Here is a 110,908-nt window from a genome sequence, read left to right on the forward strand (position 1 = left end):
ACCCGCGCCGGAAAGGTGGACTGCCTTGATCGGCATCTCGGAGATCGAAATTGCGGCCGAGCGGATCGCCGGACACGTCGTGCGCACCCCGACCGTGCCGAGTCCCGGCCTGTCCGCGCTGTTCGGTGCCCCGGTGACCGCGAAGCTGGAGCTGCTGCAGCGCACGGGCTCCTTCAAGGCGCGCGGCGCGACGGCGCGACTGCTGTCGCTCGACGAGGCGGAGCGGGCCGCGGGCGTGGTCGCGGTCAGCGGCGGCAACCACGGGATCGCGCTCGCGGTGATGGCCGCCGCGCTGCATGTGAAGGCCACCGTCGTCATGCCGCGCTCGGCACCCGCCCGGTCCGTCGCGATCGCGGAGGAGGCCGGGGCGTCGGTGCGGCTGACCGACGGCATGGACGAGGCGTTCGCCACGGCCGCACGGCTGCGGGACGAGGGGCTCACCCTGGTCCATCCCTTCGACGACGAGGTGGTGGTCGCCGGCCAGGGCACCGTCGGCCTGGAGCTGGCCGCGGACGCCGGCGAGCTGACCGACGTGCTCGTCAGCATCGGTGGCGGCGGGCTGATCGCGGGCGTCGCCGCGGCGCTGCACGCACTGCGGCCCGGGGTGCGGATCTGGGGCGTGGAGACCGAGGGCGCCCAGGCCATGTCCGCAGCGCTGGCGTCCGGCGGCCCTGTGCCGGTCGCCCTCTCCTCGATCGTGACGACGCTGAGCGCGCCGACGGTGTCGCAGCTGACGTACGACCATGTCCGCGCCCTCGTCCACGAGGTGCTCGTGGTGCCCGACCGGGAGGCCGTGCGAGGCTGCCTCGACCTCGCCGAGCACGCCAAGGTCTGGGCCGAGCCCGCGGCGGGCTGCCTGCTGCCGGCCGCCCGGCACGTGCGGGAGCGGATGGGCCCGGACGTCCGGCTCGGACTGGTGGTGTGCGGCGGCAACGCGGCGGTCGCCGACGTCATGTCCTGGGCGGACCGGTTCGGACTGCGCTGACACGCGCCCCGCGCGCCCCGGTCCCGCCGCGGCACGGGGAGATCCGGTCGGATGTCCGGGCATCTCGCACGGATCAGGGGTACCAGAGGGTTCTACGTCCCGATGTCGTCCTCGGAGGGCCGAAATCGTGAACGCGTTGGTGCACAAGAGTCTGGTGGTGCAGTTGCAGGCGTACGGCACGGAGCGTTTCCCCGTGCTGGCGCACCTGGGGTACGACGCCGACGACCCGTTCGCCGTCACGGTCGTCTTCGCCCACGACGGGCGGGTGCTGGCCCGGTGGAAGGTGGACCGGGGCATGCTCGGCGAGGGGCTGACGAAGCCGGTCGGCGTCGGCGACGTCCGCTTCCGCCCCGTCGCCGGCGGCGCGTCGGAGGAGCTGTGCATGGAGTTCTACGGCGACGCCCACGCCGACGGGGGACGGCAGCACGCGACGGTGTTCCTGTGGGCGTCCGCCGTCGCGGCCTTCCTGCGGGAGACCCATGCCGTGGTGGCGCCGGGCGAGGAGGAGACCGGTATCGACGACTTCCTCGCGGAGGTGCTCGCGGGGAGCTGAGCGAGGTGCCGCCGCCTCACCGGGTGGTGTGGCGGCGCAGGGTCCACAGGGGCAGCGCGAACCAGCACAGCAGGTACCAGGCCACCACCGCGGCGACCAGCCAGGACACGAACCCCCCGTGCGTCGCCACCCTGAGGATGAGCAGCAAGGAGCAGGTCATGGTGGCGAGCAGCAGGAGGAGACCGACGAAGGTCAGCCGTGAGGCCCAGGCCACGGCCTGGGGCTTGATCCGGCGCCCGGCGACCAGGCGGTGCAGGGACACCGGGCCGGTGAGCGCGCCGGTCGTCGCGGCGCCGAGGACGACGGTGACGACGTAGATCACCTGGTCGATGTGGCTCAGGTGGTCGTACTTCGGCTGGAACACGACGGTGAGCAGGAAGCCGAAGAGGATCTGCACACCCGTCTGGGCCACCCGCACCTCCTGGATCAGCTCCACCCATCTGCGGTCGGCCCGCTCCTCCTCGGTCTCGTGGCGCCCCCGGCGCCCCGCGTCACCGTCTCCCGTCACCGCCATTGCGCCTCCCGGCTCCGGCCCCCGGGGCCGGCCCGCGTCCCGGCCCCTGTGTCGTGCGGGTTCCCCGGCGAGCGGTTCCCGACCCGCTGCTACCAGCGAACCTCCACCTGGTCCTTGATCCTGCGCTCGTAGAGGTCCCGGATCGCCGCGAGGGTCTCCTCGCCCAGCGGGGGCAGCTTCCCGGCGGCGGCGTTCGCGCGTGCCTGCTCCGGTGAGCGGGCGCCCGGGATGACCGTGGTGACGCCGGGCTGCTGGATGATCCAGCGCAGCGCGAGCTGGGCCGGGGTCCAGCCCTCGGGGGCGAGCGCGGCGAACTCGGCCGCGGCCTCCACGCCCGTGGCGAAGTCGACGCCGGAGAAGGTCTCGCCCTGGTCGAAGGCCTCGCCGTGCCGGTTGAAGGTGCGGTGGTCGTCGGCGGCGAAGACGGTGTCCTTGGTGTACTTGCCCGACAGCAGCCCGGAGGCGAGCGGGACCCGGGCGATGATGCCGACGCCCGCCTCCCGCGCCGCGGGCAGCACCTCGCGCAGCGGCTTCATGCGGAACGGGTTGAGGATGATCTGCACGCTGGCCACGTTCGGCCGGGCGATCGCCGTCAGCGCCTCGGCGCAGGTCTCCACGCTGACGCCGTAGGCGGCGATCCGCTCCTCCTCCACCAGGGTGTCCAGCGCGTCGAACACCGCGTCGCTGGAGTACACGGGGGTGGGCGGGCAGTGCAGCTGCACCAGGTCGATGCGGTCGACGCCCAGGTTGCGCCGCGAACGATCGTTCCAGGCGCGGAAGTTGTCCAGGACGTAGTTCTCCGGGATCTGGTCGACGCGCCGGCCCATCTTGGTGGCGACCAGCACGTGGTGGTCCGGCCGGCTGCCGAGGAAGGTGGCGATGACCGACTCGCTGCGCCCGTCGCCGTAGACGTCGGCCGTGTCGAAGAAGGTCACCCCCGACTCGGCGGCCGCCTCCAGGACGGAGAGGGCTTCCTTCTCGTCCACGTCGCCCCAGTCGGCGCCCAGTTGCCAGGTGCCGAGCCCGACGACCGACGTGTGCTGGTGCGACCTGCCGAATTCACGTTCGTCCATGGCGACAGTCTGTCATCAGCGGTCCGCCCGCGCGGGCCGGGCCGCTCCGGGTGCTCACCCGGGCAGGAGCGCCGGCAACGGCCGCGAGGGCGGGCGCCCCGTGCGCGCCGACCGGGGCTATCCGGCGGCCGCCGTGCGGCACTCCGGGTGGCCCCAGCCCTGGTCGTTGCGGGCGATGGACTCACCGGCCGCGTAGGAGCGGCCGCACACGCAGCGGCCGGCGAACTTCGCCTTGATCGTGCGGGACGAGGCGCTGCCGGCGCGCGGCCGTGCCGCCTTGGTCCCGTTCGCGCGGCGACGCGGGGCGGCGGACGCGGGGGCGGCGGGCGGCGGCTCCGGCGAGCCGAGGGCGCTGCCCGCGGACTGCTGCACGCTCGCCGCCTGGCTGGCCGCCCGGTCGGCGAAGTCGTTCAGCGGGTCCCCGTCGACCTGGTGGGCGGGCACGTAGCGGAAGTCGACCGAGCGGCCCTGGAGCAGCTCGTCGATGCGCACGACCAGTTCCTGGTTGGCGACCGGCTTGCCCGAGGCCGTCTTCCAGCCGTTGCGCTTCCAGCCGGGCAGCCAGGTGGTCACGGCCTTCATCGCGTACTGCGAGTCCATCCGCACCTCAAGTGGCACGTCCGCGTCGGTCGCCGTCAACAGCCGCTCCAGCGCGGTGAGTTCGGCGACGTTGTTGGTGGCGGTGCCGAGTGCTCCCGCCTCCCAGCGGACAGGGGTCCCGGCATCGTCCGCAACGACCCACGCCCAGCCCGCCGGACCCGGATTTCCCTTCGACGCCCCGTCGCAGGCGGCCACCACACGTTCACGCATGGGCCCGATCATGCCACGCCGGCCGGACCCTTCGGACCGCCGCCCAGTGCCGTGACGGGAAAGGTTTGCCGGTGAACCTTTCCGGTCGCAGCACTAGGACACCTCCGCCACCTGCGGCTTCTCCCCCTGCGTCGTGGTGATGTCGATCACCGAGAAGTTCGCACCCTGCGGATCGGTGAGCGCCGCGAACCGGCCGAAGGGACTGTCGTGCGGACCGAACCGCAGCACACCGCCCCGGCTGGTCGCGGCGGCGACGGCGTCGTCGCAGTTCGCGACGGTGAAGTAGACGTTGATGTACGACGGCACCTCGGGCGGGAAGTCGTCCGTCATCGTCATCCGGCCGAGGACCGTCTGGCCGCCCACCTCGAACAGGCGGAAGTCGATCGCCTCGTCCTGGAGCTGCTTGGCGGTGTAGCCGAAGACGGCTGAGAGGAAGGTGTCGGCCTTCGCGGGCTCGCGGGTGAAGACCTCCGCCCAGCAGTAGGCGCCGGGCACCGCGGTCGCCTCGAAGCCCTCGTGGGTGCCGCCCTGCCACACGCCGAACACGGCGCCGCTGGGCTCCCGGGCCAGGCACATGGTGCCGAAGTCGCCGACCTGCATGGGCTCCATCAGCACCTCGCCGCCCTTGTCGCGGATCCTGCGGGCGGTGGCGGCGGCGTCCGGCGAGGCGAAGTACAGGCACCACTGCGACTGCCCCTCCGGCCCGGGCATGGGCGGTACGACGGCGGCCACCGCCTTGCCGTCCGCGTAGGCCTGGGTGTAGTTGCCGTACTCCGACGAGGACTCGCCGAAGGTCCAGCCGAGGACGTCGGCGTAGAAGCTCTTGGCCCCCTCGAGGTCGCTGAACATCGCATCGGCCCAGCAGGGGGTTCCCTCGAGTCGTACCGCCATGGCCGCCGCCCTCTCCCGTTCGGTGATGTGTTTCCGCCCTCACGCTAGTGACTGCCGGGTCCGGTCGCGCGCTGAGCGGGCTCGCCTGTTCCACACTGGGACGGACAGGGGTGTACCGGACACGGGTGGACCGGGCGGCCTTAGGCGGACGGGGCGCGAGATGGCGGACGGCGGGATGACGGACGGCACGATGCGTGCGTGGACGGTGACCGGGCCCCGGCCGGTGGAGGAGCGCCCGTTGCGGCTGACGGAGAAGCCGATTCCCGTGCCGGGGGACGACGAGCTGCTGGTGCACGTGCGCGCGTGCGGGGTGTGCCGCACCGATCTGCACGTGACCGAGGGCGATCTGCCGGTGCACAGGCCCGGGGTCACACCCGGCCACGAGGTCGTGGGCGTGGTCGCGGGTCAGGGGCGGGCGGTGAACGGCTTCGCGCCCGGCGGCCGGGTGGGCGTGGCCTGGCTGCGCCGCACCGACGGCACCTGCGCGTACTGTCTGCGCGGCGCGGAGAACCTGTGCCCGGCCTCCCGGTACACCGGCTGGGACGTAGACGGCGGCTACGCCGAGTACACGACCGTCCCGGCCGCCTTCGCCTACCGGCTGCCCGGCGAGGTCGACGACGTCGCGCTCGCGCCGCTGCTGTGCGCGGGCATCATCGGCTACCGGGCGCTGCGCCGGGCCGCGCTGCCGCCCGACGGGCGCCTCGGCCTGTACGGGTTCGGCGGCAGCGCCCACCTGTGCGCGCAGGTGGCACTCGCGGCGGGTGCCAGGGTGCACGTCATGACCCGCGGGGCGGCCGCGCGGCGGCTCGCGCTGGAACTGGGCGCGGCCTCGGCCCAGGACGCGTACGCGGTGCCCCCCGAGCCGCTGGACAGCGCGATCCTGTTCGCCCCCGTGGGCGATCTGGTGCCCGTGGCGCTGCGGGCCCTCGACCGCGGCGGCGTCCTGTCGGTGGCCGGCATCCACCTCAGCGACACACCGCCGCTGCACTACGAGAGCGAGCTCTTCTACGAGAAGGAGTTGCGCAGCGTCACCTCGAACACGCGCGAGGACGGCCGGGACTTCCTCGCCCTGGCCGCCCGGCACGGGGTGCGCGCCACCACGCACACCTATCCGCTCTCCCAGGCCCCGCAGGCGCTGGAGGACCTCAAGGCCGGTCGCTTCGACGGGGCCGCGGTGCTGGTGAACGACCTGTCCTGACCCGGGGCCCGCACCTCGCGCCGGGCCCGTGCACGCAAGGGTGGGGCCGGTCCACTCCCCCGGATGGGTGGACCGGCCCCGCCGCCCGCCGTCACTCGCCCGCGTAGGCCCTTTCCAAGGCGGCGATGTCGAGCTTGCGCATGGCGAGCATCGCCCGCGTGGTGCGGGCCGCCTTTTCGGCGTCGGGGTCGCCGATCATGTCGATGAGCTTGTCCGGGATCACCTGCCAGGAGACGCCGTACTTGTCCTTGAGCCAGCCGCAGGGGCCGGGCTCGCCGCCGTTCTCGGTGAGCTTGGTCCAGTAGTGGTCGATCTCCTCCTGGCTCTCGCAGTAGATCTGGAAGGAGATCGACTCGTTGAACGTGAACTGGGGACCGCCGTTCAGCGCCACGAACTTCTGGCCGTTGGCCACGAAGTCGACCGCGATCACCGATCCGGCCGGGCCGGGCCCGGCCTCCGTGTAGCGGCCGATCCGTCCGATGGCGGAGTTCTTGAAGATCGAGACGTAGTAGTGGGCGGCTTCTTCGGCCTGGCCGTCGAACCAGAGACAGGTGGTGAATCCTTCGGTGGCCACGGGTTCCTCCTGGAGTGTGCGACGCGGTCATGTGTATCGACCGGCCCGCGCTGCGAAACTCATCGGCGGATCCGGAGAAAATCCGCGGGGTGCTTCGGCGGCCCGAACTAGCATCGCGGGCATGACGACGTCACCGACCGCCGACGGCATCCGGCCCTTCCGGCTCAGCGTCCCGCAGAGCGATCTGGACGACCTCCACGACCGCCTCGACCGCACCCGCTGGGCGGACGAGCTTCCGGGCGCGGGCTGGGACTACGGCGTTCCCGTCGGCTACCTGCGCGAGCTCGTACGGTACTGGCGGCACGACTACGACTGGCGGGCGGCCGAGGCGCTGCTGAACCGGTGGGCGCAGTTCACGACCACGATCGACGGGGCGAACGTGCACTTCGCCCACATCCGCTCCCCGGAGCCGGACGCCACCGCGCTGGTCGTCACGCACGGCTGGCCGGGCTCGATCGTCGAGTTCCTCGACATCGTGGGCCCGCTCACCGACCCGGCCGCCCACGGCGGCGACCCGGCCGACGCCTTCCACGTCGTACTGCCGACCATTCCGGGCTTCGGGCTCTCCGGACCCACCACCGAGCGGGGCTGGGAGGCGGGACGGGTCGCCGACGCGTGGGCCGAGCTGATGCGGCGGCTCGGCTACGAGCGGTTCGGCGCGCAGGGCGGCGACTGGGGCGCGGCGGTCTCCCGCGAGCTGGGCCGCGCCCACCCCGGCCGGGTGATCGGCGTCCACCTGAATCTGCTGCCGGGCGCGCAGCAGTCCACCGAGCCGACCGGGGAGGAGCTGGCCGGGCTCGGCTCGGAGGAGCGGGAGCGGACGCTCGCGTCGTGGCGGCGCTGGGACGCCTGGCAGCGGGAGGGCACGGGCTACGCGGTGCTGCAGGCGACGCGCCCGCAGACCCTGGCGTACGCGCTCACCGACTCGCCGGTCGGCCAACTCGCCTGGATCGTCGAGAAGTTCCGCGAGTGGACGGACTCCGAGGAGCTGCCCGAGGAGGCCGTCGACCGGGACCGGCTGCTCACCGACGTGATGCTGTACTGGCTGACCGGGACTGCCGGTTCGTCCGCGCGGATCTACTACGAGCGTGCGCACGCCTCCGGCCGGGCCGCCGCGCCCGCCGAGCCGTCGACCGCGCCGACCGCGGTCGCCGTCTTCCCCGCCGAGTTGCAGGTCCCGCTGCGGCACAGGGCGGAGCGCACCGAGAACATCGTGCGGTGGACGCGATTCGACCGGGGCGGTCACTTCGCGGCGTTGGAGGAGCCGGACCTGCTGGTCACGGATGTGCGGGCGTTCTTCCGGCAGTTGCGCGAGAAGGGCTGACGGGGCCGCTCTGCCGGTGGCGAATCTGCCACCGGCAGAGAAAACGTACGCGGCGGTGGCTCCGGGCCGACAGTGGGGTCGACGGCATCCGTGCCACGACAAGGAGACCCGATGACCCCACCGACCGCACTGCTCTCACCCGGCGCGCTCGCACCGCGCGCCGAGGAGCACGACACCCCGCCCAGCCGGTTCGACGACGACCTCGCGGCCGGGCTGCTCGCCCAGCGGATCGTGTTCCTGGGCACCCAGGTCGACGAGGTGTCGGCCAACCGGGTGTGCGCCCAACTGCTGCTGTTGTCGGCCGAGGACCCGCGCACCGACATCGCCCTGTACATCAACAGCCCCGGCGGATCCGTCACCGCGGGGCTGGCCGTCTACGACACGATGCGGCTCATCCCGAACGACGTGTCGACACTGGCGATGGGATTCGCCGCCAGCATGGGCCAGTTCCTGCTCGCGGTGGGGGCTCGCGGCAAGCGGTTCGCGCTGCCGAACGCGCGGATCATGATGCACCAGCCGTCGGCGGGCATCGGCGGCACCACCGCGGACATCGAGATCCAGGCGGAGAACCTGGAGCACACCAAGCGGACCATCGAGCGGATCACCGCCGAGCACACCGGGCAGAGCGAGGAGACGATCTCGCGGGACGGCGACCGGGACCGCTGGTTCACCGCCGAACAGGCCAGGGAGTACGGGATGGTGGACCGCGTGGTGGAGTCGCTCGCCGACATCCGCCCGGCCCACTCGCGCCGACGGATGGGGTTGTGACATGGGGTCGTACACGGTTCCGTACGTGGTCGAGCGGACCGCGCAGGGTGAGCGGTCCTACGACGTGTTCAGCAGGCTGCTGAACGAACGCATCGTCTTCCTGGGCACCGAGATCGACGACGGCGTCGCGGGCGTGGTCATCGCCCAACTGCTCCACCTGGAGTCGGCGGCTCCGGACCAGGAGATCGCGATCTACCTCAACTCGCCCGGTGGATCGTTCACTTCGCTGATGGCCATCTACGACACGATGACGTTCGTACAGGCGCCGATCTCCACGTTCTGCGTGGGGCAGGCGGCCTCGACGGCGGCGGTGCTGCTGGCGGGCGGCGACCCGGGACGGCGGTTCGTGCTGGAGCACGCCCGGGTGCTGCTGGGGCAGCCGGCCACCGGCGGCCGGCAGGGCACGGTCTCCGATCTGGCGCTCCAGGCCAGGGAGATGAGCCGGATCCGCTCCCAGGTCGAGGAGGTGCTGTCCCGGCACACCGGCCACGACGCCGCGACGCTGCGCGCGGACATGGACCGCGACAAGGTGTTCACCGCCGAGGAGGCGGTGGCGTACGGGCTGGCGGACGAGGTGCTGAGCCGGCGCCTCGCGCGGGTCTGACCCGCGCGGGCCGGCGCCTCCCGCGGGTCCGGCTCGCGGCTCCGAGGCGCCGGCCCGGGTGCGGCCGTCAGGCGGCCAGGCAGAGTCCGTCGTAACGGGGGACGGACGGGCCGCGGCCGCGCACGGCGCCGCTTCGTGCGGTCCGCGCCAGCTCGTCCTGGGCGAGTGAGAGCAGGTCGCCGAGGCCGAAGCCGAGCGCCTGCGCCGCGGCCGCGAGGACCTCCGAGGAGGCCTCCTTGCGGCCGCGCTCGATCTCCGACAGATACGGCATCGAGATCCGCGCCGCGTCCGCGACGTCCTTGAGCGTGCGCTCCTGCGCCCGTCGCTCGCGGCGCAGGACGTCGCCGACGAGATCGCGCCAGAGGGGTTCCCTGGGCGCCGCCGCCGGGGTGCGGCCCTGCGCGGGACGTTCGGGTGCCGGACGGGACGGCCCCGGGCGCGCGGCCGGCGGGCGCAGAGGGATGACGCGGGCTTGGTTCGGCGCTCGTTCGCTCATCCCCTCAGCCTAGGAGTCCCGAACGCGGGCGGAAGGGAGGGCGGTTGCGCCCTGGGTGAATTCGCGGCCGGGCCTCCCTCCTCATCCCCCGTGATCCCCGCCTCGGACCGGCGAATTCGCGCCGCCCGGCACACGAAGGGCATGTGCCGGGTCACTGCGGGTATCCGCAGCTCCAACGGCCCGGCAGGCAGGGAGTGGAGCACGACCCCCCGAGGCCGGGCGGCGCGCATACATTGCGGCGGGCCGGGTACCCGGGGGTCGCGCAACCGCCCGGTGCCGCCGGCGCCGGAAAAGACGTACGCAGGCCGACGAGGCAGAGGGCGAGCCGTGACTTACGTGGGAGAGGCGATGGACACCACCGTGATCCGGTCCGGGGCAGCGGTCGAGGAGACCCGGCAGGCCGTGACGGGTGGCGAGCCGCTGCCGGGGGTGGAGAACCCGCGGTCGGTCGCTCCGCGTGACGCGCGCGAGCTGTCCCGCCACTTCTTCCGGCGCCTGACCGAACTCGACGAGGGCACGCACGAGTACCAGTACGCCCGCAACACGCTCATCGAGATGAACATGTCGCTGGTGCGGTTCGCGGCCGGCCGGTTCCGCAACCGCGGCGACGACATGGAGGACATCGTCCAGACCGGGATGATAGGCCTGATCAAGGCCATCGACCGGTTCGAGCTGTCGCGCGAGGTGGAGTTCACCTCCTTCGCCCTGCCCTACATCGTCGGCGAGATCAAGCGGTTCTTCCGCGACACCACGTGGGCGGTGCACGTGCCGCGGCGGCTTCAGGAGCTGCGGGTGGAACTGGCCCGGGCGCGCGAGGAGCTGTCCAGCCGCCTGGACCGGGACCCGACGGTCGCCGAGCTCGCCACGCTCATGAACATCTCCGAGGACCAGGTCGTCGAGGCCCAGATCGCCTCCAACGGCTACAACTCCGCGTCGCTGGACGCCGCCCTCACCGGTGAAGGACCCGAGGACGGCGAGGCGGTGCTCGCCGACTTCATCGGCGTGGAGGAGGACGGGATCAGGCTGGTCGAGGACTTCCACGCCCTCGCGCCGCTGGTGGCCGGGCTCAGTGAACGCGACCGGGAGATCATCCATTTGCGGTTCGTGGAGGAGGCCACCCAGGCGGAGATCGGCGAACGGCTCGGCTGCTCGCAGATGCACGTCTCCCGGCTGATCAAGCGGATCATCACCCAACTGCGCCAGGGCATGCTCGGCGAACTGGGCTGCGCCTAGGGCCCACCGGCGCGCCCGCGCCGGTCACGCGTCCGTCACTCGCGCCGTCGCGCCGGTCACTCGCCGCCGAGCTCGACCAGCGCGCGGACCCGCTTGCCCACCGGGACGCGTTCCACGGTCACTTCCCGTGCGAGCGCGTGCACGATCTCCAGGCCGTGCCGGCCCACGCGCCGCGGATCCCGGGGAAAGCGCCGGGGCAGTACGGCGCTGCTGTCGTACACGCACACGTTCACCGCGCTGTCCGTACCTTCCAGTTCCAGGATGTACGGCCCGTCGCTGTGCCGGTCGGCGTTGGTGACCAGTTCGCTGACCACCAGCATGAGCGCGTCGCCGCAGCGGCGGCCGATCTCGGCGCACCACTCGGTCCTGAGCTGCTCCAGGAAGTGCGCGGCGAAGGAACGCGCCTCGGCGATGCAACCCGGTTCGCCGGTGTAGTGCGTCGCCCGCCTGAGCGGTTCCACGGGAACGTCGAAGCCAGTCGCTATCACTGCCCCGTCCAGATGGTCGGTCATGCGTGTCTCTCTCGGGAAGCCGGCCAGGCCGGACACTGCTGCACCTGTGCTGTTACCCCGAGCCGCGCCCGGCAGTCCCCGCCCGCCGGCGGACGCGGACGGACCTTCCGGCAGGCGCGGCGCCGGGGTCCTGCATAGCGTTGCGGTGTGAGCCCCGTGAGTCCCCCGGTCCCGTCGGCGGCCCGCCACGGCTGGGCACAGGCCCTGGCCACGGTACTGGCCGCGGTGGTGGCCATGGGTGCGGTCGCCGCGCTCGGGCTGTGGGCGGCCGGTGCGGCGGGCCTCCCCGACAACGCCTTCCCCCGGGTGGTCGCCGCGACCCTGGTGACGGCGGTCGGCGGCAGCGTGGAGCTGTCGGGCGACGCGGGCGATCTCGCCCGGACCCACGCGGGCATCACGGTGATGCCGCTGTCGGTCACGCTGGCCGGCGCGCTCGTCGTCGCCGCGGCCTTTCTGCGGCCGCTGCGGCACCGTGCGGTGGCCGGGGCGCGGGAACTGGCCGGGTGGGCCGCCCGGATCGCCGTCCTGTGGCTGCTCGCGCTGATCGGTCTGGCGCTGGGTGCCCGGCAGACCTTCGCCATCGACCTGGGCAACGGGGTGCTCGGCGCCATCGGCGGCCTGTTCGGCGCCGCGCCGGAGGTCGGCTTCGCCGCGCAGGTGCCGCTGACCGTGCTCTTCGGGCTGCTGTGGCTGGCGGGCGTGCTGGTACTGGCCCTGCTGGTGGCACCCGGGGCGCCGTTGCCGACGCGGCTGCTGCGATGGCGGGAGTCGGTGCGTCCGGCGGCGTACGCCATGGTGGCCCTGCTGCTCGCGTGCGTGGCCGTGGGACTGGTCGTCGCGCTGGTGACGGCGGCCACCCGCGGGCGCCCGGCGGAGCACTTCGCCGTGATCCTGCTCGGGCTGCCGAACGTCGTCTGGCCGGTGTTCACCATCGGCCTGGGAGCCACCTGGGACGGCCGGGTGGACGGCCCGTTCGGGCTGCCGATGCCGCGGCTGCTCGATCAGGTGCTGCGCACGCCGGACGTCTCCACGCTCAACCTGCGCACGCTCGCCGAGCACGACGGGCGGGTGTGGTGGCTGGTGGTCGTGGACGCGGTGCTGCTGCTGGGTGCCGCGTTCCTGATGGCGGCGCGTTCCCCGGCCGGGACGCCGGCCTGGCGGCACGCCCTGCGCATGGCCGTCGCCCTGGTGCTGACGGTCCTGACGATCTGTGCCGTGGGCCGGATCTCCGCGCACTACGGTCTGTCGCTCCTCGGCATCGGAGACGTGGGCGGCAACCTCTCCGGAGAGCTGCTGCTGCGTCCCCGGTTCTGGGGTGCGCTGGGCCTCGCTGCCCTGTGGGGTCTGGTCACGGGCTTCCTGGGTGCTCTGCCGGCGCACCGGTCACGTCACCGGGCGGTCAGGCCATCGGCATGACGAGCGCGGGCAGGGTCCGGTGCATGCGCAGCGCGTCCACCGACTCGGCGAGCAGCTCGTACTCCGTGGTCTCGTCACTGGCGGCGATCCGCACCAGCCTTCCCTCGGTCAACTCGTCGGCCGCGATCCCCTGTTGAGCAACGTCGGCGCACCAGGCCCGCAGGATGCCGGGGACGTCGGGCACGGACTCCGGCACCGGGACCAGAGCGCCCGGCGGGACATGGGGGGTGTCGGGGCCGGGGTCGAGCCGCTCGGCGATCCAGGAGGCGCGGTCACGCAGCCACCACAGGGCCAGGGCCAGGGTGGGCGCCCGGTAGGTGCCGAGCGGTACGCCGATGCGGCGGCCGTCACACACCCCGTACGCGGTGACATGGCACAGGAATTCGTCGTGCACTGCTCCTCCCCCGTAGCGTCGCCGCCCGGCCGGCCCCGCCTCGCCCTGCGTACGGCTTTTATGCGGTGAAGTGCCCCTGAATTCGAGTATGTTCACTACTGAACCACTGTCACCACGACTTTCCAGCCAGTCTCCTGGCATATTCATCACGCCAGGTGGCCGAAAGCGCCACAGTCCGTGACCGCGCGGGCATGCCCCGCGCGGTGATCGACCCCGGCGACACCCGCGCGGCAGGGTGCTCCCATCGGGTCGCCGATCACCGGGACCCGGGCTCCGACCAGCGTTGACGACCTCGATGGAGGCTGATTCATTCGCCGGGTCCGACGTGGTCACCCTGGACGCCGAGGGCAGGATCCGGACCGTACTCGGCTTCCTCGACCGGGTGCCCGTCGGGGCACGAGGTGACCGGGTGCCCGCCCGGCGACGAGGGCCGGCCCCGGCGGAGTGTCCACCGGGGCCGGTACGAGCGCGCGTCCGGCCCGCGTCGTGGGCCGGAGGCGTCCTACGACGCGACGAGCGCGTCGATGCGGGCCAGCTCCTCCGCGTCGAAGTCCAGGGACCGCGTCGCGGCGACGCTGTCCTCCAGCTGTCGCGGGCTGCTCGCGCCGACCAGGGCCGAGGTGACCCGTCCGCCGCGCAGCACCCAGGCCAGCGCCATCTGCGCCAGGGACTGCCCACGGGACTTGGCGATCTCGTCCAGCGCGCGCAGCTTGCCGACCAGTTCGCCGGTCACCGCGGCGGAGTCGAGGAAGGGGCTGTCGCTCGCCGCCCGGGAGTCCTCGGGGATGCCGTCGAGGTAACGGTCGGTGAGCAGGCCCTGCTCCAGCGGGGAGTAGGCGATGGAGCCGACCTGGAGCTCGTCCAGGGTGTCCAGGAGGCCCTCCTCCTCGGGGCGCCGGTCGAGCATCGAGTAGCGGGGCTGGTGGATCAGCAGGGGGGTGCCCAGTTCGCCCAGGATCCTGGCGGCCTCGCGGGTCTGCTCCGCGGAGTAGTTGGAGACGCCGACGTAGAGCGCCTTGCCCTGCTGGACCGCCGAGTGCAGGGCACCCATGGTCTCCTCCAGCGGGGTGTCCGGGTCGGGGCGGTGCGAGTAGAAAACGTCGACGTATTCCAGGCCCATCCGCTTCAGGCTCTGGTCGAGCGAGGACAGCAGGTACTTGCGGGAGCCCCATTCGCCGTACGGGCCGGGCCACATCAGGTAGCCGGCCTTGGTGGAGATCACCAACTCGTCGCGGTACGGCAGGAGGTCGGCGCGGAGCGCGTCGCCGAGGGCGGACTCGGCGGCGCCGGGCGGCGGGCCGTAGTTGTTGGCCAGGTCGAAGTGGGTGACGCCGAGGTCGAAGGCGCGGCGCAGGATGGCGCGCTGGGTGTCGACCGGGCGGTCCGGGCCGAAGTTGTGCCACAGGCCGAGCGACAGCGCGGGAAGCTTCAGGCCACTGCGTCCGGTGCGCCGGTAGGGCATGTCCGCGTAGCGGTCGGGGTGGGCGGTGAACAACGCGACTCCATCAGGGTTGGCACAGGGGTGAACGGTTCCGGCGGAACCGGTGTCCCCACTCTCGCGTGTCCCGTGGGCAGCGGTCCAACAGGAGAATCCGATGGGATTCAACGGTTACGCTGCTCAATCATGGAACTGCGTCATCTCCAGCACTTCGTCGCGGTCGCCGAGGACCGGCACTTCACCCGGGCGGCGGAGCGCCTGATGGTCTCCCAGTCGGGGCTCTCGGCGTCGATCCGGGCGCTGGAGCGGGAGTTGCAGACCTCCCTGTTCGTGCGCACCACACGCCGGGTCACGCTCACGGAGGCCGGCCGCGCGCTGCTCGGCGAGGCGCAGCGGATCCTGGCGCAGGTGCGGGCGGCGCACGAGGCGGTGGCGGCGGTACAGGGCGTGCTGCGCGGCACTCTCTCGCTGGGCACCGAGCAGTGCATCGCCGGGGTGCACGTGGCCGGGCTGCTCGCCGCGTTCCGGCGACGGCATCCGGATGTGGAGATACGGCTGCGGCAGACGGGTTCGGGGGCGCTGGCGGAGGAGGTCGCGGCCGGCCGGCTCGACCTGGCCTTCGCCTACCGGACCCGCGCGGACACCGACCAGTTGCGCTCGGTGTCCCTGGCCGGCGAGCCGATGACGGTGCTGTGCCACCCGGGGCACCGGCTCGCGTCGGCCGAGGCCGTCCTGACGCCGCGGGACCTGGACGGCGAGGTCTTCGTCGACTTCCACCCGGACTGGGGGCCGCGCCGGACCACGGACGCCGCCTTCGCCGCGGCGGGCGTCCGGCGCACGGTGGCCCTGGAGGTCAACGACGTGCACAGCCTGCTCGACCTGGTCGACGAGAACCTGGGCATCGCCGTCGTCCCCCGCCACTTCCGGCACAAGCGGCCCACGCTCACCGCGCTGCCGCTCAAGGGCGCCGCGGAGACGGAGTACGAGACCGTCGCCCTGCTGCCGTCGGCACAGGCCACCAGTCCGGCGGCCCGCGCCCTGATCACCCTGCTCCGGCCGGAAGAGCCCGGAGCCGTCTGACGGAGTCCGAGTTCCGGACGCGGGACGGGAAGCGATGCGCCAAGGTGGACGTATGCACGCGAAGGACATCCTCATCGAGGGCTACGGCCGCATCCGGGAAGAGGTCCATGCCGTCGTCGACGGCCTGCCGGCCGATTGGCTCAACTCTCGTCCCGCCGCCGACGCCAACTCCGTGGCCTGGCTCGTCTGGCACCTCACGCGCGTACAGGACGACCATGTCGCCGACGCCTTCGGCCTCGACCAGGTGTGGCTGGCGCGGGACTGGCAGAAGCGCTTCGGACTCCCCCTGAACCGCCACGACACCGGCTACGGGCACAGTCCGGCGAAGGTCGCGGAGGTACGGGTCGACTCCGGTGAGCTGCTGACCGGCTACTACGACGCCGTGCACGAGCAGACCCTGACGGCCTTGCGCCAACTGACCGCCAAGGGCCTGGAAAGCGTCGTCGACGAGGGCTGGGACCCCCCGGTCACACTGGGCGTGCGCCTGGTCAGCGTCCTGTCCGACGATCTCCAGCACGCCGGACAGGCCGCCTACGTCAGGGGGCTGCTTCAGAGCGCGGACTCGTAGCCCGGCAGCACCACGTCGCGGATCAGGCTCACGCGCTCGTCGAAGGGGATGAAGGCGCTCTTGACGGCGTTGACGGTGACCGTGCGCAGGTCCTCGACCGTCCAGCCCGCCTGCTCGACCAGGAGGGACATCTCGCGGGTCATCGTGGTGCCGGACACCAGGCGGTTGTCGGTGTTGAGGGTGACCCGGAAGCCGAGGTCCTTCAGCTCGGTGATGGGGTGCTCGGCGATCGAGGTGGCGGCGCCGGTCTGGAGGTTGGAGGTCGGGCACATCTCCAGGGCGATCCGGCGGTCGCGCACCCAGCCGGCCAGCCGGCCCAGCTTGCCGTCGACGATGTCGTCGGTGATGCGCACGCCGTGCCCGATGCGCAGGGCGCCGCACGCCTGGAGGGCCTGGTGGATGCTGGGCAGGCCGTGCGCCTCGCCGGCGTGGATGGTGAACGGCACGCTCTCGCGGCGCAGATGCTCGAACGCGTCCAGGTGGTCGGCGGGTGGGAAGCCGTCCTCGGCGCCGGCGATGTCGAAGCCGACGACACCGGCGTCGCGGTGGGCGACGGCCAGGTCGGCGATCTCGCGGGTGCGGTCGAACATCCGCATGCCGCACAGCAGCGTGCCGACCCGGACGGGCGTGCCCTGGGCCGCCGCCTTGGCCATGCCCGCCGCGAGGCCCTCCTGGACGGTCTCCACGACCTCGGTGAGGGTCAGCCCGCCGTTGACCATCAGTTCGGGGGCGTAGCGGACCTCGCCGTAGACGACGCCGTCCTCGGCCAGGTCCAGGACGTACTCCTCGGCGGTGCGCAGCAGGCCCTCGCGGTTCTGCATCACGGCGAGGGTGTGCTCGAAGGTGGCTATGTAGCGGACCAGGTCGCCGGAGTTGGCCGCGTCGTAGTACCAGGCGGCGAGTTCGGCGGGGTCGGTGGTGGGCAGGGTGTGGCCGACCGCGTCCGCGAGTTCGACGACGGTGGCGGGGCGCAGGCCGCCGTCGAGGTGGTCGTGCAGCACGGCCTTGGGGAGCCGGCGGAGGGTGTCGGTGTCGATGCGGGGCGCGGTCATGGGGCGTTTCCTAGGGCAGTCGAGCGGGGGTGGTGTTCGGCGGTGGTGGCGTTCGGCGGGTCAGCCCGCGCCAGGGGCGGGCTGGAGCAGGTCCCAGCGGTTGCCGTACAGGTCCTCGAAGACGGCGACCGTGCCGTACGGCTCCCGGCGCGGCTCCTCCAGGAAGGTCACGCCCGCCGCCCGCATCCGGGCGTGGTCGCGGGCGAAGTCGTCGGTGTGCAGGAAGAACCCGACGCGTCCGCCGGTCTGGTCGCCCACCCGGGCGCGCTGGGGCGCGGTCCCGGCTCGGGCCAGCAGCAGGGCGGTCCCGGCCCCGTCGCCCGGTTCGACGACGACCCAGCGGGAGCCGTCCGGGCGCGGGGCGTCCTCGGCGAGACGGAAGCCGAGCGCTCCGGTATAGAAGCGGATCGCCTCGTCGTAGTCGTCGACGACGAGGGTGATCAGGGCGATGCGTCTCATCGGGGCCTTTCGGAGCGGGCGATCGTCGGGTGAGGTTATACGTAAAACGTCATGGGCGCCAGTCATCCCGGGCTCCGGTCGGCAGGGGTTCAGCGGGAGGTGTCGCCCTGGGCGACCTCGACCCGGTGATGGAAGTCGATCATGCCGGTCGCCGAGGCGGCGAAGGAGACCGCGGCGCAGGCCATCAGCAGTGCGGCGATCCGGGTCGCGGCGCGGCGCGTGACGTGCGGGGCGGCCAGGAGGGCCTTGACGCGATGCGGGACCGGGCCGGAGGTGGCGGCGGGGGCGAACTCCGGGCGCACGGAGCGGGCCTCCTGGCCGGCCAGGGCGGCGCGCGCGATGGCGCGGGCGGTCAGGCGGCGGTCGCCGACGGCCGCGGCCGCGGCCTCGTCGGCCGCGCGCTCGGCCGCGAGGCGGATCGCTCCGCGGACCCGCCGCAGCGCGGGATGGCAGTGGGCGGCGAGCTCGGCGGCGGCCAGGAAGTAGTGGTGCCCGCCCCGGTTGTGGGCCCGCTCGTGGGCGAACAGCGCCTCGCGCTCGGCCGCGTCGAGGCTGCGGAGCATCGCGGTGGTGACGACGATGCGGTGCGGGCGGCCGGGCAGCGCGTAGGCGTCCGGGTGCGGGGAGTCCACCACGCACAGGTCGCCGGCGGCGGGCCTGCGGCCGGCCTCCGTCTGCGCGCTGCGGAAGGCGCGGAACTCCCTGAGCGCGGCGCGTCCGAGCGTCCACGCGCACACGGCGAGCGCCCCGACGGAGATCGCGGCCGTCGGGACGACCACCAGGTCGGAGGCGGTGGGCAGCGGGTGGACGAGCTCGCCCAGCGCCGCGACGAGGGGCAGCTTGAGCAGGCCGGTGAGGACGAAGGCGCCGAGCGCGGCGAGGGAGCAGCCGGCGAGCACGACCGCGAAGAGGGTGATCATCCACAGCGCGGTGACGGGGGCGAGGCGGTCGAGCGCGCGCCGGGCCAGCGCCGGCGCGGCGAACGGCAGCAGCAGGGGCAGGAGCAGAAGCAGGGATGGGGTCATCGCTCACCTGATTCGAGCAGGTCGCGCAGGACGCGCTCGTCGTCGGGGTTGAGCTGGGCGACGAAGCGGGCGAGGACCGTCTCGCGGTCGGTGTCGCGGTCGAGCTCGGAGTGCATGCGGCGGGCGGTCAGCCCGTGCGCGTCCTGGACGGGGTAGTAGGCGTACCCCCGGCCCTGGCGGCGACGCTCGACCACGCCCTTGTCGTGCAGCCGGGTCAGGATGGTGGTGACCGTGGTGCGGGCCAGCCCGGCGCCGAGGCCCAGCTGGACCTGGCCGGGGGTCCGGGGCGCGCCGGCCGCCCACAGGACGGCCATGACGCTGGCTTCGAGCTCGCCGGCCGGCCTGCGTTCGTCCTTGTCGTCGTCGGTCATGGGTACTTCCTCACCCCGTCGTCGCCCACAGTCGTAGATCGTCTACATGATTGTAGTCAGTCTGGCGCCGTGATCCGCTCGCGGCCTCGCCGCCCGCCCATTATGGAAGGAGCCGCCGGGAATGGCCGCGGGGATGCGCGCACCCGCGCCCCGGTGCGCTCCGGCGGCCCGCCGCGCGACCGGCAGTAGCGTACGAAGGGGCGCGAACCGGACCGTGAACGGCGGGCGGAATCGGCACGGCGAACGCGGTAAGGATCCGTGGAGGCCCTCCGTCACCCCCGGCGGGGCGCCGATCCGCAAGCCGGCAAGGAGTTGAGCGCCATGTCCGAGCGGCCCAGGCCCGCCGAGACGCCCGCCCGGCAGAACGTCACCTTCCCGAGCGCGGGAGCCACCGCGCACGGCTATCTCGCGCTGCCCCCGTCGGGCAGCGGTCCGGGCGTCCTCGTCATCCAGGAGTGGTGGGGCCTGACGGACCACATCGCCGACGTGGCCGACCGGCTCGCCACCGAGGGCTTCGTCGCCCTGGCACCCGACCTGTACGGCGGCAGCGTGGCGCACGACGCCGACGAGGCCCTGCGGATGATGAAGGCCCTGCCCGTCTCCCGCGGTGTCGAACTGCTCTCCGGCGCCGTCGGCCATCTGCTGTCCCTGCCCGAGGTCACCTCCGGCACGGTCGGCGCGGTCGGTTTCTGCATGGGTGGCGGGTTCGTGCTGTACCTCGCGGCGGTCGAGCCGCGGGTGAGCGCGGCCGTGCCGTTCTACGGCGTCGTCCGCGGCGAGCTGCCCGACTTCTCCGGGCTGCGCGCCCAACTCCTCGGCCACTACGGGGAGCAGGACCGGAGCATCTCGCCGGAGCAGGTCGAGGAGCTGGGCGAGACGATCCGGCGGCAGTCGGGCGTCACCGCGGACTTCCGCCTGTACCCGGCCGGCCACGCCTTCTTCAACGACCGCCGCCCCAGCCACGAGCCCGGCTCGGCGGACCGCGCCTGGCAGAGCACCGTGGCGTTCCTGCACCGGCAGCTGGACTGACCGGGACCGGACGTCGCGGCCGGGGCCGGCGGGCCCGGGAGGACGCTCAGTCGGTCCCGGCGTGCAGCGCGTCGAGACGGGCCATCTCCTCGTCGGTGAGGCGCAGGGCGCCCGCGGCCACGTTCTCCGCGAGGTGGTCGGGGTTGCCGGTGCCGGGGATGGCCAGCACGTGCGGGCCCTGCTGGAGGGTCCAGGCGATCCGGACCTGTGCGGGTGTCGCGTCGTGGGCCTTCGCGACGGCCGCGACCTCCTCGTCGTGCGCACCGCCCGCCGCCCCCTGGGAGCCGCCCTCGCCGGCGATGGCGAAGAACGGCACGAAGGCGATGCCCTCCTCGCCGCAGACCCGCAGCAGTTCGTCGGTGCCGGGGTCGTGGAGATCGAGCCCGAAGCGGTTCTGCACGCACACCACCGGCGCGATGGCGCGGGCCTCTTCGAGGTGGCGGGGCTCCACGTCGGAGACGCCGAGGTGGCGGATCAGGCCCTCCTCGCGCAGTTCGGCGAGCGCGCCGAAGTGCTCGGCGATGGAGTCCTGCCCCATCCGGCGCAGGTTCACCACGTCCATTTGGTCGCGGCCGAGCTGACGCAGGTTCTCCTCGACGTGGCCACGCAGGTCGTCGGGGCGCGCGGAGGGGCCCCACTCCCCCGAGCAGTTCCGGAACGGACCGACCTTCGTGACGACGACCAGACCGTCCGGGTACGGCGACAGGGCGCTGTTGATCAGCTCGTTGGCGGAGCGCCGGGCTGAGAAGTAGAAGGCCGCCGTGTCGATGTGGTTCACGCCGAGTTCGACCGCCCGGCGCAGGACGGCGATCGAGCGGTTCCTGTCGCTCGGTGTGCCGAGGTGGAAGGCGGCGCTGCCCGTCAGCCGCATCGCGCCGAGGCCGATGCGGTGGACGGGCAGGCCGCCGAGTTCCCAGGTGCCCGCGGCGTCCGCGGTGATCGTTTCGGAGGTCATCGGCGGAGTCTCGCACACCCGCGTGCCGCGGTCCCGTGCGCCGTACGGGCGGATGTCAGGGATATGTGTGAGTGTTCAGCGCGTCCACGGCGGCCGCGGGGCCGCCCAGGTCGTAGCGGTCCACGGCGAGGAAGTTGGGCTTCTTGCGTGCGGCGGGCTCGCAGAACCGCTGGGCGCGGTCGGCGAGTTTGGTGTTGTCGGTCTGTGCCGTGGCGGCGATCGTGCTGTCGCGGAAGTGGTTCATCACGAACAGCGGCCGGAAGCCCGGTTCGGTGTGCGTCAGCGGGATGTCGAGGTCGGCGCCGTACCAGCGGCTGTGGCAGGACCAATCGGACGCGCCGAGGCCCGGCCCCATCGACCAGTGGTTCTCGACCGTCCACTCGCGCTGGTACATCACGCCGAAGCCGTCCCGGGTCAGGCCGGCGGCCTCGTCGGCGGAGCGGCTGTGGTCGGTGAAGATCAGCAGCCGGTCGTTCGCCGCGATCAGGTCGGCCATCCTGGGCCAGCCGCCGTTGCGCACCCCGCTCCGGTCGGGCCGGTAGAGCACGTCGGACAGGCCGCGGACACGGGCGAGTTCGGCGCGCAGGACGCCCGGATCGACGTAGTCCTCCAGGAACACGGTGACGAACTGGTCGGGGTGCGCCTTCAGGAAGTCCACCATGCGCTGGAGGTCCACCCACAGGGCGACCGGCCTGCTGACCAGCGTGCAGCTGTTGTGGCAGAGGATCGCGCCGTCCGGGGTCTGGTGGATGTCCAGCATGAACCCGCGTACACCGTCGGAGAGTTGCCGGTCGATGCCGCGGCTCTGGTTGGGGAAGAGGCTGACGAACGGCGGGGCGAAGCCGCCGTCGACTCCGTTGGCGTAGGCGTTGTGGGCGGTGAGGAAGGTGACCTGGTCGAGGGTGCGCCGGTCCGCCGGCGGCATGGGCCGGGTGTTCGGCGTCACCGGGGTGAGGTACCAGCGGGCCAGGTCGCCCGTCGACCCGATGGCCAGCGGGGCGGGGTAGTTGGCGCCGGACGGCTTGGCCGCGACCGTCAAGTAGCGGTCAGCTACTGGTGACTTGAGCGTGTACTGGTCGCCTCCGGCCGGTGCGATCTCCCAGGCCGCCTCCGCGCCGGCGCAGGCGACGGTGCGCGCCTGGTCGCCCGAGCGGCCGAGGCAGGTGCCGGTCAGGTCGGCGTTCTCCAGGACGTACGACGGCCCGTTCGCCCTCAGGTTCCACTGCTGGTGGTCCTCGTCGCCCCTGGGGTTGTGCTGTTCCACGACGCCCGCACCGGCGGCCGCCGCGGCCAGACCGGTCGTGACGCTCTGGACGTAGTACGCCCCGGCGGCCGGAGCCTGTGCGGCGGCGCTCGCGGGAGCGGGGGGCGCCACGACGGCGGCGAGCGCCGCGGTCGTGGCGAGCAGCGCGTGGGGGGTGCGCATGGCGGTGTGCCCTTCGTCCGGACGGTGGCCGTGCCCCGGGGGAGCGCCCCGGCGGCCGATGACACCGTCGGCCAAGATGGTCAGGTGCATGACACCACGCACGCCAGCCGGACGTCAGCGGAACAGGGCCGGCGCCCGGGACGACTTCGAGGACCCGTAAGCACGGCCGCACCCCCGCGAGGCCGGACGGAGCCGGTCCTCGCGTGCGTGCGCCGGCGGTACCGGGCACGGTGTGGGGGGCGGCCGCGGTGGGGGGTTGGGGGCACTCAACCGCATTGGCCTGTACCAGTCAAGGGTATAGACCAGTCAAATCCCTTGCTCCGGTGGGCCGGAGACGGCGCGGCCGTACTCGGCGCCGGCCTCGACGGCGGCCGCGCCGGGCGTCAGTCCCCGGCCGGATGCAGGAACGGCCGCACCTCGATGGGGAGGGTGGTGGCCAGGCCGGCCTTCCGGCCCCACTCCAGGGCCGCGTCCAGGTCGGACGCCTTGATGAGGCACAGACCGCCCAGGTACTCGTCGCCCTTGGTGTAAGGGCCTTCGGTGACCCGCACCTCATCGCCTCGGGGACGCAGGACGACGGCGGTCTCCGGGCCGTGCAGCCCGCCGGCGAAGACCCAGGCGCCCGCCTCGCGCAGTTCCTGGTGGAAGCCCTCGACGTCGCGCATGATCCGCGCGAGCGCCTCGGCCGAGGGCGGCTCGCCCTCGGCCGGCTGGATCACGCTGAGCAGGTAGTACTTCATGACGTTCTCCTTGGCGTCGTGCCGTCGTCCCACCTCGTACACGAACGGCGGGCCGCACCGGCACCTCGCCCGACGGCCTCGGCGGAATCCTTTCCCCGGCCGGCGCGCTGCGGCAGCCTCGGCCACGCGATCGGCCCACGGAAAGCGCCGGGCACGCATCCGCGAGGACCGTCCCGGTGGAAGTGATGGGGAAGTGATCCGGACGGTCACAAGGCACCGACACGTGAGGGACCGAGGCCGATGAACGGTGAGGACACGGGCGACGGGCCGCGCTGCCTGGTGACGGGCGCCACGGGCTACATCGGCGGCCGGCTGGTCCCGGAGCTGCTCGACGCCGGCCACCGGGTACGTTGCCTGGCCCGCTCCCCCGGCAAGCTGCGCGACCATCCGTGGGCGGCTCGCACGGAGGTGGTGCGCGGGGACGTCTCCGACCCGGAGTCGGTCGCCGCGGCCCTGCGGGACGTCGACGTCGCCTACTACCTGGTGCACGCCCTCGGCACCGGCAAGGACTTCGAGGAGACCGACCGCCGGGCCGCGCGCGTCTTCGGGGAGCGGGCCCGGGCCGCGGGCGTGCGGCGCGTCGTCTACCTCGGCGGCCTGACCCCCACCGGTGTGCCGCGGCGGGAGCTGTCCCCGCATCTGCGCTCGCGTGCGGAGGTCGGCCGCATCCTGCTGGCCTCGGGTGTGCCGACCACCGTCCTGCGCGCCGCCGTCATCATCGGCTCCGGCTCCGCCTCCTTCGAGATGCTGCGCTACCTCACCGAGCGCCTGCCCGTGATGGTCACCCCCAGCTGGGTGGGCACCCGCATCCAGCCGATCGCCGTGCGCGACGTCCTGCGCGTCCTGGTGGGCAGCGCGCGGATGCCGGCCGATGTGAACCGGGCCTTCGACATCGGCGGGCCGGACGTCCTGACGTACCGGGACATGATGCTGCGGTACGCGGCGGTGGCGGGCCTGCCCCGCCGGGTCATCGTCCCCGTCCCGGTCCTCACCCCCCGTCTGTCCAGTCACTGGATCGGCCTGGTCACCCCCGTACCGGCGGCCATCGCGCGGCCGCTCGCCGAGTCGCTGCGCCACGAGGTGGTCTGCCGCGAGCACGACATCCTGCGGTACGTGCCCGACCCTCCCGGGCATCCGATCGGCTTCGACGAGGCGGTGCGGCTGGCCCTGCGACGGGTCCGCGACGCGCAGGTGACGACCCGCTGGTCGTCCGCGTCGGTGCCCGGCGCGCCCAGCGACCCCCTGCCCACCGATCCCGACTGGGCCGGCGGCAGCCTCTACACGGACCGGCGGGAACGCACCGTGGACGCCCCGCCCGAGGCCCTGTGGCGGGTCGTCGAGGGCATCGGCGGCGACCACGGCTGGTACTCCTTCCCTCTCGCCTGGGCGCTGCGCGGCGGCCTCGACCGGCTGGCGGGCGGGGTCGGGCTGCGCCGGGGCCGCCGTGACGCGCAGCGGCTGCGGGCCGGCGACTCGCTCGACTTCTGGCGCGTGGAGGAGATCGAGCCGGGACGGCTGCTCCGGCTGCGGGCCGAGATGCGGCTGCCGGGTCTGGCCTGGCTGGAGATGCGCGTCGGCACCGACGCCCGGGGCCGCACGCTGTACCGCCAGCGCGCGGTGTTCCATCCGCACGGGCTGCTGGGGCACGCCTACTGGTGGAGTGTCTCGCCCTTCCACGCGCTCGTGTTCGGCGGGATGGCCCGCAACATCGCCGGGGCGGCGGCCGAGCAGGCCCGGCTCACCACGGCGGGGGAACGCACCTCCGTGCGCTGACGCCCGCATCCGCCGGACGCGCCGCGCCCGAAGCGATCCGAGCGCTCCGGAGTGATCCGGAGCGATCCGTCCGGCCTCTCCCGTCCCCTCCACGGAGACCGCACATGAACGTCTCGGTCGTCCTGTTCACCGCCGACCTGCGGGTGCACGACCACCCGCCGCTGCGCGCCGCCCTCGACGGCTCCCGGCACGTCGTCCCGCTGTTCGTCCGCGACCGGGCCGTGGACGGGGCCGGCTTCGCCGCCCCGAACCGGCTGGCGTTCCTCGCCGACTGCCTCCACGGCCTCGACACGGAACTGCGCCGCCGCGGCGGCCGGCTGGTCGTCCGCGGCGGCGGCCTCGTCGACCAGGTGTGCGAGGTGGCCCGCGAGGCCGATGCCGACGAGGTCCACATGGCGGCCGACGTCAGCGGCTTCGCCCACCGCCGCGAGGAACGGCTGCGGCGCGCCCTGGAGGCGGACGGACGCAGGCTGCACGTGCACGACACGGTGACCACGGCCGTCACGCCCGGCGCACTGACACCGTCCTCCTCGGACCACTTCGCCGTCTTCACCCCCTACTTCCGGCAGTGGTCGTGGCAGCGGCTGCGCGCTCCGCTCGGCGCCCCCCGCACCGTCCGCGTGCCGGACGGCGTCGCCTCCGAGGAGCTGCCTTCCCGGCCGGCCGCCGCGGACCTGTCGGCGGGACTGGCGCCGGGCGGCGAGGCGGAGGGCCGCAAGCGGTTGGCGGCCTGGCTGCGCTCCGGCGTCGGCGCCTACGAGGAGCGCCACGACGACCTGGCCGGCGACGCCACGTCCCGGCTCTCCCCCCACCTGCACTTCGGCACCCTCTCCCCGGTCGAGCTCGTGCACCGGGCGCGCGGCGCGGGCGGTCCGGGCGCGGAGGCCTTCGTACGGCAGCTCGCCTGGCGCGACTTCCACCGCCAGGTGCTGGCTGCGCGGCCCGCCGCGGCGAGCGCCGACTACCGCACGAAGCACGATCGGTGGCGGTCCGAGCGATCGGCGCGCGAGGACGTCGAGGCGTGGCGGGAGGGCCGCACCGGCTACCCGATCGTCGACGCGGCCATGCGCCAGCTGCTGCACGAGGGCTGGATGCACAACCGGGGCCGCCTGCTGACCGCGAGCTTCCTCACCAAGACCCTGTACGTCGACTGGCGGGTGGGCGCGCGGCACTTCCTGCGGTACCTGGTCGACGGCGACATCGCCAACAACCAGCTCAACTGGCAGTGGATGGCCGGCACCGGCACGGACACCCGGCCCAACCGGGTGCTCAACCCGGTCACCCAGGCCAAGCGGTACGACCCCGACGGCACGTACGTACGCCGCTGGGTGCCCGAACTCGCCGGGCTGGACGGGCCGGCCGTGCACGAGCCGTGGAAGCTCCAGGGGCCGGCGCGGGCCGCCCTCGACTACCCGGACCCGGTCGTGGAACTGTCCGAGGGACTGGCCCGCTTCAAGCGTGCCCGCGGACGCGAGTGAGGAGCCGCGCCCGCCGGGAAACGACGCAGGATCGATGCAAGTTGAGGAGGACACGCCGGGGCTCACACGATGGCGGCACGGGGGCGAGCCCCGGGAACCGTCACAGGAGCCGTCGTCATGACACCGCATCCGACCTCCGTCCTGACCGACACCGCGCATCCCGCTGCCGCGTCGGCTTCCGCTTGTGATTCCGCGGTGGACCGTCTCGCGGAGGTGCCCGCGCGGGCATCCGACGAGGAGCTCGCGCGCGGCCTGGTGGCGGGCGACGACGCCTGCCTCGCCGCCGCCTACCACCGCTGGTCGGCCCTGGTGCACACGCTGGCCTGGCGGTCCCTGGGAGACCCCAAGGAGGCGGAGGACGTGACCCAGCAGGTCTTCCTCGGTGTCTGGCGGGGCAGGCACGGCTACCGGCCCGAACGCGGCCCGCTCGCCGGGTGGATCGTCGGCATCGCCCGGCGCAAGATCGCCGACGCGCTGTCCGCCCGGACCGGCCGCCGGGTCGGCCCTGGGCACCGCCGATCCGGCCGGCGGCCGGCCGGAGGCCGCCCTGGACCGCGTCCTGGTCCGGTACGAGCTGGACCGGCTCCCGGCCGCCCAGCGGCGTGTGCTGCGTCTGGCCTTCTTCGAGGACCTGACCCAGACCCAGATCGCGGCGCGCACGGGCTGGCCGCTGGGCACCGTCAAGAGCCACGCCCGCCGGGGCCTGCACCAGTTGCGCCGCCGTCTGGAGCCGCAGGCGTGCGGTGAGGACCGGCATGCGATGCACGAACGGTGCGAGAAGTCAGGACCGGCCGGCGGGCGAGCGGACCGGCTCCCCCGGGACCAGCTCCCCCGGGTCAGTGACCGGGCACCAGCCACGGCTCCTGGGGAAGCGGACTGCCCGTCTCCACGAGGGACTTGAGATTGGACAGGACCGCGGGCCAGCCGCCCGAGACGTCGGCGAGTTCGCCCTCGTCGTTGAGGTCCTCGTGGGTGACGGTGAGGCGGACGATGTCCCCGTGCGGCCGGATGTCGAAGGTGACCCGGGAGTGCCTGTCCGGCCGCTCCGCGTCCTCGGGCGCGGCCCAGGTCGTCACCAGACGGGTGGGGCGGTCGGCCTCGACCACGGCGCCGACCACGTCGGCGACGCCCGAACCGTCCGTGCGGACGTGCTCCCAGCGGGAGCCGGGCCGCCAGTCCGAGACATTGCGGTGGCCCCAGTACACGGCGGTCAGGTCGGCGTCCGTGAGGGCGTCCCAGACCGTTTCGGGCGTGCTCTCGATGTAGATGACGTACACATAGCTCGGCGGGTTGGCCATGGTTTCCTCGGCTCGTCGCTTCACGGCGCCCAACGCGCTCAGACGTGGGCGTTCGAACTTGTCGATCCACCGCTCCTGGATCTCGTGGAGCGGGACCGGATTGAGGTAGTGCAGCTTCTCCCGCCCCCGCCGCACCGTGCTGATCAGGTTGGCGGCCTCCAGTACGGCCAGGTGCTGGGTGACCGACTGGCGCGTCATGTCGATGCGCGCGCACAGCTCGCCCAGCGTCAGCCCGTTGTGCTCGTGCAGACGGTCCAGCAGCCGTCTGCGGGTCTCGTCGGCGAGTGCCTTGAAGACCGTGTCCATCCTCGAGTCGCCGCATGATTGCACACTCCAGTTACGCAGGCAGTTGCCTGCATGTCAAGCCGGGGCGGTGGAACCGACCGGTGTGGCTCCGGTCCCAGCGGGCATTCGAAGGGCGCGGGGGTCACGACGCAGAGGGGCGGAAGATGGAGATCACGGGCATCATCAGTGCCATCGTCATCGGCTTGATCATCGGTGTCCTGGGACGGCTCGTCGTTCCCGGCCGCCAGCACATAGGCGTTCTCTGGACGATCCTCATCGGCATCGTGGCCGCCCTGGTCGGTGCGGCGATCGCCTCCGCGCTCGGTGTCGCCGACACCAAGGGGGTCGACTGGATCGAGTGGCTCATCCAGATCGCCCTCGCCGCGGTGGGTGTCACCGCGCTGGACCGGGCGAAGGCGGGTCACCGCTGAGCCGGCGCCCCGGTTCGGTCCGCGAGGCGGCTCACGGCTCGTACACGTACGGCGTCGTGGTGGTCAGCGCGACGAAGCCGAGGCGTTCGAGGATGGGGCGGCTCTGGCTGGAGGCGTCGACCTGGAGATAGCGGTAGCCGCGGTCGGCGGCGGCACGGGCGCGGTGGGCGACGAGGGCACGGTAGATGCCCCGGCCCCGCCAGCCCTCTGCGGTGCCGCCGCCCCACAGGCCCGCGAACGGTGTCCCGGGCACCAGCTCCATACGCGCCGCGCTCACCGGCTGGTCACCGGCGAGGGCGACGACGGCGACGAGCGTGTCCGGCTCGGCGGCGAGCCGGGCGAGGAGGCGGTGGCGCAGCCGGGAGCCGTCCGTCCCGAACGCCTGCTCGTGCACGCACACCAGCAGGTCGACACCCGCCTCGTCGGTGACCGCGCGCAGGTGAACGCCCTCGGGCGGGTCGGCGTCGAGGTGCAGATCGGCGATCTCGCCGACCATCAGCGCCTCCTGCGGCTCGGGGGTGAAGCCGGCGGCCAGCAGGCGCCGCCCGAGGTCCGCGGGGCGGTCGTGCCCGTACACCTTCCACTCGAAGGGGAGGCCGGACTCGCCGTAGCGGGCCGTCTGTTCGGCGATCGCGGCGTCCACGGAGGCCTCGTCCAGGTCCGACCACAGCACGCCGTTCCAGTCCTGCTCCGCGCCGACCTGGCGCACCACCTTCCCGGCGCGCTCCACGCGCAGGCCGGGGCCGTCGGGGCGAGCGCCCTCGCGCAGGTCCCGGTCGTACAGGGCGAGTACCGCGGTGTGATCCATACGCCGACTGGAACAGACCGCGGACGTCCGCGGCAACAGGTTTACGGTGCGGGTCCCTCGGGCGTGGGCCCCACCGGGCGGAGGCCCACCGGCCAGGTCCGTTGGGCCTCCGCCGCGGTCGCGGGCCGCGTCAGCGGTACGCGGCGGGCCGGAAACGCCGGTACAGGACGGCGCCGCCGAGCACCAGGGCCGCCCCCGCGGCCACCACCGGCACGGTCTGCTCCGCGCCGGTGTGGGCGAGCGACACCTGCGTCTGGGGCACGGCCGCGGGCTCGGGATGCGTCACGGGCCTCGGCAGCGGCTGCGGCTCGGACCGCACGGGCGGCACAGGCGTCGGGGCGACGTGGTCGCCCGGGGTGTTCGTGGCCGTGTTGCCGGAGGCCGGGTTGCCGATGCCCCCCACGTTCACACTGTTGCCGGTGACGTTCACCGGAACGTGCACGGGCAACTGGATGGTGCTGCCGGAGACCACACCCGGGGAATCCTGTGAGCCTGCCTGTGCCGCCGCACCGTCGGCTGCCGGCGTCCGCTCCCTCCCGTCGGACGCATTGGCGCACCGGTTGCCCGCCGCGGGGTTGAAAAGCCCCACCACGTCCACGGTGTTCCCGCACACGTTCACCGGAACGTCCACCGGCAGCTGGATGGTGTTGCCGGAGAGCACACCGGGCGAGCCGACCGCGGCACCCTCCGCCGCGGCGCCGCCGTCCGCCGCGAAGGCGGACACCGGCATGGCCATCGCCATCGCGCCGGAGGCGGCGGCCACGGCGATCACACTGTTCCGGGTGACCCGTTTCATAGGTTCCCTGCCTTCCAGACATGGTCGCGGGCGCTCACCCGCACCCCGTAAAACGCTGGTGAAGGATTTGGGGTTATGGCCTGTCGTTCTTTCACTCCATCGGGGGGCCTGTTATCGAACGTGCGCGAAGCCGCCGATGCCGGGCGGTGGGTCCCGGTGCGGCGACCGTGCGGCCGGCCGCCGGCAGGCGGCGTCCAAAGGGGCCGCCTAAGGTGGGCGAAGGCCTGTTCCCGGTCCGCGGCGGAGCGTTGCTGGAGGCGCCCATGCTGGCCAAGCTGTCGACGCGGCGCGCGGCCCGGCGCGGCGCGTGCCTCGGGGCCGCCACGCTCGTCCTCCTCGGCGCTGGACTGCCCGCGGGGGCCGACGGCGACGCGCCGGACCTGAGCCGGTTCTACCGCCAGAAGGTGGCGTGGTCGGCGTGCGAGGCGGGCGCCCCGAAGGACATGCAGTGCGGCAAGGTCACCGTTCCCCTCGACTACGCGCACCCCGGCGCCGGCACCCTCGACCTCGCCCTGGCCCGCTACCGGGCCACCGGCCCCTCCCGGGGCTCGGTGCTGCTCGACTTCGGCGGCCCTGGAGTCGCGGGCGTGCCCGGACTGACCACCGACGGCAGACGGTTCATGGACCTGACCAACGGCTACGACGTGGTCGCCTTCGACCCGCGGGGCGTCGGCAGGTCCTCTCCGGTCGGCTGCGGCCTGGGCACGGACGACCGGGCCTCGCAGCTGACCAGTGGGAACGGGAACCTCGGCGACCCGAAGGTCGCCCGCGAGAAACTCACGGCCTGGCAGCGGACGGCCGCCGAGTGCGCCCGGCGCTCGGGCCCGGTCCAGGCACACATGGGCACCGTCGACGCGGCCCGGGACCTGGACGTGATCCGTCAGGCGCTCGGCGACGACCGGCTCGACTATCTGGGCTTCTCCTACGGCACCCGGCTCGGCGCGGTGTACGCGGCGCTGTTCCCCGGCAAGGTCGGCAGGATGGCCCTCGACGGGGTCGACACCCTGACCGAGCCGCCGGCGGAGCAGGGGCTGGTCGCCGCCGAGGCGCAGCAGACCGCGCTCGACGACTTCCTCGACTGGTGCGTGCGGGACCTCGCCTGCCCGTTGGGCGACGACCGCCGCGCGGCCGGCGACCAGATGGTCCGGCTCGTCCGCTCGCTCGACGCGAACCCGGTGCCGAACGGCTTCGGCGGCAGGCTGTCGGGCCAGGACCTCGCCCGGGCCGTCGGGCAGGCGCTCTACAGCAGGCGGTTGTGGCCCACCCTGGAACGCGCGATGGCCTCCCTGGTGGAGGACGGCGACACGCACGGCATCGAGGCCTTCACCGCCGGGGGCGGCGCCCTGCCGGGACGGAGCAGCGCGCCGCGTCCGGCGGACGGCGGACTGGTCGGCTCCGCCGAGATACCGTCCGACAACCAGCCCGCCGCGACCATGGCGGTCAACTGCGCCGACGACCCCGACCGGCCCGGCGCCGCGCAGCTCACCAGGGACCTCGGCCGGCTGAGTACCGAGTACGAGCACGCCTCGCCGGTCTTCGGCCGCGCCCGGCTGAACGAGCTGCTGATGTGCTACGGCCGCCCCAAGGGCACCGACTTCATCCGCGAGAAGGTGAAGAACGTCGACACGGCGAGGATGCTGCTGGTCGGCACCCGCGGCGACCCGGCGACCCCGTACCGCTGGGCGCTGGAGACGGCGCGGCGGCTCGGCCCGTCCGCCGTGGTGCTCGACAACCGGGCCGACGGGCACACCGGGTACCTGTCCTCCCGGTGCGTGCACAAGAAGGTGAACGACTTCCTGCTGTACGGCTCCCTGCCGGCCGACGGCAGCTCGTGCGGCGCGGACCGGGAGCCGGACGCGAGCGGCTGACCGGGCTCAGCCGGTGACGGTCCGGGGCTGGTACAGGTCCAGCCAGACGGCCAGGTCGAGGGTCCGCTCCAGGCCGCGTCGCGCCGCCTGGTTGCCGCCGAGGGAGGTGTCGCTGTGCGCGAGGCGGCGCAGCCGTTCCTGGTCCACGAGGTCGAAGACCGGGTGCCCCGGCCGGCCGAGCAGGTCCTTGGCGTGGTCCTGGAGGGCGAGGGCGTACTTGGGGTCCTGGGTGGACGAGTAGGGGCTCTTGACCCTGTCGTAGACGGACGTGGGCAGCAGGTCCGCGGTCGACTCCCGCAGCAGGGTCTTCTCCCGGCCGTCGAAGGACTTCAGGGCCCAGGGCGCGTTGTAGACGTACTCGACCAGGCGGTGGTCGCAGTAGGGGACGCGGACCTCCAGGCCGACCCCCATGCTCATCCGGTCCTTGCGGTCGAGGAGGGCCCGGACGAAGCGGGTCAGGTGGAGGTGGCAGATCTGCCGCATCCGGAACTCGAAGTCGCTCTCGCCGTCGAGGCGGCTGACGGCGCCGATGGCGGTGCGGTAGCCGTCGGCGACGTAGGCGCGCAGGTCGAGGGCCCGGGCGAGGTCGGGGTGCAGGACACCGGCGTGGTCGCCGAAGTCGCGCTGGAAGCGCACCAGCCAGGGGTAGGTGTCGGCGCGGCGCGCCTCCTCGTCGAAGAACTGCTGGTAGCCGCCGAAGTGCCGCGGTCGTCGGGGCCGCGGCAGGCCATCGTCTCGGTCATGGCACTCAGGGTCGCGGCCTCGGCGCGCAGATCGCGGTCGTAGGAGACCCAGCCGGTGATGCCGCACATCCGCTACCTCCTGCCTTCCGGCCGGCCGGAAGGGATCGCTCACCCGCACGGAGCCGGGTGAGCGCCCGACACCCAGGCGAAACCAGTTGCATCGAGCATCTGTATGACGAGCGTGTGCCACCGGGGCGGTGGCGGTCAACGCGGACGTCACCCGGTTGCTACCGTGACCCGCTCGTTCCGGCCGCACTTTGCTCCCGGAACATTGCGGAAAGGGCCTCGCACCAGGGGCGGAGCGCCGGGAACCGGACAACGGCGAAGACTTCTCCAATGTCCGCGAACGGGGCCGCGCCGACCCGTGCGACCCGGCTCGCGGGCGGTCCCGGACGGGGCACGCCGCAGGGCCCGCGGCACCTCCGGCGCCGTACCAGCGAAAGGCCCCACGCGCCAGTCGAGTTGCCCCGAATGCCTGAAGTGCGAATCGGACCTATCGTGCTGTCATGGAGCACGAGCTGAGTCCCTCGATCCTCACCGAGCTGCGGCGTCCGCGCCCCTACCCGGCGGTGTCGGTGCTGACGCCGACACACCGCCGCGAGCCCGACAACGCACAGGATCCGGTCCGGCTGCGCAACGTCGTGGCCGAGGCCAAGCGGCAGCTGGAGACCAACCCCCAGGTCACCCGGGAGCAACGCAACGACGTCGTCCGGCAGCTCGACCAGGCCCTCGCCGAGGTGGACCTGACGTACGCCGAGGACGGACTGGCGATCTTCGCCGCCCCGGGCGAGCACCAGGTGTGGTCGCTGACCCGTACCGTTCCGGAGCGCGTGGTCCTCTCGGACACCTTCCTGACCCGCAACCTGGTCTCCGCGCGGACCGCCGAGCGCCCGTTCTGGATACTGTCCGTCTCCGCGGACCGCGTGACGCTGTGGAGCGGCGGCGTCGACCGCGTCACGGAGGACCACACCGGCGGCTTCCCGCTGACCAGGAAACTCGTCGAGAACTTCGACGCCGAGCGCCGGATGCAGATCGGCGACGCGCCGAGCACGTTCCGGGACCAGAGCACCCGCCAGTTCCTGCGGGAGGCGGACGGCGCGATGAGCGCGGTCCTGCGCGAGCATCCGCGCCGGCTGTACATCACCGGCGAGCCGGCCGCGCTGTCCGCCCTGGAGGAGGTCGGCAGCGTCGCCAAGTGCGCGGTGCCCGTCCAGCACGGCGGTCTGGCGCACGCCACCCCCGAGGCCGTCTGGCGGGCGATCGGGCCCGTGCACGGCGAGGAGACGCGGGGCGACACCGAGGCGGTGGCCCGGGAACTGGAGGGGGCCCGCGGACGCAAGGAGTACGCGGCCGGTGTCGACGAGGTCTGGCAGACCGCGCGGGAGGGCCGGATCCGGCTGCTGGCCGTCGAGGAGAACTACCGCGTGACGGTGCGCGACTCCGCCGGCGGCCATCTGGTTCCGGCGGAGAGCGAGGAGCCGGGCGCCCGCGAGGACATCGTGGACGAGATCGTCGAGCAGTGCCTGGAGACGGGCGCCGACGTGCGCTTCGTCCCCGACGGCACCCTGGGCGACGCGCAGGGGATCGCCGGGGTGCTGCGCTACTGACGCCGGCGCGGGCACGGCCGCGCCGGGCACCGGGGCCCCTCCGGGGAGGCCCGGCGGCGCCCGGCGCGGCGGGCCGCCGGGTCAGACCGTGCCGAAGAGGGCGCTCAGACCGCGGTCGACGGCAGTGGCGAGGTCCTCCTGGCCGGACGGGACCACCGCGTAGCTGCGCAGCAGGAAGCGGCGCAACGCCGGTGTGTCGAACTGGAGCAGGGCCAGGCCGGCGGGCGAGTGCAGCTCCAGCACGGTACGGGACCCTCCGCACGGCCACAGGTGCACGTCCCCGGCCCCGGCCTGCCCTTCGAGCCCTTCCTCCAGCAGGGCGCGGGCGAAGGTCCACGAGACCGCCTCGCCGTCGAGGGAGGCCTCGGGCGGGAAGTCGACGTGCACGGCCAGCGGGTCGGTGGAGGCGTAGCGCAGGGTGGCGGGCACGGGGAGTTCCCGCCCGTCCGCGGTGATCAGGCGGGCGCGGGCGGACTGCTCGAGAGTGGTGTCCATGGTCGGTCTCCCCTGCGGATCGTCAGCTCGGCCGGTTGTGCCGTTGTCCTTAGGAGCCCGAAGGGGCCGTTCGCATTACGCATGAGCCCCCACCAATCCATGTGACCTGCGTCACTTCTTCGGTGATCGGCGGCAGGCAGCCCGCCGGGAGGGAACACACGACCGTAGAACACACGCTTGAATCACGCTTGAATATCCGGGCGCCGCCTCCGAACGACCGCCAAATCGCGTACGTCGCCTACGCCTTGGCCACCGGGACGGCTACACCAAAAGTGCCGGTCAGCCGCCCGGGGAAGACTGTGACATATGCCGGATGCACCCTCGCATCGCGTCTTGCCAAATCCCTTACGGGGCGCCGCCGGCTGTGCAACAGTCGTAGCGGTCCCTCCCGCCGCCTCGGCCCTACCGTCCCCGCATCGGAGTGCGCCATGCCGCCCCACGTGTCCGCGGACCGCTCCCCCGCCCAGCCACCAGGGTGCGGACCGGTCGACGCGCTGATATCGCAGGCGCGCCGGCTCAGGGGCGAGGTGGACGCCGTACGGCGGGACGCACAGGGCGACGCCTCGGATCCGCGGGGCCGGTGGGAGCGTGCGCTGTGCGACCTGGCGCTGCGTCAACTCAGCGATTTGGATGAGCACTTGGCGCAGTTACGGGACGGCCCGGAACCGGTGCACACGGCACCGGCGGCCGAGGTCGGCACACCGGCCGCCCCACCGCGCGGTCCGCTGCTCAGCCGGGTCGGCAGCGCCGAGTGGAACCTGCTGACGGACGAGGCCGCCTGGTCGGGCGAGTTGTACCTGATCCTCGGCCGCGACCCCGCCGTTCCCCCGCTCACCCTCGACGAACTGCCCTCCGTGGTGCTGGACGAGGACCGGCCCCGGCTGACCGCCATGGTCACCGACTGCCTGGTCGACGCCAAGCCGATCGACGGGGAGTTCCGCATCGTGCGGCCCGACGGAGCCGTCCGCGCGGTGCACATGATGGGCGAGCCCGTGCTCGACGCAGACGGCGGCACCGCCTCGATGTGGGCGGTGCTGCGGGACGTCAGCGAACTGCGGCTCAGTCAGTCGGCGGTGCGCGAGACCCGTGACTCGCTGCACCGCCACCGGCGTCGCACGCAGACCGAGCACCGGCTCGCGGTCGAGCCGCAGGGAGCCGCGCTCCCCCCGTGGCGCGGCTCCCTGCGGCTCCCGCCCCGGGGCCGCCCGAAGCTCGACCTGGCCGCCCACCACCTGCCGTCCTCCACCGGCACGCCGATCGGGGCCGACTGGTACGACGCGCTGGAACTGGCCGACGGCGACACCCTGCTCAGCGTCGGCGGACTCACCGGCCGCGGGCCGGGCCTGACCTCGGGCACGGCGATGCTGCTGGGTTCCCTGCGCGGCATGGCGATGGCGGGGGCCCGGCCGGGACAGCTGATGACCTGGCTCGACCAACTGCTGGACGCCACCGTGCAGCCGGCCCTGGGCAGCGCCGTCTGCTGCCGCTACCGGCCCGCCACCCGCACCCTGACCTGGGCGCGGGCAGGACACCCCGCCCCGCTGCTGTTCCGCGGCGGGACGGGGCGGATCCTGGACGCCCCGGACGGCGTCCTGCTCGGCGCCGCCTCGGGAACCTCCTACGGGCAGGCCGAGGAGACCCTGGAGACGGGCGACCTGCTCCTGCTGCACACCGACGGACTGGTGCCGCGACGGGAGTCCGCGCGCTCCGGCGCAGCCGAGCGTGAGGGAAGGACGGCCACCGCACACCGCCTGCTCGACCTGGCCCCGCGGTTCACCGCGGCGCGCCGCGCGCAGGAGTGCGTACGGACGGTCGTGGAGGAGTTCGGCGGAACCGGGCGCGAGGACGACGCCTGCGTACTGGTCGCCCGAGTGACGTCGTAGCCCGCGTACGGAACCGGGACCCTACGCCGGTGCGCTGCCCGTGTTCCTGCCCTTCGGCTTGGGCAGGGCCAGCCGGATCTCCTCCCGCAACTCGCCGACCTTCGGATAGGTGGCGTACTCGGCGGTGAGCCGGTACATCTCGCGCAGCCGGTCCCAGGTGCGGCGAGAGGAGTTCGATCCCATCGCCATCAGGGCCAACCGTGCGTACCGGTCCGCCTGTTCGGGGTCGTTCGCGATGAAGCAGGCGGAGGCCATGGACAGATGGTCGAAGATCTTCGACCGCTCGCGTCCGTCGACCCGCAGGGACAGGGCCTTCTCCGCGTAGTGCTGGGCGTGCGCGGCCGCGTTCGGGTCGTGCTCCGCCAGCGTGCGGTACGCGAGCGCCGTCATCCCGTACAGATCCTCGTCCTTGAAGGTCTGCATCCAGTCGAGCGGCTCCGCGTCGCCGGTTTCGGAGACGAAGAGGTCCTCCGCCTGTCCGAGGGTGCGGCGCATCGCCTGGCCCTTGCCCATTGAGGCCTGGGCCCAGGCCTCGATGGTGTGGAACATCGCCTTGGTGCGCGGCTGGAGGCGGTCACCCGAGCCGGAGTGGGCGAGCTTCATCAGGTCCAGCGCGTCGTCGGGCCGGCCCAGGTGCACCATCTGGCGCGCCGCGCGGGACAGCGCCTCCCCGGCGCGCGGCCGGTCGCCGCCCTCCCTGGCGGCATGGGCGGCGATGACGAAGTACTTCTGGGCGGTGGGTTCCAGGCCGACGTCGTGGGACATCCAGCCGGCGAGGACGGAGAGGTTGGCGGCGACGCCCCACAGACGCCGCTGGAGGTGGGATGGGTGGCGGTAGGCGAGCATGCCGCCCACCTCGTTGAGCTGGCCGACCACCGCCTTGCGTTGCAGCCCGCCGCCACGGGCGGCGTCCCAGGCTCGGAACACCTCCACCGAGCGTTCGAGTTCCTCGATCTCCTGCGACCCGATGGGGGCGGCGTCGTAGCGGTCGAACCCAGCGGGGTCGGCGTGCAGGGGATGGTCGAGGGCGGGAGTGTCTGCCTTGAGTGTCGGATCGGATTGCAGCCAGTCGTGCATGGCGCTGCTGAGTGCGGAGCCCGCGGCGAGCGCGGCGCCCGCGCCCACCAAGCCGCGTCGGTTGAGCATGAGGTCCATTCCCGTGAATTCGGTGAGGACCGCGGCGGTGCGCTCGGGCGCCCACGGCACTCCGTCGGGATGTTCCGCACTCCCGTCGCCCTGCCGTTTCCCTGTACGCCCGTGCCGCACCAGACCGAGGTCCTCGATGGTCACGACACGGCCGAGACGCTCGGTGAACAGGGCTGCCAGCACTCGCGGTACGGGATCGCGCGGGATCTCTCCCATGTCGATCCAGCGCCGCACCCGAGAGGTGTCGGTCGCCAGCTGGGGGTGGCCCATGGCCGCCGCCTGCCGGTTGACCAGCCTCGCGAGTTCCCCTTTGGACCAGCCGGCCAGGCCGAACAGGTCCGCGAGACGGGTGTTGGGTTGTCCTGTCACGTCAAGCCCCCAGGTACTCGGCTGAGTTGACAGTAGACCCGCCGCGACTTGCCGGGCGACTATTCGCCAGGGTTCGCCAGGGTGCGCCACATGGTGTGCCAGTGCGCACCGGGTGTCAGGTAGGAACGCGCCACCCCGACCCGGTCGCCGAGGGACATTCCCCAGGGTGCACCCGGGCGCCCGGGCCGGGAGCGCGCTGAAGCATCAGGCACACGAAGGGATCGGTCCCGCCACATGTATGCAGCATCGTCCTCCGTGTCCGCCCCGCCCCGGTCGCTGCGTGCCCGCCCGGGCACCGGCGGCCCCCACCTCGACCCCCTTCGTCCGGCGGCCCCCGGACTCGGTGCCGGCCGGACGCGGCACGCCGTGGGGCCCGGCACACAACCGTTGAGCGGGAGACTCGACCTGTCCGGCCCGCAGGGCGCGCAACTGCGCACGGCGATCGCCTCGGTGCACCGGATCTGCCCGGAGTTCTCTCCGGTGCAGGTGCTGCGCCGCAGCGGCCGGTCCGTGCTCCTGGTCGGCACCATCGGGCGCAACACGGCTGTCGCCAAGTGCTTACTCGACCACTCCCCGGCGTGGGCGGAGCGCTACCGGCACGAAATAGCCGCATACCGCTCGTTCGTCCGGCATCGGCCCCCGGTCCGGGTGCCCCGGCTGATCGCGGCGGACCCGGACAACTGCACGCTGGTGATCGAACGGACGCCGGGACGGGTGGCCGCTCTGCAACGGCACCCGGCGGAGGCCCCGCCCCGGGCGGACATCGGGGCTGCCCTGGGCGCGATCTGCCGGCTGAACGCCTGGCGGCCGCCGGCGGGCACGTTCGACGCCCCGCTGGACTACGCCGCCCGCATCTCCCGGTACCACGAGCTGGGTCTGCTCACCGACCGGGACCTGGGTGACCTGCAGAAGCTGCTGCACGGCATCGCGCACGCCGCGGGCCGGCAGGGCATGGGCCAGTTCTGCCACGGCGACGCGCTGCTCGCGAACGTCCTGCTCTCCCCGGCCGGTCCCGTGCTGGTGGACTGGGAGCACGCGGGCTGGTACCTGCCGGGCTACGACCTGGCGACGCTGTGGTCGGTGCTCGGGGACGCGCCGCTGGCACGGCGGCAGATCAGCCAGATCGCCCAGTCGGCGGGCCCGGCCACGCGGGACGCGTTCCTGGTGAACCTGATGCTCGTGCTCACCCGGGAGATCCGCACCTACGAGACGGCCGTGCAGCGCTCCATGCACGATACGGCCCCGGCGGCACCGGGCACGGCCCACCCGGGTGCCGCGCCGTCCGGCGAGGAACAGCGGCTGCTGCTGCGGCGGCTCCACGACGACTGCCAACTGGCCCGCCGGGCCGTACGCGCAGCCGTCGGCACTCGCTGACGGGGACAACGGTCCGCGGGCACCCATCGACCCGGTGCCCGCGGTCCTTTGTCATGCCCTGACATCTCCGCGGGCCGCCCCCTTCGCCCCCTCCCATGCCCGGGTCTCGTTCAGCTCTTTCGGAGTAGCGGCCGCAGGGGTCATTGGTGTAAGCCACTGACGCCGCGCAGGCCTTGGGGGCGCCGTGCCGAAACTCGCCGAGATGCCGCTTGACATGGGAAATCGCCTTGCTGTGCGCATGATTGACGGATCGTCGGACAGCCGGTACCACTGATCCACGCCGGCCCCGCACGCCCCGCTACGCCCGAGCGCCCCAGGAGGCTGCATTGCGAGGATCCGCCATCGACCCCCGACCCCTGCCGAGACGCAGAAGCACGCGCAGCGCGGCGGGAGTCGTCGCCTCGGCGGCGCTGCTGCTGCCGCTGCTGGGCGGCACCCCGTCCGCGGGCGCCGCCACGGACGACACCGGCAGGTTGCAGCGGGCGTTCGCATCCGCGTCCGCCGAGTACCACGTACCGCTCAGCGTCCTGCTGGGCGTGTCCTATCTGCAGTCGCGCTGGGACGGGCACGACGGCGCCCCGAGCGTGACCGGCGGCTACGGGCCGATGCACCTGACCGACGCGCGCACCGCGCTCGCCGAGGCCCCGCACCACGGCGAGGGCACGGAGGACGCACGCGGGGACGACGCGCGGGCGGCTCTGCACCCCGAGGCGAAGGTGCCGGCGGACTCGGCCCTGCCCGCCCGGCTGAAGACGCTGCCCGAGGCGGCCGAGCTGACCGGGATCCCCGCCGGGCGGCTGCGTGCGGACGAGTCGGCGAACATCGCGGGCGGCGCGGCCCTGCTGGCGGCCGCCCAGAAGAAGCTCGGCGAGCCGCTGAGCGCGGATCCGGCTGCCTGGTACGGCGCGGTGGCCCGGTTCTCCGGCGCGGACGACAGCGCGACGGCGGCGGCCTACGCCGACGATGTGTACAACGTGATCCGCTCCGGTGAGCGGCGCACCACCGATACGGGCCAGCGGGTCGTCCTGGCCGCGCGGCCCGGCGTTGCCCCCCGCACCGCCCAGCTGGCGCGGACGGCCCTGCCGCACCGCTCAGCGAAGGGTACGGAGTGCCCGGCCTCGGTGTCCTGCGAGTGGATCCCGGCGCCGTACGAGGAGTTCGGCGGTGACGACTACGGCAACCACGACCTGGGCGACCGGCCGAAGGCGCAGTCCATCCGGTACATCGTCATCCACGACACGGAGGGCCGCTGGGACGGCGTCCTCAACCTGATCCAGGACCCCACCTATGTGTCCTGGAACTACACGCTGCGCTCCACCGACGGGCACATCGCCCAGCACGTGAAGGCCAAGGACGTGGCCTGGCACGCGGGCAACTGGTACATCAACGCCAAGTCGATCGGCCTGGAGCACGAAGGTTTCCTCGCCTCGCCGGACGCCTGGTACACGGAGGCGATGTACCGGTCCTCGGCGCGGCTGGTGAAGTACCTCGCGAACAAGTACGGCATCCCGCTGGACCGGCAGCACATCCTCGGCCACGACACCGTACCGGGACCGACCACCTCGAACATCCCGGGCATGCACACCGACCCGGGCCCGTACTGGGACTGGCGGCACTACTTCAAGCTGCTGGGCCGCCCGTTCCACCCGTCCGCGGGCAAGAACGGCGGCCTGGTGACGATCCGCCCCGACTACGCGGCGAACCGGCCCGAGTACACGGGCTGCGTCACCAGCGGCGGGCCGTGCGCGGCGCACGGCTCCAGCGAGGTGCGGCTGTACTCGCAGCCCGCCACCTCCTCGCCGCTGATCAAGGACATCGGCCTCAGGCCGGACGGCAGCCCGTCGACGATCGACGTGAACGACGTGGCCTCGCGGGTGGAGACCGGGCAGCAGTACGCGGTCGCCGACCGGCGGGGCGACTGGACGGCGATCTGGTACCTGGGCCAGAAGGCCTGGTTCCAGAACCCGGCGAAGAAGCCGGCGGCGGTGAACGCGGCCGGCACGGTGGTGACGCCGAAGGCCGGGCTGGACAGCGTGCCGGTGTACGGCAGGGCCTACCCGGAGAAGGGGGCCTATCCGGCGGGCGTGCCCGTCCAGGCGGTGTCGCCGCTGCCGTACAAGCTGCTCGCGGGCCAGAAGTACGTGGTGGGCGACCTGCAGCCGGGTGAGTACTACTACTCGGCCACCTTCACCACGGAGTCGCACCGGGTGGTGGTCGGCAAGGACATGTACTACCAGATCCAGTTCGGCCACCGGGTGGCGTTCGTGCGGGCCGAGGACGTGCGGGTGGAGCCGTCGTCCCGGTAGCGGGCCGAGGTCGTCCGCCGTACGAGAACGTGAGGGGGCCGGTCCCGTGGAGCCGGCCCTTTCGCGTGGCGCCCGGTCAGCCCTGCTGGAACAGCTCGGCGGGCAGCGGCTTGAGCAGGGCGTACAGGTCGTCGGTGATCGGCCGGTCCCAGGCGGCGATGGTGACCAGGACGCCGTCGCTGCGGTCGAACTGCACGCAGGAGATACGGCTCTCGGAGAGCTTGAGCCGGCGCACGATCAGGAGGTTGTCGCCCTGGAGCACGGGCATGTCCTCGCTGCCGACGACGGTGACCTCCTCGTCGTTCTCCAGGGCCAGCAGCAGCTGCGCCACCTCGAAGGGCACCTCGCCCTCGGCGACCTCGCGGGCGACCGAGCCCTCGGGCAGATTGCCGATGATCATCGCGGTGCCGCGGCCGCCGAACAGGTCGTAACGCAGGAACACGCCCTGGCAGGTGCCGTCTGGCGCGGGCAGCAGACCGGCGCCCAGGTTGCCGGGCCAGTCGCCCGGGTCCATGGCCAGGACGTCGAAGTCGGGCCCGGCGGGCGTGGCGTTACGGCGGCGGAGGAACGACATGCCGCCATGGTACGTGCCCCGGCCTGTCACGTGGCGTGAGGGAGGCCACCGACCGGGGGTGGAATCACCCGGTGCCGTGCACGCGGCGGCGCGCGTGGTGGCGGCCCGCCTCCGCCGGCCGTCGGCACTGGTCGGGAAGGCGATCAGCGACACGGGCGGGCCCCACCGCGTGGGCGGTGTGAGCGAGCCCCACCGCGTCCGCGGTGCGGCCCGCCTCCTCGGTCCGGTGCCGTGTGGGCGGGACGTGGGTGCGGGCGGCGGGCGGGTCGGTGCCGGCGCCGCTCGGCGGGCCGGGTCGCACGGAGTGAGCGAGGAAGCCGCGCGGCGGGAGTGAGGAGTGGGGGGTCGGCGGCGCGGGCGGGTGCCTCGGCGCTCGGTTCGGTGCCGGCGGCCGGTCGGCGGGGTGCCACGCCGACCGTCGTGGCGGAGGTGGTCGGGGCGAGGCCCGGAGCGAACCGCCGCGCGTCCCGGCCCGGCGAGTCCGGCCTCGTCCCGACGGCAGGGGAGCCGGTCGCCGTGACCAGGCGGTGTCGCCGTCACCCCGTCCCGCGGCGACGGCGACGGCGACATCGCCCGAACACGGGAGCCTGCCACACCTCCTGGTCCCCCCTCGACCGCGACCGCGCCATCACCTTGCGTCAGGAACCTGTCGTACTCCCCGGTGACCAGCGCCACCCCCACCAGCCGTCGCCCGAGCAGCCGTCGTCACTCCTCTGGCGGTGACGGGGGGATCACCGCGATCGGGCTCGCCGCGTGCAGCAGGACGGCCTGGGTGACGGAGCCCATCATGCGGGCCGGTGCCAGCAGGCGCCGGCGGTGGCGCCCGACCACGACCAGTTCGGCGTCGCGGGAGGCGGCGACCAGCAGGCCGGCCGCGTCGCCGGGCGCCACGTGGGGCTCGGCGAGCACGTCGGGGTGGCGGGCGCGGTGCGGGGTGAGGAAGCCCTCGGTCAGCGTCCGGGTCTCGTTCTCCACGGCGCCCTGGTCGACCATGAGCGTGGTGACTTCCGCCGGGGCCGCCCAGGCCGGGGGCGGCCACGGGTAGGCGGCGACCACCTGGAGCCGGGCCCCGCGCAGGGCGGCCTCCGTGAAGGCGAAGTCGAGCAAGGCCTCGTCGGGGCTGTCGACGTTGACGCCGACGACCACCCGCGGCCCCGGGCCGGCCGCCGTCTCACCGTGGACCTCGCGGCCGGGCCGGGGCACCACGACGACCGGGCACTCGGCGTCGCGGGCCGCGGCCAGGCTGCTGGAGCCGAGCAGCAGGCTGGCGAAGCCGCCGCGCCCTCGCGAGCCGAGTACCAACAGCTGTGCGCCGGCGGCGAGTTCGGGCAGCAGCGCGCTCGGAAACCCATCAAGACCGGCGTACTCGACCTCCGTCCCGGAGGTGCGCTCGCCCAGGTGGGCGCGTGCCTGCTCGAGCACCGGATCCCCGTCGTCGCCGGGCGGTCCGGCGACGAGGACGTCGGGCTGGGTCAGGGCCGCGTACTGACGGACGTGGACCGCCCGCAGGGGCGCCCCGCGCCGCCGGGCGGCGTCGAGGGCCCAGTCCAGGGCGCGCAGGCTGTCGTCGGAGCCGTCGACGGCGGCGACGACCGGTGGGGTGCTCATGAGTTCCTCTCCTCCGGATGGCGACCTCCCCGCTGGCCCGGCGTCACTCGGCCGCCGGCCCCAGCGGGGCTTTCAAGGTCCCCTGTCCCCGAACACGAGGGGAAACACCCCTGCCCGCGTCCGGTCAGGTGAGATCGAACTCCCCGTGCCGCGCACCTGACATGAACGCGCCCCACTCCGCGGGGGTGAAGATCAGGGAGGGGCTTTCCGGGCTGCCGCCGTTGCGCATCGCGATGAATCCCTCGACGAAGGCGATCTGGACATCTCCCAGCCCGCCGCTGCTGGACTGCCACTGCGCGCCGCTGAGATCCAGTTCCGGCTTGTCCCATCCCGCGAGCGGGTGCTGCTGGACAGTTGTCTCGGCCACGTCCGTGCTCCTCCCCAATCGTCGTCCGCGGGTCAGCCTAGCCATCGAGTCCCGGCGTCAACAGGCCACGTGAGGGGGACTTTTCAGGAGGGGCGTCAGGCCGCGTCGGGGAGCCGTGCGCGGATGTGCAGATGGCCGTCGAGCGGGTAGTCGGGCGGTGCCGCCGGCAGGATCCCGGCCTGCTCGTAGCCGCATTTCCGCGCGACCCGGCAGGAGGCCGTGTTGTCCACCTGGTGCAACAGCTCCAGCCGGGTCAGCCCCCGTCCGCGAACCTGGCGAAGGCCCAGTCGGTCAGGGCCAGCAGGGCCCGGGGTGCCACTCCCCTGCCGCGCGCGTGCGCCGCGGTCCAGTAGCCCACCTCGGCGGACGGGACGCCGGGGCGGACGCCCTTGACGACGGCGTGGCCCACCAACCGCTCGCGTGCCTCGGGCCCCTCCCGGCCCTCGGGGCCCTGGGCCTCCAGGACGGCGAACGCGAAGCGTTCCCCCGTCTCCCAGTCCCGTTGCCGCTCCCGGATCCACCGGGCCGCGCCGGTCTCGTCGTCCACGGCCGGACCGCCCCAGCGGCGCAGCGTCTCGTCCCGGTACGCCCCCACCAGGTCGACGGCGTCCGCAGCGCGCCAGGGGCGCAGGGTCAGCGCGGGAACGCCGGGGGCGGCCTCCGCAGACGGGTACGCCGTCACCGCGCGCCGAACCGGTCGCGCAGTTCCCTCTTGAGGATCTTCCCGCTGGCGTTGCGCGGCAGTGCGTCCACGAAGATCACTTTCTTGGGGGTCTTGAACGACGCCAGCTTCTCACGGGCGTGGGCGATCAGGTCGGCCTCGGTGACCTCGCCGCAGGGGACGACGAACGCGGTGACGGCCTCGATCCACCGCTCGTCGGGAAGGCCGACCACGGCCGCCTCGGCGACCCGCGGGTGCGCGTACAGGACGTCCTCGACCTGGCGCGAAGCCACCAGTACGCCACCGGAGTTGATGACGTCCTTCACCCGGTCGACGACCGTGTAGTAGCCGTGCGGGTCGCGCACGGCGAGGTCGCCCGAGCGGAACCAGCCCTCGCGGAACGCCTCCGCGGTCTCCTCGGGCCTCTCCCAGTAGCCCTGGCACAACTGCGGTGAGCGGTAGACGACTTCGCCGGGTGTGCCGTCAGGGACGTCCTTGCCGTCCTCGTCGACGACGCGGGCGTCCACGAAGAGCACCGGCCGGCCGCAGGAGTCCATGCGGCCCTTGTGCTCGTCGGGTCCGAGCACCATGGCCAGGGGGCCGATCTCGCTCTGGCCGAAGCAGTTGTAGAAGGCGAGTTCCGGCAGGCGTTCCCGGAGGCGCTCCAGGACCGGCACCGGCATGATCGACGCGCCGTAGTACGCCTTGCGCAGTCCGCCGAGGTCGCGGGTGGCGAAGTCGGGGCGGTTGGCCAGCCCGATCCAGACCGTGGGCGGGGCGAACAGGCTGTCCGCGCGTCCGGCCTCGACCAGGTCGAGGATCCGGTCGCCGTCGGGCGCGTCGAGGACGATGTTCGTCGCGCCCACGGCGAGGTACGGCAGCAGGAACACGTGCATCTGCGCCGAGTGGTACAGGGGCAGCGCGTGGACGGGGCGGTCCCCCGCGCCGAGGTCGAGCGCGGTGATCGCGCTCAGGTACTCGTGGACCAGCGCCCGGTGGGTCATCATCGCGCCCTTGGGCAGGGCGGTGGTGCCCGAGGTGTACAGCAGTTGCACGAGGTCCTCGGAGCGCGGCTCGGGGCCGTCGTAGGGCGGTGTGGACGGCAGCCGGGCGAGCAGCGAGTCCCCGGCGTCACGCAGGGGCAACACCCTTGCGACGTCCGGGAGTCGTCCGGACAGGTCCGGGTCGGTGAGGACCAGGGAGCTGCCCGACTGGCCGACGATGTAGGCGAGTTCGTCGCCGGTGAGGCTCTGGTTGACGGGCACGTGCACCAGGCCCGCTCGGGCGCAGGCGAGGAAGCCGATCAGGTAGGCGTCCGAGTTGTGGCCGTAGGCGCCGACCCGGTCGCCGGGGGCGAGGCCCTGGCCGAGCAGGACGTTCGCCGCGCGGGAGACGGCGTCGTCGAGTTCGGCGTACGTCCAGGAGCGCTCGCCGTACTCGACGGCGACGCGTGCCGGGGTGCGGCGAGCGCTGCGCCGCAGGACTCCGTCGACCGTGCTGCCGTGTCCAGGCGTCATGACAGATGATCCTGGGTCCGGCGCGGCAGGAGGTCAAGAACCTCCGTGAGACCGTACACGCGAATCGAGTTGACATGTCGTCAGATCTCATCAAGGGCGCACGCACCGTTGACACAGCCCCCGCCTGACACGAAAGTTTCACCGCACACGACCATCCCCGAAAGATACTTTCAGACGGTGGGCGGGAGGCCTCATGACGACCGACGGCGCGGCAGGCAGAGCGGCAGGCGGACTGACACGCCGCCAACTGGGCTTGGGAACACTGGCGTTGGGTGGTGCTTTCGCGCTCGCGGCCCTGCCCGCGGGCCCGGCCGCCGCCGCGCCGGCGAACGGCAGCGCCACCCTGCGGCACGGATCCCCCGAGCGGGCCGGTCTGCTCGCCGCCCCGCTGCGCCAACTCGTCGAGGATGCCGAGGCGTTCCTCGGCCCCTCCCCCAAGCACCCCTGGTACGCGGGTGCCGTGCTGCTCGCCGGGCGCGGCGCAACCGTGGCGCTGCACGAGCCGATCGGCATGGCGGTGCGCTACTCGGCGTACGACGAGAAGACCGACACCGCCGTGGAGTTCCCGGCGGAACAGCAGATACCGATGGCCCAGGACACCGTCTTCGACCTGGCCTCGATCTCCAAGCTGTTCACCTCGATGCTCGCGGTGCAGGAACTCGAGCGGGGCACGCTGGAGCTGGAGGGCAAGGTCGCGTCCTACCTCCCGGACTTCGGGCGCGCGGGCAAGCAGGACGTCACCATCCGCCAACTCCTCACCCACACCTCGGGATTCCGCGCCTGGATCCCGCTGTACAACGCGCCGACGTACGAGCGGAAACTGGAACTCGTCTGGAACGAGGCGCCGATCAACCCGCCCGGCACCGCGTACCTGTACTCGGACCTGAACATGATCTCGATGCAGCTGGTCCTGGAGGCGGTCACCGGACGCGCGCTGGACACCCTGCTGCACGAGCGGATCACCGGGCCGCTCGGCCTCGACCGCACCCGCTACAACCCGCCCGCCTCCTGGAAGCCGCGGATCGCGGCCACCGAGGACGCCCGCAAGCCCTGGTCGGGCCTGGACCGCGGTCTGGTGTGGGGCGAGGTGCACGACGAGAACGCCTTCAGCCTCGGTGGTGTGGCGGGGCACGCGGGCGTGTTCTCCTGCGCGTGGGACCTCGCGGTCCTGGGCCGTACGCTGCTCAACGGCGGCGCGTACGGGCGTACCCGCATCCTCCGGCCCGAGTCGGTGGAGCTGATGTTCACCGACTTCAACACCGCCTTCCCCGGCAACGAGCACGGCCTGGGCTTCGAACTCCACCAGCACTGGTACATGGGCGCGATGGCCACTCCGCGCACCGCGGGGCACACCGGCTTCACGGGCACGTCGCTGGTCCTCGACCCGACCACCGACTCGTTCCTGGTCGTCCTCGGCAACTCCGTGCACCCGGTGCGCAACTGGCGCTCCGGCTCCGCTCCGCGCGTCGCCACCGGCAACGACCTGGCACGGGCCGTACCGGTCCGTCCGACGCGGGGCCGCACGGCGTGGTTCTCCGGGATGGCGAACGCCACGACGGCGACTCTGGCCCTCCCCGCGCTCGACACCTCCGCCGGCGGCGCCCGGCTGCGGTGCAACCTGTGGTGGGACACCGAGCCCGGCTCTGACGTGCTCGTCCTGGAGTGCACGACGGACGGGAGCACCACTTGGCAGCCGGTGCCGTTCACCACCACGCACCGGGGCGAGGAGCCGGAGCGGCACCCCACGGGCATCGCCACCGGCTACTCGGGCCGGGTCTGGCACGGGCTCACGGCCGACCTCCCGGCGGCCGGGCGGCTGACCCTGCGCTGGCGGTACACGACCGACCGCCTGTACGTGGGCCGCGGCGCCTACGTCGACGCCCAGCGGGTCGAGACCGGCCGCGCCGTCCTGTTCGACGAGGCGCGCCCGGCGGACTCGGCCCAAATCGAGGCGAAGGGCTGGACGGCCTCCGCGGGCTGACGAGATCGGCACCCGGTCGACTTCGATCAATTCCACCTTTCCCGCACTCGGAAAACCGTCGGCAACGGAAATAGACCAGCACCATTTCCCTTCCTTTCTTTCAGGTTTCTTTCGGATTCCTATCAGCTCCCCACCAGCACGGCAGCGACGGAAATAAAAGCTCTCGAATAAGGGCACCATCCGCACAACGGGCGATAATGTGAATCCGCAACCGGATGGGGGATTCCGGGTTCTGCGATCAGTCGTGGCTGCCTCAGTGACCTCTGTGTCAGGGCCGTTCCATGCCTGATTCACGTGCAACAGCGGTCGCCGACCGCCCCTGCGGGCGCCGGCGACCGTATCGGGGGGTGAGGAACGGTGCAGTCGGACCACGGTGCGAAGGTGCGGCAGGACGACCTTCGGGCCGCGCTCCGCGTCGCGGTACTCACCATGCCGGGCGCGGGGCACGGGTCTTCACCGTGCAGGGGCGCAGGGCGCCGGTCCTCACCATGCCGGGCGCAGGGCGCCGGTCCTCACCATGCCGGGCGCAGGGCGCCGGTCCTCACCGCACCGGGCGCGCGAGGGCGAGGGGTGCGTGTCCTCAGGCGCCCCGCCCTTCGAGCACCGCCATGGCGGCGTTGTGCCCGGGCACTCCGCTGACCCCGCCGCCGCGCACCGCGCCCGCGCCGCACAGCAGCACGTTGGCGTGCCGGGTCTCCACGCCCCAGCGGCCGGTGCCCTCCTGGGCGTACGGCCAGCTCAGCTCCCGGTGGAAGATGTTGCCGCCGGGCAGGCCCAGGTCCCGCTCCAGGTCCAGCGGGGTCTTGGCCTCGATGCAGGGCCGTCCGTCGGCGTCGGTGGCCAGGCAGTCGGCGAGCGGTTCGGCGAGGTGCGCGTCGAGCTGCGCGAGGGTCGACTTCAGCAGCTCCTCGCGTACGGCGTCGTTGTCCCGCGCGAAGAGCCGGGCCGGCGTGTGCAGGCCGAACAGGGTGAGCGTCTGGTAGCCCTGTTCGACCAGGTCGGGGCCGAGGATGGTCGGGTCGGTCAGGGAGTGGCAGTAGATCTCGGAGGGCGGCGCGGCGGGCAGCTCGCCCGCGGCGGCCCGGGCGTGGGCGTCGGCGAGCTGCCGGTACCCCTCGGCGATGTGGAAGGTGCCGGCGAAGGCCTCGCGCGGGTCGACGGTGGTGTCGCGGAGCCCGGGCAGCCGCTTGAGCAGCATGTTCACCTTCAGCTGGGCGCCCTCGGCGGGCTCCGGCGGCTCCTCACCGGTCAGCGTGGCCAGGGCCTGCGGGGAGGCGTTCACCAGCACGTGCCGGGCGCCGACGGTGCCCTCGCCGTCGCGGGTGCGGTACGTGACCTCCGCGGCGCGCCCGTCGCTCGCCACCCGTACCGCCTCGTGGCCGGTGGCGATGACGGCGCCGGCCCGGCGGGCCGCGGCGGCGAGGGCGTCGGTCAGGGCGCCCATGCCGCCGACCGGTACGTCCCAGTCTCCGGTGCCGCCGCCGATCACGTGGTACAGGAAGCAGCGGTTCTGTGCCAGGGACGGGTCGTGGGCGTCGGCGAAGGTGCCGATGAGGGCGTCGGTGAGAACCACGCCGCGCACGAGGTCGTCGGCGAAGCGGTCCTCGACGGCGACGCCGATCGGCTCCTCGAACAGGATCCGCCAGGCCTCCTCGTCGTCGACGCGGCGGCGCAGTTCGTCGCGGGTGGGCAGCGGCTCGGTGAGCGTGGGGAAGACCCGGCGGGCGAGGCGGCCGGTCATGCCGTAGAAGCGCTGCCAGGCCTCCCACTCACGGTCGGAGCCGGTGAGCCGGGCGAACGCCTCGCGGGTGCGTTCCTCGCCGCCGCCCACGAGCAGACCGGTGGGCCGCCCCGCACGCTCGACGGGCGTGTACGAGGAGATCGTGCGGGTGCGCAGCCGGAAGTCCAGGCCCAGGTCCTGGACGATCTTCCGGGGCAGCAGGCTGACCAGGTAGGAGTAGCGGGACAGCCGTGCGTCCACACCGGCGAACGGGCGGGTGGAGACGGCGGCGCCCCCGGTGTGGTCCAGCCGCTCCAGCACGAGCACCGACCGTCCGGCCCGGGCCAGGTAGGCGGCGGCGACCAGTCCGTTGTGCCCTCCGCCGACGATGACGGCGTCGTACGTCCCGTGTCCCTCGCGTGTGCTCATGGTCCTTCGTAACACGCGGTGATCCACTTCGGCCAGGGCTCGGTCGGCCGACGGACCCTAGGGCTCGTCGGCCGCGCGCTGCCCGCGCAGGACGGCGACCCTGCGGTACAGCTCGACGGCTTCCCCACCGCGGCCGAGCTGTTCCAGGCAGTGGGCCTCGTCGGTGCGGCTGGAGAGGGTGTCGGGGTGGCCGGCGCCCAGGACGCGCTCGCGGGCGTCGGCCACGGCGCGGTACTCGGTGAGCGCGTCGGCCCAGCGGCCGAGCCAGCCGAGGCTCACGGCGACCTCGCGGCGGCTGACGAGGGTGTCGGGGTGGTCGGGGCCGAGCGCGCGCCCGCGGATCACGCACACGTCGCGGGACTCGGCGAGGGCCTCCTCCCAGCGGCCGAGCCGGCCGAGGTTGACCCCGAAACCGTGGCGGGCGCGCAGGGTCTCGGGGTGCGTGGGGCCGTGCACCCGGGCGCGGTCGTCGATCAGGGCGCGGTACAGCTGGAGCGCCTCCGCGCTGCGGCCCAGCCGGCCCAGGCTGATGCCGACCTCGTAGCGCGCGGCCAGGGTGTCCGGGTGGTCGGAGCCGAGCGCCCGGGCGCGTGCTTCGGCGACCTCGCGGTAGGTCTCCAGAGCCTCCGCCCACCGCCCCAACTGTCCGAGCGCGTAGGCGACTTCGAACCTGGTGACCAGGGTGTCGGGGTGCTGCGGCCCGAGCACCCGGGCACGGGCGGCGGCGACCTGGCAGGCCATGCGGTAGGAGTCGTCCAGGCGGCCGAGCCGGCTGAGGCTGAAGGCGAGGTTGTGCCGGCAGCGCAGGGTGTCGGGGTGGTCCGGGCCCATGATGCGCTCGCGCGCGGCGAGCACCGCCGTGTACACCTGGTGCGCGTCGAAGTGGCGGCCCAGGCGGCCCAGCACGTACGCCATCTCCTGGCGCACGGCGAGTGTGTCCGGGTGGTCGGAGCCGAGGGCCCTGATGCGCGCCTCGGCCACCTGCTTGTACTCGCGCAGCGCCTCGGCGGCGCGCCCGGTACGGCTGAGGCTGAAGGCGAGTTCGTAGCGGCTGGCGAGGGTGTCGGGGTGGTCGGGGCCGAGGAGGCGGGCGCGCTCGCCGGCGACCGCGCGGTGCGCCTCGCCCGCCTCGTCCCAGCGGCCGAGCCGGCCGAGGCTCAGGCCCGCCTGGTGCCGGTCGGCCAGCGCCCTGACGGCCTCCGGCGGCGGGACGGGCCGCCCGCCGGGCGTCCGCCCGGCCTCCGCGGAGCTGTCGGCGGCGGGACGTGGGGTCCACTCACCGGTCAAGCCGTCCGCCGCGTCCGGGCGGGCGGTGCGCGGTCCTCCCGCCCCTGCCGCCTTGTGACCGGTCGACATGCCCCGCGTCCACGACGGCAGGCGGGCGTCACGACCGGCCGACTCGGACCGGCGGGGCCAGGAGAGCGGGGTGGCCACCGTGGGCGCGTACCGCGGCGCCGCCGTGCGGCCGGCGATAATGCGACGGCTCAACTCGTGTGCGTCATCGGGTCGTTGCTCGGGCAGTTTGGCCAGCAGGTCGAGGACGATCCGCTCCAGGTACTCGGGGAGTTCGGCGCGGTGGCGGCGCGGCGGCTCGGGCATGGTGTCACGGTGGCCGACGAGGATCGCCCAGGCGTCGTCGAAGTCGAACGGCGGTACCCCGGTGGCGAGTTCGTACAGCACACAGCCCAGCGAGTAGAGGTCGCTGCGCTGGTCGACCTCGGTTCCGCCGATCTGTTCCGGCGACATGTAGTGCGGGGTGCCCATGGCGACGCCGGTGCCGGTCAGCCGGGCGGTGAAGCCGATGTCGTGGCCGAGCCGGGCGATGCCGAAGTCGCAGATCTTCACCGTGCCGTCGGGCAGGCGCATGATGTTCGCCGGCTTCAGGTCCCGGTGCACGATGCCCTGTTGATGGGTGTAGGCGAGGGCGGCGGCGACCTGTTCGGCGATCTCGACGATGTCGGGCACGGCCAGGGGCCGGTGGCCGTTGTCCTCCAGCAACTGTCCGAGGTTGCGGCCGTCGAGCATCTCCATCACGAGGTAGAGCACGCCGTCGGACTCGCCGAAGTCGTGGACCACGGTCACCCCGCGGTGCTGGAGCGCGGCGGCCACCCGGGCCTCGCGCCGGAACCGCTCGCGCAGCATGCGGGTGAAGGACGGGTCGTGGTGCCGGCCGAGCGGCTTGAGGCACTTCACCGCGACATGGCGGCCCAGCGACTCGTCCCGCGCCTTCCAGACTTCCCCCATGCCGCCGCGCCCGATCGTGTCGAGCAGCCGGTAACGGCCCTGGATCAGCATGGTCTCCGACATCTCGCGCCGCCCCCGTCGCCGTGTACCCCGCCTCTCCGGGCCGTGCCCGCCGTACGGGCCGCCCTCTGGGCCCGTCCCGGCGCGGCCCGATCCGCGGGGAGGCCCTCGTCCAGTATGGCGAGCCGCCGCCCGGCTTTGTACGGGGCAGGACGGACCCGGGGGCCCGGGGCCGACCCGTCCACCGGTGCTCCCGGTGTGCCTCGGACTGGCTCCCCAGCCAAGTGCCGTGGGGTGGAGCGGCGCAGCGCCGTTCCGGCACTTTCCGTACGGAGGTCAGCCACTTCCAGGCACTTGGTACGGACGGCCGGTCTGTTCCGTAAAGTTCAGAGGCACACCGTCGCGACGGATAGTCCCCGCGGACGCGTGCTTACGAAGCCCCTCGAAGTAGGGTGAGCGAATCTGCCGACACCGACCGTGCCTTGCAGTCCGGCAGGACCGCGGTGACACCGCTGCTCAGCCGTTCCTGGAGCCGTTCGAGTAGCGTTTCGTGCCCTGTGAAGTTCCGGTTCCGCTGGGGTACGTTCCCCCAGATGCGGGGCGGTTCGTGCGGGCCCGCCATCGCCCGGTACGAGGTTCGAAAAACTCGCTGCACCCCTTCAACCGCTGGGGCCGTGTCATCCCTGTAGTGGGCAAGGCTGCGGCGAAGGGCTGCGGCAAGTGCTGGTCGACGTCGAGACCCGCAGGCCGGTGGACCTGCTGCCGGATCGCGAGGCGGGTAGACGCTCCAGCTCGGCACGCTCGGCCTCGCGCACACGCCCGCCGGCCGCGGACTGCGCGGGCCGGTCCGACGATCCCGTCCCGTTGCGGCGCCAGCGCGAGACCTAGTTGTGCAGCGTGCCGGGGCTGAGGCCGAGTTCCTCGGCAACCTCCGGGACCGGCTTTCCGGTCTCGATCACGATGCGTACAGCGCCCTCACGGAACTCGGCGTCGTACGGCTGTTTCTTGGACCCATGAATCCCCACTTCCCCTGCAATCACGGACCCCACGCTACGAGGGGAGGGACACAACCCGAGCAGCGCCAGCACGAGAGGCTTGCCGCGACCGACGACGGCTGCCGGCGTCGGCTGTGCCGGGGACCGCGACGCGAGGCAGCGCCAACGATCCCCGGCGTGGTCAACGCACGACGCCGTCAGAACACCGTTCCGTCGGCGCGCTGGCCGGGCGACCGGGACAGTGAACTGATCGTGTTGTGCTTGACCCAGGCTCCAGTCGCGTTGAGGTCGGGGCTGCGATTGATGGACACGCCGTCCGAGTTCGACAGGCTCGAGGAGTAGCTCATCGACTGAATCGTCGCTCCAGCCGAATCCCGCAGGCTCACCGAGTCACCGCTGTTGGCCAGGTTGAGGCCACCGGTACTTGCCGCCACCGCCACGATGCCGCCGGGGATGCCGGAGGCTCCGCCGAACACGGTGATCGCCTTGCCGGGCTGCAACGTCGTCCCGGCCGCGAAGGTGTGCCGCACTGCCGAACCGTCGCGGACCGTCCAGCCCGCGATGCTGATCGCGGTGCCGCCGGTGTTCACGATCTCGACGGCCTCGCCGGCGGTGTCGCTGCCCGGCTCGTTCGCCAGCACCTCGTTGATGATGACGTTGGCGGGACCGCCTCCGCCGCCCGTTGTGACGGTGACGTTGCGGGTGGTGGTGTGGGTGGCACCGCCGTTGTCGGTCACGGTCAGCGACACCGCGTACGTGCCTGCCGATGCGTAGCTGACGGTCGGGTTGGTCGCGGTCGAGTTCTGGCCGTTGCCGAAGTTCCAGCTGCGACTCGCGATCGTGCCGTCGGCATCGCTGCTGCCGTCGGTGAAGCTGCACGTGAGGTCAGTGCAAGAGTGCGTGAACGCCGCCGTGGGCGGCTGGTTCCCGCCGCCCGCGCCGCCGGTGACGAAGTCGTAGCGAGCCAGGACCGGGTAGTGATCGCTGGTGGTAGAGGTGTAGTTCGGCACGTATGCCTGCGGCTGGAAGGCCTTGGCCGAGCCCGCGACGTACTTCGCCATGACCTCATTGGTGTTGAGCTGGTGGTCGATGAAGTCCGGGTAGCCCGCCGTCGACGACACCCCAGCCAGCGACAGGGCGCGCGTCGGGAAGCCGTAGCGCGCCGTGTCGTTCACGAAGTTCGCGTACGGCGACGCCTTCCCGGGCGTGATGGACGTGTCGACGTCGTCGTTCCAGTCGCCTATGACGAAGACGTCCTGCGTCGGGTAGGTCGTGTCGAGGTAGGACTTGAGAGCCTGCGACGCGGGGTTGCGCAGGTTCCAGGCGTCCTGGGTGGACCCGGCCTTCGCGTGCATGACGATGAAGACGAGGTCACGGGTCACGCCGTCGAAGGTTCCGCGCAGCTTGAACTCCACGGGCGGGCGGCCGGCGAAGTTGCTGTTCTGCTCGGGCAGGATGACCTTCGCGCTCACGAGGCTGGCCATGCTGCTGCGCCAGACGAGCGCGACCTTCTGCTCGGTGTTGTTGAAGTCGGAGTAGTACTGCGCCCCGTTCGTCACGATCGGATCGTTCGCCACGACACCGGTGTAACCGGGCATACCGGCGACGAGCGAGTCGAACGCCGAGGTGCTGACAACTTCGGAGAGACCCCACACGTCCATGTCGGCGCCCGCCATGACGTCGCGGACGTTCTGCTGCTGGAGCGCCTCGTCGGTCGGGCCGAAGTCCGGCGCGCCGAACCACTCGACGTTCCAGTTGCCGACGTCGAGCTGCGTCGGTGATCCCTGCGACGGGACCGTGCTGGCGGCGTGTGCAGCGGGGGCCGAGCTGAACGTTGCCAGCGCGATGAGGGCGGCCGCTGCCCCCGCGAGCGCGCGCAGACTGAGTTTCATCGACAAGAGACCTTTCGGAGTAGGCGTGTTGGACCGGAGGGAGTATCCCGCCCCGACCCCTGGATGTAGGTCGTGACTGCCGGAACTTGAGGCCACGCGTGAGTGAACAGGGGCGCACAGACCTGCCTCGCGATGCCCGGGCTGGCGCCGTCGTACCGGCCCCCCGCCGCCCGGCGCCGGACACGACGTTCCAGGTGTGACGTCGTCCCCAGTACGCGAGCGAGCCCCGGGCCCTTCCGGTCCGGGGCTCGCGGGCTCTTCGCGGCGGGGCAGCTACAGCTCGAACTCCAAGGGCTCGACGTTCGTGAACCAGTGCCCCCGAGTCCAGGGAGCTGTCGATAAATAACTCCTTGGTTTCTGGAGTCTGTTGGTCCGTAGCATTCGGGTGTGCCGGAGGGGATCGAGGCGGGGTCGGCGGAGGCGTTCGAGCTGTTGCTGCCGCATCTGAATGAGCGGCAGCGACGGCTGGTGCTGGGGCCGCTGCCCGGGTGCGGGGGCACGGCGGGATTCGCCTGGTCGCTGGTGTTGCGGGGGTGGCGGAGTCCACGGTGTCGCGCGGGGCGCGTGAGCTGGAACGGGGTGGACAGCCCGATGGCCGGGTTCGGGCGGCGGGCGCGGGCCGCAAGCGGCTGCGGGACGTTGATCCGGAACTGGTCCCGACCTTGCTGGCGCTGGTAGAGCCGGACCAGAGGGGAGATCCGGAGTCTCCGCTGCGGTGGACGGTGAAGTCCACCCGCGTCCTGGCCGCGGAGCTGTCCCGTCAGGGGCACCGGGTCGGGCACGACACGGTGGCCGCGCTGCTGAAGGCCGAAGGATTCTCCCTGCAGGGCACCTCGCGCACCACCGAAGGTGCCCGCCACCCGGACCGGGACGCCTAGTTCCACTACATCAACGACCACGTCAAGACGTATCTCGCGGACGGGCAGCCGGTCATCAGCGTGGACACCAAGAAGAAGGAGACCCTGGGCAACTACGTGGTCGCCGGGCGCGAGTGGCACCGGGCCGGGCAGCCGGTCCCCGTACCCCCTTGCTCGTCCTCGTCGGCGTCCGGCCAGCGGCCGAAGGGGCCGACGCCTCCGGGACCGGTACCGAGGATCGGGGCACCGCCCTTCGTACGGTGCGGTCCGGGGATCACTCGCCGCCCCTCGTGCCGAGGACCTGGTGCTGGATGCGGTCCATCAGTTCGGGGGCGGTACCGCTGCCGGGGCCGGTGATCCTGGCGCGGACCGGCCACCGTTCGCCGCCACCTCGCCCCCCAGGGCGTGATCATCTGCTCAATCCCCAACGTCAAGCACTGGACGGTGCTTGCGCCCCTACTGGTCCAGGACCGCTGGCACTACGAGGATCAGGGGCTGCTCGATCGCACCCACATTCACTTCTTCACGCGACACGAGTTCGACCAGATGCTGACCGCCACCGGGTGGTGTCGATCGCCGATCGGGTCCCCAGCGCGGCCAGCGCCCCGGCGAGGCCGCGATCGGCGAGGACCGGCGGGTAGATCGTCCGGATCACCACACGAAGCTCCGCCATGGCCTCCTCGGTACTCTCATGCGCTTCCTCCAAGAGTCTGGCCACCGTCTGGGGGTCCTCGCTCAGCGACTCACGGGCCAGGCCCAGCCGCATCGCGATGGCCACCAGCCGGGCCTGGGTGCCGTCGTGCAGGTCACGTTCGATCCGGCGGAGTTCCGCGCCGTGCGCGTTCATGGCGTCGGCCCGCGTCTCGGTCAGCGTCTCCACACGCTGCGCCAACCTCTCGGTGGCCGAGGGGGACAGCAACGCAACACAGATCCGGGCGTGTAGGCGCGCCAGCAGTGGAACGAGCCAGTAGGTCAGGGCCGCGAAGATGACGATTTGTGCGGTCCCCAGGGTCAACGCCGTGCCCCAGCCGGACAGTGGAACACCGGCGGCGAAGCCGCCCGCGCGGGTGCCGGCGGGCAACGCCCACCACAAGGGCACCGTGATGGCCGTGGCCACCGCGTTACCTGCGCACAGCACCACGACGAGCCCGAACACCAGACTGGTCACGATGCTTGTGCACAGCCACCCGAGAACACGCCACGTACCGACACGGACGGGACCAGAACGCGCAGAAAGCAGCAGCCGGTCGGCGCGGCGACGATGCCAGGACGCCCAAGCGCGAGCCATCATCGGGACGATGAGTACGGGTAGCGCGAACAGGGCGACCGCAGCGGTGAACAGGCTTGCCAGCAGATAACCCAGACCGCGCCACATCGCCGAAAGCCGACTGGCCCCATGGTGGTTCATTCGCACAAGTCTGAGCCATGGCGACCGAGCCTGGCACTACAGCCCACTACCCCTTGTTCTCACTGGTGAGCTGTATCGTCCGCTTCCCCCTGCCAGACCTAGCGTCAACGTCCATGACGAGTTCACCGATTCATTCACCACGGCGGCGCGGGCGATCCATCCGACGAAACCTGGCCCTGGCCGCCATCGTGGCCGGAACCCTTTCCACCAGTTGTACGTCCGGCGCGAGGGCCGCCAAACAGCACGACGACCAGGCCCAGCTTCGGCGCGACGCCGACGCGATCACCGCACTCGGCGTGACGGGAGTGCAGGCCCACCTGGTCACCCCTGACGGCCGGAACCTGACCGCCACAAGCGGCGTCGCCGACCTGACGGCCCGGCGGCCGGTCCCCTCGAACGGCTACTTCCGGATAGCCAGCGTCACCAAGGCGTTCGTGGCCACCGTGATCCTGCAACTCGCCGGCGACGGCAAGCTCTCCCTGAACGACACGGTCGAGCGATGGTTGCCCGGCGTGGTGTCCGGAAACGGCAATGACGGCCGCGCGATCACCATCCGCCAACTGCTCCAGCACACCAGCGGCCTTCACGACGACTACCCCGACCACACCTCGGCGAAGAACTTCTACCAGCACCGATACGACACCTACACCCCCGAGCAGACCGTCGGCCGAGCGATGCGCCACCGGCCGGACTTCCAGCCCGGCAAGGACTGGAATTACTCCAACACGGGCTACGTCCTGCTCGGCATGATCATCCAGCGGGTCACCGGACACCCGTGGCATCAGGAGGTACAGGATCGGATCGTCCGGCCGCTCGGCCTCAAGCACACCTTCTGGCCGGGTACTTCACCCAAGCTGCCCCAGCCACACGCCGAGACCTACCAAAGGTTCAAGCCCGGCGAACCGCCCGTGGACGTCACCGAGCAGGTCGGCTCGGGCACCAATGGAGAGGCCGGACTCGTCTCCACCACCGCCGATATCAACCGATTCTTCCGCGCACTGCTCGGCGGCCGGCTCCTGCCCCCGGCGCAGCTGACGCAGATGAAACAGACCAGCCCAGTCAGCAAGGAGTTCGAGCAGCTCATGCCGGGCGTCCGTGATGGGCTGGGACTCTTCTCGCGCCCACTGTCGTGCGGCGGCACGTACTGGGGCCACGAGGGCGGCGATTCCGGGTGGATCACAGCCGACGGTGTCACCGCCGACGGCCGGCGCAGCGTCACAGTCTCGTTGTCGGGCGTGTTCGCCCAATCGGCGGACGACGTCCTGCACGTGGAACAGGCCGCAAGCAAGCTGGTCGACGACGCCCTGTGCGCGACTCCGAACGCCGACCATCAGCGGCGTTGAGGTCCTCCGCATGGAGCGGGTACGGGCCATCTGCGCGGCGCACGATCCGGAATCAGGAAGGCCGGGCGGCGACGGCGGCGTTCGCACTCCCGCAGCGGATCCGGCGTCATCTTGACTACATCGCCTGGCTGGTCGATAGATAAAACACCGGCTCCGGAGTCAACCCCCGAACGTCTCCGGCTTCATCTTCTGGTGCAGATGGTGGACACAGTCGGGCCCCTGCCTTCTTGCGGGCTGCTTCCGCCCGCTCGTCCGCCGGTCTGCGAGCCGTAGTAGTCGACCAGGGTCTTGAGGGCGTGGGCCTCTTCAAGGTCGGTCATGTCGTCGCGGTGGTGGTTCGCGACGAACGCGGCCTCGAGGAGGGCTTCATCCGTGGCGACGCGACCGTTGTCGACGCGGACCGGGACGGTGGCCATTCCGACGCGGCGAGCGGACTCGAGGCCGCGATGGCCGTCGCCGACGATGTACTGCGCCCCGTCGTCCAGGTCGTCGGCGCGGTCCGGCCGGTTGCGCAGGTAGGCCTCGACCGTGGCAACGGCGTTGGGAATGATGATGCCGACCTCGCGGACGGTCTGCACCGTCTCGTCGAGGTTGCGCAGGTGGTTGCGCGGGTTGTCGGGGTTGTCGCTGATGAGGGTGACCGGCAGTTCGGTGATGGCCGCTGCGGTCGACTCCTCTCCACCGATGGTCTTGTCGATGAGGTTGCGTCGGGAGGACCGGGCTCCGCGGGCCGCGCCGAACGCGGGTGCCGATCGGAGTATTCGGCCTTGCTCAACGGGTTGCTCCCCTCGCTACCTGTCGCATGGCTTCCGCCTGGTCACTCTGCGGGCGGGTGCCGTGGGGGCCAGTTGGATACGCGGACGCAGAGAGAACGAACTGGCGCGCACCCGCGCGGTCGCCGAGGTGACGCAGCGTGTGCTGCTGAAGCCGCTGCCACCGCGTCTGGGTGATCTGGCGCTGGCGTCGGTCCGTCTGGCGGCCGACGAGGACGCTGCCGTCGGCGGAGACCTGTACGCGGTCGCGGACGTGGGAGGGCGGGCGCGGACCCTGATCGGCGACGCTCACGGCAAGGGGCTGGCGGCGCTGGAGACCGCGAGTTACGTGCTGAGCGCCTTCCGCAGATCCCTGCCCCGGCGCGGTCCGCTGTGCGCCTTGGTCGCCGATCTCGAGGAGGATTTCAGAAAGGACCTGTGGGATGCGGTGGCGGCCCAACCGGACGCTCCCGGCACACCCCTCGCCCTCGAGGAGTTCGTCACCGCCGTGGTCCTGGAGATCCCGGAGAGCGGTGACGGCCCCACGCTCATGGTCAACCTCGGGCATCCGCCGCCCCTCCTCATCGACGGCGGACGGGTCGTCGCCCTCGCTCCCGCATCCCCCGCGCCGCCCCTCGGGCTGGGGGGATCTCGGCCGTGACCATCCGCATGTGGACGAGGTCGACTTCCCGTCCGGCGCCACGTTCCTCCTCTACACCGACGGTGTCATCGAGGCCCGCAACCGGTCCGGCGACTTCTACCCCCTCGCCGAGCGGCTTCCCGGCTGGACCCGGCTCAAGCCCCAGGCGCTGGTCGAGGCCATCCACAGCGACCTGCGGCGGCACGTGGGCAGAGGCCTCGGCGACGACGTGACCATGGTCGCGGTGCAGCGCGACCGTCCGACCCAATGCTGTGGCCGGAAAGGTTTGCCGGAAAGCTCGCGGCCTCCGGTGCTGCGGGTACCTCCCACGCCGTTCAGGCTGTGGGGGAGCATCGCAAGGCGGAGCATCACCCGCGTACTGGATGTACTCGGGTGATGCGACAACGCGGCTGGGGGTCCCCCCTGCTCGAAGAGCTCGGGGGAGCCGTGCCGGGCGTCGCGAGCCGGTGAACCTTTCCGGTCGCAGCACCAGGGGGTGTCTGACAAATGAGCGCGGGAGAAGGAGCGGTGTCTGGTACGTGCGATCGCAAGGCGCCAGAGCGCCCTCGTGGCGGAGCCACGTGGGCGTTTGGGCAACGCGGCGAGCGTGCGTGACAGGCGCCGCGACGCCGCGGGCATTTGTCAGACACCCCCTGGCTCTGCCGTCGCGTTCCCGTCTGCCCGGGTGCGGCCGGGCGGGCGGGTCGCCATGATGGGTATGCGCGGGCCGCGCGCCGGTCACCCGGGATTCGGAGAGGAGGCGCCGTCGCCATGTCACGTCCCATTCCGCCCCGCCCGGCGTCGAGCGGCACCGGTCACGAAGACGGGCGCTCACGGCGGCCGAGTTGAGCGAGCGGGAGTCCGCCGACCGCCCGACGACACACCTGGGGTGGGCCGCTGAGCTCTACCGGCGTGGCAAGCGGCTGGAGCTCATGCACCGGGCGATGGGGTTCGCCACGCTCTCCCTGGTCACCCTCGCCCCGTTGCTGATCGTGGTGGCCGCGCTCGATCCGCTGCACCACGGTGGGTTCGCGTTGTGGCTGGTGGACGGCATGGACCTGTCGGGCCGGTCCGCCGACGTGCTCTCCGAGGTCTTCAGCCCGGCCCGCAAGGTGGCCGGCAGCACCAGCGTGTGGGGTCTGGTGCTGCTGGCGGTGTTCGGCGTGTCCTTCGCGTCGAGCGTGCAGAACGGCTACGAGCGGGTGTGGCGGCTGCCCGCCGGGCCGTGGCACCGGATCTGGCGGCAGGCTGTCTGGCTGATCGCGCTCATGGTGTACCTGTACGTGCAGGTGCTCACCCGCACCGTGTTCGACGGGACCTACCGCATGCTGCTGAGCGTGGGCATCGGCGTGCTCTTCTTCTGGTGGGGCCCGCACTTCCTGCTCGGCCACCAGGTGCGCTGGCGGCTCCTCCTCCCCGGCGCCGTCGCCACCATGGTGGGCCTGGTGGGTCTGCGGGCCTTCTCGTTCCTGGTGTTCACCCCGCTGATCGTGACCAACGCGGTCAGCTACGGCGCCATCGGCACGATCCTGGTGGTGGAATCCTGGCTGGTCGGCGCGGGGTTCGTCGTCTACGGCGGCGCGCTGTTCGGCCATCTGTTCTGCGACCGCATGGGGCACCTGCTGGAACACGAGGAGGGCCCCGAGGAATGAGTCCGCGCCGCACGGGACGGCCTGCGGGGCCGGTCCGGCACGCAGGAGGGCGGCATCGCCGGAAACGCCGGCCCGGTGGGAGCCGGGGCGGCCGGTCGCGGCGGGGCGGCCGGACGGCCGCCCCGCCGGTCTCACCTGCTCCGCAGCGTCTCGAGCGTCGCGTCGAGCCGGGCCGCGCGCGGCCGGTTGTGGGGGAGCTTGGCGAGCAGGACGGCCATGCCGCAGGTGTCGGTGAGCGCGGAGAAGACCAGTCCGCCCGCCACCCCCGCCGACAGGACCAGGAAGGCCGGGTGGACGAGCAGTCCGAGCACCACGCCGAGCAGCACCAACGATCCTGCGGTGAAGCGCACTTGGCGTTCCATGCTCCAGCCGGCCGAGGTCTCGCAGGCCGTCGGCCGGTGCAGCTCGTGACCCGCTGACGCCCAGGCCCCGGTGCCTCCGGCGAGGGTGGCGGCGCCGACGCCGTGCCGGGCCAGGTACACGCAGGCCTTGGCCGAGCGGGCGCCCGAGGCGCAGACGACGAGGACCTCGCCGCGCCCCGCCGCGTGCCGGATCTCGGGCAGCGCCTGCCGGACACGGTCCAGCGGGATGTTGAGAGCGCCGGGGAGGTGTCCCGAGGCATACTCGCCGGGCGTGCGCACGTCGATGACGGTCAGCTCGTCGAGCCTGGTGCGCGCCTGCTCGACGGCGAGGGAGACGGGGGTGGAGGGAACGGTCACGGCAGAACGGGTCCTTTCCGGTCGGTGGGGTGGTCGACGTCGTCCCGAGGACGGACGTACAGTACCCCCAGGGGTATTTTGCAAGGAGTGATCGTGGAACTGGAGCTCGAGGGCACGGATCTCAAGGCCGTGCTGAACCGGTTGCGCCGGGCGCAGGGCCAGATCTCCGGGGTGATCCGGATGATCGAGGAGGGGCGGGACTGCGAGGAGGTCGTGACACAGCTCGCCGCCGCCTCCCGCGCCCTGGACCGCGCCGGTTTCGCCATCATCGCCAGCGGCCTGCAGAAGTGCGTGGCCGACATCGAGGCGGGGCGGACGAACGGCCAGGACCCCGCGCAGATGCGGGCCCGCATGGAGAAGCTGTTCCTGTCGCTGGCGTGAGGGCGGGCCGCCCGAGGCCCGGTACGGGGGCCGGCCGGTCGGCGCTCATCAGGCCACCGCGTCGATGAGCATGAACGCCGCTACCGCCAGCAGCACCACGGCGAAGATCCGCTGCAACGCCGGACCGGACACCTTCGCGGCCAGCCGCTTGCCGTCCCACGCGGCGAGGACCGCGGCACCGGCGAACGGCGCGATCACCGCCCAGTCCAGCCCGTCGACCGTCCTGGCCCGCATCGTCAGCGCGGCCAGCGAGTTGACGGTGATGACCAGCAGGCTGGTGCCCACCGCCGCGCGCATGCGCAGGGAGAGCACGCTCACCAGGGCGGGTACGGCGAGGAAGCCGCCGCCGACGCCGAGGACGCCGGTGACCGCGCCGAGTCCGGCGCCGGCGGCCGCCGCCCGGCCGGGCCGGACCGGGCGGTCCGTCTCGGGCGCCGGGCGCGGGCGCAGCATCCGGGCCGCGGCGACCGCCGCGATCAGCGCGAAGGCGGCGGTGAGCACGGCGTCCGGCAGCCGTCCGGCGACCGCGCCGCCGAGCAGGGCCGGGCCGACGCCCGCGGCGGCGAACAGCAGGCCGGTACGCCAGTGCACATGGCCGTCCCGGGCGTGCGCGACGAGCGCGGTGGCCGAGGTGACGGTGACGATGACCAGGCTCGCGGTGGTGGCCGCGACCGGGGTGAAGCCGAGCAGGTAGATCAGGGCGGGGACGGCCAGGACGCTGCCGCCGCCCCCGAGCGTGCCCAGCGCCAGGCCGATGACGGCCCCGGCGGCCAGGGCGAGGAGCAGAGCACTCACGCGATCGTGCCGTCCTCGCCCCGCTGGTCCACCACGGGCAGTCCGGCCCGAACCCAGTCCCGCATCCCGCCGATCACGTCGACGGCGTCGGCGCCTCGGGCGGACAGCAGCTCGGCGGCCTGCCGGGAGCGGTTGCCGGAGCGGCAGACGACGACCAGGAGCCGCCCGCTCACCTCGGGTGGCACGTCGGCGCCCGAGGCGAGCACGCTCAGGGGGAGGTGCAGCGCGCCGGGAGCGTGTCCCGCGCGCCATTCCCGCGCTTCCCTCACGTCCACGAGCCACGCCCCGCCGGGCGCGCCGCCCGCCGGGGCGTGGCCCGTGCGTGCGGCGGCCTCCGGGGCGGTGATCCGGGCGGGGCCGCGGCGGACCGGGCTCATCGGCACTGCTCCTCCCGTTCGGTCCGTACGGTGAGTCCGGCCTTCTCCGCGGACTCGAACCCGTCGTCCACCGCGACCACGTCACGGCCCACCGCGTCGAGCAGGGAGGCGGCCACGGCGGCCCGCATGCCGCCCGCGCAGTGCACCCACACCTGGCCGTCGGGGACCTCGCCGGTCCGGCGGTGCAGCTGGTGGACGGGGATGTGCACCGAGCCCTCGACGAAGCCCCCGGCGCGTTCGGAGTCGCGTCGCACGTCCAGTACGACGACGTCCTCCCCCGGGTGCCGCTCGGCGAGGTCCGCGAAGGTGGCCCGCGGGAAGGAGGCGGGCTCCTCGCCGGGGCGGAGCCAGGCGGACGGCCCGCCGGTGGCCGCGGCGGCCGGGCGGTCGATGCCGACCCTGGCCAGCTCGCGCTGCGCGTCGGCCAGTTGCGCGGGCGTCTCGGCGAGCAGCGTCACCGGCTTGCCCCAGGGCACCAGCCAGGCGAGGTAGGTGGCGAGCTTGCCCTCGGCCTCGAAGTTGAACGATCCCGCGACGTGCCCTTCGGCGAAGGCCACCCGGTTGCGCAGGTCGACGACCCACTCCCCCGCGGCCAGCCGGGCGGCTATCTCCTCGGGGTCGGCGACGGCGGGCGGGGTGAGGTCGACCGGCGCGGGTCCGGCGGCGTTGGCCGGTCCCATGTGGGTGTAGTACGCGGGGATGTCGTCCAGGCTCGCGAGCAGGTCGGCGACGAAGGTGTCGACATCCCGGGTGAGCGCGTTGTTGACCACGCGCTCCCGGCCGATGGTCGTGCTGTCGCCCTCCGCCTGACCGGAGGAGCAGAAGCTGCCGAAGCCGTGGGTGGGCAGTACCGCGGTGGCGTCGGGCAGTGCGGCGGCGAGCCGGTGGGCGGAGGCGTGCTGGGCGCGGGCCAGGCCCTCGGTCAGCCGCGGTTCGACCAGGTCGGGGCGGCCGACGGTGCCGATCAGCAGCGAGCCGCCGGTGAATGCGGCGCGGGCGGTGCCGGCCTCCCGGAGGACGTACGAGGTGTGGTGCGGAGTGTGTCCCGGGGTGGCCATGGCGTGCAGGGTCAGCCGGGCGCCGTCGTCGACGGTCACGGTGTCGCCGTCGCGGACGGGGGTGCGCGCGAAACGGACGTCGGCGCCTTCCGGGACGAGGTAGTCGGCTCCGGTCAGCCGGGCGAGTTCCAGGCCGCCGGAGACGTAGTCGTTGTGGACGTGCGTCTCGACGACGTACGCGATGCGCACCCCGCGCCGGACCGCCGCCGCCAGCACCCGGTCGACGTCCCTGGGCGGGTCGACCGCCACGGCGGTGCGCTCGCCTCCGGCCAGGTAGCTGCGGTTGCCGAGTCCTGCCAGCTCGATCGTCTCCACGAAGAACACAGGATGCTCCCTTCCTAGCGAAGAATTACCCCCCGGGGTATCTCGTCAGACACTAGCACGAGTACCCCCCGGGGTATTTCCGCGCCCCTTCGGCGGCGGGTGCGGAGGGGTCCGGAAACGTGGTTCAGTCGGGCAGTACCAAGGCGCACGTCTCGCCCGGCTGGACGCCGACGGCGCGGTCGGCCAGGCGCACGTCGATCGGCGAGCCGCCGGACTCGGGCACGGCGATCCGGATCCGGCCGTGCTCCAGCCGCAGCCGCACGCCCCAGTGCCCCCGGTAACGGATCGAGACGCCGTAGGACGACAGCTCCGGCAGCGGGGCGGGATCGAGCCACAGCGCGCCCTCACGGGTCTCCAGACCGGTCAGTCCGCGCTGTACGAGGTCGAGGGTGCCGCCCATGGCGCCGAGGTGGATGCCCTCGCCGGTGGTGCCGCCCTGGACGTCGGCGATGTCGCTGCACAGCGCCTCCTGGACGAAGGCCCACGCCTCGGCGCGGCGGGCGCGGGCCAGGACCCAGCCGTGCACCAGGCCGCTGAGGGTGGAGCCGTGGCAGGTGCGGGCCAGGTAGTAGTCGACGGTGCGCCGCCACAGGTCCTCGTCGAAACGATGGCCCAGGCGGCCGAGGAGCACGCGCAGCTCGGCCGGGGAGAAGAGGTAGCCCAGCATGAGCACGTCGGCCTGCTTGGACGCCTTGTAGCGGTTGACGCTGTCGCCCTCGGCCTCCAGGATCCGGTCCAGGCGGCGGATGTCGCCGTAGCGTTCGCGGTATCCGGCCCAGTCGAACTCGGCCAGGCCGCCGTACCCCTCGAACTGGCTGATGACACCGTCGTGGAAGGGCACGTGCAGCGTGCGGGAGACGTGCTCCCACTGGTCCAGTTCGGCGCCGTCCACGCCGGTGCGCTCGACGAGTTCACGGCGGCGCGGCTCGGGCAGGACGCGCAGCGCCTCCAGCGCGCGGTCGAGCACCCAGGCGGCCGTGACGTTGGTGTAGGCGTTGTCGTCGAGGCCGGGCCGCTCGGCGTCCGGGTAGGCGTCGTGGTACTCATCGGGGCCCATGACGCCGAGGATGCGGTGGCGTCCCAGACGCTCGTCCCAGGTGGCCGAGTCGGCCCAGAAGCGGGCGATCTGGAACAGTGTCTCGGCGCCCTTGGTGTGCAGGAACTCCGCGTCGCCGCTCGCCTCGCAGTACCGCCACACGTTGTAGGCCACCGCCGAGCCGACATGGCGCTGGAGGTGGGAGTGGTCCGGCAGCCAGCGGCCCGAGCGGGGGTTGAGGTGCAGCCGCTGGCTCTCCTCCCGGCCGTCGCTGCCGCTCTGCCACGGGAACATCGCACCGCGCCGGCCGATCGCGCGTGCCGCCGAGCAGGCCCGCTCCAGGCGCCGGTGCCGGTAGTGCAGCAGGGCGCGGGAGACCTCGGGGAAGTGCAGGTTCAGATACGGCAGAACGAACAGCTCGTCCCAGAAGACGTGGCCGCGGTAGGCCTCGCCGTGCAGGCCGCGGGCGGGTACACCGACGTCCAGGTCGGCGGTGTGCGGGGAGAGGGTCTGAAGCACGTGGAAGAGGTGCAGGCGCAGGATGCGCCCCGGCTCCCCGGGGACGTCGATGGCGGCCCGGCGCCACAGTCGCCCCCAGGCCGTCCGGTGGCTCTCCAGCAGCTCGGCGAAGCCGGGCGCCGCACCCACCCGGTCGATCGCCGCGACCAGCGGATCGCTGATCGCCAGGTCGCGGGACGTGTGCAGGGCGGCGGTCTTGTCCAGGGTGGCGGTACGGCCGGGTGCCAGGCTCAGGCGTACCCGCTGGATCGCGCGCGGGTGCTCGTGCCGGGTGTCGAACGGTCCGGCCGCCTGGTCGGTGGTCAGCCGGGCGGCCAGCCCGATGCGGATGTCGGAGGTCCGGGTCCGGCAGCGCAGCCACACCGTGTCCGGGTGCGCGGTGCCGGTGTGCACCTGGGTGAGGTGGCGGCCGTCCAGGTCCTGGTAGCGGCGCACCCCGGCGTTCGTCACACCGCCGTCGATCGCCGCCTCGACCTCCAGGTCCGCCGGACCGCCCTCGGCGGTGAACTCGGTGCGCAGGGCCGCCAGATACGGGTCGGCCATGTGCACGATCCGCTGCTGGCGCACGGTCAGCGTCCGCACGTCGCCGAGCCCGTACCGGGTGCGGCGTTCCAGCACGCCCGGGTCCAGGTGCAGGACCTGGTGGTGCTCGAGGACCGGCGCCGTGTCCGGGGTGAGCCAGGCGCCGCCCGCGAGGCGGAAGCGCAGCGGCAGCCAGTCGGGCAGGTTGACCAGGTCCTCGTTCTCGACCTGGCGGCCGGCGACGTGGGAGACGATCCGGTTGTAGCACCCGGCCAGGTAGGTGCCCGGGTAGTGCACCTCGTCCGCGGCGCACTCCGGCAGGGCTCCTCGTGTGGCGAAGCGGCCGTTGCCCAGGGCGCACAGGGCCTCCCTCAGGCGCTCCTGCGCGGCGTCGTAGCCGTCGTAGGCCCAGGTCCGAGCCGTCGTCTCCGGCACGGCGCGGTCACACCCGCTGCGGTACTACGGCGACCGGGCAGTGCGCGTGGTGCAGGAGGGTGTGGGCCGTCCGGCCCAGCTGGAGACCGAAGTGGCCCTCCCTGCGCCGGACCCCGACGATCACCAGGTCGGCGGCGGCCGTGCGGTCCACGAGCACCCGGTGCGCCGGGCCCTCGACCGTGGCGGGGCGCACCCGCACCGTCGGGTACTCGGCCCCCGGTTCGCGCAGCAACTCCTCCAGCACGGCGGCGGCCCGCTCCTCTTGCCGCCGGGCCGGCTCCTCGGCGAGCTCCGGGCTGCCGATGCCCTCGTGCACGGGGCGCCGCCAGGTGCGTACGACGTCGAGGACGCAGCCGCGCACCTCGGCCTCCCGGAACGCGAACCGCGCGGCCTCGTGCCCGGTGTCGGAGTCACCGGCGGCGAGCAGGATCCGCTCGTGGCTGCCGGCCAGGCCCGCCTGGTCGCCCCGGACCACGACCACCGGGCAGTGCGCCCGGGCCGCCACGGCCAGACCGACCGAACCCAGCAGCAGCCCCTTCAGCTGACCCCGCCCGCGAGAGCCGGTGACCAGCACGGAGGCGTTGGCGGCCTCGCCCAGCAGGGCGGCGACCGTGTCCTGCGGAAGGATGTCGGTGGACACCTTCACCTCCGGGTCGCGCCGCTGGGCGCGCTCCGCGGCGGAGGCGACGATGTGCTCCGCCATCACCTGCTCCGAGGGACGCCCCTCCGTCCCGGACGGCACCACGCCCTCGTACCGCTCCCACAGGGACGCGTACACCAGGCGAAGCGGGAGACCGAACCGGGCGGCCTCACCCACCGCCCAGTCCACCGCCGTCAGGCTCGGGTCCGACCCGTCGACGCCCACGACCAGGGGCAGTTCCACCGACCCCACCGCCTTCCGCCGGGGCTGCCGCCTCCTGCGGCAGCGCATCCCACCTTCACCGTCGCATCCGGTAGGACACGGCGCGAGAGCAGTTCGGTCCTTCCGGGGACCGTTCGGCCCTCCCACCGCGCCGTCTCGCGGTTCGCCTCGGCTCGGCGCGAACGGTCCGCGCGCCGTCAGGTCTCGGGGCCGGTCCCCGTGGCGGGCGACGACGGCCACTCGTCGGCCAGATCGGGTTCCAGGAGGGGGCGGCGGCGCGGTCCCGTGAGGTCACACCTCACGTCCACCACGCCCTCGACGCTGCGCGCCAGGCGGATGGCGAGCGGGATCAGGGAGGCGTCCGGAACCCGGCCGGTGAGCGTGACCACTCCCTCGCACACCGCCACGCCCACCGAGTCCGCCAGGAGCCCGGCGGCGACGACCTGGCGGCGGACCTCCGCCGCGATGTCCTCGTCGCCGCGCAGGAACACCTTGAGCAGGTCGGAACGGCTGACGATGCCGATGAGCACACCGTCGTCGCCGACGACCGGCAGGCGCTTGACGCCGTGCCGGGCCATGAGGCGGGCGGCCCGGCCCAGGGGGGCGGCGGGGTGCACGGTGACGGCAGGGGTGTTCATCAGCTCCTCGGCGGTCACGGCCCGGGCCTTGGCCGAACGCGAGCCGGCCACGGGAGGCGGCCCACCGGGCAGGTCCGGGTCGTTGTCGCGGAGCTCCTCCTTGCGCAGCAGGTCGGCCTCGGAGACGACGCCGAGCACCCGCCCCCGGCCGTCCAGCACGGGCATCGCGCTGACGCCCCACTGCTCCATGGTCCGCACGATCTCCTTGAACATCGCTCCACCGGCCAGCGCGACGACGGTCGGGGTCATCACGTCGCCGACGGTGTACTGGGAACCCTGCATGGTGTCCTCCGGCGGACTCGAAGAGGGGCGGGCACGAAGATCAGACGAGGTGGTCCAGGCCGTACACGCTGAGTCCGCCGACGAGTTCCCGGCCCGTGACCAGTTCCGGTTCGATGCGGACGAAGACCACCTGCGGCGAGGGCACCCAGGAGCGCGGGCCGGCGTGGAGCAGGCGCCGGTGCTCGGCGGGGTCGGTCACCACCGAGGCGGGGCCGGTGACGACGACGCTCCAGCCCGAGTGCGCGACCGCGTCCACCTCGTCGGCCTCGAAGGCGACCACCGCGCCGTCGATCGCGCGGACCAGCTCGGAGGTGGCCGAGGTGCACAGCAGCACCGCGCCGTCGCCGTCCAGGGCGAAGTTGACCGGGAGCACCGCGGGCAGGGCGTGCCGGGTATGGACGATACGGCCCACCGGCGCCTTGGCCAGCAGCCGCAGGCACTCCTGCCGCCCGAGCTCACGGAAGCCGTCGTTGCGATACATCAGTCATCCGTCTTTCCACCTGGCGGAGCGCGTGCGGCCGTTCCGCGCCGCGTCTCCTGCGTGTCCTCTGCACCTGTCCCGCGTGTCCCCGTCCCGGGGCGGCCCCGGCGGCCGGGCACGAGAGCCGCGCCCGGCGTCCGGCCCGTCAGGCCGCGGGCACCGGGACGACCTCGCGCCGCGGGCCACCGAGCACGACCTTCAGCGCCCCCGTCTCGGCCGCGTGGGCGAAGACGTCGTAGGCCTCCTCGATGCGCTCCAGCGGGAACGTGTGGGTGACCAGCTGGGAGGTGGGCAGCCGGCCGGCCGCCGCCATGCGCAGCAGGGTGGGCGTGGAGTGGGTGTCGACCAGGCCCGTGGTGATGGTCACGTTCTTGGTCCACAGGTCTTCCAGGTGCAGGGTGGCGGGTTTGCCGTGCACTCCGACGTTGGCCACGCGGCCTCCGGGCCGCACCATGCGCGTGCACAGCTCGAAGGTCTCCGGTACGCCCACCGCCTCGACGACCACGTCGGCGCCGAGCCCTCCGGTGAGGTCGTCGACCAGTTGTTCGGGGGCCTCGCGCGCGTCGGCCACGGCCTCGGCGCCGAGCTTGCGGGCGGCCTCCAGGCGGGTGGCGGCCAGGTCCACGGCGATGACGCGCTCGGGCGCGAACAGCCGGGCGGTGGCGATCGCCGCGAGTCCGACGGGTCCGGCGCCGACCACGACGACGGTGTCCCCGGGCCGTACCCGCCCGTTGAGCACGCCGACCTCGTAGGCGGTCGGGAAGATGTCGGTCAGCAGCACGGCGTCCGTGTCGGTCACCGCGGCGGGCAGCGGATGCACGGAGAGGTCGGCGAAGGGCACCCGGACGAACTCCGCCTGGGTGCCGTCGATCAGGTGGCCGAGGATCCAGCCCCCGCCGCCGCGGCACTGGCCGTACATGGCCTCGCGGCAGAAGCGGCACCGGCCGCAGGCGGTGATGCAGGAGACGAGGACCCGGTCGCCCGGCTGTACGCTGCGCACCTCGGCGCCGACCTCGACGATCTCGCCGACGGCCTCGTGCCCCAGCACCGTGCCGGGGCTGACCTCGGGCACGTCGCCCTTGAGGATGTGCAGGTCGGTCCCGCAGATGGTGACGGCGTCGACGCGCACGACGGCGTCGGTGGCCTCCTCGAGGTCCGGGTCGGGGACCTCCTCCCAGGCGGACTGCCCGGGGCCGTGGAAGACGTAGCCTTTCATGCCGAACCTCACCCTCTTCACTCCGGGGACGGGTGGCCTTGGGTGGCCTTCGCGGACGGACGGCCTTCGCGGACGGACGGCCATCATGGCCGGACGGCCGGGACCCGGCGGTCCGTGGCCGGCGGGCACGACCCGCGCTCCGGCGCGCCACCGGGGCCGCCCACGCCTTCAGCTTCTCCGACGGTCCGGGGTTCCGCATGGGCCGGTCGGCCCCATCGGCCGGCCGCGGGGACGGGTGCCCGCGGGGCGGTTCGGCCTCGGGCTCCTCGGCCGCCGCGGAGGGGACCGAACGGCCCTTCCCCGCACCGCTGCGGACCGGCTTGGCTGACGGCATGTCCGAACGTCCCACCGGGCCCGCCGTGAGCCACGCGGAACGCATGGTCGGCACCACGACCGTCGTGACACTGAGCGGCGACGTGGACCTCGTCACGAGACTGTCCCTCGTCGCGCGCCTCGACGCGCTGACCGACAAGCCGCGGCCGGACCTGGTGCTCGACCTGCGGCCGGTGCCCTTCATCGACTGTGCCGGGCTGGGCCTGCTGTGCCGGGTCCGCAACCGTGTCACGGCCCGCGGTGGCCGGCTGCGGCTGGTCAGCGGCAGTTCGTCCTTCCGGCGGATCCTGCGCCACACCGGCCTGACCGGTGTCTTCCAGGTACTGCCGGAGTTCGGGGAGGGGACCCCGGCCGCCGGGCCGGGCCCCCGGCAGGGGGTGGTCGCCGCGGGCCAGGGATGAACGGCGGACGAGCAGCCACCGGTGGGACGAAAGGTGGGGACCGGCACGCGGAAGGACGTCCGATGCACGGGCTGGTGAGCGGGCGAGAACGGAAGAAACGGAAGAAGGGGAGGCGCGACCGGTGAGCCGCAGGACGGGCCGCGGACGCACGCGGCGGAGGCTGTGGCGGTGGCGCCGCAATCCGCTGCGCCGCCACGAGGACATCGTCGAGGCATGGGCGATCCTGGTGACGTGGGTGGTGATCGTGGTCGGCGGGACGGTCGCCGGGACGGTGGCGGCGCGCGCCGCGGGCCAGGAACTCGCCTGGCAGCGCGCCGACCGGCACCCGGTCCGGGCCGTGCTGCTCACGGCCGCCCCGGCGGCCACGCCCACGGAGAACGCGAGCTACCAGGCACCGGCTAAGGTCCGCTGGACCGGCCCCGACGGCACCACCCGTACCGGGCAGACCCTGGTGAGCACGGACCTGCCGGCCGGTGCGGCGGTCACCATCTGGCAGGACGGCCGGGGCCATCTGGCCACCGAGCCGCCCGGTCCGGCGGAGGCGACCGCGCAGGCCGCCCTGTTCGGCACCTCGGTGGCGCTCGCCTTCGGCGGCCTGGTCTACGGATCGACGGCCCTGGTCCGCCGGCGGCTGGACCGGCGCCGCCACGACCTGTGGGGCGCGGAGTGGGAACTCGTCGGCCCGCGCTGGGACCAGAAGACGAGCTGACCCGCCCCTGCCGGCCCGGACGTCCCGGAGGCGTTCGGGTCCCGGAAGCGTTCGAATGGAGTCGAGGCGGTCTGCCGCCGCGCCGCCGGGACCACGTACGAGGAGGTGGCGGCGCATGCGCTACGAGAACCGCGCGGACGCCGGACGGCGCCTGGCCCGATACCTGGAATTCCTGCGCGACGAGGACGTGGTGGTGCTCGGAGTGCCCTGGGGCGGCGTCCCGGTGGCCTTCGAGGTGGCCCGGCACCTGGGCGCTCCGCTCGACCTGGCCGTGGTGCGCAAACTGCCCGTGCCCTGGCAGCCGGAACTCGGTTTCGGCGCCCTCGGTGAGCACGGGGTACGCGTCATCGACCGGGCCGTCCTGGCGGAGAGCGGACTGGATCCCGCCGAGCGGGAGACCGTCGAACGCGCCGAGCGGGCCGAACTGGAGCGGCGCCTGAGCCACTTGCGCGACAGCCGCCCGCCGCTGCCCGTGGCCGGGCGGACCGCGCTCGTCGTGGACGCCTCGCTGTCGACCGGCGCCGCCGCCGAGGCCGCCTGCCGGGTGGCCCGGACCCGCGGCGCCGCGCGTGTGGTCCTCGCGGTCCCGGTCGGGCCGGAGGCGGCGCTGCCGCACCTGCGCACGGTGGCCGACCGGGTCGTCTGCCTCCAGCCGCTGCACCACCTCGGTTCGGTCGGGGCCTGGTACGCGGACTTCGGGCAGGTCACCGACGCGGAGGTCGCCACCCTGCTGGCCGAGGCCCAGCGGGCCACCACGACCGCCACCGGGCCGCTCCCCGGATCCCCCTCGGAGTCCCCCTCTCCGGACCGGGAGGTGGAGGTGCCGGCCGGTCCGGTGCGCCTTGCCGCACGGCTGGCCCTGCCGCCCACGCCGCCGGTGGCGGTCGCCTACGCCCTCGGCTGCGGCAGCGGCCGGCACCGGCCGGCCCACCAGCGCGTCGCCGCCGCCCTGCGCCGGGCGGGCCTGGGCACGCTGCTGATCGACCTGCTCACCGAGGACGAGGAGCGCACCCCGCACAACGCCTTCGACATCGTGCTGCTGGCCCGGCGCCTGCGGGCCGCCACCGACTGGCTGCGCCGGGAAACCGGCCTGCCCGTGAGCCACTGCGGGGCGAGTACGTGCGCGGGCGCCGTGCTGGAGGCGGCGGCGGAGGACGACATCCGCGCCGTGGTCTGCCTCGGCGGCCGCCCCGACCTGGCCCCGCCCGCGGCGCTGGCCCGGGTGCACGCCCCCTGCCTGTTCGTCGTCGGTGCCCGGGACACGCGGCTCCTCGGACTCAACCGGCTCGCGGCGGACTGGATGCGCTGCGACCACCGGGTCGTCCCCGTGCCCGGCGCCACCGACCTGTTCACCGAGCCGGACACGGTGGAGACGGTGGCGGACCTGGCCCAGGACTGGTTCACCACCCATCTCGCCCGGCCGGAGGGGGCGTCGAGGCCACTGACGTCGGCGTGAGCGGGGTCCGCCGCCCCCGCGTACGCCCGGGTGCGCGGACGCCCGCCGGAAAGTACGGTGTCCTGCTGTGAAGGCCGACAAAGGGGCGGCGCTGCCGCGCAAGACGTATGAGAGCGAACTGCTGCGCCTTCAGACGGAGTTGGTCAGACTCCAGGAGTGGGTGCGGGTCACCGGGGCCCGGCTGGTCGTGGTGTTCGAGGGGCGGGACGCGGCCGGCAAGGGCGGCACCATCAAGCGGGTGACCGAGCACCTCAACCCGCGCATCGCCCGGATCGCGGCGCTGCCCGCGCCGACCGAGCGCCAGCGCACCCAGTGGTATTTCCAGCGGTACGTCGAGCAACTGCCGGCCGCCGGGGAGATCGTGCTGTTCGACCGGTCCTGGTACAACCGGGCCGGGGTCGAGCACGTGATGGGCTTCTGCACCAAGGAGGAGCACCAGCGGTTCCTGCGCCAGTGCCCCATCTTCGAGCGGATGCTGGTGGAGGACGGGGTCCTGCTGCGCAAGTACTGGTTCTCGGTGAGCGACGCCGTGCAGCAGGAGCGCTTCCAGCGCCGTCTCGAGGACCCGCTGCGACGCTGGAAGCTGTCGCCGATGGACCTGGAGTCCATCACCCACTGGGAGGCGTACTCGCGGGCCAAGGACGAGATGATGGTGCACACGGACATCTCCGAGGCACCGTGGTACGTCGTGGAGAGCGACGACAAGCGCCGCGCCCGGCTGAACATGATCGCCCATCTGCTCGGCACCGTGCCCTACCACGAGATCTCGCCCAAGGTGCTGCGGTTGCCGGAGCGGCCGGCGCCGACCGGCTACGAGCGGCCGCCGCGCGATCTGCAGACCTACGTCCCCGATCACACGGCGGACCTGTGACGTCAGGCCCGTTCGGGCACCACGGCCACCGGGCAGGCCGAGTGGTGCAGGGCGGTGTGGGCGACCCGGCCGAGCTGGAGCCCGAACCGTCCCGCCCGGCGCCGGACTCCGACCACAAGCAGATCGGCGCCCGGCGCGGCGGCCAGCAGCACCCGGCGGGCCGGGCCCTCCACGGTGCGCCGGCGCACCTTCACCTCCGGCGGCAGGTCGCAGAGCGCGGCCTCCAGGGCGTCGGCGGCCCGCTCCTCGTACACCCGCTCGGGCTCCCCGCCGATCAGCGGATGGTCGAGGCTCTCGTGCGCGGGGCACCGCCAGGCCCGTACGGCCTCCAGTTCGGCCCCGCGGCGCAGGGCCTCCTCGGCGGCGAAGCGCACCGCGGCCGCGGAACTGTCCCCGACACCGACGACGACGCGGCCGTGCACCGGGGAACGGGCCTGGTTGTCGTGGCTTCCGCGGATCACGATCACAGGGCAGTCGGCGTGCGCGGCCACGAACAGGCTGACCGAACCGAGCAGCAGGTCGACGACCGCGCTGCGGCCGCGGGCGCCCACGACCAGGGCGGAGGCGTTCTTGCCCTCCCGCACCAGCGCGTACTCGGGCGCCTCGGGCAGCGCGGCCCGGCTGATCGGCAGGTCGGGGTGGCGGGCGCGGGCGCGCCGGGCGGCGGCCGCGACGACCTCCTCGGCCTCCACCTGGCCGTCCGGCTTGCCGAGTTCGCGCGCGAGCGCGGCGCCCTCGTAGCGCTCCCAGAGGGAGGCGTACACCACCCGCAGCGGCACCGCGCGCAGGGCGGCCTCGTCAGCGGCCCAGTCGGCGGCCCGCAGGCTGGATTCGGAACCGTCGACTCCGACGACCAGCGGCAGATCCATGGTCCTCATCCTCCCTCTCCGAGGTCGAACACGATCCGGGCCTTGACCTGACCTCGCAGTACCTCGTCGATGGACTCGTTGACGGAGCTGAGCGGACGGCTCTCCCGGGTGACCCGGGTGCGGCCCTCCGCGTGCAGTTGGAAGACCTCGGCGAGGTCCTGCCGGGTGCCGACGATCGAGCCGATCACGGAGGTGCCGCCGAGCACGGTGTCGAAGATCGGGACCCGGAACGTGCCCTGCGCGGGCAGGGCGACCATGACCAGCTTGCCGCCGCGCCGCAGTCCGGAGGCGACCGCCTCGAAGGCGGCCTCGTTCACCGCGAGGGCGAGGGCCGCGTGCGCGCCGCCGTACCGTTTGAGCTCCTGGCCGACGTCCTGGGTGCGGGCGTCGATCAGGATGTCCGCGCCGAGTTCGGCGGCGAGTTCGAGCTTGTCGTCGGTGACGTCGATCGCGGCGACCCGGGCGCCCGCGATCTTGGCGTACTGCACGGCCAGGTGGCCGAGTCCGCCGACCCCGGAGACCGCGACGAGCTGGGCCGGCCGGACGCCGGCGACCTTGAGGGCCTTGTACGTGGTGACGCCCGCGCAGGTCAGCGGGGCCGCGTCGAGGGCACTGACGCCGTCGGGCACCGGCAGCGCGAAGTCGGCCCAGGCCAGCATCTTCTCGGCGTACCCGCCGTCGCAGCCGTATCCGGTGTTGATCTGCTGCTCGCAGAGCGTCTCCCAGCCGGACAGGCAGTGCTCGCAGCGGCCGCAGGCATGGCCGAGCCACGGCATGGCCACCCGCTGCCCGACGGACAGGTGGGTGACGCCCGCGCCGAGTTTCTCCACGAGGCCGACGCCCTCGTGGCCGGGCACGAACGGCGGGTTCGGCTTGACCGGCCAGTCGCCGTGCGCGGCGTGGATATCGGTGTGGCACAGCCCGCAGGCCTCGACGCGGACGCGGACCTGGCCGGGTCCGGGCTCGGGGTCCGGGCGCTCCTCGACGACCAGCGGTTCGCCGAAGGTCCGTACGACCGCAGCCTTCATGATCCTCACTCCTCGGGCGGGGTCCTGTGGTGTTCGGTGGGCCGTGCTCGTGGTGCCGGTCAGGCGTGCGCGACGACCGCGACGGGGGCGGCGGCGTGGTGCAGGACGGCGTGGGTGACGTGCCCGATGCGGGCGCCCAGGGGTTTGCGGCGCTCGCGCCGGCCCACGACGACGAGGGATGCCTCGCGGGAGGCGTCGACGAGCAGTTCCGCGGCGCTGCCGGGGCGGGAGACCTCGGCGACCTCGACGTCCGGGTACTTCCGCCGCCAGGGGCACAGCGCCTCGGTCAGTCGGGCGGCCTCGGCCACCGAGGGCGACGTGAGCAGTTCGGCGTCGGCGGGCACGCCGTAGCCGTAGTACAGCGGCGGGTACCAGCCGTGCACGACGCGCAGCGAGGTGCCGCGGCGCGCGGCCGCCTCGAAGGCGAACCGGATCAGATCCTCGTCCGGGTGCGCGGTGTCCAGGCCCAGGACGACGGGCCGGAAGGCGGCCGCGGCGGAGGGAATGCCCGCGGGGTCCATCTCGTGCTCGTCGGCAGCCTGTTCCCCGGCCCGCACCAGGACGACGGGCCGCTCGGCGTGCGCCACGACGGACAGTCCGACCGAGCCGGCCAGGAAGCCGCCGACCCCGCCGAGGGCGCGCGAGCCCAGTACGAGCAGTTCGGCGTCGGCCGCCTCGTCGGTGAGGATCTCGGCGGGACGGCCGGGCAGGTGCTCGGTGCGCACCTCGACACCCGGATGGCGCAACCGCAGCCCCTCGGCGGCCTCGCGGGGCACCCGCTCGGTCCAGTGCCGGGACGTCTCCGCACCGAGCAGCGGTGCCTGCGCCAGGGGCTCGGGCGCCGGCTCCCACACATGGACGAGCCGCACCGGCAGCCCGAGCAGCTTCGCCTCCCGCGCCGCCCATTCGGCGGCGGCCCTGCTCTCGGGAGAACCGTCGAGACCGACGGTTACGGTGCGGGGCATGGTCTCCCACCTCCTGCGACGCTGTCGCGACGGGCACTTCGTTGATCAGTTGATCCGCTTCCGAGAATCGCCGCCATCCGGCGCGGTGGCCATGGGCCGCTGGTCCCGCACCAGGGCCGACCGGCCCCCTGACCGAGCCCCACCGGGGTGGCCGCGCGCGTGCCCGGCCGCCGGGCGGGGCGGTCCCTGGCTGGCACGGTCGCGTCGGGCCGGGCAGCGTGGACGTAGGGACAACGACTGCTCAGTGAGGTGGCCATGCAACCCTCCGAACCGCGACGCCAGGTGGTCGTGGGCGTGGACGGTTCGCCGTCCTCCTGCGCGGCGCTGCGCTGGGCGGCGGAGTACGCCCAACTCGTCGGCGGCGTCGTGGAGGCGATCCACGCCTGGGACACGCCGTCGGTCGTCGGCTGGACCGGACCCGCGATCGATCCCGCGTTCGACCTGGAGCAGGCCCGGGAGCGCTTCACGGAGGGACTGCACGCCGTGTTCGCGGACGACCGCCCGGCGCACCTGATGGAGTACCTGGTCGAGGGCGATCCGTCGGAGGTGCTGATCCGCGCCTCGGCGGGGGCCGACGTCCTCGTCGTGGGCAGCCGGGGCCGCGGCGGCTTCGCCCGCGCGATGCTGGGCTCGGTCAGCCAGCGCTGCGCCCAGCACGCGGCCTGCCCGGTGGTCGTGGTGCACCCGGAGCACGAACACCACGGCTGATCCGACCCGCGCAGCCCTGCCCGGGTCACTGCGCCGCTGAAGTCCGGGTCAATCCACCGATGGAGCCCCGGCCACTCCCGCCATGAAGCCCCGGCAACCGCCCCGGCGAAGCCCCCGTCACTCCCCCGGTCAAGCCCTCGGCCACCGCCCCAGTGAAACCCCCCTCACTCCCCCGCTGAAGGCCGCGGGGCCTCCGCCGTGCCCACTGGTGCGTGCCAGACCAGCCTGGTGCCTCCGCCCTCGGGTGTGGTCCACTCGAGGCCGCCGCCCAGCCTGCGGGCCCGTTCGGCCATGTTGGCCAGTCCGCTGCGGCGCCCGTCGGCGGGAATCCCCACGCCGTTGTCGGTGACCGTCAGCCGCACGCTCCGGCCGTCGGTCTCCAGCGCCACGTCCACACGGTCGGCGTGCGCGTGCCGGGCGACGTTCGTCAGCGCCTCCGACAGGACCGCCACCACCTCGTCCGCGGTCTCCCGGGACACATGGGTGTCCAGCAGCCCCTCCATCCGGACCCCGGGCGCGAACCCCAGCACGGGCGCGGCCTCGCCGACCACCTGCACCGCGCGCGTCCGCAGTCCGGCGCCCGCCTCCTCGTCGTGCGCCCGCAGACCGAAGATCGTCGACCTGATGATCTTGATGGTCTCGTCCAGGTCGTCCACCGCCCGCAGCACCCGCTCCTTGGCGCCCGTATGGTCGATGAACCGGCCCGCGCTCTGCAACGTCATGCCCGTCGCGAACAGCCGCTGAATCGCCAGGTCGTGCAGGTCCCTGGCGATCCGGTCACGGTCCTCAAGGAGCGTGATCTGCTCCGCGTCCCGCCGCCGTCCCGCGAGTTCCATCGCCACGGCGGCCTGGGCCGCGAATCCCTTCAGCAGCTCCAGCTCCTTGCCGGAGAAGTCGGTCCCGCCGGCCTCCCGCACGAGCAGGACCACGCCGCGCACATGATCGCCCGGATCGCCGACCGGCACCGCCACCGCGGGACCCAGGCCGGAAAACCGCGGCGGACCCGCCGTCACCCGCGGGTCCCGCGCGATGTCCGGGCTGCTCACCGGCACCCCGCCGGCGAATGCCTCCCCGGTCAGCGTGCCCTCCACCGGCAGCACCAGCCCCCGGTGCGCCTCCGCCTCCTGGCCGATCGCCAGCTCCACACTCAGCGTGCCGGTCCCCTTCACCGGCGTCGACATCGCCGCCAGCGCCGCCCCCGTGATCTCCCGCGCGCGCTCGGCGATCAGCCCGAGGACCTCCGCCTGATCGGCACCCGACATCAGGCTCTGGGTGATCTCCGCCATCGCCCGCAGCCACCGCTCCCGCAGCCGCGACTCCTCGTACAGCCGCGCGTTGTCGATCGCCACGCCCGCCGCCACGGCCAGCGTGGCCAGCACCGACTCGTCGTCCTCGTCGAACTCCAGCCCGCCGCGCTTCTCGGTCAGGTACAGATTGCCGAAGACCTGGTCCCGCACCCGGATCGGAACGCCGAGGAACGTGTTCATCGGCGGATGGTGCTCCGGGAAGCCGTACGACGCCGGATGCTCCGACAGCTTCGCCAGCCGCAGCGGTTCCGGATGCCGGATCAGCTCCCCCAGGATCCCGTGCCCTTCCGGGTACGCGCCGATCCGCCCGATCTGCTCCTCGCCCACACCGACCGTGTGGAACGCCGACAACCGGCTGCCGTCGGGACCGATCACGCCCAGCGCCGCGTACTCGGCGTCCACCAGCGTCGCCGCGGCGTCCACGATCCTGTACAGCACCTGCTCCAGGTCAAGCTCCCGGCCGACCGCGAGCACCGCCTCCAGCAGACTGTGCACCCGGTCCCGGGTACCCCGCGCCGCGTCCAGACGCGCCTGCAGCTCCCCCAGCAACTCGTCCAACCGCAACTGCGGCAGCCGCACACGGGCCTCCCCTGACTCCCCGGAACCACCCACCGGCGACCCTCCAAACCCCCGCGCACCACCGAAAGCCGTCTCACCCACTTGCCAGCCACATTATCGGCCCCGGCAGGGGAGGGCACCGGGAGCCCGGCCGGTCCGGCTGGTGGCGCCGTCACGGCCCGTCCACAATGGTGCTTCGGCCCGCAAGGAGGACCGGATGACCCGATTCCTCGTGGCCGGGATCGACGCGTCCCGGGAGAGCCTCGTCGCGGGCGAGTGGGCGGCCGAGGAGGCGGCCCGCCGCGATCTGGAGCTTCGTCTGGTGCACGCCGTGCCCGCCCCCGCCGATGACTTCGCGGATCCACCGGTCGCCCTCTCCTGGCAGCGGTCCGGCGAGGAGGTGCTGGGGCGCGCCGAGGCGGGTCTCGCCGCGGGGAGTCCGGGTGTGGCGATGAGCGGCGTGCAGGTGGCCGGCTCCGCCCCGGCCGCCTTGCTCTCCGCTGCCCGGACGGCCGAGCTCCTCGTCGTCGGGGCTCGGGGGGACGGCGGATTCGACGGCCTCACGGTGGGTTCGACAGCGCTGGCGGTGGCGAGTTGCGCGCCCTGTCCCGTGGCTGTCGTGCCCCGGCCTCCCGCCGCCGCCCTGCACGAGGCGGAGGTGGCCGTGGGCGTCGACGACGTCCGCACGGCGGCCGGGTCCCCTCTGGACTTCGCCTTCGGTGCCGCTCGACTCCGTGAGGCCCGGTTGCGGGCCGTGCACGCGTGGTCCCTCGCCGGCGCCCCGCTCTGGACCGCGCTCGCGGTGCCCGAGGAGGACCGGGCGACGTGGGAGGACGGGGAGGTCCAGCGGCTGTCCGACGTCCTCCGGGAGCCGCGCAGGAGGTATCCGGACGTCTCCGTGCTGCCCGACGTCGTCCTGCTCCACCCGGCCTACGCGCTGGTGCACGCCTCGCGGCGGGCCGGTCTGCTCGTCGTCGGCCGGCACGCGAGCCCGCGGGCGGCCGAGCAGCGGCTGGGTCCCGTGGCCCACGCCGTCCTGCACCACTCCCACTGCCCGGTGGTCGTCGTGCCCCACGGGTGACCGCACGTCAGACCGCACCTCAAGTGCCGAAGAAGACGTCGAACTCCTCGTACAGCTCCATGGGGACCCTCTTGTTCGTGCCCGCCACGTCCGCGAGCGGGACGCGTACGACGTCCGTGCCGCGCAGGGCCACCATCGTGCCGAAGGCGCGGTCCCTGAGGGCCTCCACGGCGTGCAGACCGAAGCGGGTGGCGAGCCACCGGTCGTAGGCGGACGGCGTGCCGCCCCGCTGGACGTGGCCGAGCACCGTCGTACGCGCCTCCTTCTCGGTACGGCTCTCCAGCTCCCGGGCCAGCCAGTCGCCGATCCCGGACAGGCGCACGTGCCCGAACTCGTCGCGCGACTCGTCCTTGACCACCATCTGCCCGGCCCGTGGGACGGCCCCCTCCGCCACGACGACGATCGGCGCGTAGTTGATCTCGAAACGCCCCTCCACCCAGGCGCACACCCGGTCGAGATCGAACTCCACCTCCGGGATGAGAATGGCGTTCGCGCCGCCCGCGACGCCCGCGTGCAGGGCGATCCAGCCCGAGTGGCGCCCCATCACCTCGACGACCAGCGTGCGCTTGTGCGACTCCGCGGTGGTGTGCAGGCGGTCGATGGCTTCGGTCGCGATGCCGACCGCGGTGTCGAAGCCGAAGGTGTAGTCGGTGCCGCCCACGTCGTTGTCGATGGTCTTGGGCACGCCGACCAGGTCGACCCCCGCGTCGGACAGCGCGCTCGCGACGCTGAGCGTGTCCTCGCCTCCGATGACGACGAGAGCGTCGATCTCGTGCGCGCGGAGGGTCTCGCGGATCCGGTCGATGCCCCCGTCGAGCCGGAGCGGGTTGGTGCGGGAGGAACCGAGGATCGTGCCGCCGAGTGGCAGGATCCCGCGCACTGCCGCGACGTCCAGGGGACGGGTGACGCCCTTGACGGCGCCGCCCCAGCCGTCCGCGATCCCGACGAACTCCCAGGCGTACTCCTGCGCGCCCTTGCGTACGACGCTGCGGATCACCGCATTCAGACCGGGGCAGTCGCCGCCTCCGGTCAGCACTCCCACCCGCATGGCCTCTCCCTCGCAGCTCTCCCTCCCAGCTTGGACCCACCGGCCACAGGCCGCACGGCACGGTCCGCCGCACGCCCGGCCCACGTGACCGGCGCGCGCGAGACGTCGTCACGGGTGCCATGCCGCAGGGTGCGGGAGCGTTCCCTCGGTCTCTACGCGTCGGCCCACCCGGCGGAGTTCGAGTAGGACTCGTGGGAGTAGCGGGTGCCGCGATCCCACTCCTCGCCGGTGACCCGCCGGTAATCCTCGTCCGGCACGTGGAGCAGGCTCTCCGCCCGGACGACGTCTTCCGCGTACGGGGCGAACAGGCGCGGGTCGCGGAGTACCACTGCGTACGCGTCCCGGCCGGCGGCCACGACGGCTGCGCGGGTGCAGAGGAAGCTGTCGCCCGGCAGGTCGTGCCCGTACTCCTTGCGGTCCAGCCGGTAGAGGGCCCATGACAGCTGCTCGGCGAACCCGACGACCGTCGCCTGTGTCCCCGCGGAGAGACGGTCCGTCAGCGCCGCGGCCAGTTGTTCCGCGTCCGGGTCCGGAGCGGACGGTGTGCAGTCGTCGATGAGCTGCCAGAAGGCGCTCTCGTTCACGGGCAGACCATGACGCACGGCAGTGACAACGGCGCCCTGTCACATGGGGAACGACATCCTGCGTACGCGACGCCGAAGGGGTCGGTGCCGTCGCCGAGGATCTCCTTCTTCTCGGCCTCTGTGTAGTGCGTGAGCCGCACTACCGCCGGCGGCGCGGGATGGAGGTGATCAGCCATGGCGACATGGTCCTGTCCATGTCGGCCCGCGGCCAAGTGGGAGGCTTCTTGAGCGCCTTTCTCTCACCTCTTGTGCTGCTGTGTCTGTTCGGCGAGCTTCCGGGCACGGGCTGCGGCACCCTTGGCCCGGCGCCGGGCCTCACGCACCGTCCCGTCGAGGTCCCGTGTGCGGTCGCGGGCCTTGTGGGCGGCTTCCCCGGCCACCTGCTGCTCACGTTCGGCGTGTTCGAGTTGCCGGGACAGCTCGGTGACGCGCTGCTCGGCCCGCTGCTGCTCTTCCTCCGCCCGGCTCCGCTCCTCCTTGGCGGCGGCCAGCTCGTCCTCACGGTCGTGGAGCTCCCGCTCGGTGTCCGCGGCCAGCTGCCGGGCTCGCTCAAGTTGCTCTTGCTGCTCGCGGCGCCGGACGCGCGCGGCGTCCAGGTCGGCCACCTTGCCGGCGGGCCGGGTGCGGCCGATGGCCGGGGCTTCCTCGGTGTCTGAGAGAAAGGCGGGGAAGCCGACCGGGGCGCTCAGCGGCTTCGTCAGGCGCCCTTCCGCCCACTGCTCGGCCACCTCGGGATCGGCCAGTACCGCGTGCAGGGTGTCCTGGACCTCCTGCCGGGTGTCGTCGCCGATGCGCTGCCCGGCCAGGGCCGCCAGCCGGCCGGCCTGCCGGGCCAAGGCGGAGGTGAGCCGGTGCTGCCGCGCCGAAAGCTCCCGGAGCTGCCCGCCGTCCAGATCCTGGTGGGCCCGCCTCAGCGCCGCACCCAGCTCCAGCAGCCGTTCGACCTCGTCCGGCCGCTCGCGCACCAGCAGGTTGCCGGCCCACGCGGCCAGGGTGGGGCGGCGCAGACGACGGATTCGGGAGGCCAGCTCGCGATCGCCTGCCGCACGGGCGGCCTTGGCCCGCTCGTCGCGGGCGGCGGTGAAGTCGCCCGGCGGAAGGCCGTACAGCTCGTCGACGACAGCGTCCCAGTCCACCTTTCCCTCCACCCATCATCCGGCCTGTAGATTTTGTCACTGTACGGTCTGATATAGGCCTTTTATAGATTCGAACGGTGGCCGGACCCATGGCCCGGCGGCACCAGCCTTGCGCGGCGCCGCATGCCACACAGTGAGGGCCCTATGACGGACGTGGGAGCCAGTGGCATCTTCGAGGGGGCGCGGGGGCAGCGTGCCCTCGTGGCCTTGCCGTTCGCGCTGATCGCGGTGATCTCCCTCGCGGACGCGCTGACTCCGCCGTACGTGGAACTCGGACCGCTGCTGATGGCGGCGCCCGCCGTCAGCGCCACGTTCGCCGGCCCCCGACTCACCGCGCTGGTCAGTGTCCTGGCCGTGGGCGCCCGCGTCACGGTGGCCTCACTCCAGCACACGTTGGGGGACGCGAGCCGGAGCGCGGGGATCGCCGCGCTGGCCGCCGGCGCGATCGTGGTGGTCGTCTTCACGGCCGTACGCGACCGGCACAGGCGCGTGCTGAGCCAGGTGCGGTCCGTGTCCGAGACCGCGCAGAAGGTCCTGCTGCGGCCGCTGCCGGACCGCATCGGGCCACTCACGGTCGCCTCGGTCTACCTCGCCGCCGAGGCCGAGGCACAGATCGGCGGTGACCTGTACGCCGCGGCACGTACCAGCACCAGCACCCGGCTCCTCATCGGCGACGTCCGGGGCAAGGGGCTGGCGGCGGTCGGGGACGCCGCGATGCTGCTCGGGTCCTTCTACGGATTCGCCTACCGCCAGGCGTCCCTGCCCGCCCTCGCGGCACACCTGGACGGCAGCGTCAGATGGGATCCGCACAGCGGCGGAGACAACGGCGACGAGCGCTTCATCACGGCGGTGCTCCTCGACTTCCCCGACCACGGCGGCTGCGTCCACGTGGTCAACTGCGGACACCCCCCGCCGCTGATGCTGCACGGCGGCACCGTGGAGCCGCTCAACCGCAGCGAGTCGGCGCCACCGCTCGGGCTCGGCGAGTTCAACAACGGCCAGTACGTCCTCGACACCTTCCCCTTCGAGGAGGACGGCCTGCTGCTGCTGTACACCGACGGCGTTGTCGAGGCCCGCGACGAGTCCGGCGCCTTCTACCGGCTCGCCGAACGTCTCGCCACGTGGAGTGATCGCACGCCCGGCGACGTGCTCCGGCGCCTACGCGGCGACCTCCTCGCACACGTGGGGGGCCGGCTCGCCGACGATGCCGCGGCCATCGCAGTCATGCACACGCCGCCGCAGCGACACCCGTCCGTCGCGCGGGACGCACAACCGGGATAGCAGGATCAGGCCGGCCGCTCAACGTGTGGTCGAGGCGGTGCCTCGTTCACGCCTGAGCCGCCGCGCGACGACCACCAGATCGACCATCGCAAAGAGGGCGAGCACCCCGCACACCACGGCGATGGCGGTCAGTGGGCCGGGTCCAGGGCTGTCACCGGGCCCCGAGTCCGCCGCCCACACCGCGAAGTAGGCGGTCGCCGCGGCGAAGACCGGGACGAACACGCCTGACAGAAGCAGGCGCAGTCCGAGCGGGCTCTGCGCGGTCACCGGTTCCGTGCCGGTCCGGGGGGAGCGGCGGCCGATCGTTCCGGAGTCCCTTCGGGTCGCCCTTTCCTCATGACGACCCGGATTCGTTCCGCTCATGGCTTCGTTCCTCACGGTTTCGAGAGCGGTGCCTTCCCGCATCCAGTGGTCCCGAGCGGTCGGGGTTTCCTGCTGCCCGGCGCTGAAACGGCAGCCCGCGGCCCGGCAGCCGCATGCCGGACGACCGGAACACGACTTTGTCATTCCTTTACAACCTGCTCCCGCCCCGCCTCGTCTCTCCGCTCGATCCACAACCGCCCGCCGACCGGCGGGCGCCGACGAAAGAGAGCGATCCGATGCGCCGAACCATCCTCACCGCCGCGGCGGTTGCCTGCACCGCCGTGCTGGCGGGAACCGCACCCGCCTTCGCCGACGGGGCCGCTCCCTCCCCGGTCCCCACCAGGGCCGCCACCCCCGCGGAGGCCGACTCCGCGACCCCCGCGCCGGTCGCCGAACCGACCCGCGCCCCGGCCCGTAGCCAGGTCCGCGCGGTGCCGGCGGGGGCGCCCGACACCGGTGTCACCACCCCCGCCCAGGAATCCGGCTCCCGGGACGGCCTGATCGGCGGCGGCGTCGTCGTGGCGCTCGTCATGGCCGGCGGGGCCGTGCTCGTCGTCCGCCGCCGCCGGGCGACCGGGGCATGACGCCGCTCTCCAGGCGCGCGTTCGGCACCGCGGCGCTGACCGCGCTGCTCGCGGGCTGCGGTGACAACGGGAACGGCCGGTCCGCGACCGTCCATCCCACCGGCGCCCGCGCCGGCACCCGCGGCGGCACTCCGGACACCGGAGACGTCACGCCGGGCGTCGGCTCCCCACGCCCCCTGCTGCGTTCGGTCCCGGTCCGGCTCCGGATCCCGGCCATCGGGGTCGACACCCCGCTGCTGAGCCTCGGTCTGGAACCGGACGGCACCATGCAGGTCCCCCCGGTCACCACACACGACCAGGCGGGCTGGTACCGGTACTCGCCGACACCGGGGCAGCTCGGGCCGTCGGTCGTCCTCGGCCATGTCACGGTCGGTTCCTACGGCGACGGAGTCTTCCGTCACCTGGACCGGCTGCGGACCGGCGAGACGATCATCGCCCGCCTGGAGAACGGCACACAGGCGCACCGCCGGCTGGCGGGCGAGCACCAGGTGCTGTGGAAGCTGCCCGCCGAACAGCAGCATCTGCTGCCGGCGGCCGATGAGCTGCGCATCGAGAGCTGGGTACCCTCCCAGCTCGACGTCCTCGCCCACCCCGGCGTCAAGGTGTTCTTCACTCACGGCGGCGGCAACGGCTTCCACGAGGGCCTCTATTTCGGCAAGCCGCTGGTCGTGCGCCCCCTGTGGGCGCACTGCTACGACCAGGCGGTACGCGGCCGGGACTCCAGGGTGAGCCTGACCCTCGACCACCCGGAGACCATCGTCGTCGACGACGTCGTGGACAAGCTCACCCGGGTTCTGAGCGAACCGTCCTTCCACGAGAACGCGGAACGGATCGGCGCGCTCCAGCGCGCCGCGGGCGGCCGGACCGCCGCCGCCGATCTCATCCTCGGCCTTCCGGCCCTGGTCTGACGGGGAGCGCCTTCAGGTATCCCTGTCCGCCGGCTACAACGGCGCCGAGTACAGCGTCGCCCGTCGGAGTCGGCGATGGACTCGGCCGCCGTTGGCAGCGGATGGCGGCCGACGCCCAGTCCCGCGACGCGTACGTCGCCGGACTGGGTGATGCCCTTGGCCCCTTGGCCCGGTTGGAGCGGCGCCGGAAGGCGAGACCTCCTGCCGTCGGCCGGTGCCGGCCGGTCACTCACGTACGCCCGCCAACTCCACCGCCCTGCGGCGCAGGGAGAGGCCGGCCGGAACGACCGCCGAGATCACGGCGAGCACCGCGCAGGCGCCCATGGCCGCCGCGAGCGCCGTCCACGGCATCTCGATGGACGTCCCCACCGAGAGCAGGCCCAGCGCGGCCCACATGCCCGTCAAGTTGAGCCCGGCGACCAGCGCTCCCAGCACTCCGCCGACCGTGACCACCATCAGCGCCTCGGCGCCGATCAGCCGCAGCACCTGCCACGTGGTGGCCCCGGCCAGCCGTAGCACGGCCAGGTCGCGGACCCGGTCGGAGGTCGCCATGACCATGGTGTTGGCCAGTGAGATGCCGGTGTCGAGGAGGGCGATCCCGAGGACCAGGAAGAAGCCCGACCGGGTGGTCCGGTCGCTCTGGGGGGGGTACGTCTCCCGCATCCAGGCGTCCCGGGTGAGGACCTGCCCGCCCGACACCCGCACCGCCTCCCGGAGACCGGCGGCCACGGTGCCCGTACCGGCACCGTTCGCGAGGCGTACGTCGACCCGGTCGACGGGCGCCGCGGGGGCGTTGCGCGGGGTGACGTAGACGCCGTTGTCGCCGGTGCCGACGGTCATGACCGCGGCGCTCTGTGCCATCCATAAAGTGCGACTTGGGGTGTTTAGTGCGGGTTCCTACGGTCACGTGAAGTGAAGGGAGTGGAGGACCCGGCACAGCGAAAGGGCAGACCTATGACGGAGTTCCATCCCGCCACCACGACGGACTCCGGCGCGCCGGTGGAGAGTGATGAGCACTCTCTCACCCTGGGCCCGGGCGGGCCGGTCCTGCTGCAGGACGCCTACCTGATCGAGCAGATGGCCCAGTTCAACCGGGAGCGGATTCCCGAGCGCCAGCCGCACGCCAAGGGGAGCGGCGCCTTCGGCCACTTCGAGGTGATCGAGGACGTCAGCGCCTACACCATGGCAGCCGTATTCCAACCGGGCACCCGCACCGACCTGGTCATTCGCTTCTCGACGGTCGCCGGCGAACGGGGCAGCCCCGACACCTGGCGCGACCCTCGCGGCTTCGCGGTGAAGTTCTACACCACCGTGGGCAACTACGACATGGTCGGCAACAACACGCCGGTGTTCTTCGTGAAGGACCCGATGAAGTTCCAGCATTTCATCCGCTCTCAGAAGCGCCGCGCGGACAACAACCTGCGCGATCACGACATGCAGTGGGACTTCTGGACGCTCTCGCCGGAGTCCGCGCATCAGGTGACCTGGCTGATGGGAGACCGTGGCATTCCCCGCACCTGGCGCCACATGAACGGCTACACCTCCCACACCTACATGTGGCTCAACGCCAAGGGCGAGCGGTTCTGGGTGAAGTACCACTTCAAGACCGACCAGGGGATCGAGTTCTTCACCCAGCACGAGGGTGACCAGATGGCCGCCGTCGACACGGACTACCACATGCGCGATCTCTTCGAGCACATCCGTGACGGCGACTTCCCCAGTTGGACGCTGTACGTGCAGGTCATGCCGTACGCGGAGGCCGCGCACTACCGCTTCAACCCGTTCGACCTCACCAAAGTGTGGCCGCATGGTGACTATCCGCTCATACCGGTCGGCCGGATGACCCTGGACCGCAATCCGACCGACAACCACGCGGAGATCGAGCAGGCGGCGTTCCAGCCCAACAACTTCATCCCCGGGATCGGGCCGAGTCCGGACCGCATGCTGCTGGCCCGGCTGTTCTCCTACGCGGACGCCCACCGGCACCGCATCGGCGCCAACTACCAGCAGCTTCCCGTGAACGCGCCCATCGTCGACGTCCACACCTACTCGAAGGACGGGGCGATGGCGTACCGGAAGACGACTGATCCGGTGTACGCCCCCAACTCCAAGGGCGGTCCCGCGGCCGAACCCGCCCACTTCGGCCCGCCGCCCAGCTGGGCGGCCGACGGCGAGATCACCCGTGCCGCATACGTCTCCCACGACGAGGACGACGACTGGGGGCAGCCCGGCACACTGGTCCGGCAGGTCATGGACGACGCCGCCCGGGACCGTCTTGTCGACAACGTCGTCGGGCACCTCCTCAACGGGGTCAGCGGACCGGTCCTGGAGCGGGCCTTCACGTACTGGTCGAACATCGACGAGGTGATCGGCAAGCGCATTGCCGACGGCGTGCGGTCCAAGGCCCACGAGAAGGATCCCAAGGCCGCTGAGCAGGGAAGCCCCGCACGGCGCAGCATGCAGCACAAGGCGTGACGTCGGACAAATCTCCGTCCAGGGCGCACCTTGCTGGGCTGCGTCCTGACCGAGCCCAGTGGGGCCAACCCTTATCCGTGTCCGGGTCACCGGACGGTGAAGTCGGCTGCCTCGGTGTCCAAGGTCGTGGTGCCGTCCTGCGCGATGGCCAGGACGGCGACGTGCCAGGCACCGCGCGGGGACGACTCGGCGTCGGCACCGGTGACTTCGGCGGTGTAGGCGCAGCGCACGGTGTCCTGCCCGGAGGGCTTGCAGACGGCCGGCTCCGCGGCGGCCATGTCCTCGGCGGTCAGCCCCTTCTCGGCGAAGGACGAGCGCTGCGGCCAGGCCAGCACCTTCACGTTCTTGACACCGGAGGACGCCGTGACGTCGGTGACGAAGACCAGCGAGCCGTCGCGGTCCCCTTCGGGAGCGGAGTAGCGGGCAGTCTGCTCCTCGGCCTGGGCGAGAGCGAGGGCACCGGCACCGCCAAGGAGAACGACACCGGTGACCACGGACAGAGCAACACGTCGGGACATGGGAATCTCCGTAACCGTCTCACCACTGGATCGGATCAAGCCGAGCTGAGTGATGAGAAGGAAAGGGCTCAGTCCCTGGGGTGTCGCGGGAGGTGTGCCGGCTGAGGCCTCGCCGTCTCATGCCTTGGTCACTGCCGTCATCGGTGACTCGATCAGCTGGGTGGCGACCGAGTTCAGCACCACCGCGAGGGCCCGCGACCGCTGCACGAGCCTCCGGTAAAGCAACGCCGCACATACGCTCAACCCGAACCACCACAGCCAACTCGCGCGCAGCGCCGGCGTGGTGACAAGCACGGCCGCCGACAAAAACATGTTGATGCGGATGGACGCCTCCGCAAGCAGCCGATCGTCACCGGCCCGGTTTCGGCCGCTGCTCGCCCAGTTGTCCGCGAACTCCCCCGGAAGTGTCCGTGATCGGTAACGGACGCATCCCGTGGCCGCCGCCCCTCGTCCTGCCAAGTGGTCGGAAGACGACCAGGGATCGGCGAGGAACTGCGGGAAAGCGGGGCGGACATGGCACGGCACGGCGGCGGGCGGGGCTGGTACGGCAAGGTGGTCGGGGCGGCGCTCGGGGTGACGGTACTGGCCGCCGGTGCCTCGGTGTGGACCGCGCAGGCCGGTGCCGTGGGCGGCCCGTCGCCTCGGACGGCCGCGTCGGCCACGCCGGGCATCGACGCCAATCCAGTGGAGGTGACCATCGCGCACGCCTCGGACAAGGGGGAGCGTGGCGTCAACATCACCATCGACGACGGCCCCGACCCCGTGTGGACCCCTCAGGTGCTCGACGTGCTGCGGGAGTACGGCGTGAAAGCCACGTTCTGCATGGTGGGGACACAGGCGCAGGCCCACCCGGACCTCGTGAAGAAGGTGGTCGCGGCCGGGCACCGGCTGTGCGACCACACGGTGTCGCACGACACCACCATGGACACCAAGTCCCAGGCCTACCAGTCGCAGCAGATACTCGACGCCGAACGCATGATCACCGAGGCGTCCGGGGGCGTACGGCCGATGTACTACCGGGCGCCCGGCGGGGCCTTCACCCCCTACAGCCGCAAGCTGGCGGCCACCCGGGGCATGCGCCCGCTGGGCTGGAACGTGGACTCCAAGGACTTCGAGCGGCCGGGCACGGACGCCATCGTCGCCACCGTCGAGCGGGAGGTGCCCAACGGGCCGACGCTCCTCTTCCACGACGCGGGCGGCGACCGCTCCCAGACCGTCGAGACCCTGCGCCGGATCCTCCCCTGGCTCAAAGAGCAGGGCTACTCCTGCGGCTTCCCGATGCGCTGAGCCCCGGCCCTGGCCGGCCGCGGCGTTCGAGGTCGGTGCAGCCGGAGGCAGCGGCGTAGATCATCGCGGCCGACAGGTGCAGGCGGACCCTGAGGAACGGCCGGTAAGCCCGTAGGCACTCGTTCTCTCGTTCGCCTGACTGGTCGCCACAGGTGACCTTCGCTGCCGCAAGGCCGATACTGCCGGTAGGAGCGCTCCGGCTTCCCCGTGTCCGCCCGTCCGAGTCTCCTGATGCCCCGTCAGCAAAGTCAGCACCAAGTCAGCGCCAGTACCGCCGTACACCGCTTTCGACCGCCACGGACCGCCAAGATCAACAACAGCCCGTATGCGCCCTGACCGGCAAAAGCGCAGGTCACGGCCACACTTGTTAAGATCACCAGGAGGTACCCATGAGGATGCTCATCAACGTCGCCGAGACCGTGGTGGCGGACGCGCTGCGCGGTATGGCGGCGGCTCACCCGGAGCTGACGGTCGACGTGGAGAACCGGGTGATCGTGCGGCGGGACGCGCCCGTGGCGGGGAAGGTCGCCCTGGTCTCCGGTGGCGGATCGGGGCACGAGCCGCTGCACGGCGGGTTCGTCGGGCCCGGGATGCTCTCGGCGGCCTGTCCGGGGGAGGTCTTCACCTCACCGGTGCCGGACCAGATGCTGCGGGCGGCGGCGGCCGTGGACAGCGGGGCGGGCGTGCTGTTCATCGTGAAGAACTACACCGGCGACGTACTCAACTTCGACATGGCGGCCGAACTCGCCGAGGACGAGGGCATCCAGATCGCGAAGGTGCTGGTCAACGATGACGTTGCGGTGACGGACAGCCTGTTCACGGCCGGGCGGCGCGGCACCGGCGCGACCCTGTTCGTGGAGAAGATCGCGGGCGCCGCGGCCGACGAGGGGCAACCGCTGGAGCGGGTGGAGTCGATCGGCCGGCAGGTCAACGAGAACTCCCGCAGCTTCGGCGTCGCGCTGAGTGCCTGCACCACCCCGGCCAAGGGCAGCCCCACCTTCGATCTGCCGGCCGGCGAGCTGGAGCTCGGCATCGGCATCCACGGCGAGCCGGGCCGGGAGCGGCGGCCGATGATGACCTCGGGTGAGATCGCCGACTTCGCGGTGCACGCGATCCTGGAGGACATGAGCCCGCGCAATCCTGTGCTGCTGCTGGTCAACGGCATGGGCGCGACCCCGCTGCTGGAGCTGTACGGCTTCAACGCCGAGGTGCACCGGGTGCTCGCCGAGCGCGGTGTGGCCGTCGCCCGCAGTCTGGTGGGCAACTACGTCACCTCCCTGGACATGGCCGGCGCCTCGGTCACCCTGTGCCAGATCGACGAGGAACTGCTGCGGCTGTGGGACGCGCCGGTGAGCACACCGGGCCTGCGCTGGGGCCGGTGAGTCGGCGAACCCATCGACCGTACCTACCACGCAAGGGAGATCCAGTGCTCGACGCCGACTTCTTCCGCCGCTGGATGACGGCGACCGCCGCGTCCGTGGCCCGTGAGGCGGAATGGCTCACCGCCCTCGACTCGCCCATCGGGGACGCCGACCACGGCAGCAATCTTCAGCGCGGGTTCACGGCCGTGCGGGCCGCGCTGGAGAAGGAGGCTCCGCAGACGCCGGGCGCGATCCTGGTCCTCGCCGGGCGGCAGCTGATCTCGACGGTCGGCGGCGCGTCGGGGCCGCTGTACGGGACGCTGCTGCGGCGTACCGGCAAGGCGCTCGGGGACGCCGCCGAGGTGAGCGAGAAGCAGCTCGCCGAGGCGCTGCGGGCCGGGGTGGACGGGGTCATGACGCTGGGCGGGGCCGCGCCGGGCGACAAGACCATGATCGACGCACTGGTTCCGGCGGTGGACGCGCTCGGTGACGGTTTCGCGGCGGCCCGCGCCGCCGCCGAGGCGGGTGCCGGGGCGACCACACCCCTGCTGGCCCGGAAGGGCCGGGCGAGCTATCTGGGTGAGCGCAGCATCGGGCACCAGGACCCGGGGGCCACCTCGTCCGCCCTGCTGATCGCGGCACTGGCCGACGCCGCCGCGGCGGAGGTGTGACGTGAGCGGCGAGAAGGTGGTCGGGATCGTGCTGGTGTCGCACAGCGCCGAGGTGGCGTCCTCGGTGGTCGAGCTGGCGAGAGGGCTGGCGGGCGGGGCGGCGGGCGTTCCGGTGGCCGCGGCCGGCGGCCGGGAGGACGGCGGGCTGGGCACCAGTGCGGAACTGGTCTCCGCCGCGGCGGCGTCCGTGGACCGGGGTGCCGGGGTCGCCGTGCTGACCGACCTCGGCAGCGCGGTGCTCACCGTGAAGGCGCTGCTCGCCGAGGGTGACGAACTGCCCGAAAACACACGGCTGCTGGACGCCCCGTTCGTCGAGGGCGCGGTCGCCGCGGTGGTCACGGCGGCGGCGGGAGCCGACCTGGACGCCGTGGAGGCGGCGGCCTCGGAGGCGTACGGCTACCGGAAGGTGTGAGGAGCGTCCGGGGCGGCACGGGGCGGAAGGCGCGGGTCGTCCGCCTGTGCCGTAGCCGTCCCGCCGTTCACCAGTCGGCGTGCCAGCCGCTCGCCGGTGGCCACGGCGGCCGCGTGGTCCTCGATGGAGCTGATCCGGGAGTGCTCGAAGACGATGTAGGTCACGCCGGAGCGGACCCCGCCGCCGTTGGGGTCGGCGGGGATGCCGAGGCGCAGGGCGGTGGCGTAGGAGGCCTCGCCGATGATCTCGCGTGGCCCGATGTCGCCGACGACCGCGTACTGCACGCGGTCCCGGTAGACGACGGCCGCGACCGATCCCCCGCCCACGTCGTGGGCGCGGTGGTCCCAGATGCCGCTCGGGGCGGGCAGGACGACGTACGGCAGCCGTGCGGCGTCCAGGCGGTGGCCGTTGGACTGCTCGTAGGCCGCGGTCGGGGAGAACTGCCGGTCGGTGCGGCGGTTGCAGCGGACGGTGGGCCGTCCGTCGCAGTCGATGTCCATGTCGGCCTTCCAGAAGACGGCGCCCGGCAGCCCGCACACCGGGACGGTGGCTGGCCGCCCGGCGTCGAGGCGGTAGCGGCCGCGGGAGACTCGTGTGCAGTCACGCACCCTGGCCAGCAGGTCGGCGGCCTGGACAGCGCGCTCGCCGCGCGCCGCGGGATCCGCCCGGGTGCGCGCCGCGGGCTCCCCCCGGATGCGGTACGCGTACGGCACGGTCGGGGTCGGGAGCGTCGTGGGAGCGAGCAGGGCGGCACTCGCCGCAACGAGCGTCAGCGACTGGGCACGCACCATGGGGCCCCTCTCCTCGGGGACATTGGCAGGCATTCACCCCAAAGGGGGGTGAATTGCGGAGAAAACGGTCGCGCGGCCCACGTTAGGGGAACGGACGGCGCATGACCCGCACCACCCATCGGACGGCCGGGGACCTGGATCCATGCCGAACCGGCCCCCGGGCCGCCCGTGACGACGCGGGAGGCAGCGACGACAGCTGCCCGCGCCACGGCATGAACTCCCCTGCTGTACAGGGTGGTTCAGCCCGGAAGGAACTTCAGCATACGTAACGCCCCGCGACTCCCGCCAACCGCGGCCCCCTTGATGCGCTCCCGTCAACGCGCCATATTGGTCCGGACCATTGTCCGTGCGGCGTCCGGGCCGTCCACGCCGCCGTTCCCGGGAGGCAGACCCGTGCGACGCGTTCCCGCTCCCGCTTCCCGCCGCCTCCGCGCGCCCGGGCGTGTCGTGGTGCTGTGCGGCGCGCTGGCGCTGCTCGCCGCCTGCGGCCGGAGTGTCGCGGACGACGGGGAGGGCGGCCGGCTGCCCGGCGCGCCGACCGGCGTCACCGCCGCCGCGGGGAGCGCCACCAGCGTGCACGTGATGTGGAACGGGCTGCCCGCGGCCTCGGACATCGGCGGGTACGAGGTGTACCGCGGCACCACGAAAGTGAAGGCCGTACCGGCTCGGGAGCACATGGTGGACGTCACCCGGCTCAGCCCGTCGACCACGTATGTCTTCACCGTACGGGCGCGGGGCACCGACGGCCGGCTCGGCCCGCGCAGCCGGTCTGTGCGTGCGACGACACCGGCCGCCGCCCCGGCCGACCACTCGGCTCCCAGCCGCCCGCTCGACGTGCGCGGCCGGGCGGTGGGCAGCCGGGCCGTCCAACTGTCCTGGTCCGGCTCGACGGACGACCGGGGCGTGGTGTCCTACGACGTCTACCAGGGCGGAACGAAGATCCACAGTGTCGGCGGCAGCCAGACCGCCGCGGTGGTCACCGGCCTGCGGCCGGGCACCTCCTACGCGTTCACCGTGCGGGCCCGCGACGCGGCCGACAACCTCTCCCCCGCCGGCGCCACCGTCCGGCTCACCACCGCGCCGGGCTCCGACGACGGCCGGGCCACCGCACCGTCCCCCTTCCGCGCCACCACCCACCGGGTGAACGGGGCGTACTACCTCGATCTGAGCTGGGTGCCGCCGCGCACCGACGGTGTGGTGACGCAGTACCAGATCCAGCTGGACGGACAGCCGGCCACGTCACTCGTCTGGGGCGGCACGGCACCGCGCGAGAAGGCCTCGTACAGCTTCTACCTGGGGCGTGAGGCCGGGGTCGGCCACCGGGTGCGGATCCGGGCGATGCTCCCGGACGGCACCTGGGGCGGCTTCTCACCCGAGCGCTCGGTGACGACCGGGAAGCCGTGAGACCCGTCCGGGCGGCGACGCACGGGCCAGCCCCGGGACCCGTTCGGGCAGCGACGAACGGGCAGCCCCAAGACCCGTCCGGGCGGTGACGACCGGCGAGCCCGGAGCACCCGACCACGCGGTGACGACTGGCAGCTCCAAGCACCCGACAGCGCGATAACCACCGGCCGGCCCGAAGCACCCGACCGGGCGTCGACCGGCCGGGCGGCGCCCACCCGTACGGACGCGCCCCGCATGCGGGCGGCCGCCGCGGGACGTTGGCTGGCCCCGAGGCGGCACGGGCGAATCCCCTATCTCCGGCGGCACATGGGATGGTCCGCCGACCGTGCCGCCGGAGGACAGTCCCATGAGCCACACTCAGCCACCCTCTCCTTCCGCAGCCGTCGCCGCGACGGTCGCCGTACTCGCACTCGGTCTCGCCGCCGGCCCAGCCGACGCCGCCGGTACCGGGATATCCGTCACCGCCAACGGCTCGACAGTGTCCGTGACGACCAGCGTGTGCAGCCAGGTCAGCGGCCGTTGGGGCACGGCCTCGCTGCTCACCCCGGGCCAGACGAACTTCACGCAGGGGCGCCAAGTGGCGCTCACCGGGACGGCCGGCGGCCAGTCCGCCGCCTGGCAGAGCGTGAGCCCGGGCACCTACACCGTGGCCGTCGTCTGCGCGAACAACATCATGGCGGGCACGCAGACCATCGCCGTCACCGGCGGCCGCGCCACCGCGACGGCCGCTCCCAAGTCCCGGCAGACGTACGCCCCGAATGCCGTGCCCACGTACGCGCCGAATGTCGGACCGTACGCGCCGAATGTCGGACCTTACGCGCCGAACATCGCGCCCACGGCCGTGCCGACCCGGGGTGTGCTGGGCGGCGTGGGCGGGGGCGTCAAGGACTACGGTCCCCTCACGCTCGCGGTCGGCGGGACCCTGGTCGGGGCGGCCGTGCTCGCCACCGGGTGGGTGCTGCGCCGCCGTTCGAAGCTGTCCCGGTTCTGACCGCCCCTCCCGGCCGCGCCCGTTCCGACCACCCCACCGAGGCCGACCGTCCTCACTCCGGGCCCTGGCCCGGCAGTTCGGTGAACTCCTCCAGCGCGTGCCGGAACCACTGCGTCCAAAAGGTCTCCAGGTCGATACCGGCCCGCAGGACCAGGTGCCGCAACCGGTCCTCGGGACTGTCCTTGCCGGGCGGGAAGTCGCGCTCCTCGATCTCCCGGTACTCCGCCAACTGCCGCTCGTGCAGTTCCAGATGGCGCCCGAGGTCGGCCCGAAGGCCCGCGGTGCCCACCACGGCCGCGGCGCGCAGCCGCAGCAGCAGGGCGTCGCGGTGCCGCTTCGGCTCCTGGGAGGCGGCGGTCCAGCGGGCCAGTTCCGCGCGGCCCGCCGGCAGTACCTCGTAGTCCTTCTTCTGCCCGCGGGCCGGCTCCTTCGCCGGCAGGCCGCGGATGAGGCCGTCGGCCTCCAGTCTTCCCAGCTCGCGATAGATCTGCTGATGCGTCGCCGACCAGAAGTAACCGATCGACTTGTCGAAGCGGCGCGTCAGCTCGAGCCCCGACGACGGCTTTTCGAGCAGGGCGGTGAGGATCGCGTGCGGAAGTGACATGGGGATCATCCTAGGAACAGGAGGCGCACCCGCCCCGGCTCGGCGGGGCCGCTACCGGTTGCCTCCTACAGGGCCGCCGCCAGTTCCGTGCCCTGCTTGATGGCGCGCTTGGCGTCGAGTTCGACGGCCTCGTCCGCGCCGCCGATCAGGTGCGCGCGGCGCCCGGCGGCGACCAGTTCCTCGTACAGGTCGCGTCGCGGCTCCTGCCCGGTGCACAGCACGATCGTGTCCACCTCCAGGACCGTGCTCGTGCCGTCGACGGTGATGTGCAGGCCCCGGTCGTCGATCCGGTCGTAGCGCACACCGGGCACCATGGTGACCCCGCGGTGCCTGAGTTCGGTGCGGTGGATCCAGCCGGTCGTCCTACCCAGGCCGGCGCCGACCTTGGTGGTCCTGCGCTGGAGCAGGTGCACCGTGCGCGGCGGCGCGGGCCGCTGCGACGCGGTGAGTCCGCCGGGCGCGCGCTGGTCCATGTCGACTCCCCAGAGCCGGAAGTACGCTGCCGGGTCCTCGCTCGCCTTGTCACCGCCGTCGGTGAGGTACTCGGCCACGTCGAAGCCGATGCCACCGGCGCCGAGGATCGCCACCCGGTCGCCGACGGGTGCGCCGTCGCGCAGTACGTCGAGGTAGCCGAGGACGCTCGGGTGGCCGACGCCGGGGATGTCGGGGGTGCGCGGGGTGACGCCGGTGGCGACGACGGTCTCGTCGTAGTCCGCGAGATCGCCCGCGCTCACCCGGGTGTTCAGCCGTACGTCCACGCCGTGTGCGTCGAGCTGGTGGCGGAAGTAGCGCAGCGTCTCGCCGAACTCCTGCTTGCCGGGGATCTTGCGGGCCACGTTGAGCTGTCCGCCGATCTCGCCCGCCGCGTCGAACAGGGTGACCAGGTGGCCGCGTTCGGCGGCCGAGACCGCGCAGGCGAGCCCGGCGGGTCCGGCGCCGACCACGGCGACCCGCTTGCGCCGCCGGGTCGGGGACAGGACCAGCTCGGTCTCGTGGCAGGCGCGCGGGTTGACCAGACAGGAGGTGATCTGCCCGCTGAAGGTGTGGTCGAGGCAGGCCTGGTTGCAGCCGATGCAGGTGTTGATGGCCTCGGGGCGGCCGGCGGCGGCCTTGGCGACGAAGTCGGGGTCGGCGAGCATCGGACGGGCCACGGAGACCATGTCGGCGTACCCGTCGGCGAGCAACTGCTCAGCGACTTCAGGGGTGTTGATGCGGTTGGTGGTGATGAGAGGGATGGAGACCCGGCCCATCAGCTTCTTGGTCGCGAACGCGTAGGCGCCGCGCGGTACGGAGGTGGCGATGGTGGGGATACGGGCCTCGTGCCAGCCGATGCCGGTGTTGATGAGGGTCGCCCCGGCGGCCTCGACGGCCCCGGCGAGCGTGACGACCTCGCCCAGGGTCGAGCCGTCGGGCACGAGATCCAGCATCGACAGCCGGTAGATGATGACGAAGTCCTCGCCGACGGCCTCGCGCACCCGGCGCACGATCTCGACCGGGAAGCGCATCCGGTTCTCGTAGGAGCCGCCCCAGCGGTCGGTACGGTGGTTGGTCCGCGCGGCGATGAACTCGTTGACGAGGTAGCCCTCGGAGCCCATGATCTCGACGCCGTCGTAGCCGGCCCGGCGGGCGAGGCGGGCGGTGCGGGTGTAGTCGTCGATGGTCCGCTCGACGTCGGCGTCGGTGAGCTCGCGGGGCACGAACGGGCTGATGGGAGCCTTGAGGGGGCTGGGGGCGACCAGGTCGCGGTGGCAGGCGTAGCGGCCGAAGTGCAGGATCTGGAGGGCGATCCGGCCGCCCTCGCGGTGCACGGCGGCGGTGACGGTCGCGTGCCGCTCGGCCTCCTGCTCGGTGGTGAGCTTCGCGCCGCCCTCGTACGGCCGCCCTTCCTCGTTGGGGGCGATGCCGCCGGTGACGATGAGCCCCACTCCGCCGCGGGCCCGGGCGGCGTAGAACTCCGCCATCCGCTCGAAGCCACGGTCGGCCTCCTCCAGGCCGACGTGCATCGAGCCCATGAGGACGCGGTTCGGCAGCGTGGTGAAGCCCAGATCGAGCGGGCGCAGCAGATGGGGGTAACGGCTCATGTCCGTAGTTGTAGAGGACCCCGGGGGTTTATGCAACTAGTTGCATAAACCCCCCGGGGCCTCCTCGGCGGCCGGCGTCAGCGGCTTTCCAGACGGACGTGGAGTTCGCGCTCCTGATCACCGGAGGCCATGCACAGGTCCTGGACGGTGAACAGGGAGTCCAGGGTGGTGCGGAAACGGTCGATCGCCCAGTAGCCGCCCTGCACGTCGGCCGTGACGGACGCATCGAGCCGGCTGGGCCCGCGGTCCGCCCCATGTTCCTCGGCCACGTCGAACGTGCCGAGCCATACGGTCGGGCGCACCTCGTCGTAGTCGCGGGGCACGTCGTCCGCGCACCGATCGGAGGAGAAGCAGGCACACAGTGCGTCGAACACGGTCCGGGCGTCTTCCTTGCTGCATCCGCTCAGCTCCACCGAGACGGATTCGGGGTGCACCGGCTCGCTCACCATCACGATCACTCCTCTCGTGGCCGGGGTACCGCACGAAGTTCCCTCCGCGCGGCCATCCACTCGCAAAAACCAGCAAAGCACCGTTTCCCGGCAGAACACCACCGCCGCCTGCCGCCTGCCTGCTCACCTGCCTGCCCGCCTGCCCGGGCATCGCTCCTTCCGGCCGATTCGGCACGAAGGAGCCCTTGCGGTGGGGGATGGTGGAGGGAAGCAACGGGCCGCCTCGGAGACGGGCGCGGGCGCGGTACGGCAGAGGCGCCGGCACCGGGGCGGCGGGCCGCGCGGACGGGCGAAGGCGGTGCGTGGGATGACTGCTTCCGGGACTCCCTCGGCCGAGGGCGAGGAGCCGGCGGTCCGTCCGGCACGGCCGAGCGGACTGCTCGACGTGCTGGGCGTCGCCTCGGTGGTCCTCGACACCCAGGGACGCATCGTGCTGTGGAGCCCGCAGGCCGCGGAGCTCTTCGGCTACTCGGCGCAGGAGGCGCTGGGGCGGTACGCGGCCCGGCTCATGGTCCACGAGCAGCACCTCGACCTGGTGGTCGGGCTGTTCTCGGACGTGCCCGGTCGTGCGGGGGCGGTGCCGTCCGACGCCGGATCGGGCATCCCAGGGCGCGCCTTCCGATCGCCACGGCGGCAGCATCGTGCCGCGTAGGCTTGCGCGTGGTGGTGGTCAGCGGTTTCTGCCAGTGCTGGGCACCCCAGCGGCTGGTGTAGGCCGGGTCGACCGCGACAACGGTGACGCCCAGCTCGGCCGCCATCGACACCAGCCGCGCCCGCAGCCTGGCGGTCGGCATCCCGGAGATCAGCTTCCGGAACCGCTTGCGTCTGCCGTGTTTCTCCCGGGTCTTCTCCGCGGCAAAGTCCAGGCCTCGATCGCAAGGGCCAGACCGTGCCGCGCCGTCCAGTGCAGCAGACGGATCAGGGCATGCCGGACCTGTGCGTCGCGGTGCTGTGCGCTACCGGTCAGCTGGTAGTCGAAGCGGCGGGGTTTGCCGACGGGGTTGCCGTGCCCGTCCAGGCGCCAGGCGGCCAGGTGGTCGACGTTCATGTCCACCCCGACCAGCCCACCCGCACGAGCAGTCTCCAATGGCACGGTCCGCACGGGCGGCTTCTGCCAGCAGGCGGTCACGTACCAGCGGTCTCGGTCGGTGTCGTAGTGGATGCGGTAGGCCACCGCACGGTTCACGGCGATGCGGTCGCACTCTTCTTCCCGGTGGCGGAAGCGAACACGGCCGGCGAGCACGTACCGGCCGTGCGGCGCGTTCGCCAGCCCAGCCAGGGCGGCCGGAAGCTTGATGCTCACCCCACCGCCGGGGGTGATGCGGATCGTCTCGTTGCCGTACCGCTTGCCGGACTCGCCATCGGCCTGCAGGAACCACCTCTCGGCCTCCCAGCTCGCCAGCCGACGGGCGCAGAAGCCCGGCAGGCCACCGACGGGCAGCCCAGCCTGCACGGCTGGGCGCCGCGGCCTGGCGGCCCACCGGGCCGGGCGGCGCCGAGGTCGCGTGGCGCGGTCAGTGCTTGGTGCCTGTCACGACGTTTGCGCTGAGGTCTTCCGATACGGCCAGGTGGGTGATCAGGCCGGCTCGGGTGAAGGTGTCGAGGGCTTGTGGGGCCTGGTGTTCGCTGGTCTCGACGAGGAGGCAGCCGCCGGGGGCGAGCCAGTCGGGGGCCTCGGCGGTGACACGGCGCAGGACGTCGAGGCCGTCGGCGCCACCGTCCAGGGCGACCAGCGGTTCGTGGTCGCGGGCCTCGGACGGCAGGAGGCCGACCTCACCCGTGGGGACGTAGGGCACGTTGGCGGCGAGGATGTCGACACGGCCCCGCAGACTGCCGGGGAGCGCGTCGAACAGGTCCCCCTCGTGCACCGTGCCGCCTCTGGGGACGACGTTGCGCCGGGCGCAGCGCACTGCGGCCGGGTCGATGTCGGCGGCGTGCAGTTCCACCGGACCGAGCGTGGCGGCCAGCGCCACGCCCACCGCGCCCGAGCCGCAGCACAGGTCCACGACGACGGACGCCTCCGGGGACCGGGCCAGCGCCTGGTCGACCAGGAACTCGGTACGGCGTCGCGGTACGAAGACACCCGGCTCCACGGCGATCCGCAGACCGTGGAACCCGGCCCAGCCGAGGACCTGTTCGAGGGGGAATCCGGCGACGCGCCGCTCCACCAGGGCGGCGAGTTCCCGCGGTGTGCGCGCGCCGGTGAGGATCAGTTCCGCCTCCTCCTCGGCGAACACGCAGCCGGCGGCGCGCAGCGCGGCGACCACCCCGGCACGCGGAGAACCGGCAGGCGGGGAAGCGGAAGAAGCGGAAGAAGGAGACGAGGGAGGGAGTTCGGGCATGGAATGCCGAGGCCTTTCGGGAGCCGAAGAGGGCGCTCCCGCGGTCACCTACCGACGGTGATCCGCGCCGTCGCGAGGGGAGAGCACCCGACCTGACACAGCGGTAATGGGTCTCACCTCCTCGGCTTCCTGCGACCGGGACCCTCCACGGCCGCAGGTCACCCTACCCCAACGCTCGGACACCGGCCCCCTCTTCGCCCTCTGCGGCAGCCGGCCCGCATCACCCCAGGTCAGTTGTAGTATGCAACCGGAAGAGCAGGGGAGGCATTCAGTGACCGCAGCGACAGAACCGGACGAGAGCGCCGTCACGCGGCGGACGCCCGCCGGGGACACGGCCGTCGAGACCATCCACCACGAGATGACGGTCTTCGCCCGCCGGGCCCGGGCCTCGGCGGGACGCATGCACCCCGAGCTGTCGCTGGTGTCGTACACGCTGCTCGGGCATCTGGAGGAGAGCGGCGGCTGCCGGGCCACCGACCTGGCCGCCCACTACGCGCTGGACAAGTCCACCGTCAGCCGGCAGGTGTCCGCCCTGGAACGCGCCGGCCTCGTCGAGCGCCGTACCGACCCCGGCGACCACCGCGTCCAGGTGCTCCACCTGACGGCCGCCGGCCGGCGCATCCTCGCCCGGGTCACCGAGAGCCGCCGTGCGGCCTTCCGCGAGCGCCTGGCCGGCTGGCCGGAGGACGACCTCGAACGCTTCGCGGGCTACCTGACCCGCTACAACGCCTGGCACGGCCGCGACGAGGACGGCGCCTGACGCGTCCGCAGGCAGCCCCCGGAACCGCATCGGGATCGAACGCCTGGACTGACGGCGGGCCGCACCGGGGCCGTACGGTGTCACCTCCACAGTCTCTTCGCGAAGGCGGTTGTTGATGGCCCTGTTCGACCTTCCCCCCGACGAGCTCCGCGAGTACCGCAGTTCGTCCGTCGAGCCCGAGGACTTCGACGCGTTCTGGTCCAAGACGCTCCAGGAGGCCCGCGAGCACGACCTGGACGCCCGGTTCGACCTGGTGGACGCGGGACTGGCGACGGTGAAGGTGTACGACGTGACCTTCGCCGGCTTCGGCGGGCACCCGGTCAAGGGCTGGCTGACGCTGCCCGCGCGGGTCGACGCGCCGCTGCCGCTGGTCGTGGAGTTCGTCGGCTACGGCGGCGGGCGCGGCCTGCCGCACGAACACCTGCTGTGGGCGTCGACGGGCCGCGCGCACTTCGTGATGGACACACGCGGGCAGGGCAGCGCCTGGGGCGGCGGGGGCGGCACCCCCGACCCGGTCGGCGGCGCTCCGGCGTACCCCGGCTTCATGACCCGCGGTCTGGACGCGCCGGAGAACTACTACTACCGCCGCGTGTTCACCGACGCGGTGCGGGCGGTCGAGGCGGCGCGCTCGCACCCGCTGACCGACGCGGGGCGGACCGTGGCGATCGGCGAGAGCCAGGGCGGCGGCATCACGATCGCAGTGGGAGGTCTGGTGCCGGACCTGGTCGCGATCGCGCCGGACGTGCCGTTCCTGTGCGACTACCCGCGCGGGACCACGCTGACCGACCGCCACCCGTACCGCGAGATCGGCCTCTACCTCAAGACCCACCGGGGCCGCACCGAGGACGCCCTGCGCACGCTGTCGTACTTCGACGGCGTGCACTTCGCCGCCCGCGGCCGGGCGCCCGCGTTCTTCTCGGCGGCCCTGGAGGACCAGACCTGCCCGCCCTCCACGGTGTACGCCGCGTTCAACGCCTGGGCGCACGAGGACAAGCGGATCGAGGTGTACGACTTCAACGACCACGAGGGCGGCGGCCCCTACCAGGAGGCGGCCAAGCTCCGCTGGCTGCGGTCGTACGCCTGACGCACCGGGGCGGCCCTGAAACGCCGAGCCCGGCAGCCGCTGGTGGGCGGCTGCCGGGCTCGGGTGTTGCACGCACCGGGTGTGTGGGCGCGGGACGGCTACTTGATGTAGACGAGGCCGTCCGTCGTGATGGTGGGGCGGCCGGAGGTGCCGACCACGACGATCTTGACGGTGTGCTTGGCACTGCTGGACCAGGTCTTGGTCCAGATGGCCTGCCGGTACTGCGTCGCGGAGGACTTCAGGTCCACCGTGGCGACCTTGGTGCCGTCGACGTAGACGTAGGCCTGGCCGGACGTCGAGGCGCGGGAGACCACCCAGGCGGCGGAGCGGCCGGTGAAGGTCCAGGTGAGACTGGCGCCCTTGGAGCCGCTGGAGTACGACTTGCCGCCGAGGTAGCTGCTCGACGAGCGGGTGGTCCAGCTGCCGGACTTGACGGCGGAGCTCTCCTGGAGGATCAGGGGCGTGTACGACGGGGACGAGGTGCGGGAGTTGCCGGCGTAGTCGTTGGCGCGCATCGACCAGGTGGAGGCGGTGCCGGACTTGGTGGTGCGGCTGGAGCTGGTGGTGGTCGGGCCGAAGGTGGCCGTGGTCGGGGACAGCAGTTCCACGGAGCGCAGGGCCGTGTCGTCCGTTGCCTTCCAGCTGAGCGTGACCGGTACGGCGGTGGTGTTGACGGTGCCGCCGCGCAGGGCGAGCTTCGGCGTGGTGGTGAAGGTCGGGGCGGTCGTCTCCGCCGCGACGTTCATCGCGGCGGTGGTCGTGGTCTTCCCGGACTGGTGCACGGCCCGCACGGCGACGGTGTGCTTGCCCGCGGCCAGCGTAGCGGCGGCGGAAGTGGCGGTGCCGGACGCAGTGGCGACCGCATTGCCGTCCACCAGCAGTTGGAAGTTCTTGATGAGCGAGGTCGGCGTCGTGGCCGACCACTTCACGGTGATGCCGCCCTTGGTGTAATACGTCGAGCCCGAGAGGGTCGCGCCGGTGACCGAGGCGACCTTCAGGCCCTGCACCGGACCGGCCGCCCAGGCGCGGATGGTCGGCAACTGGGCGTACAGGGAATTGCCGGGGCACTCGGTGGCGTAGCCGTCGCGGTGGCCGGAGATCCGGTTGAAGGTGTACTTGTTGCCCGCGACGAAGCTGGTGTGGGAGTAGTTCGCCTGGCTGGCGCCGGCGGTGAGCTGGACGGTCCCGGCGGGGTCGGCGCCGTACTGGCCGAGCTTCCAGGCCGCGATACGGGCGACCGAGGCCAGCGCGGCGTTGGAGGCGCCGGTGGTGGTGTAGGTACCGAGCACCGCGATGCCCGTGGACTCCCGGTTCGAGCCGTAGGTGTGGGCGCCGAGCACCGGCTGGTCGACACCGCCCTTACGGCCCTCGAAGATCGTGCCGCACTTGTCGACCAGGAAGTTGTAGCCGACGTCGTTCCAGGCCTCCTCGATCACCTTGCCATTCGCGTCCTTCTTGGGGCTCGTGTGGTACAGGTAAATGCTGCGCACCTGTGCCGCCGACTGGTCGCACGTGTAGTCGACCGCCGTGTCCGTGTGGTGCACGAACACGGCCTTCACATCGTCGTTGTACTCCGACGGGTCGGGGCTGCGCGACTCGTCGGCGCCCCAGCCGGCACGCGAGACGATCGGCGGTTGCGGCACCGTGGACGGCCGCGCCGGCGGCGTGGTCGGCGCGGTGGGCGTGGTGGCCGACGGGCTCGCGGACGTGCTCGCCGAATCCGAGGGCGATGCCGGGGCCGACGCACTGTTCGTCGGCACGGCGCTGGTGCTGTCGCTCGGGGAGACGGAGTCGGTGGGCGACGCGCTCGTCTCGGCGACGGTCCCCGCCACGTACGCGGCCGGCTCGGCCTTTGTCTCGGCCTCCGTCACCACACCGGGGTCGACGAGGCTCACCGAGAGCCCCTTGGGCAGGTTGGAGCTGGTGGTGCCGTTCTTGCGGACGACCTGTACCTGGACGCCGTCGGAGGGGCCGACCCACAGCGGCTCGGACGCGCCGCGCGTGGTGGCCCTTTCCTTCGGGTCCTCCAACGGGTCGGCGTTCACCTCAAGGTCCCGCCAGGCGCTCCACTCGCCGCTCTTCAGGCTGTGGGTGCGCACCTGAGCCGTACCGTGGAGCCGCTTGGTGGCACTGTCCCAGGTGACACCGAGCAGCGAGAACTGCTTGGTGTCCGTCTGCGGCAGCTCCGCCTTGCCGGTCTCGGCGCCCTTCAGCGTCAGGTCGTAGACCTTCGGCGACCGCTTGGCCTGGCCCGTGGCGCCGTGGTCGCCCGAAGGGCTGGCGACGGCATACGTCACGATGCCCCCGCCCCCGAGGACGACGGCACCGAGCGTCAACCACGCCCGTCTCTTCATACTCAGCGGTCGGTACGCATGCGACGTACGACGGCTCACGGCGAATACACCCCCACAGGGCCCGAAACGGCCCGAAGAAGAAAGTCGGAAGGCCACACCCGTCACAGGGGTGGACGGTTCTTTCAGCGCTTCGCCGTCGGCGAACGTCACGGGCAGACGGGCGGCAGTGGCATAGATCACTACTGCCGGCGTGCGTCGGCGTGCTCTTCCGCCGGCGGAACTGTCACCGGACGCGAGCCGGGTGGTATCCTTGCGTCAGCACTTGTGTACGCCCTGTCGTGGGCGCCGGTGCCGGTCTTCATCAGTTCGCCGGATCACCGCATCTGTTGCGGTCGGCGCGATCTGCTTCTTCTCACCTCTCCGTGAGCGGCGATCTGTGCCCTGCTCGGGCACCGCGCCGCGACCGAGGTGGTGTCTTCCGCCGGAGGCCGTGCTCCACGCCTCCCTGTCGCGGCTTCTCCTTCCCCTCACACGCCCCGTGCCGTCCGTCCGCGAAAGGACCTTCATCCATGACCATCACGCTCGAACGCCCCGCCGCACCGCGGCAGCCGGCCGCGGCCCCCCGCTCCGCCACCGGTGTCCTGGACATCGACGCGACCGGCAAGGGGCATCTGCGCGGCGAGGACTTCCTGCCCACCCCCGCCGACCCGCGGGTCTCCCCCGCGCTGATCCGCCGCCACGGCCTGCGCAAGGGCGATGCCGTCGCCGGCGTACTCGGGCAGCAGCACACCGTCACCGAAATCACCAGCGTCGGAGGTGGCTCGCCGGACGAGGCCCGGGCCCGTCGCCGCTTCCACGACCTCACTCCGCTGCACCCGCGCGAGCGGCTGCGCCTCGAACACCCCGCCGCCGGGCTCACCGGCCGCGTCGCCGACCTGATCGCGCCCGTCGGCAGGGGGCAGCGCGGGCTCGTCGTGGCGCCGCCCAAGACCGGGAAGACCGTGCTGATCCAGCAGATCGCCGCCGCCGTCGCCGGCAACCACCCCGAGTGCCGGCTGATGGTGGTGCTGCTCGACGAACGCCCCGAGGAGGTCACCGACATGCGACGCCGCGTGCGCGGCGAGGTGTACGCCTCCACCTTCGACCGGTCCCCGAGGCAGCACATCGCGCTCGCCGAACTCGTCGTCGAGCGGGCCAAACGGCTCGTCGAGGCCGGCGAGGACGTGGTCATCCTCCTCGACTCGCTCACCCGGCTGTGCCGGGCCCACAACAACGCGGCCGCGGCGGGCGGCCGCACCCTCAGCGGCGGTGTCGACGCGGGCGCGCTCCAGGGACCCAAGCGGCTCTTCGGTGCCGCGCGGTCGGCCGAGGAGGGCGGCTCGCTCACCATCCTGGCCACCGCGCTGGTGGAGACCGGGTCCCGCGCCGACGACTTCTTCTTCGAGGAGCTGAAGGGCACCGGCAACATGGAGCTGCGGCTCAGCCGCGAACTCGCCGCCCGCCGCGTCTTCCCGGCCGTCGACATCGACCCCTCGGGCACCCGCCGTGAGGAACTCCTGTACAGCCCGGCCGAGTTGACGGCGGTTCGCGGTCTGCGACGCGCCCTGCACAGCCGTGAGGGCAAGGCCGGTCTGGAGACACTGCTGGAACGGCTGCGCGACACGCCCGACAACGCCACGTTCCTGCGCCGCGTCCAGCCGACCCTGCCCACCGGCTGACCCCGCCGGCCGGCCGAACGCTCGGCACTCCCTCACCACCGCACCCGCTGCGCGTCCGTCAGGGCACGCACTAGGACATCCGGGTGTTCGCGAACCCCGTTCGGCTCTGGGCAGCGCCCCGCCTGCACCGTTTTGTCCCTAGGTTTGCGATATGAAGATCAGATTTTCTACGCGCACCACGGTATCGGGCTGCGCACTCTGCGCCGCGACCGTCCTGGCGCTGACCCCGCCGGTCGCGGCCGTCGGCCCGACCGGCGGGGGTCCGGGCGCGATAGTGCAGCCGAAGGCGACGGTGCCGCAGCCGGCCGTGCTGGACGACGAGGGCACACAGGTCCGGCTCCGCAGCGGGGCACCCCAGGTTCCGGACGTCTCCGCGCTGTCCTGGGTGGTGGCCGACGCCGAATCCGGCGAGGTGATGGCCGCGCACGACGCGCACCGCAGGCTTCCGCCCGCGAGCACGCTGAAGACGCTGTTCGCCCTGACCGTGCTGCCGTCCTTCCCCGGAGGCATCCGGCACACCGTCAGCGCCAGGGAGCTGACGGGCATCGGCGAGGGCAGCAGCCTGGTGGGGGTCGTCGAGGGCCACACGTACCAGGTGGCCGATCTGTGGCGCGGAGTGTTCCTCAACTCCGGCAACGACGCCGTGCACGTGCTCGCCGCGCTCAACGGAGGCTGGGAGCACACGTCCCGGCTGATGGAGGCCAAGGCCCGCTCGCTGGGCGCCCTGGACACCACGGTCGTCTCCCCCGACGGCTACGACGCCGTCGGGCAGGACTCCTCGGCGTACGACCTGGCCGTGTTCGGGCGGGCCGGGCTGCGCAACCCCGACTTCGCGCGGTACTGCTCCACCGCGCACGCCGCCTTCCCCGGCGCCGGCGGCACGTTCCAGATCGCGAACACCAACCGCCTGCTGACCGGCGCCGACGGCGTGGCGCCGTATCCGGGCCTGATCGGCATCAAGAACGGCTACACCTCCAACGCGGGCAACACGCTCGTCGCCGCGGCCCACCGGGACGGGCGCACCCTCGTGGTGACGGTGATGA

102 protein-coding genes and 9 pseudogenes (1 of these 111 cut by a window edge) are annotated in these 110,908 nt (G+C 72.7%); 49 read left to right on the forward strand and 62 right to left on the reverse strand.

Annotated features, from left to right (window positions below):
• Positions 1-25 precede the first annotated feature (25 nt).
• Together ABZ818_RS04520 and ABZ818_RS04525 are read left to right on the forward strand one after the other, a co-directional pair.
• Entirely contained in the window at positions 26-985 is a 960-nt protein-coding gene (locus ABZ818_RS04520; RefSeq protein ID WP_361410694.1) for a threonine/serine dehydratase, read from the forward strand.
• A gap of 127 nt (positions 986-1,112) precedes the next feature.
• Positions 1,113-1,538, forward strand: coding sequence for an SsgA family sporulation/cell division regulator (locus ABZ818_RS04525; protein WP_361410697.1), 426 nt, complete (start codon positions 1,113-1,115; stop codon positions 1,536-1,538).
• A gap of 16 nt (positions 1,539-1,554) precedes the next feature.
• Here ABZ818_RS04525 and ABZ818_RS04530 read toward each other — a convergent pair whose 3' ends face one another.
• The 4 genes from ABZ818_RS04530 to ABZ818_RS04545 form a co-directional block, all read right to left on the reverse strand.
• Positions 1,555-2,052, reverse strand: a complete 498-nt coding sequence (locus ABZ818_RS04530; RefSeq protein WP_361410700.1) for a DUF6328 family protein — start codon at positions 2,050-2,052, stop codon at positions 1,555-1,557.
• Positions 2,053-2,141: 89 nt separating this feature from the next.
• Positions 2,142-3,125 carry an aldo/keto reductase gene (locus ABZ818_RS04535; protein ID WP_361410703.1) on the reverse strand — a complete coding sequence of 328 codons (984 nt, stop codon included), beginning with the start codon at positions 3,123-3,125 and terminating at the stop codon, positions 2,142-2,144.
• Between the two features lie 117 nt (positions 3,126-3,242).
• Positions 3,243-3,947, reverse strand: coding sequence for a ribonuclease H (locus ABZ818_RS04540; protein WP_361410706.1), 705 nt, complete (start codon positions 3,945-3,947; stop codon positions 3,243-3,245).
• A gap of 81 nt (positions 3,948-4,028) precedes the next feature.
• Positions 4,029-4,826 carry a VOC family protein gene (locus tag ABZ818_RS04545; RefSeq protein ID WP_361410709.1) on the reverse strand — a complete coding sequence of 266 codons (798 nt, stop codon included), beginning with the start codon at positions 4,824-4,826 and terminating at the stop codon, positions 4,029-4,031.
• A gap of 190 nt (positions 4,827-5,016) precedes the next feature.
• On the opposite strand from ABZ818_RS04545, the gene ABZ818_RS04550 reads away from it, so the two are divergent.
• The gene (locus tag ABZ818_RS04550) at positions 5,017-6,024 is read left to right on the forward strand and encodes a zinc-binding alcohol dehydrogenase family protein (RefSeq protein ID WP_361411172.1); all 1,008 of its coding nucleotides are present in this window, start codon (positions 5,017-5,019) and stop codon (positions 6,022-6,024) included.
• Between the two features lie 91 nt (positions 6,025-6,115).
• On the opposite strand, the gene ABZ818_RS04555 is transcribed toward ABZ818_RS04550, so the two are convergent.
• Positions 6,116-6,598 carry a VOC family protein gene (locus tag ABZ818_RS04555; RefSeq protein ID WP_361410711.1) on the reverse strand — a complete coding sequence of 161 codons (483 nt, stop codon included), beginning with the start codon at positions 6,596-6,598 and terminating at the stop codon, positions 6,116-6,118.
• 121 nt (positions 6,599-6,719) lie between these two features.
• On the opposite strand from ABZ818_RS04555, the gene ABZ818_RS04560 reads away from it, so the two are divergent.
• From ABZ818_RS04560 to ABZ818_RS04570, 3 genes are all read left to right on the forward strand, one after another.
• Positions 6,720-7,922: an epoxide hydrolase family protein gene (locus ABZ818_RS04560; protein WP_361410714.1), complete on the forward strand. Its 1,203-nt coding sequence runs from the start codon at positions 6,720-6,722 to the stop codon at positions 7,920-7,922.
• Positions 7,923-8,033: 111 nt separating this feature from the next.
• The gene (locus ABZ818_RS04565; protein WP_361410717.1) at positions 8,034-8,690 is read left to right on the forward strand and encodes an ATP-dependent Clp protease proteolytic subunit; all 657 of its coding nucleotides are present in this window, start codon (positions 8,034-8,036) and stop codon (positions 8,688-8,690) included.
• A gap of 1 nt (position 8,691) precedes the next feature.
• On the forward strand, positions 8,692-9,294 hold the full coding sequence (locus tag ABZ818_RS04570) for an ATP-dependent Clp protease proteolytic subunit (protein WP_225079247.1): 603 nt from the start codon (positions 8,692-8,694) through the stop codon (positions 9,292-9,294).
• A 67-nt stretch (positions 9,295-9,361) separates the two neighbouring features.
• Here ABZ818_RS04570 and ABZ818_RS04575 read toward each other — a convergent pair whose 3' ends face one another.
• A complete protein-coding gene (locus ABZ818_RS04575; protein WP_361410721.1) occupies positions 9,362-9,790 on the reverse strand; it encodes a helix-turn-helix transcriptional regulator in 429 nt (142 codons plus the stop codon).
• Between the two features lie 348 nt (positions 9,791-10,138).
• Here ABZ818_RS04575 and ABZ818_RS04580 point away from each other — a divergent pair, with 348 nt between their 5' ends.
• Positions 10,139-11,023 carry an RNA polymerase sigma factor SigF gene (locus ABZ818_RS04580; protein WP_361410724.1) on the forward strand — a complete coding sequence of 295 codons (885 nt, stop codon included), beginning with the start codon at positions 10,139-10,141 and terminating at the stop codon, positions 11,021-11,023.
• Positions 11,024-11,079: 56 nt separating this feature from the next.
• Here the strand turns inward: ABZ818_RS04580 and ABZ818_RS04585 are convergent, their stop codons facing one another.
• Positions 11,080-11,535, reverse strand: a complete 456-nt coding sequence (locus ABZ818_RS04585) for an ATP-binding protein (RefSeq protein WP_361410727.1) — start codon at positions 11,533-11,535, stop codon at positions 11,080-11,082.
• 234 nt (positions 11,536-11,769) lie between these two features.
• Between ABZ818_RS04585 and ABZ818_RS04590 the strand changes: the two genes are divergently transcribed.
• Positions 11,770-12,951 carry a streptophobe family protein gene (locus ABZ818_RS04590; RefSeq protein WP_361411174.1) on the forward strand — a complete coding sequence of 394 codons (1,182 nt, stop codon included), beginning with the start codon at positions 11,770-11,772 and terminating at the stop codon, positions 12,949-12,951.
• On the opposite strand, the gene ABZ818_RS04595 is transcribed toward ABZ818_RS04590, so the two are convergent.
• Both ABZ818_RS04595 and mgrA read right to left on the reverse strand, forming a co-directional pair.
• Positions 12,935-13,345, reverse strand: a complete 411-nt coding sequence (locus ABZ818_RS04595; protein WP_361410730.1) for a hypothetical protein — start codon at positions 13,343-13,345, stop codon at positions 12,935-12,937. The genes ABZ818_RS04590 and ABZ818_RS04595 overlap by 17 nt on opposite strands.
• Positions 13,346-13,847: 502 nt before the next feature.
• The gene (gene mgrA, locus ABZ818_RS04600) at positions 13,848-14,840 is read right to left on the reverse strand and encodes an L-glyceraldehyde 3-phosphate reductase (RefSeq protein WP_361410733.1); all 993 of its coding nucleotides are present in this window, start codon (positions 14,838-14,840) and stop codon (positions 13,848-13,850) included.
• A 129-nt stretch (positions 14,841-14,969) separates the two neighbouring features.
• On the opposite strand from mgrA, the gene ABZ818_RS04605 reads away from it, so the two are divergent.
• A complete protein-coding gene (locus tag ABZ818_RS04605) occupies positions 14,970-15,863 on the forward strand; it encodes a LysR substrate-binding domain-containing protein (RefSeq protein WP_361410736.1) in 894 nt (297 codons plus the stop codon).
• Positions 15,864-15,915: 52 nt separating this feature from the next.
• On the forward strand, positions 15,916-16,431 hold the full coding sequence (locus tag ABZ818_RS04610; protein ID WP_361410739.1) for a DinB family protein: 516 nt from the start codon (positions 15,916-15,918) through the stop codon (positions 16,429-16,431).
• Here the strand turns inward: ABZ818_RS04610 and ABZ818_RS04615 are convergent.
• The 4 genes from ABZ818_RS04615 to ABZ818_RS04630 all read right to left on the reverse strand — a co-directional run bounded on the left by ABZ818_RS04615 (position 16,413) and on the right by ABZ818_RS04630 (position 19,338).
• Entirely contained in the window at positions 16,413-17,483 is a 1,071-nt protein-coding gene (locus ABZ818_RS04615; protein WP_361410742.1) for an adenosine deaminase, read from the reverse strand. The two genes, ABZ818_RS04610 and ABZ818_RS04615, sit on opposite strands and share 19 nt — an antisense overlap.
• 60 nt (positions 17,484-17,543) lie before the next feature.
• On the reverse strand, positions 17,544-17,942 hold the full coding sequence (locus ABZ818_RS04620; protein ID WP_361410745.1) for a VOC family protein: 399 nt from the start codon (positions 17,940-17,942) through the stop codon (positions 17,544-17,546).
• An 89-nt stretch (positions 17,943-18,031) separates the two neighbouring features.
• Positions 18,032-18,967, reverse strand: coding sequence for a M48 family metalloprotease (locus tag ABZ818_RS04625; RefSeq protein WP_361410748.1), 936 nt, complete (start codon positions 18,965-18,967; stop codon positions 18,032-18,034).
• Entirely contained in the window at positions 18,964-19,338 is a 375-nt protein-coding gene (locus tag ABZ818_RS04630; protein ID WP_361410751.1) for a BlaI/MecI/CopY family transcriptional regulator, read from the reverse strand. The genes ABZ818_RS04625 and ABZ818_RS04630 overlap by 4 nt, the downstream gene beginning before the upstream one ends.
• A 321-nt stretch (positions 19,339-19,659) precedes the next feature.
• Between ABZ818_RS04630 and ABZ818_RS04635 the strand changes: the two genes are divergently transcribed.
• The gene (locus ABZ818_RS04635) at positions 19,660-20,367 is read left to right on the forward strand and encodes a dienelactone hydrolase family protein (protein ID WP_361410753.1); all 708 of its coding nucleotides are present in this window, start codon (positions 19,660-19,662) and stop codon (positions 20,365-20,367) included.
• A gap of 46 nt (positions 20,368-20,413) precedes the next feature.
• On the opposite strand, the gene ABZ818_RS04640 is transcribed toward ABZ818_RS04635, so the two are convergent.
• The 3 genes from ABZ818_RS04640 to ABZ818_RS04650 all read right to left on the reverse strand — a co-directional run bounded on the left by ABZ818_RS04640 (position 20,414) and on the right by ABZ818_RS04650 (position 23,488).
• A complete protein-coding gene (locus tag ABZ818_RS04640; protein ID WP_361410756.1) occupies positions 20,414-21,322 on the reverse strand; it encodes an oxidoreductase in 909 nt (302 codons plus the stop codon).
• 55 nt (positions 21,323-21,377) lie between these two features.
• On the reverse strand, positions 21,378-22,748 hold the full coding sequence (locus ABZ818_RS04645) for an RICIN domain-containing protein (RefSeq protein ID WP_361411176.1): 1,371 nt from the start codon (positions 22,746-22,748) through the stop codon (positions 21,378-21,380).
• Between the two features lie 383 nt (positions 22,749-23,131).
• Positions 23,132-23,488, reverse strand: a complete 357-nt coding sequence (locus ABZ818_RS04650) for a YciI family protein (RefSeq protein ID WP_361410759.1) — start codon at positions 23,486-23,488, stop codon at positions 23,132-23,134.
• Between the two features lie 240 nt (positions 23,489-23,728).
• Here ABZ818_RS04650 and ABZ818_RS04655 point away from each other — a divergent pair, with 240 nt between their 5' ends.
• From ABZ818_RS04655 to ABZ818_RS04665, 3 genes and pseudogenes are all read left to right on the forward strand, one after another.
• Positions 23,729-25,261: an SDR family oxidoreductase gene (locus ABZ818_RS04655; protein WP_361410762.1), complete on the forward strand. Its 1,533-nt coding sequence runs from the start codon at positions 23,729-23,731 to the stop codon at positions 25,259-25,261.
• A gap of 104 nt (positions 25,262-25,365) precedes the next feature.
• Positions 25,366-26,739 (forward strand): deoxyribodipyrimidine photo-lyase, encoded by a 1,374-nt coding sequence (locus ABZ818_RS04660; protein WP_361410765.1) that lies wholly within the window; start codon positions 25,366-25,368, stop codon positions 26,737-26,739.
• Between the two features lie 213 nt (positions 26,740-26,952).
• Positions 26,953-27,469, forward strand: a pseudogene (locus tag ABZ818_RS04665) (sigma-70 family RNA polymerase sigma factor); the annotation flags it as partial.
• Positions 27,470-27,575: 106 nt separating this feature from the next.
• On the opposite strand, the gene ABZ818_RS04670 reads toward ABZ818_RS04665, so the two are convergent.
• Complete coding sequence (locus ABZ818_RS04670; RefSeq protein WP_361410768.1) at positions 27,576-28,343, reverse strand: metalloregulator ArsR/SmtB family transcription factor; 768 nt, start codon at positions 28,341-28,343, stop codon at positions 27,576-27,578.
• A 143-nt stretch (positions 28,344-28,486) separates the two neighbouring features.
• On the opposite strand from ABZ818_RS04670, the gene ABZ818_RS04675 reads away from it, so the two are divergent.
• Complete coding sequence (locus ABZ818_RS04675) at positions 28,487-28,753, forward strand: GlsB/YeaQ/YmgE family stress response membrane protein (RefSeq protein ID WP_141364363.1); 267 nt, start codon at positions 28,487-28,489, stop codon at positions 28,751-28,753.
• Between the two features lie 31 nt (positions 28,754-28,784).
• On the opposite strand, the gene ABZ818_RS04680 is transcribed toward ABZ818_RS04675, so the two are convergent.
• A complete protein-coding gene (locus ABZ818_RS04680; RefSeq protein WP_361410772.1) occupies positions 28,785-29,561 on the reverse strand; it encodes a GNAT family N-acetyltransferase in 777 nt (258 codons plus the stop codon).
• A 130-nt stretch (positions 29,562-29,691) separates the two neighbouring features.
• Entirely contained in the window at positions 29,692-30,357 is a 666-nt protein-coding gene (locus tag ABZ818_RS04685; RefSeq protein WP_361410775.1) for a chaplin family protein, read from the reverse strand.
• 263 nt (positions 30,358-30,620) lie between these two features.
• Between ABZ818_RS04685 and ABZ818_RS04690 the strand changes: the two genes are divergently transcribed.
• On the forward strand, positions 30,621-32,225 hold the full coding sequence (locus ABZ818_RS04690) for an alpha/beta hydrolase (RefSeq protein ID WP_361411178.1): 1,605 nt from the start codon (positions 30,621-30,623) through the stop codon (positions 32,223-32,225).
• 6 nt (positions 32,226-32,231) lie between these two features.
• Here the strand turns inward: ABZ818_RS04690 and ABZ818_RS04695 are convergent.
• Positions 32,232-32,924: pseudogene (locus ABZ818_RS04695) on the reverse strand (asparagine synthase C-terminal domain-containing protein); the annotation flags it as partial.
• Between the two features lie 550 nt (positions 32,925-33,474).
• Here ABZ818_RS04695 and ABZ818_RS04700 point away from each other — a divergent pair.
• On the forward strand, positions 33,475-34,575 hold the full coding sequence (locus ABZ818_RS04700) for a chemotaxis protein (RefSeq protein WP_361410778.1): 1,101 nt from the start codon (positions 33,475-33,477) through the stop codon (positions 34,573-34,575).
• A gap of 81 nt (positions 34,576-34,656) precedes the next feature.
• Here the strand turns inward: ABZ818_RS04700 and ABZ818_RS04705 are convergent, their stop codons facing one another.
• The gene (locus tag ABZ818_RS04705) at positions 34,657-35,070 is read right to left on the reverse strand and encodes an SsgA family sporulation/cell division regulator (RefSeq protein ID WP_361410781.1); all 414 of its coding nucleotides are present in this window, start codon (positions 35,068-35,070) and stop codon (positions 34,657-34,659) included.
• Positions 35,071-35,498: 428 nt separating this feature from the next.
• Between ABZ818_RS04705 and ABZ818_RS04710 the strand changes: the two genes are divergently transcribed.
• A complete protein-coding gene (locus tag ABZ818_RS04710) occupies positions 35,499-36,953 on the forward strand; it encodes a SpoIIE family protein phosphatase (RefSeq protein WP_361410784.1) in 1,455 nt (484 codons plus the stop codon).
• Positions 36,954-36,974: 21 nt separating this feature from the next.
• Here the strand turns inward: ABZ818_RS04710 and ABZ818_RS04715 are convergent, their stop codons facing one another.
• Positions 36,975-38,468 (reverse strand): hypothetical protein, encoded by a 1,494-nt coding sequence (locus ABZ818_RS04715; protein ID WP_361410787.1) that lies wholly within the window; start codon positions 38,466-38,468, stop codon positions 36,975-36,977.
• Positions 38,469-38,702: 234 nt separating this feature from the next.
• On the opposite strand from ABZ818_RS04715, the gene ABZ818_RS04720 reads away from it, so the two are divergent.
• Positions 38,703-39,842, forward strand: coding sequence for an aminoglycoside phosphotransferase family protein (locus ABZ818_RS04720; RefSeq protein WP_361410790.1), 1,140 nt, complete (start codon positions 38,703-38,705; stop codon positions 39,840-39,842).
• Between the two features lie 326 nt (positions 39,843-40,168).
• Positions 40,169-42,148, forward strand: a complete 1,980-nt coding sequence (locus tag ABZ818_RS04725; protein WP_361410793.1) for a peptidoglycan recognition family protein — start codon at positions 40,169-40,171, stop codon at positions 42,146-42,148.
• A 76-nt stretch (positions 42,149-42,224) separates the two neighbouring features.
• Here the strand turns inward: ABZ818_RS04725 and ABZ818_RS04730 are convergent, their stop codons facing one another.
• The 6 genes and pseudogenes from ABZ818_RS04730 to ABZ818_RS04755 form a co-directional block, all read right to left on the reverse strand.
• Positions 42,225-42,722, reverse strand: coding sequence for a hypothetical protein (locus tag ABZ818_RS04730; RefSeq protein WP_141364343.1), 498 nt, complete (start codon positions 42,720-42,722; stop codon positions 42,225-42,227).
• Between the two features lie 64 nt (positions 42,723-42,786).
• Positions 42,787-43,023 (reverse strand): hypothetical protein, encoded by a 237-nt coding sequence (locus tag ABZ818_RS04735; protein ID WP_361410796.1) that lies wholly within the window; start codon positions 43,021-43,023, stop codon positions 42,787-42,789.
• A gap of 404 nt (positions 43,024-43,427) precedes the next feature.
• A complete protein-coding gene (locus tag ABZ818_RS04740; RefSeq protein WP_361410799.1) occupies positions 43,428-44,330 on the reverse strand; it encodes a universal stress protein in 903 nt (300 codons plus the stop codon).
• Between the two features lie 124 nt (positions 44,331-44,454).
• Entirely contained in the window at positions 44,455-44,697 is a 243-nt protein-coding gene (locus ABZ818_RS04745) for a DUF397 domain-containing protein (RefSeq protein ID WP_361410801.1), read from the reverse strand.
• A 95-nt stretch (positions 44,698-44,792) separates the two neighbouring features.
• Positions 44,793-45,379 (reverse strand): annotated as a pseudogene (locus ABZ818_RS04750) (GNAT family N-acetyltransferase).
• The gene (locus ABZ818_RS04755; RefSeq protein ID WP_361410804.1) at positions 45,376-46,875 is read right to left on the reverse strand and encodes an acyl-CoA synthetase; all 1,500 of its coding nucleotides are present in this window, start codon (positions 46,873-46,875) and stop codon (positions 45,376-45,378) included. The pseudogene ABZ818_RS04750 and the gene ABZ818_RS04755 overlap by 4 nt, the downstream one beginning before the upstream one ends.
• A gap of 193 nt (positions 46,876-47,068) precedes the next feature.
• Here ABZ818_RS04755 and ABZ818_RS04760 point away from each other — a divergent pair, with 193 nt between their 5' ends.
• Positions 47,069-48,856 carry a serine hydrolase gene (locus tag ABZ818_RS04760; protein WP_361410807.1) on the forward strand — a complete coding sequence of 596 codons (1,788 nt, stop codon included), beginning with the start codon at positions 47,069-47,071 and terminating at the stop codon, positions 48,854-48,856.
• Between the two features lie 580 nt (positions 48,857-49,436).
• Here ABZ818_RS04760 and ABZ818_RS04765 read toward each other — a convergent pair.
• The 4 genes from ABZ818_RS04765 to ABZ818_RS04780 form a co-directional block, all read right to left on the reverse strand.
• Positions 49,437-51,005 carry an NAD(P)/FAD-dependent oxidoreductase gene (locus ABZ818_RS04765; protein WP_361410810.1) on the reverse strand — a complete coding sequence of 523 codons (1,569 nt, stop codon included), beginning with the start codon at positions 51,003-51,005 and terminating at the stop codon, positions 49,437-49,439.
• A 57-nt stretch (positions 51,006-51,062) separates the two neighbouring features.
• Entirely contained in the window at positions 51,063-53,312 is a 2,250-nt protein-coding gene (locus tag ABZ818_RS04770) for a serine/threonine-protein kinase (RefSeq protein WP_361410812.1), read from the reverse strand.
• 821 nt (positions 53,313-54,133) lie between these two features.
• Positions 54,134-54,289: a transposase gene (locus ABZ818_RS04775; RefSeq protein WP_361410815.1), complete on the reverse strand. Its 156-nt coding sequence runs from the start codon at positions 54,287-54,289 to the stop codon at positions 54,134-54,136.
• Between the two features lie 152 nt (positions 54,290-54,441).
• Positions 54,442-56,136 carry a lamin tail domain-containing protein gene (locus tag ABZ818_RS04780; RefSeq protein WP_361410818.1) on the reverse strand — a complete coding sequence of 565 codons (1,695 nt, stop codon included), beginning with the start codon at positions 56,134-56,136 and terminating at the stop codon, positions 54,442-54,444.
• Between the two features lie 399 nt (positions 56,137-56,535).
• Between ABZ818_RS04780 and ABZ818_RS04785 the strand changes: the two are divergent.
• A pseudogene (locus ABZ818_RS04785) lies at positions 56,536-57,158 on the forward strand (ISAzo13 family transposase); the annotation flags it as partial.
• 358 nt (positions 57,159-57,516) lie between these two features.
• Here ABZ818_RS04785 and ABZ818_RS04790 read toward each other — a convergent pair.
• Positions 57,517-58,401: a histidine kinase gene (locus ABZ818_RS04790; protein WP_361410821.1), complete on the reverse strand. Its 885-nt coding sequence runs from the start codon at positions 58,399-58,401 to the stop codon at positions 57,517-57,519.
• A gap of 113 nt (positions 58,402-58,514) precedes the next feature.
• Here ABZ818_RS04790 and ABZ818_RS04795 point away from each other — a divergent pair, with 113 nt between their 5' ends.
• Positions 58,515-59,744 (forward strand): serine hydrolase domain-containing protein, encoded by a 1,230-nt coding sequence (locus ABZ818_RS04795; RefSeq protein WP_361410824.1) that lies wholly within the window; start codon positions 58,515-58,517, stop codon positions 59,742-59,744.
• Between the two features lie 182 nt (positions 59,745-59,926).
• Here ABZ818_RS04795 and ABZ818_RS04800 read toward each other — a convergent pair whose 3' ends face one another.
• On the reverse strand, positions 59,927-60,505 hold the full coding sequence (locus ABZ818_RS04800) for a ParB N-terminal domain-containing protein (protein ID WP_361411180.1): 579 nt from the start codon (positions 60,503-60,505) through the stop codon (positions 59,927-59,929).
• Between the two features lie 142 nt (positions 60,506-60,647).
• Here ABZ818_RS04800 and ABZ818_RS04805 point away from each other — a divergent pair, with 142 nt between their 5' ends.
• The 3 genes from ABZ818_RS04805 (at position 60,648) to ABZ818_RS04815 (ending at position 62,788) form a co-directional block, all read left to right on the forward strand.
• Positions 60,648-61,157: a SpoIIE family protein phosphatase gene (locus tag ABZ818_RS04805; protein ID WP_361410827.1), complete on the forward strand. Its 510-nt coding sequence runs from the start codon at positions 60,648-60,650 to the stop codon at positions 61,155-61,157.
• A complete protein-coding gene (locus ABZ818_RS04810; protein ID WP_361411182.1) occupies positions 61,063-61,533 on the forward strand; it encodes a SpoIIE family protein phosphatase in 471 nt (156 codons plus the stop codon). The genes ABZ818_RS04805 and ABZ818_RS04810 overlap by 95 nt, the downstream gene beginning before the upstream one ends.
• Positions 61,534-61,981: 448 nt before the next feature.
• Positions 61,982-62,788, forward strand: a complete 807-nt coding sequence (locus ABZ818_RS04815) for a ribonuclease BN (protein ID WP_361410830.1) — start codon at positions 61,982-61,984, stop codon at positions 62,786-62,788.
• A 131-nt stretch (positions 62,789-62,919) separates the two neighbouring features.
• Here ABZ818_RS04815 and ABZ818_RS04820 read toward each other — a convergent pair whose 3' ends face one another.
• Positions 62,920-63,507, reverse strand: a complete 588-nt coding sequence (locus ABZ818_RS04820) for a rhodanese-like domain-containing protein (protein WP_361410833.1) — start codon at positions 63,505-63,507, stop codon at positions 62,920-62,922.
• 93 nt (positions 63,508-63,600) lie between these two features.
• On the opposite strand from ABZ818_RS04820, the gene ABZ818_RS04825 reads away from it, so the two are divergent.
• On the forward strand, positions 63,601-63,888 hold the full coding sequence (locus ABZ818_RS04825; RefSeq protein WP_141364307.1) for a metal-sensitive transcriptional regulator: 288 nt from the start codon (positions 63,601-63,603) through the stop codon (positions 63,886-63,888).
• Between the two features lie 48 nt (positions 63,889-63,936).
• Here ABZ818_RS04825 and ABZ818_RS04830 read toward each other — a convergent pair whose 3' ends face one another.
• From ABZ818_RS04830 to ABZ818_RS04865, 8 genes are all read right to left on the reverse strand, one after another.
• Positions 63,937-64,683, reverse strand: coding sequence for a sulfite exporter TauE/SafE family protein (locus tag ABZ818_RS04830; RefSeq protein WP_361410836.1), 747 nt, complete (start codon positions 64,681-64,683; stop codon positions 63,937-63,939).
• On the reverse strand, positions 64,680-65,060 hold the full coding sequence (locus ABZ818_RS04835; RefSeq protein ID WP_361410839.1) for a rhodanese-like domain-containing protein: 381 nt from the start codon (positions 65,058-65,060) through the stop codon (positions 64,680-64,682). Before ABZ818_RS04835 ends, ABZ818_RS04830 begins: the two co-directional genes overlap by 4 nt.
• Positions 65,057-66,442 carry an MBL fold metallo-hydrolase gene (locus ABZ818_RS04840; protein WP_361410842.1) on the reverse strand — a complete coding sequence of 462 codons (1,386 nt, stop codon included), beginning with the start codon at positions 66,440-66,442 and terminating at the stop codon, positions 65,057-65,059. Before ABZ818_RS04840 ends, ABZ818_RS04835 begins: the two co-directional genes overlap by 4 nt.
• Before the next feature lie 124 nt (positions 66,443-66,566).
• On the reverse strand, positions 66,567-68,954 hold the full coding sequence (locus tag ABZ818_RS04845) for a glycosyl hydrolase family 65 protein (RefSeq protein WP_361410845.1): 2,388 nt from the start codon (positions 68,952-68,954) through the stop codon (positions 66,567-66,569).
• Between the two features lie 7 nt (positions 68,955-68,961).
• Complete coding sequence (locus ABZ818_RS04850; protein WP_361410848.1) at positions 68,962-69,837, reverse strand: universal stress protein; 876 nt, start codon at positions 69,835-69,837, stop codon at positions 68,962-68,964.
• Positions 69,838-70,013: 176 nt separating this feature from the next.
• The gene (locus ABZ818_RS04855; RefSeq protein WP_361410850.1) at positions 70,014-70,736 is read right to left on the reverse strand and encodes a CBS domain-containing protein; all 723 of its coding nucleotides are present in this window, start codon (positions 70,734-70,736) and stop codon (positions 70,014-70,016) included.
• Between the two features lie 40 nt (positions 70,737-70,776).
• A complete protein-coding gene (locus tag ABZ818_RS04860) occupies positions 70,777-71,217 on the reverse strand; it encodes a pyridoxamine 5'-phosphate oxidase family protein (RefSeq protein WP_361410853.1) in 441 nt (146 codons plus the stop codon).
• Between the two features lie 145 nt (positions 71,218-71,362).
• Positions 71,363-72,433, reverse strand: coding sequence for a zinc-dependent alcohol dehydrogenase family protein (locus ABZ818_RS04865; RefSeq protein WP_361410856.1), 1,071 nt, complete (start codon positions 72,431-72,433; stop codon positions 71,363-71,365).
• A 332-nt stretch (positions 72,434-72,765) separates the two neighbouring features.
• On the opposite strand from ABZ818_RS04865, the gene ABZ818_RS04870 reads away from it, so the two are divergent.
• The 4 genes from ABZ818_RS04870 (at position 72,766) to ppk2 (ending at position 76,203) form a co-directional block, all read left to right on the forward strand.
• Positions 72,766-73,167, forward strand: a complete 402-nt coding sequence (locus ABZ818_RS04870) for an STAS domain-containing protein (protein WP_361410859.1) — start codon at positions 72,766-72,768, stop codon at positions 73,165-73,167.
• A 121-nt stretch (positions 73,168-73,288) separates the two neighbouring features.
• A complete protein-coding gene (locus ABZ818_RS04875; RefSeq protein ID WP_361410862.1) occupies positions 73,289-73,876 on the forward strand; it encodes a hypothetical protein in 588 nt (195 codons plus the stop codon).
• A 115-nt stretch (positions 73,877-73,991) separates the two neighbouring features.
• Positions 73,992-75,332, forward strand: coding sequence for a phosphoribosyltransferase (locus ABZ818_RS04880; RefSeq protein WP_361410865.1), 1,341 nt, complete (start codon positions 73,992-73,994; stop codon positions 75,330-75,332).
• Positions 75,333-75,399: 67 nt separating this feature from the next.
• Positions 75,400-76,203 carry a polyphosphate kinase 2 gene (ppk2, locus tag ABZ818_RS04885; protein ID WP_361410867.1) on the forward strand — a complete coding sequence of 268 codons (804 nt, stop codon included), beginning with the start codon at positions 75,400-75,402 and terminating at the stop codon, positions 76,201-76,203.
• 2 nt (positions 76,204-76,205) lie between these two features.
• On the opposite strand, the gene ABZ818_RS04890 is transcribed toward ppk2, so the two are convergent.
• From ABZ818_RS04890 to ABZ818_RS04900, 3 genes are read right to left on the reverse strand one after another with little or no spacing between them, the layout of a single operon-like run.
• Positions 76,206-77,072 (reverse strand): universal stress protein, encoded by an 867-nt coding sequence (locus ABZ818_RS04890; RefSeq protein ID WP_361410870.1) that lies wholly within the window; start codon positions 77,070-77,072, stop codon positions 76,206-76,208.
• Positions 77,073-77,077: 5 nt separating this feature from the next.
• The gene (gene adhP, locus ABZ818_RS04895; RefSeq protein ID WP_361410873.1) at positions 77,078-78,100 is read right to left on the reverse strand and encodes an alcohol dehydrogenase AdhP; all 1,023 of its coding nucleotides are present in this window, start codon (positions 78,098-78,100) and stop codon (positions 77,078-77,080) included.
• A gap of 59 nt (positions 78,101-78,159) precedes the next feature.
• On the reverse strand, positions 78,160-79,065 hold the full coding sequence (locus tag ABZ818_RS04900) for a universal stress protein (RefSeq protein WP_361410876.1): 906 nt from the start codon (positions 79,063-79,065) through the stop codon (positions 78,160-78,162).
• Between the two features lie 255 nt (positions 79,066-79,320).
• On the opposite strand from ABZ818_RS04900, the gene ABZ818_RS04905 reads away from it, so the two are divergent.
• Entirely contained in the window at positions 79,321-79,773 is a 453-nt protein-coding gene (locus ABZ818_RS04905) for a universal stress protein (RefSeq protein WP_361410879.1), read from the forward strand.
• Positions 79,774-79,937: 164 nt separating this feature from the next.
• Here the strand turns inward: ABZ818_RS04905 and ABZ818_RS04910 are convergent, their stop codons facing one another.
• On the reverse strand, positions 79,938-81,692 hold the full coding sequence (locus tag ABZ818_RS04910; RefSeq protein WP_361410882.1) for a GAF domain-containing sensor histidine kinase: 1,755 nt from the start codon (positions 81,690-81,692) through the stop codon (positions 79,938-79,940).
• 163 nt (positions 81,693-81,855) lie between these two features.
• Here ABZ818_RS04910 and ABZ818_RS04915 point away from each other — a divergent pair, with 163 nt between their 5' ends.
• Entirely contained in the window at positions 81,856-82,719 is an 864-nt protein-coding gene (locus ABZ818_RS04915; RefSeq protein ID WP_361410885.1) for a universal stress protein, read from the forward strand.
• A gap of 19 nt (positions 82,720-82,738) precedes the next feature.
• Here ABZ818_RS04915 and ABZ818_RS04920 read toward each other — a convergent pair whose 3' ends face one another.
• The 4 genes from ABZ818_RS04920 to ABZ818_RS04935 form a co-directional block, all read right to left on the reverse strand.
• On the reverse strand, positions 82,739-83,767 hold the full coding sequence (locus tag ABZ818_RS04920) for a 6-phosphofructokinase (protein WP_361410887.1): 1,029 nt from the start codon (positions 83,765-83,767) through the stop codon (positions 82,739-82,741).
• Between the two features lie 152 nt (positions 83,768-83,919).
• A complete protein-coding gene (locus ABZ818_RS04925; protein ID WP_361410890.1) occupies positions 83,920-84,351 on the reverse strand; it encodes a DUF4240 domain-containing protein in 432 nt (143 codons plus the stop codon).
• Entirely contained in the window at positions 84,348-84,527 is a 180-nt protein-coding gene (locus ABZ818_RS04930; protein WP_361410893.1) for a hypothetical protein, read from the reverse strand. The genes ABZ818_RS04925 and ABZ818_RS04930 overlap by 4 nt, the downstream gene beginning before the upstream one ends.
• 63 nt (positions 84,528-84,590) lie before the next feature.
• Positions 84,591-85,487, reverse strand: coding sequence for a hypothetical protein (locus tag ABZ818_RS04935; protein ID WP_361410896.1), 897 nt, complete (start codon positions 85,485-85,487; stop codon positions 84,591-84,593).
• A gap of 144 nt (positions 85,488-85,631) precedes the next feature.
• On the opposite strand from ABZ818_RS04935, the gene ABZ818_RS04940 reads away from it, so the two are divergent.
• Complete coding sequence (locus tag ABZ818_RS04940) at positions 85,632-86,768, forward strand: PP2C family protein-serine/threonine phosphatase (protein WP_361410899.1); 1,137 nt, start codon at positions 85,632-85,634, stop codon at positions 86,766-86,768.
• 18 nt (positions 86,769-86,786) lie between these two features.
• Here the strand turns inward: ABZ818_RS04940 and ABZ818_RS04945 are convergent, their stop codons facing one another.
• Complete coding sequence (locus ABZ818_RS04945) at positions 86,787-87,131, reverse strand: DUF6343 family protein (RefSeq protein ID WP_361410901.1); 345 nt, start codon at positions 87,129-87,131, stop codon at positions 86,787-86,789.
• A gap of 236 nt (positions 87,132-87,367) precedes the next feature.
• Here ABZ818_RS04945 and ABZ818_RS04950 point away from each other — a divergent pair, with 236 nt between their 5' ends.
• The 3 genes and pseudogenes from ABZ818_RS04950 to ABZ818_RS04960 all read left to right on the forward strand — a co-directional run.
• On the forward strand, positions 87,368-87,715 hold the full coding sequence (locus tag ABZ818_RS04950; protein WP_361410903.1) for a sortase-dependent protein: 348 nt from the start codon (positions 87,368-87,370) through the stop codon (positions 87,713-87,715).
• Positions 87,712-88,155 (forward strand): annotated as a pseudogene (locus ABZ818_RS04955) (sortase); the annotation flags it as partial. The gene ABZ818_RS04950 and the pseudogene ABZ818_RS04955, both read left to right, overlap by 4 nt.
• Before the next feature lie 24 nt (positions 88,156-88,179).
• Positions 88,180-88,623, forward strand: a pseudogene (locus tag ABZ818_RS04960) (glycosyltransferase); the annotation flags it as partial.
• A gap of 225 nt (positions 88,624-88,848) precedes the next feature.
• Here the strand turns inward: ABZ818_RS04960 and ABZ818_RS04965 are convergent.
• A pseudogene (locus ABZ818_RS04965) lies at positions 88,849-89,472 on the reverse strand (ABC transporter permease); the annotation flags it as partial.
• A 105-nt stretch (positions 89,473-89,577) separates the two neighbouring features.
• Between ABZ818_RS04965 and ABZ818_RS04970 the strand changes: the two are divergent.
• Positions 89,578-91,098, forward strand: a complete 1,521-nt coding sequence (locus ABZ818_RS04970) for a catalase (RefSeq protein ID WP_361410906.1) — start codon at positions 89,578-89,580, stop codon at positions 91,096-91,098.
• A gap of 86 nt (positions 91,099-91,184) precedes the next feature.
• Here ABZ818_RS04970 and ABZ818_RS04975 read toward each other — a convergent pair whose 3' ends face one another.
• Together ABZ818_RS04975 and ABZ818_RS04980 are read right to left on the reverse strand one after the other, a co-directional pair.
• Complete coding sequence (locus tag ABZ818_RS04975; protein ID WP_361410909.1) at positions 91,185-91,616, reverse strand: DUF5707 domain-containing protein; 432 nt, start codon at positions 91,614-91,616, stop codon at positions 91,185-91,187.
• Between the two features lie 117 nt (positions 91,617-91,733).
• On the reverse strand, positions 91,734-91,922 hold the full coding sequence (locus tag ABZ818_RS04980) for a hypothetical protein (protein WP_361410912.1): 189 nt from the start codon (positions 91,920-91,922) through the stop codon (positions 91,734-91,736).
• 207 nt (positions 91,923-92,129) lie between these two features.
• On the opposite strand from ABZ818_RS04980, the gene ABZ818_RS04985 reads away from it, so the two are divergent.
• From ABZ818_RS04985 to ABZ818_RS05000, 4 genes are all read left to right on the forward strand, one after another.
• Complete coding sequence (locus ABZ818_RS04985) at positions 92,130-92,903, forward strand: polysaccharide deacetylase family protein (protein WP_361410915.1); 774 nt, start codon at positions 92,130-92,132, stop codon at positions 92,901-92,903.
• Positions 92,904-93,292: 389 nt separating this feature from the next.
• The gene (gene dhaK / locus ABZ818_RS04990; protein ID WP_361410917.1) at positions 93,293-94,285 is read left to right on the forward strand and encodes a dihydroxyacetone kinase subunit DhaK; all 993 of its coding nucleotides are present in this window, start codon (positions 93,293-93,295) and stop codon (positions 94,283-94,285) included.
• Positions 94,286-94,329: 44 nt separating this feature from the next.
• Positions 94,330-94,935, forward strand: coding sequence for a dihydroxyacetone kinase subunit DhaL (dhaL, locus tag ABZ818_RS04995; RefSeq protein ID WP_361410920.1), 606 nt, complete (start codon positions 94,330-94,332; stop codon positions 94,933-94,935).
• Between the two features lies 1 nt (position 94,936).
• Complete coding sequence (locus ABZ818_RS05000) at positions 94,937-95,347, forward strand: PTS fructose transporter subunit IIA (RefSeq protein ID WP_361410923.1); 411 nt, start codon at positions 94,937-94,939, stop codon at positions 95,345-95,347.
• Here ABZ818_RS05000 and ABZ818_RS05005 read toward each other — a convergent pair.
• Positions 95,332-96,135, reverse strand: a complete 804-nt coding sequence (locus ABZ818_RS05005) for a glycoside hydrolase family 75 protein (protein ID WP_361411184.1) — start codon at positions 96,133-96,135, stop codon at positions 95,332-95,334. The genes ABZ818_RS05000 and ABZ818_RS05005 overlap by 16 nt on opposite strands.
• Positions 96,136-96,531: 396 nt before the next feature.
• Here ABZ818_RS05005 and ABZ818_RS05010 point away from each other — a divergent pair, with 396 nt between their 5' ends.
• Both ABZ818_RS05010 and ABZ818_RS05015 read left to right on the forward strand, forming a co-directional pair.
• On the forward strand, positions 96,532-97,542 hold the full coding sequence (locus tag ABZ818_RS05010) for a fibronectin type III domain-containing protein (RefSeq protein WP_361410925.1): 1,011 nt from the start codon (positions 96,532-96,534) through the stop codon (positions 97,540-97,542).
• A 346-nt stretch (positions 97,543-97,888) separates the two neighbouring features.
• The gene (locus ABZ818_RS05015; protein ID WP_361410928.1) at positions 97,889-98,533 is read left to right on the forward strand and encodes a hypothetical protein; all 645 of its coding nucleotides are present in this window, start codon (positions 97,889-97,891) and stop codon (positions 98,531-98,533) included.
• Between the two features lie 52 nt (positions 98,534-98,585).
• Here ABZ818_RS05015 and ABZ818_RS05020 read toward each other — a convergent pair whose 3' ends face one another.
• From ABZ818_RS05020 to ABZ818_RS05030, 3 genes are all read right to left on the reverse strand, one after another.
• A complete protein-coding gene (locus ABZ818_RS05020) occupies positions 98,586-99,137 on the reverse strand; it encodes a PadR family transcriptional regulator (protein WP_361410930.1) in 552 nt (183 codons plus the stop codon).
• 65 nt (positions 99,138-99,202) lie between these two features.
• Positions 99,203-101,218 (reverse strand): NADPH-dependent 2,4-dienoyl-CoA reductase, encoded by a 2,016-nt coding sequence (locus tag ABZ818_RS05025; RefSeq protein ID WP_361410933.1) that lies wholly within the window; start codon positions 101,216-101,218, stop codon positions 99,203-99,205.
• 77 nt (positions 101,219-101,295) lie between these two features.
• Positions 101,296-101,667, reverse strand: a complete 372-nt coding sequence (locus ABZ818_RS05030) for a hypothetical protein (protein WP_361410936.1) — start codon at positions 101,665-101,667, stop codon at positions 101,296-101,298.
• 307 nt (positions 101,668-101,974) lie between these two features.
• Between ABZ818_RS05030 and ABZ818_RS05035 the strand changes: the two are divergent.
• Positions 101,975-102,226: pseudogene (locus ABZ818_RS05035) on the forward strand (PAS domain-containing protein); the annotation flags it as partial.
• On the opposite strand, the pseudogene ABZ818_RS05040 reads toward ABZ818_RS05035, so the two are convergent.
• Positions 102,225-103,060 (reverse strand): annotated as a pseudogene (locus tag ABZ818_RS05040) (IS200/IS605 family accessory protein TnpB-related protein); the annotation flags it as partial. The pseudogenes ABZ818_RS05035 and ABZ818_RS05040 sit on opposite strands and share 2 nt — an antisense overlap.
• Before the next feature lie 121 nt (positions 103,061-103,181).
• On the reverse strand, positions 103,182-104,009 hold the full coding sequence (locus tag ABZ818_RS05045; protein WP_361410939.1) for a putative protein N(5)-glutamine methyltransferase: 828 nt from the start codon (positions 104,007-104,009) through the stop codon (positions 103,182-103,184).
• Positions 104,010-104,367: 358 nt separating this feature from the next.
• Between ABZ818_RS05045 and ABZ818_RS05050 the strand changes: the two genes are divergently transcribed.
• Both ABZ818_RS05050 and ABZ818_RS05055 read left to right on the forward strand, forming a co-directional pair.
• Positions 104,368-104,769, forward strand: a complete 402-nt coding sequence (locus tag ABZ818_RS05050) for a MarR family winged helix-turn-helix transcriptional regulator (protein WP_361411186.1) — start codon at positions 104,368-104,370, stop codon at positions 104,767-104,769.
• Between the two features lie 115 nt (positions 104,770-104,884).
• Positions 104,885-105,853 (forward strand): acetylxylan esterase, encoded by a 969-nt coding sequence (locus ABZ818_RS05055; RefSeq protein ID WP_361410942.1) that lies wholly within the window; start codon positions 104,885-104,887, stop codon positions 105,851-105,853.
• A gap of 98 nt (positions 105,854-105,951) precedes the next feature.
• Here the strand turns inward: ABZ818_RS05055 and ABZ818_RS05060 are convergent, their stop codons facing one another.
• Positions 105,952-108,207: a peptidoglycan recognition protein gene (locus tag ABZ818_RS05060; protein ID WP_361410944.1), complete on the reverse strand. Its 2,256-nt coding sequence runs from the start codon at positions 108,205-108,207 to the stop codon at positions 105,952-105,954.
• Between the two features lie 509 nt (positions 108,208-108,716).
• Between ABZ818_RS05060 and rho the strand changes: the two genes are divergently transcribed.
• Together rho and ABZ818_RS05070 are read left to right on the forward strand one after the other, a co-directional pair.
• Positions 108,717-109,865: a transcription termination factor Rho gene (rho, locus tag ABZ818_RS05065; RefSeq protein ID WP_361410947.1), complete on the forward strand. Its 1,149-nt coding sequence runs from the start codon at positions 108,717-108,719 to the stop codon at positions 109,863-109,865.
• Between the two features lie 151 nt (positions 109,866-110,016).
• Positions 110,017-110,908: the 5' portion of a D-alanyl-D-alanine carboxypeptidase gene (locus ABZ818_RS05070; protein WP_361410950.1), read on the forward strand. 311 nt of this gene lie beyond the right edge of the window; 892 of the gene's 1,203 nt are visible here — the first part of the coding sequence; the start codon lies at positions 110,017-110,019; the stop codon falls past the right edge of the window.

Origin of the sequence: Streptomyces sp. NPDC047453, from assembly GCF_040643155.1 — a bacterium.
Classification (GTDB): Bacteria; Actinomycetota; Actinomycetes; order Streptomycetales; family Streptomycetaceae; genus Streptomyces.

Excerpts from the sequence above, each read along its gene's own strand:
- ABZ818_RS04670 (WP_361410768.1), bottom strand. The coding sequence starts at position 28,343 with ATGGACACGGTCTTCAAGGCACTCGCCGACGAGACCCGCAGACGGCTG.
- ABZ818_RS04765 (WP_361410810.1), bottom strand. The coding sequence starts at position 51,005 with ATGAGCACACGCGAGGGACACGGGACGTACGACGCCGTCATCGTCGGC.
- ABZ818_RS04645 (WP_361411176.1), bottom strand. The coding sequence starts at position 22,748 with ATGCGCACCCCCCACGCGCTGCTCGCCACGACCGCGGCGCTCGCCGCC.
- ABZ818_RS04720 (WP_361410790.1), top strand. The coding sequence starts at position 38,703 with ATGTATGCAGCATCGTCCTCCGTGTCCGCCCCGCCCCGGTCGCTGCGT.
- ABZ818_RS04660 (WP_361410765.1), top strand. The coding sequence starts at position 25,366 with ATGAACGTCTCGGTCGTCCTGTTCACCGCCGACCTGCGGGTGCACGAC.
- ABZ818_RS04710 (WP_361410784.1), top strand. The coding sequence starts at position 35,499 with ATGCCGCCCCACGTGTCCGCGGACCGCTCCCCCGCCCAGCCACCAGGG.
- ABZ818_RS04920 (WP_361410887.1), bottom strand. The coding sequence starts at position 83,767 with ATGCGGGTGGGAGTGCTGACCGGAGGCGGCGACTGCCCCGGTCTGAAT.
- ABZ818_RS05025 (WP_361410933.1), bottom strand. The coding sequence starts at position 101,218 with ATGAGCCGTTACCCCCATCTGCTGCGCCCGCTCGATCTGGGCTTCACC.
- ABZ818_RS04550 (WP_361411172.1), top strand. The coding sequence starts at position 5,017 with ATGCGTGCGTGGACGGTGACCGGGCCCCGGCCGGTGGAGGAGCGCCCG.
- ABZ818_RS05060 (WP_361410944.1), bottom strand. The coding sequence starts at position 108,207 with ATGAAGAGACGGGCGTGGTTGACGCTCGGTGCCGTCGTCCTCGGGGGC.
- ABZ818_RS04675 (WP_141364363.1), top strand. The coding sequence starts at position 28,487 with ATGGAGATCACGGGCATCATCAGTGCCATCGTCATCGGCTTGATCATC.
- ABZ818_RS04635 (WP_361410753.1), top strand. The coding sequence starts at position 19,660 with ATGTCCGAGCGGCCCAGGCCCGCCGAGACGCCCGCCCGGCAGAACGTC.
- ABZ818_RS05030 (WP_361410936.1), bottom strand. The coding sequence starts at position 101,667 with ATGGTGAGCGAGCCGGTGCACCCCGAATCCGTCTCGGTGGAGCTGAGC.
- ABZ818_RS04865 (WP_361410856.1), bottom strand. The coding sequence starts at position 72,433 with ATGAAAGGCTACGTCTTCCACGGCCCCGGGCAGTCCGCCTGGGAGGAG.
- ABZ818_RS04680 (WP_361410772.1), bottom strand. The coding sequence starts at position 29,561 with ATGGATCACACCGCGGTACTCGCCCTGTACGACCGGGACCTGCGCGAG.
- ABZ818_RS04835 (WP_361410839.1), bottom strand. The coding sequence starts at position 65,060 with ATGAGCCCGGTCCGCCGCGGCCCCGCCCGGATCACCGCCCCGGAGGCC.
- ABZ818_RS05055 (WP_361410942.1), top strand. The coding sequence starts at position 104,885 with ATGGCCCTGTTCGACCTTCCCCCCGACGAGCTCCGCGAGTACCGCAGT.
- ABZ818_RS04970 (WP_361410906.1), top strand. The coding sequence starts at position 89,578 with ATGACGGAGTTCCATCCCGCCACCACGACGGACTCCGGCGCGCCGGTG.
- ABZ818_RS04545 (WP_361410709.1), bottom strand. The coding sequence starts at position 4,826 with ATGGCGGTACGACTCGAGGGAACCCCCTGCTGGGCCGATGCGATGTTC.
- ABZ818_RS04655 (WP_361410762.1), top strand. The coding sequence starts at position 23,729 with ATGAACGGTGAGGACACGGGCGACGGGCCGCGCTGCCTGGTGACGGGC.
- ABZ818_RS05015 (WP_361410928.1), top strand. The coding sequence starts at position 97,889 with ATGAGCCACACTCAGCCACCCTCTCCTTCCGCAGCCGTCGCCGCGACG.
- ABZ818_RS04640 (WP_361410756.1), bottom strand. The coding sequence starts at position 21,322 with ATGACCTCCGAAACGATCACCGCGGACGCCGCGGGCACCTGGGAACTC.
- ABZ818_RS04630 (WP_361410751.1), bottom strand. The coding sequence starts at position 19,338 with ATGACCGACGACGACAAGGACGAACGCAGGCCGGCCGGCGAGCTCGAA.
- ABZ818_RS04795 (WP_361410824.1), top strand. The coding sequence starts at position 58,515 with ATGACGAGTTCACCGATTCATTCACCACGGCGGCGCGGGCGATCCATC.
- ABZ818_RS04590 (WP_361411174.1), top strand. The coding sequence starts at position 11,770 with ATGGGTGCGGTCGCCGCGCTCGGGCTGTGGGCGGCCGGTGCGGCGGGC.
- rho (WP_361410947.1), top strand. The coding sequence starts at position 108,717 with ATGACCATCACGCTCGAACGCCCCGCCGCACCGCGGCAGCCGGCCGCG.
- ABZ818_RS04700 (WP_361410778.1), top strand. The coding sequence starts at position 33,475 with ATGGAGCACGAGCTGAGTCCCTCGATCCTCACCGAGCTGCGGCGTCCG.
- dhaK (WP_361410917.1), top strand. The coding sequence starts at position 93,293 with ATGAGGATGCTCATCAACGTCGCCGAGACCGTGGTGGCGGACGCGCTG.
- ABZ818_RS04880 (WP_361410865.1), top strand. The coding sequence starts at position 73,992 with ATGCGCTACGAGAACCGCGCGGACGCCGGACGGCGCCTGGCCCGATAC.
- ABZ818_RS04900 (WP_361410876.1), bottom strand. The coding sequence starts at position 79,065 with ATGCCCCGCACCGTAACCGTCGGTCTCGACGGTTCTCCCGAGAGCAGG.
- adhP (WP_361410873.1), bottom strand. The coding sequence starts at position 78,100 with ATGAAGGCTGCGGTCGTACGGACCTTCGGCGAACCGCTGGTCGTCGAG.
- ABZ818_RS04610 (WP_361410739.1), top strand. The coding sequence starts at position 15,916 with ATGCACGCGAAGGACATCCTCATCGAGGGCTACGGCCGCATCCGGGAA.
- ABZ818_RS04625 (WP_361410748.1), bottom strand. The coding sequence starts at position 18,967 with ATGACCCCATCCCTGCTTCTGCTCCTGCCCCTGCTGCTGCCGTTCGCC.
- ABZ818_RS04950 (WP_361410903.1), top strand. The coding sequence starts at position 87,368 with ATGCGCCGAACCATCCTCACCGCCGCGGCGGTTGCCTGCACCGCCGTG.
- ABZ818_RS04905 (WP_361410879.1), top strand. The coding sequence starts at position 79,321 with ATGCAACCCTCCGAACCGCGACGCCAGGTGGTCGTGGGCGTGGACGGT.
- ABZ818_RS04585 (WP_361410727.1), bottom strand. The coding sequence starts at position 11,535 with ATGACCGACCATCTGGACGGGGCAGTGATAGCGACTGGCTTCGACGTT.
- ABZ818_RS04915 (WP_361410885.1), top strand. The coding sequence starts at position 81,856 with ATGACCCGATTCCTCGTGGCCGGGATCGACGCGTCCCGGGAGAGCCTC.
- ABZ818_RS04540 (WP_361410706.1), bottom strand. The coding sequence starts at position 3,947 with ATGATCGGGCCCATGCGTGAACGTGTGGTGGCCGCCTGCGACGGGGCG.
- ABZ818_RS04940 (WP_361410899.1), top strand. The coding sequence starts at position 85,632 with ATGACGGACGTGGGAGCCAGTGGCATCTTCGAGGGGGCGCGGGGGCAG.
- ABZ818_RS04855 (WP_361410850.1), bottom strand. The coding sequence starts at position 70,736 with ATGCAGGGTTCCCAGTACACCGTCGGCGACGTGATGACCCCGACCGTC.
- ABZ818_RS05045 (WP_361410939.1), bottom strand. The coding sequence starts at position 104,009 with ATGCCCGAACTCCCTCCCTCGTCTCCTTCTTCCGCTTCTTCCGCTTCC.
- ABZ818_RS04685 (WP_361410775.1), bottom strand. The coding sequence starts at position 30,357 with ATGAAACGGGTCACCCGGAACAGTGTGATCGCCGTGGCCGCCGCCTCC.
- ABZ818_RS04890 (WP_361410870.1), bottom strand. The coding sequence starts at position 77,072 with ATGGATCTGCCGCTGGTCGTCGGAGTCGACGGTTCCGAATCCAGCCTG.
- ABZ818_RS04565 (WP_361410717.1), top strand. The coding sequence starts at position 8,034 with ATGACCCCACCGACCGCACTGCTCTCACCCGGCGCGCTCGCACCGCGC.
- ABZ818_RS04930 (WP_361410893.1), bottom strand. The coding sequence starts at position 84,527 with ATGGCTGATCACCTCCATCCCGCGCCGCCGGCGGTAGTGCGGCTCACG.
- ABZ818_RS04575 (WP_361410721.1), bottom strand. The coding sequence starts at position 9,790 with ATGAGCGAACGAGCGCCGAACCAAGCCCGCGTCATCCCTCTGCGCCCG.
- ABZ818_RS04740 (WP_361410799.1), bottom strand. The coding sequence starts at position 44,330 with ATGAGCACCCCACCGGTCGTCGCCGCCGTCGACGGCTCCGACGACAGC.
- ABZ818_RS04945 (WP_361410901.1), bottom strand. The coding sequence starts at position 87,131 with ATGAGCGGAACGAATCCGGGTCGTCATGAGGAAAGGGCGACCCGAAGG.
- ABZ818_RS04615 (WP_361410742.1), bottom strand. The coding sequence starts at position 17,483 with ATGACCGCGCCCCGCATCGACACCGACACCCTCCGCCGGCTCCCCAAG.
- ABZ818_RS04570 (WP_225079247.1), top strand. The coding sequence starts at position 8,692 with ATGGGGTCGTACACGGTTCCGTACGTGGTCGAGCGGACCGCGCAGGGT.
- ABZ818_RS04790 (WP_361410821.1), bottom strand. The coding sequence starts at position 58,401 with ATGAACCACCATGGGGCCAGTCGGCTTTCGGCGATGTGGCGCGGTCTG.
- ABZ818_RS04730 (WP_141364343.1), bottom strand. The coding sequence starts at position 42,722 with ATGTCGTTCCTCCGCCGCCGTAACGCCACGCCCGCCGGGCCCGACTTC.
- ABZ818_RS04580 (WP_361410724.1), top strand. The coding sequence starts at position 10,139 with ATGGACACCACCGTGATCCGGTCCGGGGCAGCGGTCGAGGAGACCCGG.
- ABZ818_RS04780 (WP_361410818.1), bottom strand. The coding sequence starts at position 56,136 with ATGAAACTCAGTCTGCGCGCGCTCGCGGGGGCAGCGGCCGCCCTCATC.
- ABZ818_RS05020 (WP_361410930.1), bottom strand. The coding sequence starts at position 99,137 with ATGTCACTTCCGCACGCGATCCTCACCGCCCTGCTCGAAAAGCCGTCG.
- ABZ818_RS04560 (WP_361410714.1), top strand. The coding sequence starts at position 6,720 with ATGACGACGTCACCGACCGCCGACGGCATCCGGCCCTTCCGGCTCAGC.
- ABZ818_RS04755 (WP_361410804.1), bottom strand. The coding sequence starts at position 46,875 with ATGACGCCTGGACACGGCAGCACGGTCGACGGAGTCCTGCGGCGCAGC.
- ABZ818_RS04535 (WP_361410703.1), bottom strand. The coding sequence starts at position 3,125 with ATGGACGAACGTGAATTCGGCAGGTCGCACCAGCACACGTCGGTCGTC.
- ABZ818_RS04870 (WP_361410859.1), top strand. The coding sequence starts at position 72,766 with ATGTCCGAACGTCCCACCGGGCCCGCCGTGAGCCACGCGGAACGCATG.
- ABZ818_RS04650 (WP_361410759.1), bottom strand. The coding sequence starts at position 23,488 with ATGAAGTACTACCTGCTCAGCGTGATCCAGCCGGCCGAGGGCGAGCCG.
- ABZ818_RS04975 (WP_361410909.1), bottom strand. The coding sequence starts at position 91,616 with ATGTCCCGACGTGTTGCTCTGTCCGTGGTCACCGGTGTCGTTCTCCTT.
- ABZ818_RS04690 (WP_361411178.1), top strand. The coding sequence starts at position 30,621 with ATGCTGGCCAAGCTGTCGACGCGGCGCGCGGCCCGGCGCGGCGCGTGC.
- ABZ818_RS04605 (WP_361410736.1), top strand. The coding sequence starts at position 14,970 with ATGGAACTGCGTCATCTCCAGCACTTCGTCGCGGTCGCCGAGGACCGG.
- ABZ818_RS04530 (WP_361410700.1), bottom strand. The coding sequence starts at position 2,052 with ATGGCGGTGACGGGAGACGGTGACGCGGGGCGCCGGGGGCGCCACGAG.
- ABZ818_RS04620 (WP_361410745.1), bottom strand. The coding sequence starts at position 17,942 with ATGAGACGCATCGCCCTGATCACCCTCGTCGTCGACGACTACGACGAG.
- ABZ818_RS04770 (WP_361410812.1), bottom strand. The coding sequence starts at position 53,312 with ATGTCGGAGACCATGCTGATCCAGGGCCGTTACCGGCTGCTCGACACG.
- ABZ818_RS05050 (WP_361411186.1), top strand. The coding sequence starts at position 104,368 with ATGACGGTCTTCGCCCGCCGGGCCCGGGCCTCGGCGGGACGCATGCAC.
- ABZ818_RS04705 (WP_361410781.1), bottom strand. The coding sequence starts at position 35,070 with ATGGACACCACTCTCGAGCAGTCCGCCCGCGCCCGCCTGATCACCGCG.
- ABZ818_RS04985 (WP_361410915.1), top strand. The coding sequence starts at position 92,130 with ATGGCACGGCACGGCGGCGGGCGGGGCTGGTACGGCAAGGTGGTCGGG.
- ABZ818_RS04760 (WP_361410807.1), top strand. The coding sequence starts at position 47,069 with ATGACGACCGACGGCGCGGCAGGCAGAGCGGCAGGCGGACTGACACGC.
- ABZ818_RS04860 (WP_361410853.1), bottom strand. The coding sequence starts at position 71,217 with ATGTATCGCAACGACGGCTTCCGTGAGCTCGGGCGGCAGGAGTGCCTG.